The organism is Agrococcus sp. UYP33, from assembly GCF_054060915.1.
In genome coordinates, this window is record NZ_JBSSDR010000001.1 from 1,168,319 (window position 1) to 1,277,458 (window position 109,140).

General features: G+C 71.1%; 111 protein-coding genes (2 of these 111 only partly in view). 58 read left to right on the top strand and 53 right to left on the bottom strand.

What is annotated here, in order from left to right:
* A protein-coding gene (locus ACVWW9_RS05730) for an ABC transporter ATP-binding protein (protein ID WP_456514736.1) crosses the window boundary here: on the bottom strand, positions 1-115 show its start. 770 nt of this gene lie to the left of the window's left edge; 115 of the gene's 885 nt are visible here — the first part of the coding sequence; the start codon lies at positions 113-115; its stop codon lies off the left edge, out of view.
* Between the two features lie 236 nt (positions 116-351).
* Between ACVWW9_RS05730 and ACVWW9_RS05735 the strand changes: the two genes are divergently transcribed.
* Together ACVWW9_RS05735 and ACVWW9_RS05740 are read left to right on the top strand one after the other, a co-directional pair.
* Entirely contained in the window at positions 352-1,179 is an 828-nt protein-coding gene (locus ACVWW9_RS05735; protein WP_456515407.1) for a CPBP family glutamic-type intramembrane protease, read from the top strand.
* Positions 1,180-1,289: 110 nt separating this feature from the next.
* On the top strand, positions 1,290-1,649 hold the full coding sequence (locus tag ACVWW9_RS05740; protein ID WP_456514737.1) for a VOC family protein: 360 nt from the start codon (positions 1,290-1,292) through the stop codon (positions 1,647-1,649).
* Positions 1,650-1,667: 18 nt separating this feature from the next.
* Here ACVWW9_RS05740 and ACVWW9_RS05745 read toward each other — a convergent pair whose 3' ends face one another.
* On the bottom strand, positions 1,668-2,363 hold the full coding sequence (locus ACVWW9_RS05745; RefSeq protein ID WP_354261530.1) for a GNAT family N-acetyltransferase: 696 nt from the start codon (positions 2,361-2,363) through the stop codon (positions 1,668-1,670).
* Between the two features lie 62 nt (positions 2,364-2,425).
* Here ACVWW9_RS05745 and ACVWW9_RS05750 point away from each other — a divergent pair, with 62 nt between their 5' ends.
* Positions 2,426-3,370 carry a nucleoside hydrolase gene (locus tag ACVWW9_RS05750; protein WP_456514738.1) on the top strand — a complete coding sequence of 315 codons (945 nt, stop codon included), beginning with the start codon at positions 2,426-2,428 and terminating at the stop codon, positions 3,368-3,370.
* Positions 3,371-3,377: 7 nt separating this feature from the next.
* Here the strand turns inward: ACVWW9_RS05750 and ACVWW9_RS05755 are convergent, their stop codons facing one another.
* The 3 genes from ACVWW9_RS05755 to ACVWW9_RS05765 all read right to left on the bottom strand — a co-directional run bounded on the left by ACVWW9_RS05755 (position 3,378) and on the right by ACVWW9_RS05765 (position 5,682).
* A complete protein-coding gene (locus tag ACVWW9_RS05755; RefSeq protein WP_456514739.1) occupies positions 3,378-3,848 on the bottom strand; it encodes a GNAT family N-acetyltransferase in 471 nt (156 codons plus the stop codon).
* Positions 3,849-3,913: 65 nt separating this feature from the next.
* On the bottom strand, positions 3,914-5,080 hold the full coding sequence (locus ACVWW9_RS05760) for a MalY/PatB family protein (protein ID WP_456514740.1): 1,167 nt from the start codon (positions 5,078-5,080) through the stop codon (positions 3,914-3,916).
* 104 nt (positions 5,081-5,184) lie between these two features.
* A complete protein-coding gene (locus ACVWW9_RS05765; protein WP_354257268.1) occupies positions 5,185-5,682 on the bottom strand; it encodes a beta-class carbonic anhydrase in 498 nt (165 codons plus the stop codon).
* On the opposite strand from ACVWW9_RS05765, the gene ACVWW9_RS05770 reads away from it, so the two are divergent.
* The 3 genes from ACVWW9_RS05770 (at position 5,681) to ACVWW9_RS05780 (ending at position 8,300) form a co-directional block, all read left to right on the top strand.
* On the top strand, positions 5,681-6,070 hold the full coding sequence (locus ACVWW9_RS05770) for a pyrophosphatase (RefSeq protein ID WP_456514741.1): 390 nt from the start codon (positions 5,681-5,683) through the stop codon (positions 6,068-6,070). The genes ACVWW9_RS05765 and ACVWW9_RS05770 overlap by 2 nt on opposite strands.
* A gap of 58 nt (positions 6,071-6,128) precedes the next feature.
* Positions 6,129-7,445 carry an FAD-dependent monooxygenase gene (locus tag ACVWW9_RS05775; RefSeq protein WP_456514742.1) on the top strand — a complete coding sequence of 439 codons (1,317 nt, stop codon included), beginning with the start codon at positions 6,129-6,131 and terminating at the stop codon, positions 7,443-7,445.
* 78 nt (positions 7,446-7,523) lie between these two features.
* Positions 7,524-8,300, top strand: coding sequence for a hypothetical protein (locus ACVWW9_RS05780; RefSeq protein ID WP_456514743.1), 777 nt, complete (start codon positions 7,524-7,526; stop codon positions 8,298-8,300).
* 214 nt (positions 8,301-8,514) lie between these two features.
* On the opposite strand, the gene ACVWW9_RS05785 is transcribed toward ACVWW9_RS05780, so the two are convergent.
* Both ACVWW9_RS05785 and ACVWW9_RS05790 read right to left on the bottom strand, forming a co-directional pair.
* Positions 8,515-8,928 carry an NUDIX hydrolase gene (locus tag ACVWW9_RS05785; protein WP_456514744.1) on the bottom strand — a complete coding sequence of 138 codons (414 nt, stop codon included), beginning with the start codon at positions 8,926-8,928 and terminating at the stop codon, positions 8,515-8,517.
* 27 nt (positions 8,929-8,955) lie between these two features.
* A complete protein-coding gene (locus tag ACVWW9_RS05790; protein ID WP_123696755.1) occupies positions 8,956-9,393 on the bottom strand; it encodes an Lrp/AsnC family transcriptional regulator in 438 nt (145 codons plus the stop codon).
* A gap of 91 nt (positions 9,394-9,484) precedes the next feature.
* On the opposite strand from ACVWW9_RS05790, the gene ddaH reads away from it, so the two are divergent.
* The gene (gene ddaH / locus ACVWW9_RS05795; protein ID WP_456514745.1) at positions 9,485-10,339 is read left to right on the top strand and encodes a dimethylargininase; all 855 of its coding nucleotides are present in this window, start codon (positions 9,485-9,487) and stop codon (positions 10,337-10,339) included.
* Positions 10,336-11,571, top strand: coding sequence for an ornithine--oxo-acid transaminase (rocD, locus tag ACVWW9_RS05800; protein WP_456514746.1), 1,236 nt, complete (start codon positions 10,336-10,338; stop codon positions 11,569-11,571). Before ddaH ends, rocD begins: the two co-directional genes overlap by 4 nt.
* An 85-nt stretch (positions 11,572-11,656) precedes the next feature.
* Here rocD and ACVWW9_RS05805 read toward each other — a convergent pair whose 3' ends face one another.
* Complete coding sequence (locus ACVWW9_RS05805) at positions 11,657-12,118, bottom strand: VOC family protein (RefSeq protein WP_456514747.1); 462 nt, start codon at positions 12,116-12,118, stop codon at positions 11,657-11,659.
* Positions 12,119-12,169: 51 nt separating this feature from the next.
* Here ACVWW9_RS05805 and ACVWW9_RS05810 point away from each other — a divergent pair, with 51 nt between their 5' ends.
* Together ACVWW9_RS05810 and ACVWW9_RS05815 are read left to right on the top strand one after the other, a co-directional pair.
* Entirely contained in the window at positions 12,170-12,631 is a 462-nt protein-coding gene (locus tag ACVWW9_RS05810; RefSeq protein WP_456514748.1) for an SRPBCC family protein, read from the top strand.
* Between the two features lie 37 nt (positions 12,632-12,668).
* The gene (locus tag ACVWW9_RS05815; protein ID WP_354257243.1) at positions 12,669-13,508 is read left to right on the top strand and encodes a hypothetical protein; all 840 of its coding nucleotides are present in this window, start codon (positions 12,669-12,671) and stop codon (positions 13,506-13,508) included.
* Between the two features lie 22 nt (positions 13,509-13,530).
* On the opposite strand, the gene ACVWW9_RS05820 is transcribed toward ACVWW9_RS05815, so the two are convergent.
* Positions 13,531-14,433, bottom strand: coding sequence for a phosphodiesterase (locus ACVWW9_RS05820; RefSeq protein ID WP_354257240.1), 903 nt, complete (start codon positions 14,431-14,433; stop codon positions 13,531-13,533).
* Between the two features lie 265 nt (positions 14,434-14,698).
* On the opposite strand from ACVWW9_RS05820, the gene ACVWW9_RS05825 reads away from it, so the two are divergent.
* A complete protein-coding gene (locus ACVWW9_RS05825) occupies positions 14,699-16,303 on the top strand; it encodes a stealth family protein (protein ID WP_456515408.1) in 1,605 nt (534 codons plus the stop codon).
* On the opposite strand, the gene ACVWW9_RS05830 is transcribed toward ACVWW9_RS05825, so the two are convergent.
* On the bottom strand, positions 16,300-17,220 hold the full coding sequence (locus ACVWW9_RS05830) for a ribokinase (protein WP_456514749.1): 921 nt from the start codon (positions 17,218-17,220) through the stop codon (positions 16,300-16,302). The two genes, ACVWW9_RS05825 and ACVWW9_RS05830, sit on opposite strands and share 4 nt — an antisense overlap.
* 100 nt (positions 17,221-17,320) lie before the next feature.
* On the opposite strand from ACVWW9_RS05830, the gene ACVWW9_RS05835 reads away from it, so the two are divergent.
* The 6 genes from ACVWW9_RS05835 to ACVWW9_RS05860 all read left to right on the top strand — a co-directional run bounded on the left by ACVWW9_RS05835 (position 17,321) and on the right by ACVWW9_RS05860 (position 23,988).
* Positions 17,321-17,983, top strand: a complete 663-nt coding sequence (locus ACVWW9_RS05835; RefSeq protein WP_354257234.1) for a GntR family transcriptional regulator — start codon at positions 17,321-17,323, stop codon at positions 17,981-17,983.
* A 213-nt stretch (positions 17,984-18,196) separates the two neighbouring features.
* Positions 18,197-19,189 carry a tripartite tricarboxylate transporter substrate binding protein gene (locus tag ACVWW9_RS05840; RefSeq protein ID WP_123696764.1) on the top strand — a complete coding sequence of 331 codons (993 nt, stop codon included), beginning with the start codon at positions 18,197-18,199 and terminating at the stop codon, positions 19,187-19,189.
* Between the two features lie 117 nt (positions 19,190-19,306).
* The gene (locus ACVWW9_RS05845) at positions 19,307-19,831 is read left to right on the top strand and encodes a tripartite tricarboxylate transporter TctB family protein (protein ID WP_456514750.1); all 525 of its coding nucleotides are present in this window, start codon (positions 19,307-19,309) and stop codon (positions 19,829-19,831) included.
* Positions 19,828-21,447, top strand: a complete 1,620-nt coding sequence (locus ACVWW9_RS05850) for a tripartite tricarboxylate transporter permease (protein WP_456514751.1) — start codon at positions 19,828-19,830, stop codon at positions 21,445-21,447. Before ACVWW9_RS05845 ends, ACVWW9_RS05850 begins: the two co-directional genes overlap by 4 nt.
* 1 nt (position 21,448) lies before the next feature.
* A complete protein-coding gene (locus ACVWW9_RS05855; RefSeq protein WP_354257223.1) occupies positions 21,449-22,315 on the top strand; it encodes a dihydrodipicolinate synthase family protein in 867 nt (288 codons plus the stop codon).
* 38 nt (positions 22,316-22,353) lie between these two features.
* Entirely contained in the window at positions 22,354-23,988 is a 1,635-nt protein-coding gene (locus ACVWW9_RS05860; protein ID WP_456514752.1) for a fucose isomerase, read from the top strand.
* A gap of 60 nt (positions 23,989-24,048) precedes the next feature.
* On the opposite strand, the gene ACVWW9_RS05865 is transcribed toward ACVWW9_RS05860, so the two are convergent.
* The 5 genes from ACVWW9_RS05865 to ACVWW9_RS05885 form a co-directional block, all read right to left on the bottom strand.
* Positions 24,049-24,804: an SDR family NAD(P)-dependent oxidoreductase gene (locus tag ACVWW9_RS05865; RefSeq protein ID WP_354257217.1), complete on the bottom strand. Its 756-nt coding sequence runs from the start codon at positions 24,802-24,804 to the stop codon at positions 24,049-24,051.
* Positions 24,805-24,925: 121 nt separating this feature from the next.
* Positions 24,926-26,341 carry a rhamnulokinase gene (locus ACVWW9_RS05870; RefSeq protein WP_456514753.1) on the bottom strand — a complete coding sequence of 472 codons (1,416 nt, stop codon included), beginning with the start codon at positions 26,339-26,341 and terminating at the stop codon, positions 24,926-24,928.
* Positions 26,338-28,371 (bottom strand): bifunctional aldolase/short-chain dehydrogenase, encoded by a 2,034-nt coding sequence (locus ACVWW9_RS05875; RefSeq protein ID WP_456515409.1) that lies wholly within the window; start codon positions 28,369-28,371, stop codon positions 26,338-26,340. Before ACVWW9_RS05875 ends, ACVWW9_RS05870 begins: the two co-directional genes overlap by 4 nt.
* Before the next feature lie 44 nt (positions 28,372-28,415).
* Complete coding sequence (gene rhaI, locus ACVWW9_RS05880; protein WP_456514754.1) at positions 28,416-29,576, bottom strand: L-rhamnose isomerase; 1,161 nt, start codon at positions 29,574-29,576, stop codon at positions 28,416-28,418.
* 1 nt (position 29,577) lies between these two features.
* The gene (locus tag ACVWW9_RS05885; RefSeq protein ID WP_354257206.1) at positions 29,578-29,967 is read right to left on the bottom strand and encodes an L-rhamnose mutarotase; all 390 of its coding nucleotides are present in this window, start codon (positions 29,965-29,967) and stop codon (positions 29,578-29,580) included.
* Positions 29,968-30,153: 186 nt separating this feature from the next.
* On the opposite strand from ACVWW9_RS05885, the gene ACVWW9_RS05890 reads away from it, so the two are divergent.
* The 7 genes from ACVWW9_RS05890 to ACVWW9_RS05920 all read left to right on the top strand — a co-directional run bounded on the left by ACVWW9_RS05890 (position 30,154) and on the right by ACVWW9_RS05920 (position 37,605).
* Positions 30,154-30,993: a DeoR/GlpR family DNA-binding transcription regulator gene (locus tag ACVWW9_RS05890; RefSeq protein WP_456514755.1), complete on the top strand. Its 840-nt coding sequence runs from the start codon at positions 30,154-30,156 to the stop codon at positions 30,991-30,993.
* Positions 30,990-32,045, top strand: a complete 1,056-nt coding sequence (locus tag ACVWW9_RS05895) for an autoinducer 2 ABC transporter substrate-binding protein (RefSeq protein ID WP_354257200.1) — start codon at positions 30,990-30,992, stop codon at positions 32,043-32,045. Before ACVWW9_RS05890 ends, ACVWW9_RS05895 begins: the two co-directional genes overlap by 4 nt.
* A 146-nt stretch (positions 32,046-32,191) precedes the next feature.
* Positions 32,192-33,802 carry a sugar ABC transporter ATP-binding protein gene (locus ACVWW9_RS05900; RefSeq protein WP_456514756.1) on the top strand — a complete coding sequence of 537 codons (1,611 nt, stop codon included), beginning with the start codon at positions 32,192-32,194 and terminating at the stop codon, positions 33,800-33,802.
* Positions 33,799-34,812: an ABC transporter permease gene (locus ACVWW9_RS05905; protein WP_354257194.1), complete on the top strand. Its 1,014-nt coding sequence runs from the start codon at positions 33,799-33,801 to the stop codon at positions 34,810-34,812. Before ACVWW9_RS05900 ends, ACVWW9_RS05905 begins: the two co-directional genes overlap by 4 nt.
* Positions 34,809-35,936 (top strand): ABC transporter permease, encoded by a 1,128-nt coding sequence (locus tag ACVWW9_RS05910; protein WP_456514757.1) that lies wholly within the window; start codon positions 34,809-34,811, stop codon positions 35,934-35,936. Before ACVWW9_RS05905 ends, ACVWW9_RS05910 begins: the two co-directional genes overlap by 4 nt.
* Before the next feature lie 7 nt (positions 35,937-35,943).
* Positions 35,944-36,714: a class II aldolase/adducin family protein gene (locus tag ACVWW9_RS05915; protein WP_354257188.1), complete on the top strand. Its 771-nt coding sequence runs from the start codon at positions 35,944-35,946 to the stop codon at positions 36,712-36,714.
* 21 nt (positions 36,715-36,735) lie between these two features.
* Complete coding sequence (locus tag ACVWW9_RS05920) at positions 36,736-37,605, top strand: sugar phosphate isomerase/epimerase family protein (protein WP_456514758.1); 870 nt, start codon at positions 36,736-36,738, stop codon at positions 37,603-37,605.
* A 66-nt stretch (positions 37,606-37,671) separates the two neighbouring features.
* Here ACVWW9_RS05920 and ACVWW9_RS05925 read toward each other — a convergent pair whose 3' ends face one another.
* Positions 37,672-38,196, bottom strand: a complete 525-nt coding sequence (locus ACVWW9_RS05925) for an adenine phosphoribosyltransferase (protein ID WP_456514759.1) — start codon at positions 38,194-38,196, stop codon at positions 37,672-37,674.
* Positions 38,197-38,257: 61 nt separating this feature from the next.
* Between ACVWW9_RS05925 and ACVWW9_RS05930 the strand changes: the two genes are divergently transcribed.
* A complete protein-coding gene (locus ACVWW9_RS05930; RefSeq protein ID WP_456514760.1) occupies positions 38,258-39,946 on the top strand; it encodes an MFS transporter in 1,689 nt (562 codons plus the stop codon).
* Between the two features lie 82 nt (positions 39,947-40,028).
* The gene (locus ACVWW9_RS05935) at positions 40,029-40,739 is read left to right on the top strand and encodes a DUF2652 domain-containing protein (RefSeq protein WP_354257179.1); all 711 of its coding nucleotides are present in this window, start codon (positions 40,029-40,031) and stop codon (positions 40,737-40,739) included.
* 78 nt (positions 40,740-40,817) lie between these two features.
* Here the strand turns inward: ACVWW9_RS05935 and ACVWW9_RS05940 are convergent, their stop codons facing one another.
* Entirely contained in the window at positions 40,818-41,222 is a 405-nt protein-coding gene (locus ACVWW9_RS05940; protein WP_456514761.1) for a RidA family protein, read from the bottom strand.
* A 170-nt stretch (positions 41,223-41,392) separates the two neighbouring features.
* Between ACVWW9_RS05940 and ACVWW9_RS05945 the strand changes: the two genes are divergently transcribed.
* The 7 genes from ACVWW9_RS05945 to ACVWW9_RS05975 all read left to right on the top strand — a co-directional run bounded on the left by ACVWW9_RS05945 (position 41,393) and on the right by ACVWW9_RS05975 (position 47,291).
* A complete protein-coding gene (locus tag ACVWW9_RS05945; RefSeq protein ID WP_354257173.1) occupies positions 41,393-41,749 on the top strand; it encodes a PadR family transcriptional regulator in 357 nt (118 codons plus the stop codon).
* A 2-nt stretch (positions 41,750-41,751) separates the two neighbouring features.
* Positions 41,752-42,114: a DUF1048 domain-containing protein gene (locus ACVWW9_RS05950; protein WP_456514762.1), complete on the top strand. Its 363-nt coding sequence runs from the start codon at positions 41,752-41,754 to the stop codon at positions 42,112-42,114.
* A complete protein-coding gene (locus tag ACVWW9_RS05955; protein WP_456514763.1) occupies positions 42,111-42,920 on the top strand; it encodes an ABC transporter ATP-binding protein in 810 nt (269 codons plus the stop codon). The genes ACVWW9_RS05950 and ACVWW9_RS05955 overlap by 4 nt, the downstream gene beginning before the upstream one ends.
* Positions 42,917-43,678 (top strand): ABC transporter permease, encoded by a 762-nt coding sequence (locus ACVWW9_RS05960; RefSeq protein ID WP_456514764.1) that lies wholly within the window; start codon positions 42,917-42,919, stop codon positions 43,676-43,678. Before ACVWW9_RS05955 ends, ACVWW9_RS05960 begins: the two co-directional genes overlap by 4 nt.
* An 87-nt stretch (positions 43,679-43,765) precedes the next feature.
* The gene (locus tag ACVWW9_RS05965) at positions 43,766-45,520 is read left to right on the top strand and encodes a circularly permuted type 2 ATP-grasp protein (RefSeq protein WP_354257162.1); all 1,755 of its coding nucleotides are present in this window, start codon (positions 43,766-43,768) and stop codon (positions 45,518-45,520) included.
* Entirely contained in the window at positions 45,520-46,449 is a 930-nt protein-coding gene (locus ACVWW9_RS05970) for an alpha-E domain-containing protein (RefSeq protein WP_123698465.1), read from the top strand. Before ACVWW9_RS05965 ends, ACVWW9_RS05970 begins: the two co-directional genes overlap by 1 nt.
* Positions 46,446-47,291 carry a transglutaminase family protein gene (locus ACVWW9_RS05975; RefSeq protein ID WP_354257159.1) on the top strand — a complete coding sequence of 282 codons (846 nt, stop codon included), beginning with the start codon at positions 46,446-46,448 and terminating at the stop codon, positions 47,289-47,291. Before ACVWW9_RS05970 ends, ACVWW9_RS05975 begins: the two co-directional genes overlap by 4 nt.
* Before the next feature lie 122 nt (positions 47,292-47,413).
* Here ACVWW9_RS05975 and nhaA read toward each other — a convergent pair whose 3' ends face one another.
* Positions 47,414-48,676: a Na+/H+ antiporter NhaA gene (gene nhaA, locus ACVWW9_RS05980; RefSeq protein ID WP_456514765.1), complete on the bottom strand. Its 1,263-nt coding sequence runs from the start codon at positions 48,674-48,676 to the stop codon at positions 47,414-47,416.
* A 156-nt stretch (positions 48,677-48,832) separates the two neighbouring features.
* On the opposite strand from nhaA, the gene ACVWW9_RS05985 reads away from it, so the two are divergent.
* On the top strand, positions 48,833-49,123 hold the full coding sequence (locus tag ACVWW9_RS05985) for a DUF2277 domain-containing protein (RefSeq protein WP_456514766.1): 291 nt from the start codon (positions 48,833-48,835) through the stop codon (positions 49,121-49,123).
* 74 nt (positions 49,124-49,197) lie between these two features.
* Here ACVWW9_RS05985 and ACVWW9_RS05990 read toward each other — a convergent pair whose 3' ends face one another.
* The 3 genes from ACVWW9_RS05990 to ACVWW9_RS06000 form a co-directional block, all read right to left on the bottom strand.
* The gene (locus ACVWW9_RS05990; RefSeq protein WP_456514767.1) at positions 49,198-50,172 is read right to left on the bottom strand and encodes a Gfo/Idh/MocA family protein; all 975 of its coding nucleotides are present in this window, start codon (positions 50,170-50,172) and stop codon (positions 49,198-49,200) included.
* Positions 50,173-50,190: 18 nt separating this feature from the next.
* Complete coding sequence (locus tag ACVWW9_RS05995; RefSeq protein ID WP_456514768.1) at positions 50,191-50,757, bottom strand: hypothetical protein; 567 nt, start codon at positions 50,755-50,757, stop codon at positions 50,191-50,193.
* A gap of 233 nt (positions 50,758-50,990) precedes the next feature.
* Positions 50,991-51,506, bottom strand: a complete 516-nt coding sequence (locus ACVWW9_RS06000) for a hypothetical protein (RefSeq protein WP_456514769.1) — start codon at positions 51,504-51,506, stop codon at positions 50,991-50,993.
* Positions 51,507-51,635: 129 nt separating this feature from the next.
* On the opposite strand from ACVWW9_RS06000, the gene ACVWW9_RS06005 reads away from it, so the two are divergent.
* The 10 genes from ACVWW9_RS06005 to ACVWW9_RS06050 all read left to right on the top strand — a co-directional run bounded on the left by ACVWW9_RS06005 (position 51,636) and on the right by ACVWW9_RS06050 (position 61,321).
* The gene (locus ACVWW9_RS06005) at positions 51,636-52,997 is read left to right on the top strand and encodes an NAD(P)H-dependent oxidoreductase (protein WP_354257141.1); all 1,362 of its coding nucleotides are present in this window, start codon (positions 51,636-51,638) and stop codon (positions 52,995-52,997) included.
* A gap of 90 nt (positions 52,998-53,087) precedes the next feature.
* Positions 53,088-53,642 carry a TRAP transporter small permease gene (locus ACVWW9_RS06010; protein WP_456514770.1) on the top strand — a complete coding sequence of 185 codons (555 nt, stop codon included), beginning with the start codon at positions 53,088-53,090 and terminating at the stop codon, positions 53,640-53,642.
* A 3-nt stretch (positions 53,643-53,645) separates the two neighbouring features.
* Positions 53,646-54,968, top strand: coding sequence for a TRAP transporter large permease (locus tag ACVWW9_RS06015; RefSeq protein WP_456514771.1), 1,323 nt, complete (start codon positions 53,646-53,648; stop codon positions 54,966-54,968).
* A gap of 32 nt (positions 54,969-55,000) precedes the next feature.
* A complete protein-coding gene (locus ACVWW9_RS06020) occupies positions 55,001-56,014 on the top strand; it encodes a TRAP transporter substrate-binding protein (protein WP_354257132.1) in 1,014 nt (337 codons plus the stop codon).
* 123 nt (positions 56,015-56,137) lie between these two features.
* The gene (locus ACVWW9_RS06025) at positions 56,138-57,481 is read left to right on the top strand and encodes an NAD(P)H-dependent oxidoreductase (protein WP_456514772.1); all 1,344 of its coding nucleotides are present in this window, start codon (positions 56,138-56,140) and stop codon (positions 57,479-57,481) included.
* 10 nt (positions 57,482-57,491) lie between these two features.
* Complete coding sequence (locus ACVWW9_RS06030) at positions 57,492-58,406, top strand: NAD(P)-dependent oxidoreductase (RefSeq protein WP_456514773.1); 915 nt, start codon at positions 57,492-57,494, stop codon at positions 58,404-58,406.
* Between the two features lie 21 nt (positions 58,407-58,427).
* On the top strand, positions 58,428-58,844 hold the full coding sequence (locus ACVWW9_RS06035) for a putative quinol monooxygenase (RefSeq protein WP_456514774.1): 417 nt from the start codon (positions 58,428-58,430) through the stop codon (positions 58,842-58,844).
* A complete protein-coding gene (locus ACVWW9_RS06040; protein WP_456514775.1) occupies positions 58,841-59,785 on the top strand; it encodes a sugar phosphate isomerase/epimerase family protein in 945 nt (314 codons plus the stop codon). The genes ACVWW9_RS06035 and ACVWW9_RS06040 overlap by 4 nt, the downstream gene beginning before the upstream one ends.
* Entirely contained in the window at positions 59,782-60,561 is a 780-nt protein-coding gene (locus ACVWW9_RS06045) for an SDR family NAD(P)-dependent oxidoreductase (RefSeq protein WP_456514776.1), read from the top strand. The genes ACVWW9_RS06040 and ACVWW9_RS06045 overlap by 4 nt, the downstream gene beginning before the upstream one ends.
* Positions 60,562-60,631: 70 nt before the next feature.
* A complete protein-coding gene (locus ACVWW9_RS06050) occupies positions 60,632-61,321 on the top strand; it encodes a GntR family transcriptional regulator (protein ID WP_123698466.1) in 690 nt (229 codons plus the stop codon).
* Between the two features lie 277 nt (positions 61,322-61,598).
* Here ACVWW9_RS06050 and ACVWW9_RS06055 read toward each other — a convergent pair whose 3' ends face one another.
* The 5 genes from ACVWW9_RS06055 to ACVWW9_RS06075 all read right to left on the bottom strand — a co-directional run bounded on the left by ACVWW9_RS06055 (position 61,599) and on the right by ACVWW9_RS06075 (position 66,526).
* Positions 61,599-62,594, bottom strand: a complete 996-nt coding sequence (locus ACVWW9_RS06055; RefSeq protein WP_456514777.1) for a transketolase family protein — start codon at positions 62,592-62,594, stop codon at positions 61,599-61,601.
* Entirely contained in the window at positions 62,591-63,496 is a 906-nt protein-coding gene (locus tag ACVWW9_RS06060; protein ID WP_456514778.1) for a transketolase, read from the bottom strand. The genes ACVWW9_RS06055 and ACVWW9_RS06060 overlap by 4 nt, the downstream gene beginning before the upstream one ends.
* A complete protein-coding gene (locus ACVWW9_RS06065; protein ID WP_123696803.1) occupies positions 63,493-64,833 on the bottom strand; it encodes an MFS transporter in 1,341 nt (446 codons plus the stop codon). The genes ACVWW9_RS06060 and ACVWW9_RS06065 overlap by 4 nt, the downstream gene beginning before the upstream one ends.
* Positions 64,834-64,949: 116 nt before the next feature.
* Entirely contained in the window at positions 64,950-65,816 is an 867-nt protein-coding gene (locus ACVWW9_RS06070; protein ID WP_456514779.1) for an NAD(P)-dependent oxidoreductase, read from the bottom strand.
* The gene (locus tag ACVWW9_RS06075; RefSeq protein WP_123696804.1) at positions 65,813-66,526 is read right to left on the bottom strand and encodes a FadR/GntR family transcriptional regulator; all 714 of its coding nucleotides are present in this window, start codon (positions 66,524-66,526) and stop codon (positions 65,813-65,815) included. The genes ACVWW9_RS06070 and ACVWW9_RS06075 overlap by 4 nt, the downstream gene beginning before the upstream one ends.
* A gap of 674 nt (positions 66,527-67,200) precedes the next feature.
* Between ACVWW9_RS06075 and ACVWW9_RS06080 the strand changes: the two genes are divergently transcribed.
* The gene (locus tag ACVWW9_RS06080) at positions 67,201-67,392 is read left to right on the top strand and encodes a hypothetical protein (RefSeq protein ID WP_354257099.1); all 192 of its coding nucleotides are present in this window, start codon (positions 67,201-67,203) and stop codon (positions 67,390-67,392) included.
* A gap of 51 nt (positions 67,393-67,443) precedes the next feature.
* Here the strand turns inward: ACVWW9_RS06080 and ACVWW9_RS06085 are convergent, their stop codons facing one another.
* On the bottom strand, positions 67,444-68,613 hold the full coding sequence (locus ACVWW9_RS06085; RefSeq protein WP_456514780.1) for a YncE family protein: 1,170 nt from the start codon (positions 68,611-68,613) through the stop codon (positions 67,444-67,446).
* A gap of 116 nt (positions 68,614-68,729) precedes the next feature.
* Here ACVWW9_RS06085 and ACVWW9_RS06090 point away from each other — a divergent pair, with 116 nt between their 5' ends.
* Positions 68,730-69,968 carry an FUSC family protein gene (locus tag ACVWW9_RS06090; protein ID WP_456514781.1) on the top strand — a complete coding sequence of 413 codons (1,239 nt, stop codon included), beginning with the start codon at positions 68,730-68,732 and terminating at the stop codon, positions 69,966-69,968.
* A 105-nt stretch (positions 69,969-70,073) separates the two neighbouring features.
* On the opposite strand, the gene ACVWW9_RS06095 is transcribed toward ACVWW9_RS06090, so the two are convergent.
* The 3 genes from ACVWW9_RS06095 to ACVWW9_RS06105 are packed head-to-tail and all read right to left on the bottom strand — an operon-like array spanning position 70,074 to position 73,267.
* Positions 70,074-71,573 carry a lipase maturation factor family protein gene (locus tag ACVWW9_RS06095; protein WP_456514782.1) on the bottom strand — a complete coding sequence of 500 codons (1,500 nt, stop codon included), beginning with the start codon at positions 71,571-71,573 and terminating at the stop codon, positions 70,074-70,076.
* 2 nt (positions 71,574-71,575) lie between these two features.
* Positions 71,576-71,836, bottom strand: a complete 261-nt coding sequence (locus tag ACVWW9_RS06100) for a hypothetical protein (protein ID WP_456514783.1) — start codon at positions 71,834-71,836, stop codon at positions 71,576-71,578.
* A 3-nt stretch (positions 71,837-71,839) separates the two neighbouring features.
* Positions 71,840-73,267: a phytoene desaturase family protein gene (locus ACVWW9_RS06105; protein ID WP_456514784.1), complete on the bottom strand. Its 1,428-nt coding sequence runs from the start codon at positions 73,265-73,267 to the stop codon at positions 71,840-71,842.
* Positions 73,268-73,387: 120 nt separating this feature from the next.
* On the opposite strand from ACVWW9_RS06105, the gene ACVWW9_RS06110 reads away from it, so the two are divergent.
* Positions 73,388-73,939, top strand: coding sequence for a hypothetical protein (locus ACVWW9_RS06110; RefSeq protein ID WP_456514785.1), 552 nt, complete (start codon positions 73,388-73,390; stop codon positions 73,937-73,939).
* Between the two features lie 21 nt (positions 73,940-73,960).
* Here the strand turns inward: ACVWW9_RS06110 and ACVWW9_RS06115 are convergent, their stop codons facing one another.
* On the bottom strand, positions 73,961-74,470 hold the full coding sequence (locus ACVWW9_RS06115) for a hypothetical protein (protein ID WP_456514786.1): 510 nt from the start codon (positions 74,468-74,470) through the stop codon (positions 73,961-73,963).
* Positions 74,471-74,605: 135 nt separating this feature from the next.
* Here ACVWW9_RS06115 and ACVWW9_RS06120 point away from each other — a divergent pair, with 135 nt between their 5' ends.
* The gene (locus ACVWW9_RS06120) at positions 74,606-75,130 is read left to right on the top strand and encodes a hypothetical protein (protein ID WP_456514787.1); all 525 of its coding nucleotides are present in this window, start codon (positions 74,606-74,608) and stop codon (positions 75,128-75,130) included.
* Between the two features lie 142 nt (positions 75,131-75,272).
* Here the strand turns inward: ACVWW9_RS06120 and ACVWW9_RS06125 are convergent, their stop codons facing one another.
* The 3 genes from ACVWW9_RS06125 to ACVWW9_RS06135 form a co-directional block, all read right to left on the bottom strand.
* The gene (locus ACVWW9_RS06125; protein ID WP_354257079.1) at positions 75,273-75,671 is read right to left on the bottom strand and encodes a GlcG/HbpS family heme-binding protein; all 399 of its coding nucleotides are present in this window, start codon (positions 75,669-75,671) and stop codon (positions 75,273-75,275) included.
* 179 nt (positions 75,672-75,850) lie between these two features.
* Positions 75,851-77,383, bottom strand: a complete 1,533-nt coding sequence (locus ACVWW9_RS06130) for an exonuclease domain-containing protein (protein ID WP_456514788.1) — start codon at positions 77,381-77,383, stop codon at positions 75,851-75,853.
* Between the two features lie 174 nt (positions 77,384-77,557).
* Positions 77,558-80,959, bottom strand: a complete 3,402-nt coding sequence (locus ACVWW9_RS06135) for a TM0106 family RecB-like putative nuclease (RefSeq protein ID WP_456514789.1) — start codon at positions 80,957-80,959, stop codon at positions 77,558-77,560.
* A 103-nt stretch (positions 80,960-81,062) separates the two neighbouring features.
* Here ACVWW9_RS06135 and ACVWW9_RS06140 point away from each other — a divergent pair, with 103 nt between their 5' ends.
* A complete protein-coding gene (locus ACVWW9_RS06140) occupies positions 81,063-81,374 on the top strand; it encodes a putative quinol monooxygenase (RefSeq protein ID WP_456514790.1) in 312 nt (103 codons plus the stop codon).
* A 4-nt stretch (positions 81,375-81,378) separates the two neighbouring features.
* Positions 81,379-82,353, top strand: a complete 975-nt coding sequence (locus ACVWW9_RS06145) for an Ldh family oxidoreductase (RefSeq protein WP_456514791.1) — start codon at positions 81,379-81,381, stop codon at positions 82,351-82,353.
* A gap of 18 nt (positions 82,354-82,371) precedes the next feature.
* Here ACVWW9_RS06145 and ACVWW9_RS06150 read toward each other — a convergent pair whose 3' ends face one another.
* The 9 genes from ACVWW9_RS06150 to ACVWW9_RS06190 all read right to left on the bottom strand — a co-directional run bounded on the left by ACVWW9_RS06150 (position 82,372) and on the right by ACVWW9_RS06190 (position 89,743).
* Positions 82,372-83,145, bottom strand: coding sequence for a carboxymuconolactone decarboxylase family protein (locus tag ACVWW9_RS06150; RefSeq protein WP_456514792.1), 774 nt, complete (start codon positions 83,143-83,145; stop codon positions 82,372-82,374).
* Between the two features lie 64 nt (positions 83,146-83,209).
* A complete protein-coding gene (locus tag ACVWW9_RS06155; RefSeq protein ID WP_211333831.1) occupies positions 83,210-83,905 on the bottom strand; it encodes a GntR family transcriptional regulator in 696 nt (231 codons plus the stop codon).
* Between the two features lie 10 nt (positions 83,906-83,915).
* Complete coding sequence (locus tag ACVWW9_RS06160) at positions 83,916-84,824, bottom strand: NAD(P)-dependent oxidoreductase (protein WP_456514793.1); 909 nt, start codon at positions 84,822-84,824, stop codon at positions 83,916-83,918.
* Positions 84,821-85,255, bottom strand: coding sequence for a carboxymuconolactone decarboxylase family protein (locus tag ACVWW9_RS06165; protein ID WP_456514794.1), 435 nt, complete (start codon positions 85,253-85,255; stop codon positions 84,821-84,823). Before ACVWW9_RS06165 ends, ACVWW9_RS06160 begins: the two co-directional genes overlap by 4 nt.
* Complete coding sequence (locus tag ACVWW9_RS06170; protein ID WP_123696836.1) at positions 85,245-85,676, bottom strand: cupin domain-containing protein; 432 nt, start codon at positions 85,674-85,676, stop codon at positions 85,245-85,247. Before ACVWW9_RS06170 ends, ACVWW9_RS06165 begins: the two co-directional genes overlap by 11 nt.
* Positions 85,673-86,575 (bottom strand): NAD(P)-dependent oxidoreductase, encoded by a 903-nt coding sequence (locus ACVWW9_RS06175; RefSeq protein ID WP_456514795.1) that lies wholly within the window; start codon positions 86,573-86,575, stop codon positions 85,673-85,675. Before ACVWW9_RS06175 ends, ACVWW9_RS06170 begins: the two co-directional genes overlap by 4 nt.
* The gene (locus ACVWW9_RS06180) at positions 86,568-87,452 is read right to left on the bottom strand and encodes an SDR family NAD(P)-dependent oxidoreductase (protein WP_456514796.1); all 885 of its coding nucleotides are present in this window, start codon (positions 87,450-87,452) and stop codon (positions 86,568-86,570) included. Before ACVWW9_RS06180 ends, ACVWW9_RS06175 begins: the two co-directional genes overlap by 8 nt.
* A 52-nt stretch (positions 87,453-87,504) precedes the next feature.
* A complete protein-coding gene (locus ACVWW9_RS06185; RefSeq protein WP_456514797.1) occupies positions 87,505-88,335 on the bottom strand; it encodes an N-acyl homoserine lactonase family protein in 831 nt (276 codons plus the stop codon).
* Positions 88,336-88,345: 10 nt separating this feature from the next.
* Entirely contained in the window at positions 88,346-89,743 is a 1,398-nt protein-coding gene (locus ACVWW9_RS06190; protein WP_456514798.1) for an MFS transporter, read from the bottom strand.
* 233 nt (positions 89,744-89,976) lie between these two features.
* Between ACVWW9_RS06190 and ACVWW9_RS06195 the strand changes: the two genes are divergently transcribed.
* Both ACVWW9_RS06195 and ACVWW9_RS06200 read left to right on the top strand, forming a co-directional pair.
* Positions 89,977-91,299 carry an MFS transporter gene (locus tag ACVWW9_RS06195; protein ID WP_456514799.1) on the top strand — a complete coding sequence of 441 codons (1,323 nt, stop codon included), beginning with the start codon at positions 89,977-89,979 and terminating at the stop codon, positions 91,297-91,299.
* 248 nt (positions 91,300-91,547) lie between these two features.
* Positions 91,548-92,144, top strand: a complete 597-nt coding sequence (locus ACVWW9_RS06200; protein ID WP_456514800.1) for a hypothetical protein — start codon at positions 91,548-91,550, stop codon at positions 92,142-92,144.
* A 15-nt stretch (positions 92,145-92,159) separates the two neighbouring features.
* Here ACVWW9_RS06200 and ACVWW9_RS06205 read toward each other — a convergent pair whose 3' ends face one another.
* Entirely contained in the window at positions 92,160-92,627 is a 468-nt protein-coding gene (locus ACVWW9_RS06205; RefSeq protein ID WP_456514801.1) for a DUF6069 family protein, read from the bottom strand.
* Positions 92,628-92,772: 145 nt separating this feature from the next.
* Between ACVWW9_RS06205 and ACVWW9_RS06210 the strand changes: the two genes are divergently transcribed.
* On the top strand, positions 92,773-93,153 hold the full coding sequence (locus ACVWW9_RS06210) for a MarR family winged helix-turn-helix transcriptional regulator (RefSeq protein WP_456514802.1): 381 nt from the start codon (positions 92,773-92,775) through the stop codon (positions 93,151-93,153).
* Between the two features lie 29 nt (positions 93,154-93,182).
* Here ACVWW9_RS06210 and ACVWW9_RS06215 read toward each other — a convergent pair whose 3' ends face one another.
* From ACVWW9_RS06215 to ACVWW9_RS06230, 4 genes are read right to left on the bottom strand one after another with little or no spacing between them, the layout of a single operon-like run.
* Positions 93,183-93,809, bottom strand: a complete 627-nt coding sequence (locus ACVWW9_RS06215) for a TetR/AcrR family transcriptional regulator (RefSeq protein ID WP_456514803.1) — start codon at positions 93,807-93,809, stop codon at positions 93,183-93,185.
* Positions 93,810-93,834: 25 nt separating this feature from the next.
* Positions 93,835-94,926 carry an alcohol dehydrogenase catalytic domain-containing protein gene (locus tag ACVWW9_RS06220; RefSeq protein WP_456514804.1) on the bottom strand — a complete coding sequence of 364 codons (1,092 nt, stop codon included), beginning with the start codon at positions 94,924-94,926 and terminating at the stop codon, positions 93,835-93,837.
* Positions 94,926-96,356, bottom strand: a complete 1,431-nt coding sequence (locus ACVWW9_RS06225; protein ID WP_456514805.1) for a cytosine permease — start codon at positions 96,354-96,356, stop codon at positions 94,926-94,928. Before ACVWW9_RS06225 ends, ACVWW9_RS06220 begins: the two co-directional genes overlap by 1 nt.
* On the bottom strand, positions 96,353-96,592 hold the full coding sequence (locus ACVWW9_RS06230) for a hypothetical protein (protein ID WP_456514806.1): 240 nt from the start codon (positions 96,590-96,592) through the stop codon (positions 96,353-96,355). Before ACVWW9_RS06230 ends, ACVWW9_RS06225 begins: the two co-directional genes overlap by 4 nt.
* 145 nt (positions 96,593-96,737) lie before the next feature.
* Between ACVWW9_RS06230 and ACVWW9_RS06235 the strand changes: the two genes are divergently transcribed.
* Positions 96,738-97,544, top strand: coding sequence for a nitrilase-related carbon-nitrogen hydrolase (locus tag ACVWW9_RS06235; protein WP_456514807.1), 807 nt, complete (start codon positions 96,738-96,740; stop codon positions 97,542-97,544).
* A 187-nt stretch (positions 97,545-97,731) separates the two neighbouring features.
* Complete coding sequence (locus ACVWW9_RS06240) at positions 97,732-99,591, top strand: DUF262 domain-containing protein (RefSeq protein WP_456514808.1); 1,860 nt, start codon at positions 97,732-97,734, stop codon at positions 99,589-99,591.
* A 618-nt stretch (positions 99,592-100,209) separates the two neighbouring features.
* Here the strand turns inward: ACVWW9_RS06240 and ACVWW9_RS06245 are convergent.
* Both ACVWW9_RS06245 and ACVWW9_RS06250 read right to left on the bottom strand, forming a co-directional pair.
* Positions 100,210-100,956: a hypothetical protein gene (locus tag ACVWW9_RS06245; RefSeq protein ID WP_456514809.1), complete on the bottom strand. Its 747-nt coding sequence runs from the start codon at positions 100,954-100,956 to the stop codon at positions 100,210-100,212.
* A 24-nt stretch (positions 100,957-100,980) separates the two neighbouring features.
* Positions 100,981-102,516: an N-6 DNA methylase gene (locus ACVWW9_RS06250; RefSeq protein ID WP_456514810.1), complete on the bottom strand. Its 1,536-nt coding sequence runs from the start codon at positions 102,514-102,516 to the stop codon at positions 100,981-100,983.
* Between the two features lie 801 nt (positions 102,517-103,317).
* Between ACVWW9_RS06250 and ACVWW9_RS06255 the strand changes: the two genes are divergently transcribed.
* The 3 genes from ACVWW9_RS06255 (at position 103,318) to ACVWW9_RS06265 (ending at position 107,260) form a co-directional block, all read left to right on the top strand.
* Positions 103,318-103,764: a hypothetical protein gene (locus tag ACVWW9_RS06255; protein ID WP_456514811.1), complete on the top strand. Its 447-nt coding sequence runs from the start codon at positions 103,318-103,320 to the stop codon at positions 103,762-103,764.
* A gap of 593 nt (positions 103,765-104,357) precedes the next feature.
* On the top strand, positions 104,358-105,722 hold the full coding sequence (locus ACVWW9_RS06260; protein ID WP_456514812.1) for a hypothetical protein: 1,365 nt from the start codon (positions 104,358-104,360) through the stop codon (positions 105,720-105,722).
* Between the two features lie 266 nt (positions 105,723-105,988).
* Positions 105,989-107,260, top strand: a complete 1,272-nt coding sequence (locus tag ACVWW9_RS06265; protein WP_456514813.1) for a hypothetical protein — start codon at positions 105,989-105,991, stop codon at positions 107,258-107,260.
* A gap of 131 nt (positions 107,261-107,391) precedes the next feature.
* Here the strand turns inward: ACVWW9_RS06265 and ACVWW9_RS06270 are convergent, their stop codons facing one another.
* The 3 genes from ACVWW9_RS06270 to ACVWW9_RS06280 all read right to left on the bottom strand — a co-directional run.
* Positions 107,392-107,733, bottom strand: a complete 342-nt coding sequence (locus ACVWW9_RS06270; RefSeq protein WP_456514814.1) for a hypothetical protein — start codon at positions 107,731-107,733, stop codon at positions 107,392-107,394.
* Between the two features lie 187 nt (positions 107,734-107,920).
* On the bottom strand, positions 107,921-108,466 hold the full coding sequence (locus ACVWW9_RS06275) for an NYN domain-containing protein (protein ID WP_456514815.1): 546 nt from the start codon (positions 108,464-108,466) through the stop codon (positions 107,921-107,923).
* Positions 108,467-108,527: 61 nt separating this feature from the next.
* On the bottom strand, positions 108,528-109,140 hold the 3' portion of the coding sequence (locus ACVWW9_RS06280; RefSeq protein WP_456514816.1) for a DUF998 domain-containing protein. The gene runs 104 nt beyond the window's last position; 613 of the gene's 717 nt are visible here — the last part of the coding sequence; its start codon lies beyond the right edge, outside the window; it ends in the stop codon at positions 108,528-108,530.

Here is a 109,140-nt window from a genome sequence, read left to right on the forward strand (position 1 = left end):
CCTCCGGGCCGTCCGCGCCGATCGTGAGCGAGACGTCGGCGAGCGCCGGCGCTGCGCTGTTGCCTTCGCCGTAGGTGTGGGTGAGCCGCTGGGCATCGAGTCTGTTGGTCTGCATGGCTCCATCCGAGCATCGGCAGGCCGCGGATCCGAGCGATCCCGACGCCTTTGCATCGAGCGGTGGATGCAGGATCATCCGCTCGGCTGACAGGCGCTCGTCCGTAGGCTGGGTGCGTGACGACCGCCGCCCCGAACACGCCGGCATCCGGCCGCCTCGCGCCGAGGAGCCGCGCCGATGGCGGCCGCACCGGCGATGGCCGCACCGGTGGCGGGCGCACGCCGGGCTCCTCGCGGATCGCGGCAGAGGGCACCGCGACGCACCCCGTCGCCATCATCCCCGCCGCGCTCATCTCGCTCGGCGCCGTGCTGCAGTTCTGGGTGATGACCGACTGGGGCTACCTGCCGCTCATCCTGGGCGTCGTCGGCGGCGTGCTCACCGACCGCGCCGGCCGCTCGTCGAAGCTCGGGCAGGACCTCGCGATCATCGCGATCGCGCTCGCCTGGATCAGCATGATCTCGCTGCACGCCGACATCTCGAACGCCGGCATCCTGCGGTTCACGATCGCGCTCGGCGGCGCCGTGCTCATCCCCTACGCGATCTCGCGCTGGGTCTACCGCGACCACGCGGTGCGCTTCCCCTGGAAGGGCGGGCGCTGGTCGCGGCGGATGTGGACGTACCTCGTCGTGGTCGTCTTCGCCGCCTACCTGATCCTGCCGTTCTACTTCCTCACCTCCGGCGTCTACCGCAACTGGCCGCCGGTCGCGGAGTGGGACATGATCGGGCGGCTGTTCATGGGCGTGAACGCGGTCGGGCTGTGGGACGAGCTCTTCTTCATCTGCACCGTCTACACGCTGCTGCTGCGCCACTTCCAGCCGTGGCTCGCGAACCTGCTGCAGGCGGCGATCTTCGTCTCGTTCCTGTGGGAGCTCGGCTACCAGTCGTGGGGGCCGCTGCTGACGATCCCGTTCGCGCTCGTGCAGGGCGCGATCTTCTCGTGGACGAAGAACCTCTTCTACGTCGTGACGGTGCACCTGCTGTTCGACGCGGTGGTGTTCCTCGTGATCGTGCATGCGCACCACCAGGAGGCGCTGCCCATCTTCCCGTTGGTCCACGGCTTCTGATCGCTCGACGTCGCGGGTGGCGGCTCGTGCCGCATCGCGGATGCGTCGCCACCGGCGACGTCGAGGATCCGGTGTTCCGGATGTCGGCGGCCTCCCGTAGCCTCGCCGCCATGGCCATCGCACGCTTCCCCACGCTCGTCATCGACTGCCCCGACGCCGCCGCGCTCGCGCGGTTCTACAGCGCGCTGCTCGATTGGCCGGTGTCGAGCTCCGACGACGACTGGGTCGAGATCAAGGCCGACTACGGCCAGATGCTCTGCTTCCAGCAGGTCGAGCAGTACGCGGCGCCCGACTGGCCCGGCCAGGAGCACCCGCAGCAGATGCACCTCGACGTGGTCGTCGACGACCTCGACGAGGGCGAGGCGGCGGTGCTCGAGCTCGGGGCGACGAAGCACGAGCACCAGCCGGGCGAGACGTTCCGCGTCTTCCTCGACCCTGCCGGGCACCCGTTCTGCCTCTGCACCAGCTGACGCGCCGCGCGTCGGTCGCTAGCGCGCCGCGAGCGCGACGGCCGCCTGCGCGCCGACGCGGGTGAACCCGAGCCGGTCGGCGACCCGCAGCGACGCGGCGTTGCCGGTGCGGCAGCGCCACTGTGCCACGAGCCCAGCGTCGATCGCCGCGCACACCGCGCCGGTCGCCGCGGCCGACGCGTAGCCGCGGCCACGCCGCCGTGCCGCCGTCGCGACGCCGAGGTGCGCGATGGTGGTGTGCCAGCGCTGGAAGCCGGCGACCGCAACGGGCTCCCGGCCCTCGCGCACCGCCCAGTGCTGCTCCATCGGCTCGACGCCCGCCTCCGCCCACTCGTCGCCGTCGACCGCCTCGCGCACGAGCGCGAGGTCGCGATCCTCGCCCGGCACGACGCCGTGCGAGGGCGCCGCGGGCCGGGTGCCGGTGAAGAGCAGGTGCGCGGAGCCGAGCGCCCGCGAGCCCGGCAGCAGCGCCGCGACCGCGGCGGCATCCCGCAGCGTCACCCGGTGGTGGGTCTCGAGCGCGATGAGCGCGCGCCTGGGCGCCGCGACGACCATCGCGGCGCCGAGCTCGATGACGACGACCGAGTCGAGGTCGTCGCGCTCCACCCACGTGACGCCCTCGCCGTCGAAGGCGGTGACGGGCACGCCGACCGCGTCCGCCCACGCGGCGCGCAGCTGCATGCGGTCGCGCTGCGGCAGATCCGGCAGGCGCATCACGGCCCCAGTGTCGTCCTCCCGGAGCACCGCCGCCAGAGGCGCCCGCCTAGGCTCGACGCGTGACCACCGTGCTGCTCGACGTCGACACCGGGATCGACGACGCCCTCGCCCTCTTCACCGCCGCGCTCTCGAACGAGATCGAGCTCGTCGGCTGCACCGTCGTGTGGGGCAACGTCGACGTCGACCAGGGCGCGCGCAACACCTCCGAGGTGCTGCGCCTCGCCGGGCACGGGGATGTGCCGATCGCGGTGGGCGCCGCGGGCCCCCGCAACGGCCGGGTCGCCGTCTTCTCGCCCCAGGTCCACGGCGACGACGGGCTGGGCGGGCACGCCGACACGGCCCACGAGCCGCGGCTCGCGGCCGAGGGCGCGGTCGAGCTCATGCTGCGGCTGAGCCACGAGCACGCCGGCGCCCTCGAGATCGTGGCGGTCGGACCGCTCACGAACCTCGCGGCCGCGCTCGACGCCGATCCGACCCTGCCCGAGCGCATCCGGCACGTGACGATCATGGGCGGTGCGGCGCTCGCGGCCGGCAACGTGAGCGACACCGCGGAGGCAAACGTCTGGCACGACCCCGAGGCGGCGCAGGCGGTCTTCGACGCGTCGTGGGAGCTGACGATGGTGGGCCTCGACGTGACGATGACGTCGCTCATCACCGACGAGCATCGCGCGCGGCTCGCGGCCGGAGGCGCGGTCGGGCGCTTCTCGTCGGACATCCTCGACTTCTACCTCGGCTACTACGAGGGCTACACGGGCGAGCGCGCGTCCGGCAACCACGACGCGCTCGCGCTCGCGGTGGCGACGGGTCTCGTGCGCACGACGCTGTCGCCGATCGTCGACGTGGAGGTCGACTGCAGCGACGGCCCCACGCGCGGGCGCACCGTCGCGCGGCTCGAGGGGGAGTGGGGCACCTGGCCCGACCGCGAGGGCGCTCGCCATCGCGTCGTCATGGAGGTCGAGCCGGGCTTCGAGGACCGCATGGTCGACCTGCTCGCCGGCGCCTGAGGCGGGCTCAGCCGAGCCGGTACACGTGCTCGACGACCTCCGTGCCGACGCCGGCGGCCCACGACGTCTCCGAGCCGACGAGCGCGAACCCGTTGCGCAGCAGCACGGCGGCGGAGCCGGGGTTGTGCGCGGCGGCGCGGGCGAAGAGCGGCCGCTCCGGCTCCTGCTCGAGCAGGAGCGCCAGCGCCGCCGAGGCGATGCCTCGGCCCCAGCGGTCGGGGTCGATCCAGTAGCTGACTTCGCGCTCCTGCTCGATCGTGAAGGTCGAGATGGCGCCGACGAGCCGCCCGTCCTGCTCGATGACGAGCAGGTGGTTCGCGGGATCGGCGCGCACGCGCCGGTAGTGGGCGTCGAATGCCGCCCGGTCGCTCGGGTCCTCGCGCGTGAACGCGGCCATCGCGACGGCGTCGGGGTCGCGCTCCCAGCGGAAGAGCGCGTCGAGGTCGTCGTCGCGCAGCGGCCGCAGTCGGATCGTCATGCCCCGACGCTAGAGGGCGGCGCCCACGAGCTCGACGGCCCGGCCCGGCCGCGGCGCCGCGCGGATCAGGCGACCTGGCCCATCCGCCGGACCGCCTCCTCGATCACCTCGGGTCGCGTGCCGAGGTTGAGGCGCACGTGGTTCTCGCCGCCGGTGCCGAACGCCTCGCCCGCGCTGAGGCCCACGCGCGCCTGCTCGAGGAACGCCTTCGCGGGGCCCGTGGACAGCCCGATGTAGCCGGCGTCGGCGTGCGCGCCGCGGTCGGCGACGCGCGTGCCGCTGCAGTCGAGCCACGCGAGGAACGTCGCCTCGCCGGGTCGCCAGCGGATGGCGGGGGCGTGCTCGGCGAGCAGCCGCGCGAGCAGCGCGCGGTGCTCGCGGAGTGCGAGGAGCACGTCGTCGAGCCACGCGCGGCCGTCGTCGAAGGCCGCGACGTGGGCGATCGAGGCGATGTGCGAGGGGCCGTGGCTCACGACCTCAGCGATGCCGGCGAGGTCGTCGGCCGTCTCGGCGCCGCCGACGATGAGCGCGGTGCGGAGCCCCGCGAGGTTCCACGCCTTCGACGCGCTCGTGAGCGAGAAGCCGCGCGGGTCGACGGTCCAGTAGGGCGTGAAGGTCGCGTCGAAGAGCAGCGGCGCGTGCACCTCGTCGGCGATCACCCGCACGCCGTGGCGGGCGGTGATCTCGGCGAGCGACTCGAGCTCCGCGCGCGTGTGCACGGTGCCGGTGGGATTGTGCGGGTTGCACAGCAGCACGACCGCACCGGCGGCGCCGACTCGCGCGCACGCCTCCTCGATCGCTGCGAGGTCGAGCCGCAGGTCGGGCCCGAGCGGCGCCTCGACCACCTGCCGCTCGGCGTGCGCCGAGTAGGCGTGGAACGGCGGGTAGACCGGGCTCGTGACGATCACGGCGCCGCCTGGCGGGGTGAGCATGCGGATGAGCTCGAACGCGCCCATCATCACGTCGCTGACGAGCGCGGTGCGGCCGACGTCGACGGCGGCGCCCCAGCGGTCAGCCGCGAACCGGCCGAAGGCCTCCGCGTAGCCGGTGCCGTGCGGGTAGCCGGTGTCGCCGCGGAGCATCGCCGCATGCACGGCCTCGGTGATCGGCTCGGCGGGCAGCACGTCCATCTCGGCGACCCACAGCGGCAGGACGTCGGGCTCGAAGAACCGCCACTTGATGCTCGTGCGATCGCGGAGGTCGGCGAGGGGCACCTGCAGGAAGGGATCCATGCCCCCATCCTGCCGCCGCGGATCCCGCCCGGCGAGATCCCGACGGAGCGATCGGTCGTGCGAGGGCACTATCCCCTCGCGGCGCCGGCTGCTCCGTCGAGCGGTCAGGCGACCTGCTCGAGGAGGCCCGAGTCGACGTCGTAGAGGAAGCCGCCGACGCGCGCCCGGTCGCCGATGAGCGGGTGCGAGCGCACTCGGTGCACGTCCTCGATGATCGAGAGCCGCTGGTGCTCGATCGCGCCGAGGTCGAGCCACGAGGCGTCGGTGCCGGCGGCCTGCGAGATGTCGACGAGCAGCTCGCGCTCCGACTTCGAGGCCATCGCGCAGCGCGTGTGCTGCACGAGCAGCACGCGGTCGACGCCCAGCAGGTTGACGCCCAGCACGAGCGCGACGAGCGTGCGCTCGGTGGCGCGGCCGCCGGGGTTGCGCAGGATCTTCGCGTCGCCGGGCACGAGCCCGATCATGCCGAGCGGGTCGATGCGCGAGTCCATGCAGGTCACCATCGCGACGCCGGACTTCGCGACACCGTCGAAGCCCTGCAGGTCGAAGGAGGCGGCGAAGTCGCGGTTGCTCGCGAGCAGGTCGTCGAAGGCGTGTTCCATGATCATCGAATCTACCGCGCGTGCGAGCATGGGCCGCATGGAGCTCCGAGCGCTCGCCCGCCAGATCGACGCGATCTCGCGCCGGTACGCCGACGTCTACGGCTTCGAGCGCGACGCCGACTGGCTCGTGCTCAAGCTGCAGGAGGAGGTCGGCGAGGTCGTGCAGGCGTGGCTCGCGAAGACCGGCCGGCAGCGCGACAAGGGGCACAGCCCGGAGGAGATCGACCGCCGCTTCGCGCTCGAGCTCGCGGATGCGGTGGGCATGCTGCTCGCGCTCGCGGAGGCGACGGGTGTCGACATCGAGCAGGCGATCGACGAGAAGTGGCTGGTCTGGGACCGCCGGGTGTCGCAGCGGGCCGGCGAGGCGGACGCCCCGGAGCGGGACTGAGCCGCAGCCCGCGCATCTCGTCGTGCCGCCGTCCAGCGTGCCCCGTTAGCCTCAGGGCATGACGCAGACCGCCATCATCGTCGGTGCAGGACTCGGCGGCCTCGCCGCCGCCCGTGGCCTGGAGGCCGCCGGCTGGCAGGTGCGGGTGCTCGAGGCGGCGCCCGACGTGCGCAGCGTCGGCGCCGGCATCAGCATCACCGAGAACGGCCTCGCGGCGCTCGACGCCCTCGGTGTCGGCGACGCCGTGCGCGAGCGCGCCGTCCGGGCGCTGCCGGAGGGCATCTTCACCGACCAGGGCTCACCGCTGCATCGCGGCTTCCAGCTGGACTCGAGCGCCATCCACGCGATCCACCGCTCGACCCTGCTGGATGCGCTCCGCGACGGCCGCGAGATCGAGACCGGCATGCGCGTGGTCGGCGTGACCGACGGCGCGAGCGGCCGCCCGAGCGTCACGATCGAGCACGGCGCCGCCGACCCGGACTCCGCCGACGCCCGCGACGAGCGCCAGCGCCGCCGCGACCGGGCGCGCGGCACGAAGCTCGGCCGCCGCCTCCACCGGGCGCTCGAGCCCGGCGACGACCCCATCGACCGCCGCGCGGAGGGCCGCGCGAGCCGCGCGCAGGTGCGCGCGGTCGAGGCCGCCCGCTTCGAGTCGATCGAGGCCGACCTCGTCGTCGGCGCCGACGGCATCGACTCCGCGGTGCGGAAGGCGCTCTGGCCGAAGGCGCGCACCGACTACTCCGGCGCGACCTGCTGGTACGGCGTCGTGCAGGCGGAGGCCGACTCGCCGTCGGGCGTGCGGCAGTACCTGGGGCGCGGCGCCGAGTTCGGCATGGAGCCGATCGACGGCGGCCGCGTCTACTGGTGGGGCATGGCGCACGCGCGCATGGGCCGCTCCTCGCGCGACGAGCTCGAGGCCGCCCGCGCCCGCTTCGACACCTGGGCGCCGGAGGTGCGCGATCACATCGCCGCGACGCCGCAGGCCGGGATCGTGCGCCGCGACCTGTGGTCGCTCGCGACGCCGCTGCGCAGCTTCCACCGCCCCGGCGTGGTGCTGCTCGGCGACGCGGCGCACGCGATGCTGCCGACGCTCGGCCAGGGCGGCAACCTGACGTTCGAGGACGCCGCGACCCTCGGCATCCTGCTCGAGGATCACTCCCGCGACGAGGCGCTCCGGCAGTACGACCGCGAGCGGGTCGGCCGCACGCAGCGGATCCAGCAGCTCTCGCACCGCCTCGCGCGCACCACGGTGCAGGCGCGCAACCCGGTGCTCGTCGCCGCGCGCAACGGCGCGTTCAACCTCATGCCGACGATGCTGGCCGAGCTCGCAGGCGACTGGATGCTGGGCTGGCGCTCGCCGCGGCACATCGACTGAGGCGGCTGCGGCGCTGCCGCATCGGCGCGCTGCAGGATGCCCCTGGCGCGCGATGTGCGCCCGGCCGCACAATGAGCCATGGCCGACGACCTGGCCGTGCCTCCGGCGCCGGACGCGTCGGGCGCTGACGCCCCGACCGCGGTGGGCGCCGAGAGCGACGCCGCGCTCGCGCGGCGCGCCCAGATCCTGGCGACCGAGCACTGGGGGCTGCTCGCCGCTCGCGGCACCGCGCAGAGCGAGGTGCTCACGCGCATCACGATCTTCCTGACGCTCGTCTCGGCGGGGCTCGTCACGCTGGGGCTGCTCGGCCAGGCGTCGGGCTACGCCGACTGGTTCTCGCCGGCCATGCTCGCGATCCTGGCGTTCCTCGCCCTGATCGGCTTCATGACGCAGCTGCGGGTGATCAACGTCGCGCAGGAGGACATGATGTACGTCGTCGCGATGAACCGCCTGCGCGGGGGCTACGTCGACCTCGACCCGCGCGCGGCGACCTACTTCCTCGCCGCCGTCACCGATGATCAGGCGGGCATGGATCAGACCTACTCGTTCATCGCTCGCCGCAGCGCATCCAGTCACCTCTTCGGCAGCTCGATGGTGCTCATCGTGGTGGTGAACGCATGCGTCGACGGGCTGCTCGCTGCCGCGCTCGTCGTCACGGCGACCGGCTCCGTCCCGTGGGCGGTCGCGGTCGGCGTCGCCGCCGGCCTCGCCTGGTGCGCGGTGTCCATGCGCCGGGGCTACCTCGGCTTCCGCGACGCGTGGCGCCGCTATCGGCCCCGGCGTCCCACGCAGGGGCCGCCCAGCTTCCTGCACGACGCGGACGGGCGTCGCACGTCGGCGTCCGGCGATGGGTAGTTCTCCCCATGGCGGACTCTCAGGTGGCGTGGGTACCGTGGTCGAACGGCCCGGCTGGGGCCCCGACGCCGAGAGGCGAAGGGGAAATCGGGCCAGACAAGGGAATACGAGCGGGACCCTCGACCATGGAGCGAGGTTCTGCGCGGCAGCCGTGACGCTGCCGCCCGCTGATGCAAGAGGGGCCCGACCGCGATGGTCGGGCCCCCTTCTCGTCTCAGCGCTGCCGAGCGCGCTCCGCGAGCAGCAGCGGGAACACGAGCTCGCGGTTGAGCGGCGCCTCGGCCTCGTCGTCGATCCCGACCGCCGGGTCGATCCAGCGCACCGCCTCGATCTCGGCGAGCGGCTCCGGTGCGATGGCGTCGCGGGTGCGGAAGACGCTCGCGCGCAGCGCGAAGCCCGCCTCGTTGGCGGCGCGCGTCTCGAAGACGCCCATCGGCTCGATCCGGTCGAGCGCGATCGCGACGCCGAGCTCCTCGAGCACCTCGCGCACCGCGCACGCCGCGGCGCCCTCGCCCGCCTCCGGCTTGCCGCCCGGCAGCATCCACGCGCTCGTGCCGCGCTTGCGCACCGTCAGCACCGCGCCGTCCTCGCGCTCGAAGCAGATCGCCGAGACGGTGATGACGCGCATGCCTGCAACGGTAGCGAGCGCCGGCGGCTATCCGGCGTTGCGGGTGATGAGCTTCGACAGCACGATCGCCGACCTCGTGTGGTCGACGCTCGACGCCGCGCGCACCTTCTCGAGCGCGTCCTCGAGCGCGATCACGTCGCGCGCCCGCATGATCACGAACGCGTCCGCCTCGCCCGTCACCGTCCCCGCCTCGACGATCTCGGGGACGCCCGAGAGGATGCGCTTGAGGTCCTTCGGCGAGACCGTCCCGCGGCAGAACAGCTCGACGTAGGCCTCGGTCGCGAGCCCCTCGACCGCCGGGTCGACCTGCACGGTGAATCCGCGGATGACGCCGTCGGCCACCAGTCGGTCGATGCGCCGCTTCACGGCCGAGGCCGAGAGCCCGACCTCGCCGCCGATGTCGGCGTAGCCCGCCCGGGCGTTGAGCCGCAGCTGGTCGATGATGCCGTGGTCGATGCGATCCATGCGCACGAATCTACGACCAAGGGGGGTCGGCTCGCAAAGAACCGGCGTCGAAACCGGGGCCCGTGCGTCGATTCCTTGCGAGCATGGAGGCATGCAGCCTGAGACGACCATCATCGCGCGCCCCGAGACCGCAGCCCCGACTACCCGCGCCGCCGTGCACAAGACAGTGCTGATGTGCCGCCCTGAGCACTTCACCGTGAGCTACCGCATCAACCCATGGATGCACCCCGAGATCCCCACGAGCACCTCGACCGCCGTGCGCCAGTGGGAGACCCTCTACGACGCCTACCGCGGCCTCGGCTACGACGTCGAGCTGATCGATCCCATCGAGGGCCTCAACGACATGGTCTACGCCGCGAACGGCGGCTTCACCCTCGACGGCAAGGCCTACGGCGCGAAGTTCACCTACGAGCAGCGCGTGCCGGAGGGCCCCGCCTACATGGCGTGGTTCGCCGACCACGGCTTCGAGGTGCACGAGCCCCAGCAGATCAACGAGGGCGAGGGCGACTTCCTGCTCTCGAACGGCGCGATCCTCGCGGGCCACGGCTTCCGCACCTCGCTCGAGTCGCACGACGAGCTGCGCGGCATCTTCGGCCGCGAGGTCGTGAGCCTGCGCCTCGTCGACCCGGCGTTCTACCACCTCGACACCGCGATCGCGATCCTCGACGACGAGAACATCGCCTACCTGCCGAAGGCGTTCGACGACGCCAGCCGCGCGGAGCTCGAGCGCCGCTACCCCGACGCCGTGCACGTGAACGAGGAGGACGCCTCCGTGCTGGGCCTCAACTCGTTCGGCGACGGCCGCACGATGCTCATCGCGGGGAGGGCGACCGACTTCGAGCGCCAGCTCACCGAGCGCGGCTACGAGACGATCGGCCTCGACCTCTCCGAGCTGCTGCTCGGCGGCGGCGGCATCAAGTGCTGCACGCTGGAGCTGCGGCGATGACCGGCACGACGACCCACGCCGACGCGCTGAGCACCGCGACGCAGGCCGCGATCGCGCAGGTCGAGGCGAGTGCCGCGCACAACTACCACCCGCTGCCCGTCGTGGTCGTGGAGGCGTCCGGCGCGTGGGTGACCGACGTCGACGGCCGCCGCTACCTCGACTGCCTCGCCGCCTACTCCGCGGTGAACTTCGGGCACGGCAACCCGCGCCTGCTGGCGGCGGCGCACGCGCAGCTCGACCGCGTCACGCTCACGAGCCGGGCGTTCCACGCCGCCGCGCTCGGCCCGTTCGTCGAGGCGCTCGCGCAGCTCGCCGGCAAGGACATGGTGCTGCCGATGAACACCGGCGCCGAGGCCGTCGAGTCGGGCATCAAGGTGGCTCGCCGCTGGGCCTACGAGGTCAAGGGCGTGCCGGCCGGGCAGGCCGAGATCATCGTCATGGAGGGCAACTTCCACGGCCGCACGACCACGATCGTCTCGTTCTCCGACGACCCGGATGCCACCACCGGCTACGGGCCGTTCACGCCCGGCTTCGTGCGGGTGCCGTTCGGCGACGCCGAGGCGCTCGAGGCCGCGATCACGCCCAACACGGCCGCCGTGCTGCTCGAGCCCATCCAGGGCGAGGCCGGCATCATCGTGCCCCCGGCCGGCTACCTGCAGCGCGTGCGCGAGATCACCGAGCGCGAGCGCGTGCTGTTCATCGCCGACGAGATCCAGTCGGGCCTCGGGCGCACCGGTGCGACCTTCCAGTGCGACAACGAGGGCGTCGTGCCCGATGTCTACCTGCTGGGCAAGGCGCTCGGCGGCGGCGTCGTGCCGGTCTCGGCCGTGGTCGCGGACGCCGACGTGCTCGGCGTCCTCACGCCCGGCTCGCACGGCTCGACCTTCGGCGGCAACCCGCTCGCGGCCGCGGTCGGCCTCGAGGTCGTGCGGATGCTCGCCGAAGGAGACATGCAGGCACGCGCCCGCGCGCTGGGCGCCAGGCTGCAGGCAGGGCTCGGCGAGCTGGTCGGCCATGGCGTCACCGCCGTGCGCGGCGCGGGGCTGTGGGCGGGCATCGACATCGACCCGGCCGTCGGCACGGCGCGCGACGTCTGCATGCGGCTGCTCGAGCGCGGCATCCTCGCGAAGGACACGCACGGGCAGACCGTGCGCCTCGCGCCGCCCATCGTCATCGAGGAGGGCGACCTCGACATGCTCGTCCGGGAGTTCCGGGCGGCGGTCGGGGCCTAGCCCAGGCATCGGGGACCCCTTCGACCGGACAGGACCTGGTGCACCGGGTCCTTGCTGGTGGGAGGGGTCCCGGAGCTGCTCGGCGCTACGGCTCGGGCGTCGCCTGCATCGGGTCGACCGCATCCGCCTGCTGCCGCCCGTCCGTGCCGTCGCCGAGCACCGCGGAGATCATGCCGAAGACGTTGCCGTCCGGATCGCGCAGGTAGCCGACCCGGCCGACGCCCTGCAGGTCCGCAGGGTGCACGGCCGCCGCGCCGCCGAGCTCGATGCCCCGCGCGAACGAGGCGTCGACGTCGTCCACGCCCACGACGATCGTGCTGCCGTTGACGGGCGCGCCCGCCTCGGGTGCCGGACCCTCGCGCTGCGTGAGCCCGCCGTCGATCCCCATGCCGGGCGAGCCCGCACCGATCGAGCCCTCGCCGGTCGCGATCGACCAGTACTGCCACTGCCCGAACCGCTCGAACCGCCACCCCAGCAGCTGCGCGTAGAAGTCGATGAGCCGCTGCGGCTCGCTCGCATGGATCTCGAAGTGGACGACGAGGCTCATGGCGCGACGCTACGCCCCGGGTCCCACGGGGGCCAGGGGCATGATGGACGGATGCGCACGCACTACCGCTTCGACCACGCGTGGCAGCTCGACGCGGCCCCGGAGGCCGTGCTCGCGCTCCTCGAGGACCTAGCCGGCTACGGCGCGTGGTGGCCGGCGGTGCGCGTGACCGGCGGCTCGTCGGGGACGGGGGCGCGCACGGCCGACCTGGCGGTGCGCGCGCCGCTCGGCTACCGCCTGCGGATCACGCTGGCCGAGGACGCGCACGCGGAGGGGAGCGAGCCGCTCCCGCACGAGCTGCGCGCCTCCATCAGCGGCGACCTCCAGGGCTGGTGCGCGTGGCGCGTCGAGCCCGAGGGCGTCGGCACCCGCGTCGGGTTCGCGCAGGAGGTGCAGGTGCGCCAGCGCGTCCTGCGCGCGCTGAGCCCGCTGCTGCACGGCGCCCTCGCGCGGCAGCACGGCGCCGTCATGCGCTCCGCGGAGACGGGGATGCGGCGAGCGCTGGGAGCCTGAGTTCGCTTCCGGGCGAGACTGGCGTACGCTCGCGGGCGTGGCAGAGAGCATCCTCCTCGGGCACGCCCCCAGGCCGACCGACGGCGCGCAGCTGGCGAAGCGCATCCGCACCCTCGTGATCGCGGCGGAGCCCGCGGGCATCGCCTGCACCTCCGTCATCGACGCGGAGCTCGACGGCGCCGACATCGCGCGGCTGCACCTCGACCTCACCGACTTCACCCTCGCCGGCGAGGTCGACCGCGACCGCGCGCGGCTCGAGCCCCAGGGCGCACCGGTCTCGAGCGAGTCGGCCGTGCTCCGCAACCTCACCGTCCGGGCTGCGCCGATGCGCGTCTCCGGCGCGGAGGTGACGCTCGACGCGCAGCTGCGCGACCTGCCGTTCCGGTGGATCGAGACCGACAACCGCGAGCTCGCGGTCGAGCTGGCCAGGCCCAGCGACGAGCAGCCGCTGCACGGGCACGCGATCGTCTCGGTGCCCAAGCACCAGCTCGGCGCCGCCGTGCTCGGCCTCGCCGAGTCGGCGCTGCTCGACATGGGCGTCACCGTCTCGCGGCTCGACGTCGACGTGGAGTCGACCGGCCCGCACAGCCTGCGGCTCATCGTCGACGGCAAGGTGCGCAAGGGGCTGCTGGGCGCGTCGGTGCACGGCTCGGCGAGCGCGAGCATCGACGACCGCATGGGCGTCACGCTCAGCGACATCCGGCTCGAGAGCGGCAACCCGCTCGTCGCTGCACTGCTCGCGGCGACGCGCGGCAAGGTCCAGGGCTACGAGGGCCGCCGCATCGACCTCGCAGCCGAGCTGCCGGAGGGCATCCGCCTCGCCGACGTGCAGGTGCGCGTCACCGACGACGTGATCCTCGAGGCGCGGCTGGTCTGAGCGCCTCGGCCTCGGTCTCGGCTCAGGCCGAGACGAGCGCCGCCTGCCGCTCCGCGAGCCGGACTCCGGCCGCCGCGAGCCGCCGGGACGACTCGTCGGCGTCGATCCAGTCGAGCGCCGCGAACTCGCCGAGCGGCACGACCGAGTGCACGACCGTGCTCGGGTAGACGTGCACAAGGTTGAACGCGCGCGCGCCGTCGCGGCCGCGCGTGCCGCCGACCGGCACGTTGAGGTCCTGCGTGTAGCAGGTGGCCGATGCGACCGACACCGGGATGCCGGCCACCGACGCCGTGGACGAGTAGTGCAGGTGCCCCGCGAGGATCGCGCGCACGTCGGTGCCGACGAGCGACGCGGCGAGCGCCGACTGGTCGCGCAGCTCGACGCTCACAGCGAGGTCGAGCACGCTCGGCATCGGCGGGTGGTGCATCGCGAGGATCGTGCCGTGCGGCGCCGGCGTCGCGAGCACGCCCCGCAGCCACTCGAGCTGCTCGGGGCTCACCTCGCCGTGGTGGCGGCCGGGCACGGTCGAGTCGAGCGTCACGATGCGCAGCCCGTCGAGGTCGACCACCGCGTCGACGGGGGCGTCGGAGGCGGGCTCGTCGAGCAGCTCGCGCCGGAACGCCCCGCGCTCGTCATGGTTGCCCATCACCCACACGACGCGCGCGCCGAGGTCGTCGGCGACCGGCTCGACGATGGCGCGCAGCCGCCGGTAGGCGTCGGGCTCGCCGCGGTCGGCGAGGTCACCGGTGAAGACGATCGCGTCGGGCCGGGCACCGGACGCCTCGAACTCGGCGAAGAGGCGGCGCAGGTGCACCTCGCTCGGGACGCGGTCGTAGAGGCTGCCGCCGCCGGCGAGGAGGTGGGTGTCAGAGATGTGGAGCAGGAAGTGGTTCGGCCTCGGGTGCTCGGCCGATCGGATCTGCACGGTGCCCTCCGCTGTCGTCGGGTGCGCTCTGCATCGAGCGCTGGTCGAAACCTAGTCCAGTCCACCCACGGAAACCGGGTCTGCACACGGCGTGTACGCCAGGTGAACGGCCGATGAGAGGCGGTCGTACCATGGGAAGCGCCCCGACAGGCCGGGCGCACCCCAGAAGGCAGGAGCCGCCCAGCACGTGAAGCACCGCATCCCCGATCCGCATCCCGCTGACGCTGCCGCGTTCGTGCGTCCGACGGACGACGTCGAGCCGCAGGTGTCGACCGCGCCCGAGCTCGTGCTCGTGCACGTCGACGGGCGGCTCGCGCGGTTCGACCGGGACGACGTCGTGGTGCGCAAGGGGCTGTACGCGCTCGCGGACGGCCACATGACGCCGCACGAGTCGATGGTCGAGGACCTGCTCGCGATCGGCGCGGCGCTCGACGAGGCGGGCATCCCGTGCCTGCTCGTGCGCGACGACGACGGTCGGCCGATCATCGCGGTCGACCGCGCCCGCCGCAAGGCGCTCGCTGCGGCGCTCGCGGAGGCGTTCGCGGGCGAGCCGTTCTACGCCGAGGGGATCGCGCCCAAGAAGGCGGCGCGCGGGCCGGTGCTGCTCGCCGACGGCCGCCTCGCCGGCCACCCCAAGGCATCCGTGATGCGCGTCTACCGGCCGCGGGTCGAGCCCGCCGGACGGCTGCGCTACGGCCGCGAGACCGCGGTGCAGCTCGAGCTCTGGCGCTTCGGCGAGGAGTCGCTCACCGCGCCGCTGCCCAACGCCCTCATGCGCGCGACGATGCCGCGCCATGAGGCGGTCGTCGACACGGTGCAGCGCTACGGCCGCGAGTGGCAGACGATCCAGGACATGTGGGAGCCGCTCGCGAGCGACGTGTCGTTCGACATCGACATGGTCTTCTCGTGGGTCGACGGCTCGAGCGACGACTTCCAGCGCGAGCGCGCCAAGCGGATGCAGGCGTACGTCGTCGGTGAGGGCGACGACTCGGAGGCGCGCTACCGCCAGATCGACGAGCTCAAGTACGCGCTGCGGTCGGTGCACATGCACGCGCCCTGGGTGCGGCGGATCTTCATCGCCACCGACTCGCCCGCGCCGGCCTGGCTCGCCGACCACCCGAGGGTGACGATCGTGCCCGCAGAGGCGATGTTCGCCGACCCCTCGGTGCTGCCAACGCACAACTCGCACGCGGTCGAGGCGCAGCTGCACCGCATCGAGGGGCTCAGCGAGCACTTCCTCTACTCGAACGACGACATGTTCTTCGGCCGCGCGCTCAAGCCCGACATCTTCTTCTCGCCCGGCGGCGTCACGAAGTTCGTCGAGGCGACCACGCGCATCGGGCTCGGCGACACGACGCCCGACCGCTCCGGCCACGACAACGCCGCGCGCACGAACCGGCAGGTGCTGCGCCGCCGCTTCGGCGCGATCACCACCCGCCACCTCGAGCACTGCGCGGCGCCGCTCACGCGCGGCGTGATGGCCGAGATGGAGCGGGAGTTCGCGGAGGAGTTCCGCCGCACGGCCGCGGCGCGCTTCCGCTCGGCGACCGACATCTCGGTGACGAACTCGCTCTACCACTACTACGCGCTCATGACCGGGCGAGCGGTCCAGCAGACCGGCGCGAAGGTGCAGTACATCGAGACGACCCTGCGCAAGGCGCTGCCGGCGATGCAGCGGCTGCTGCGGAAGCGCGACCAGGACATGTTCTGCCTCAACGACGGCTCGTTCCCCGAGATCTCCGTCGAGGAGCGCACCGCCGCGGTGCGCTCGTTCCTCGAGGCGTACTTCCCGATCGCCGCCCCGTGGGAGCGCGATGCGCGCGGCGCCGCCGATGCCACGCGCGGCTTCGGCGTGCTCGGCTCTGCCTAGCCCAGCAGCGCGTCGACCTCGGCGGCCGTCGGCACGCTCGAGGAGGAGCCGCGGCGCGTGACCGCGATCGCGCCGGCTGCGGCCGCGCGACGGATCGCCTGCTCGAGCGACAGGCCGCCGGCGATGGCTGCGGCGAGCGCACCCGCGTAGGCGTCGCCCGCGGCGGTCGTGTCGACCACCTCGACCGGGATGGAGGGGTGGTCGGTCGCGCCCTCGGCCGTGATGAGCACGCTGCCCGCACCGCCCATCGTGATGAGCGCTGCACCCGCGCCCCGCTCCAGGAACCAGCGCCCGGCCGCGATCGCGCCGTCGCGCGAGTCGACTCGGATGCCGGTGAGGAGGCTCGCCTCCGACTCGTTCGGCTTCACGATGTCGACGAGCGGCCAGATGGCCGGGTCGAGCGGCGCTGCGGGCGCGGGGTCGAGGATCACGGTCATCCCCGCCTCGCGCGCGAGCCGCGCTGCCGCGAGGGTGATGGCGAAGGGCGTCTCGAGCTGGGTGAGCAGCACGCGGGCGCTGCCCGCGAGGGCCGAGAACGCGCGCTCGAGCTGCGCCGCGTCGAGTGATGCGTTGGCCTGCGGCACCACGACGATGTCGTTGTCGCCGTCGTCGGCGACGCGGATGTGCGCGATGCCGGTCTGCCCCGGCACGGTGCGCACGTGCTGGAGCTCGACGCCGGCGGTGCCGAGGCTCTCGGTGACGAGCCGGCCGAACACGTCGTCGCCGACGCATCCGACCATGTGCGCCGTCGCGCCGGCCCGCGCCACGGCGACCGCCTGGTTGGCGCCCTTGCCGCCGAGCTGCAGCTCGAAGGCGTCGCCGGTGATGGTCTCGCCGCGCTCGGGCACGCGGGCCGAGAAGGTCGTGAGGTCGACGTTGATCGAGCCGACGATGAGGACGCCGCTGGTCTCAGGCATGGCTCGAGGCTAGCGGCAGCGGCCGCCCCGACCGCCGCGAGAGTCGCGCGGGACGGCTCGCACAGCGCACAATGTCTACGGTTGACAGAAGGAGGGCGTGATGTCCGGAGTGCAGGTGCAGCGGTCGAGGAGCCTCGGGCGCCAGGTCGCGGACGTGCTGCGGCAGCGGATCGTCCGAGGCGAGATCCTGCCGGGCTCGCGCCTCGTGGAGGAGGCCGTCGCCGAGGAGTTCGCCGTCAGCCGCGGCCCGGTGCGCGACGCCTTCACGCAGCTGAGCTTCGAGCGGCTCGTCGAGGTGCGCAAGCCCGCGGGCGTCTTCGTGATCGGCCTCACGCTCGACGACGTCGAGCAGCTCTACAGCCTTCGCGGTGCGCTCGAGGCGCTCGCGCTGCGGCGCGCGATGCGCGTCGAGGACGAGGAGCGCTGGCGCGAGTCCGAGGGCTCGGTCGAGGCGATGCTCGAGAGCGCCCGCCGGCAGGACGCGGAGGCGTTCCTCGCGGCCGACCTCGTCTTCCACTCGCAGATCTACGACCTCGCCGAGCACCCCAGGCTGCTCGGCGCGTGGGAGCAGTACAAGCCGACCTTCGAGGCGCTCCTCGACGTCACCATCCACCAGGACCGCGACCTCACGGATGCGGCGGAGGACCACGCGCGACTGCTGCAGACGATGCGGTCGGGCGACGAGGAGGCCGCCTCGGCTGCGCTCGCGCGGCACCTCGAGGGGTCGCACGCGCGCATGCGCGCTGCCATCGAGGCTCGCTGACGACGTCGGCAGGTCACCCTTCCTGCACCGGGGACGCGGCTGGTCGGCGCCCGGCCGCAGCGGGGTCTGGCGCGCGCGTGCCGCCGTCTCCCGAACGCCCTCCCACCGTCGCAACGCGCGGGTCGAGAGAAACAGTTGACTGTAAACAGTGAACGAGGCTAGTGTCATGCCATCGGCACCCGCCGACCCACTCGATGACGAGGAGGAGCAACGATGCCCCGTCCCCACGCCCCCCGCCCGATCGCCGCACTCGCCGCGATCGGCATCGGCGCCGCCGCACTGGTCGGCTGCTCCGCGAGCACCCCGAGCACCGACGGGAGCGCGGCTCCCGAGGAGTCCGCGGCCTCCACGTTCCCCGAGGGCGACATCCGCCTGATCATCCAGGCCAACCCCGGTGGCGGCTCCGACCTCTCGTCCCGCGCGCTCGCCGCGGAGCTCGAGCAGATCCTCGGCGTCTCGGTGATCGCCGAGAACATGCCCGGCGCCTCCGGCGCGCTCGCGATGGAGTACGTCGCGTCGCAGCCTGCCGACGGCACCGTCATCGGCTTCGGACCGGTCGAGATCGCGATGCTCAACACGACGCAGGGCGCCGACGTGCTGCCCGAGAACTACGACTTCCTGGGGCAGATCATGCTCGCCCCCGGCGTCATCTCGGTCGCCGCCGACAGCGACATCCAGACGCTCGAGGACCTCGTCGCCCGCTCGGAGGAGGCGCCCCTCACGGTCGCCAACTCCGGCGCAGGCTCGATCTGGGAGGCCGCCACGCTCGGCCTCGGCGACGTCACCGGCGCGCAGCTCACCCCCGTGCCCTACGACGGCGGCGCGACCGCGGTCTCGGCCGCGGCATCCGGCGAGGCCGACGCGGCCGTCTCCGGCCTCGGCGAGGCGCTCGCGCAGGAGGGCGCCGTCCGCGTGCTCGCCGTCATGCACGGCGAGCGCCACCCGAAGGCGCCCGACGTCGAGACCGTCGAGGAGGCGCTCGGCGAGGACGTCGCGTTCGGCGGCTGGGGCGGCATCTACGCGCCGGCCGGTCTGCCGGAGGACGTGCACGCCACCCTCGAGGACGCGATCGCGCAGGCCGTCGAGAGCGAGAGCTACCAGCAGTTCCAGGACAACTCGGGCAACCTCGTCGTCTACCGGGACTCCGAGGAGTTCACGACCTTCGTCGAGGACCAGTTCGGCATCTTCCAGGACCTCCTGGGCTGACGCCTCGGGGCGGCCGGGCCGAGCCCGGCCGCCCCATCCCCGTCGCGCGGGCTCCAGCCCGCCGGCCCGCGCTGCCGACCGGGCAGCCCCTTCCGCGCGAATGCTGAGGAGTCGACGATGACGGACACCGCACCCGCACCCGCACCCGCGCGTCGCTGGACGCGCGACACCGCGATGGACCTGGTGGTGTCGCTCGCGCTCCTCGCGCTCGCGATCGCCTACCTCGTGCTCTCCTCGCAGATCGAGCTGCGCCGCGAGGCGGCGCCCGGCCAGATGGACGCCCGGGCGTGGCCCGTGTTCCTCGGCGTCGCGGCCGTCGTGACCGCCGGCCTGCTCGTGCTGCGCACGATGCTGCGCGGTGCCGATCCGCGCGACGAGATCGAGACGGCCCAGCCGGGCGGCCTCCTCCGCGTCGGCGGCACCATGGCGATCGCGCTCGCCTACCTCGCGCTCTGGGCCGTGAACGACCTCGTGCTGCCCGGCATCAGGATCCCCGTGTTCCCGATCGCGACCGCGCTCGCGGTCGCTGCCCTGCTGCTGCTCTACGGCCACCGCGGCTGGAAGGGCCTCGTCATCTACCCGATCGCGCTCGCAGCCCTCAACTGGGTGCTGTTCGCGATGCTGCTGAGGATCCCCCTGTGAACGCCTTCGTCGACGGCATCTCGGCCCTGCTCGAGATCAACGTCATCATCGCCCTCGTCGTGGGCATGGTCCTCGGCATGCTCGTCGGAGCCTTCCCCGGCCTCACCGCGACCATGGTCGTCGCGCTCGCCGCCGGCTTCACCATGACGATGGAGCCCGTGCAGGGCCTCGCGGTGCTGCTGTCCATCTACGTCGCCGCCAACTTCGGCGACCGCGTGCCGTCCATCCTCGTGAACACACCGGGCACGCCCGCCTCGATCGCGACGACGCTCGACGGCTACCCGATGGCGAAGCAGGGCAAGGCGGGTCTCGCGCTCACCGTCTCCGCGCTCGTCTCGGCCGTCGGCATCCTCGCGTCGATCATCCTGTTCTGCGCCGCCGCCGTGCCGATCGCCTCCTTCGCGCGGTCGTCGTTCAAGAGCCCCGAGCTCTTCGCGCTCGTCGTCTTCGGCATCGCCGTGATGATCGGCATCTCGTCGAAGTCGATGCTCAAGGGCATCCTGGGCGGCCTCATCGGCCTCATGCTCGGCACCGTCGGCGCCTACTCGGCCACGGCCGACCAGCGCTTCACCTTCGGCGTGCTCGAGCTGCAGGAGGGCCTCAACTTCATCGCTGTCATCATCGGCCTCTTCGGCATCGCCGAGCTCTTCGACCAGCTGCTCACCCACACGAAGTCGTCGGTGCGGCCCATCTCGAGCCTCGGCCGGTGGTGGCCGAACCGCTCGGAGCTGCGCCAGACCGGTCGCGCGGTCGCCGTCGGCGGCGGCGTCGGGCTCGGCGTCGGCCTCATCCCCGCCGCGGGCGGCGACATCGCCGGCCTCATCGGCTGGGAGCGCGCCCGCCGCGTCTCGAAGACGCCCGAGCGCTTCGGCAAGGGCTCGCTCGAGGGCCTCGCCGCGGCCGACACGGCCTCGAGCGCGACGCTCGGCGGCTCGCTCACGACCACCATGGCGCTCGGCGTCCCGGGCGACTCGGTGATGGCGGTGATGATCGGCTCGATGATCATCTGGGGCATCGCCCCGGGCCCGAGCCTCTTCACCAACCACCCCGACCTCGTCGTGTCGATCGCCGGCATCATGCTGCTCGCGACCCTGCTGTCGCTCGGCCTGAGCCTCGTGCGCATGAAGGGCATGGTGCGCCTGCTCGACGTGCCGCAGCCGTACCTGTGGAGCGGCATCCTCATCTTCTGCATCGTCGGCACCTACGCGACGACGAACAGCCTCTCGACGGTGCTCACGATGCTCGTGTTCGGCGTGGTCGGGCTGATCTTCAAGCGGATCGAGATGCCCGCCGGCCCCGTCGTGCTCGGCCTCCTGCTCGGGCCGCTCGCGGAGGAGAACCTCGCCCGCACGCTCGCGATCCTGCCGACGCGCCCCTTCCTCGAGGTCGTGAGCCCCATCGCGCTCGCGCTGCTCGCCCTCGCGGTGCTCTCCGTCGTCGTGCCGGCCGTCCGCGCGAGCATGCGATCGCGACGCGATCGGACCTCGCTCGCCGAGCGCCTCCGCGAGGAGGCGGCGGCGGAGGCCGCCGAGCGCGGCACCACCGGACCCGAGACCGACCCGACCGATCCTGCCGGCGCCGCCAGCGCGCCCGGCGCCGACACCCGACGGAGCTGACGTGCCCCACGACATCCTGACCGCAGTCCCCACCTCGTTCCTGCCCGGCGGCGAGCTCGACGCCGAGGGCAGCCGCGCGATCCTCGAGCACGTCGGCCGCTCCGGCAACGAGGGCGCCTTCGTGCTCGGCACGACCGGCGAGTTCCCCGTCATCGAGGAGGAGGAGTTCACGACGCTCACGCGCCTCGCGATCGACACGCTCGGCGGCACCATGCGCGTCGTCGTGCACATCGGCCACCCGAGCGCGTACGGCGCCCTGCGGCGCCTCGCGATCGCCCGCGCGGCCGGCGCGACCGAGGTCGCCGCGATCACGCCCTACTACCTGCCGGTGAGCGACGAGGCGATCCTCGACTACTTCGCGCAGCTGTCCGCCGCATCCGACGGCATCGCGCTCTGGGTCTACGTCTACCCCGCGCGCAGCGGCAACCACGTCTCGCCCGCGCTGCTCGCGCGGCTCGCGACGCTGCCGAACGTCGTCGGCGCGAAGGTGAGCGAGCTCTCGCTCGACGAGATCCAGGCCTACCGCGATGCGGTGCCGGAGTCCTTCGTGCTCTACACCGGCGCGGACCGCGACCTCGTCGCCGCCGCGGGCTCCGGCGCGCAGGGCGTCGTCTCGGGCGTGAGCTCGGTGCTGCCGCGGCCGTTCCGCGCGCTCGCCGGCGCCGCCGCGAGCGGCGACGCGGCCGAGATCGACCGCGCCCAGCACGACGTCGACGACGTCGTCGCCATCATCGGCGGCGACATGGCGCGCATGAAGGAGGCGCTGCGCATCCTCGGCGTCGCCGACGGCACGTGCCGCATGATGCTCGACGCGCCGGACGAGGCCGCCATCGCCGAGATCCACCGCGTCGTCGCCGCGTACCGCTGACACCAGGCGGCGCGAGCGCGCCGCGAGGAAGGACACCCGTGACCACCTACACGTTCCCCGAGCGGCGCGTCGCCGCCGAGGCCGCGCCCCGCACCGTCTACGCGGTCGCCTCCGGCGATCTGCGGCTCGCCGCGAACACCACCTGCTGGCCCGCCCAGCAGGCGTTCGAGGCGCAGGTCGGCGCCGCGCTCGAGTCGCACGGGTGGGCCATGCAGCGCGCCCACGAGGTCGACCCCGAGACCGGGCACGGCTTCATCGACTCGCAGGCGAAGGGCATCCGCGTCTTCCGCGACGTGCCGAAGGATGCGCCGGTCGTCGTCGTCGACGCCGTCTGGCAGTACAGCCACCACGTGCTCGCGGGCCTCCGCGCCCACCGCGGCCCGATCCTCATCGTCGCCAACTGGTCGGGGCAGTTCCCGGGCCTCGTCGGGCTGCTCAACCTCACCGCGAGCCTCACGAAGGCCGACATCGCGCACTCGATCCTCTGGAGCGAGGACTTCACCGACGCGTGGGCGCGCACGAGGCTCGCGGAGTGGCTCGAGACCGGCACGATCGCGCACGCGACCGAGCACGTGCGCGACCTCGCGGCGCTGCCCGAGAGCGAGGAGGCCCGCCTGGGCGCCGAGCTCGCGGCGCAGCTGCGGGACGACCACGCGGTCATCGGCGTCTTCGACGAGGGCTGCATGGGCATGTACAACGCGATCATCGACGACGAGATGCTCAACCCGACCGGCATCTACAAGGAGCGCCTCTCGCAGAGCGCGCTGCTGGCCGAGATGGACCGCGTGCCGGACGCCGAGGCGGAGGGCGCGCTGCGGTGGCTCGAGGACGCCGGGCTGACGTTCCACTGGGGCGAGGACGACGCGACCGAGCTGACGCGCGCGCAGGTGCTGAGCCAGATGCGGATGTACATCGCCGCGCTCCGCATCGGCGACGACTACGGCGTCGACGCGATCGGCATCCAGTACCAGCAGGGCCTCAAGGACCAGTGCGCCGCGTCCGACCTCGCGGAGGGGCTGCTCAACAACGTCGAGCGCCCGCCGGTCCGGTCGCGCGACGGCGAGCGGGAGCTGTGGGCCGGCGCGCCGCTGCCGCACTTCAACGAGGTCGACGAGGGCGTCGCGGTCGACGCGCTCGTGACGAACCGAGTGTGGACCGCGATGGGCTTCGACCCCGCCACCACGCTGCACGACATCCGCTGGGGCGAGGACTACGACGGCGAGTTCGTCTGGGTGTTCGAGATCTCGGGCTCGGTGCCGGCGAGCCACAACGGCGGCTACGACCGCTCGTACTCGATGCGCCAGGTGCCGATGTTCTTCCCGAAGGGCGGCGGCACGCTCTCGGGCGTCTCGAAGCCGGGCGAGATCGTCTGGTCGCGCGTGTTCGTCATGGACGGCGCGCTGCACGTCGACATCGGCAGGGCGCACGTCGTCGCGCTGCCCGAGGAGGAGACGCAGCGCCGCCTGGAGTCGACCGACCGCCAGTGGCCGATCATGCACGCGGTGCTGCACGGCGTGAGCCGCGACCAGCTGATGGCGCGCCACAAGTCGAACCACATCCAGGTCGCCTACGCGCCCGACGCGGAGGCGGCCGACCGGGCGCTCACCGCGAAGGCGGCGATGTTCGTCGGCATGGGCATCCGCGTGCACCTCTGCGGCGACGTCGCCATCTGACCCGCACGGCGAAGGGCCCGGCGCAGCGCTGCTGCGGCGGGCCCTTCGTGGTGGGCGGCGTCAGACGGCCGTGTAGCCGCCGTCGACGAGGTGGTAGCTGCCGGTGATGAAGCTGGCGTCCTCGGAGAGCAGGAACGCGGTGAGCGCGGCGACCTCCTCGGGCGTGCCGAGCCGGCCGAGCGCGTGCTTCGCGGCCATCCCGTCGCGCGCCGCCTGGTCGAGGTTCTGCTCGAGCAGCGGCGTGAGGATGTAGCCCGGGCCGACGGCGTTGATGCGCAGGCCCTCGGGGCCGTACTCGACGGCCGCGTTCTTCGTCAGCCCGACGACCGCGTGCTTCGTGGCCGTGTAGGCGCTGCTCATGGGCGCCGCGACGGAGCCGTGGATCGACGCCATGTTGACGATCGCCGACTGCTGCGGGTGCTCGAGCATCGCCGGGATCTGCGCGCGCATGCCGTGGAGCACGCCCGTGAGGTTGACGTCGACGACCTTCTGCCACGCCTCCGGGGCGATGTCGGCCGTGCGCGCCGGCGCGCCGCCGATGCCGGCGTTGTTCACCGCGAGGTGCAGGCCGCCGTAGGTCTCGACCGCGGTGCGGACGACGCGCTCGGCGTCCTCCGCGGAGGCCACGTCCTGCTGCACGGCGGTCGCGGTGCCGCCTGCGGCGACGATCTCGTCGACGACCCGCTGCGCCGCGTCGATGGCGATGTCGGTCACCACGACCTGCGCACCCTCGCTCGCGAGCCGCTTGCTCACCGCCTCGCCGATGCCCGAGCCGCCGCCCGTCACGAGTGCCACCTTGCCGTCGAACCGTGCCATCGTCCTGCTCCTTCGTCTCGAGCGCCCCGCGTGGGCGCACCATGAGATGCAACGCGCGGGCGCGCGAAGGCTTCCGGATGCTCGCGACGGCCGAACCCGGGCGCGTCACGGCGCGGCCGGCTCAGGCGCGGTGCCGGGGGCGGTACTCCCGCAGCTCGTGCGTCGCGCGGACGAGCGCGCGCAGCTCCTCGAGCGACTCCGGTGCCGCGCCGAGCGCGCGCGCCTGCACGAGCACGTTGCCGATCGCGGTGGCCTCGACCGGGCCGGCGACGACGGGGAGGCCGGTGCGGTCGGCCGTGAGCTGGCACAGCAGCGCGTTGCGCGCGCCGCCGCCGACCACGTGCACGCGCTCGATCGCCTGCCCGCTGATGCGCGCTGCATCCCGCAGCGTGACGGCGTAGCCCTCCGCGAGCGACTCCAGGATGCAGCGCACGACCTCCGCGCGGCCACGCGGCGGGCGCTGCCCGCGCTCCTCGAACCAGGCGCGGATGCGCTCGGGCATGTCGCCGGGCGGGTAGAAGACCGCGTCGGTCGGGTCGAAGACCGGCACAGCCCAGTCGACCGCCGCTGCGGCCTCGAGCAGCTCCGGCAGCCCGAGCCGCTCGCCCGCCGCCTGCCACGTGCGCACGGCCTCGCTGAGGATCCACAGCCCCATGACGTTCTTGAGGAACCGCGTGCGGCCGTCGACGCCGCCCTCGTTCGTGAACGAGGCGTCGAGCGCCTCCGCGGTCGCGATGGGCGCCGGCGTCTCGATGCCGACGAGCGACCAGGTGCCGCTCGAGATGTAGGCGCCGCCCGGCTCCATCGGCACCGCGACGACCGCGGACGCGGTGTCGTGCGACCCGATCGCGAGCACGTCGGGCGCGCCCTCGATGCCGAAGTGCGCGCGCGTGACCGCGTCGATGGGGGCGAGTCGCGTGCCGGGCTCGACGACCTCCGAGAGCAGCGTCGGGTCGATGCCCAGCATGCCCATGAGCTCGGTGTCCCACGTGCCGTCGAGGCGCATGAGCCCCGTCGTCGACGCGTTCGTGCGCTCGGTGACCATCCGCCCGGTCATCCAGTAGCCGAAGAGGTCGGGCAGCATGAGCAGCCGGTCCGCCGCCTCGAGGAGGCCGCGCTCGCGGTCGACCATGAGCTGGTTGATCGTGGTGAACGGCATCCGCTGCAGCCCGCAGCGAGCGTAGAGCTCAGGCTGCGCGATGACCGCGTCGACGAGCTCGAGCCCGTGCGCCGTGCGGTCGTCGCGGTACGAGAAGGGGATGCCCAGCAGGCTGCCGCGCCGCAGCAGCCCGTAGTCGACCGCCCATGAGTCTACCGCGACCGAGGCGAGCGACGCATCCCGCGACGCGTTCGCGACGCCCTGCAGCGCCGCGTCGTAGAGCGCCAGCACGCTCCAGTGCAGGCCGTCGCCGATCTTCACCGGCCGGTTCTCGAAGCGCGCGACCTCGTCGAGCCGGAGCGTGCTCGGCCCGACCTCTGCGCGCACGACCCGGCCGCTCGTCGCGCCCAGGTCGATCGCGGCGACCGTCGCCGTCATCGCAGGAACGCGGCCGCGACGCCCGAGTCGACCGGCACGTGCAGGCCGGTCGTGTGGCTGAGGTCGGGGCCGGTCAGCACGGCGACCGCGTTGGCCACGTGCTCGGGGAGCACCTCGAGGCCGAGCAGGGTGCGGCCGGCGTAGTACTTGCCGAGCTCCTCCTCCTTGACCCCGTAGACCTCCGCGCGCGACGCGCCCCAGCCGCCGGCGAAGATGCCGGAGCCGCGCACGACGCCGTCCGGGTTGATGCCGTTCACGCGCACGCCGTGCTGGCCGAGCTCCGCCGCGAGCAGTCGCACCTGGTGCGCCTGGTCGGCCTTCGTCGCGGAGTAGGCGATGTTGTTCGGGCCGGCGAAGACGGCGTTCTTCGACGAGATGTAGACGATGTCGCCGCCCATGCCCTGGTCGATGAGCGCCCGCGCTGCGGCGCGCGAGACGAGGAACGAGCCCTTCGACATCACGTCGTGCTGCAGGTCCCAGTCGGCCTCGGTGGTCTCGAGCAGCGATCGCGAGAGCGAGAGGCCGGCGTTGTTCACGACGAGGTCGACGCCGCCGAACGCGAGCACCGTCGCGTCGACCGCCGCCTGCACCTCGTCCGCCCTCGTCACGTCGCACCGCACGCCGATCGCGACGTCGGTCGAGCCGAGCTCGGCCGCGGCGGCCTGCGCCTTCTCCAGGTCGAGGTCGGCGATCACGACGCACGCGCCGTCGGCCGCGAGCCGGGTGGCGATGGCCTTGCCGATGCCGGATGCGGCACCCGTGACGAGCGCGACGCGGCCGGCGTGCGAGCGCGGCTTCGGCATCCGCTGCAGCTTCGCCTCCTCGAGCGCCCAGTACTCGATGCGGAACTTCTCCTCGTCCGAGATGGGCTGGTAGCGCGAGAGCGCCTCGGCGCCGCGCATCGCGTTGATCGCGTTGATCGCGAACTCGCCGGCGACGCGCGCGGTCTGCGCGTCCTTGCCGAACGAGAACATGCCGACGCCCGGCACGAGCACGATCGCCGGATCGGCACCGCGGATCGCGGGGGAGTCGGCGGTGGCGTGGCGCTCGTAGTAGGCGGTGTAGTCGGCGCGGTAGGCCTCGTGCAGCGCGACGAGCCGGGCGCGCACCTCGTCGATGGGTGCATCGCCGGGCAGGTCGAGCACCATCGGCTTGACCTTCGTGCGCAGGAAGTGATCGGGGCACGACGAGCCGAGGGCGGCGAGCCGCGGGTGCTCGCTGCGCGAGAGGAAGTCGAGCACGACCTCGTCGTCGGTGAAGCGGCCGACCATCGGGCGGTCGGTCGACGCGAGCCCGCGCAGCTGCGCGGCGATCTCGGCCGCGCGAGCTCGCCGGGCCTCCGGCGCGAGCGGGCCGAGGCCCTCGAGCGGGGCACCGAGCGGCTCGGGCCTGCCGTGCTCCGCGATGTACGCCTCGGCGGTGCGGATGATCCGGAGCGAGCGCTCCTCGCACTCGTCGCTCGAGGCGCCCCACGCCGTGATGCCGTGGCCGCCCAGGATGCAGCCGATCGCCTCGGGGTGCGCGCGCTGGATCTCGCGGATGTCGAGGCCGAGCTGGAAGCCGGGGCGCCGCCACGGCACCCACACGACCTCGTCGCCGAAGATCTGCCGCGTGAGCGCCTCGCCGTCGGCGGCGGTCGCGATCGCGATGCCGGCGTCCGGGTGCAGATGGTCGACGTGCGGCTGCTCGACGAGCGCGTGCATCGCGGTGTCGATCGAGGGCGCCGCGCCGCCCTTGCCGTGCAGGCAGTAGTCGAACGCGGCGACCATCTCGTCCTCGCGCTCGACGCCGGGGTAGACGGCCTCGAGCCCGCGCACGCGGTCGAGCCGCAGGGCGGCGAGGCCGGCGGGCGTGAGCGTGCCGAGGTCGCCGCCGGAGCCCTTCACCCAGACGAGCTCGACGTCCTGGCCGCTCGCGGGGTCGGTCGCGACGCCCTTCGCGGAGGTGTTGCCGCCCGCGTAGTTGGTGTTGCGCGGGTCGGCGCCGAGCCGGTTGCTCCGCGCGATGAGGTCGTCGATTGCCTGGTTCATGTCGTCTCCGTCGTCGATGCCGTCAGTGCCTGCCACGGCGGCGCTCATGCGCCCCAGCCGGCCTGCGTGCCGCCGACCCGCTCGGCGGCGATGCGCTCGAGGTAGCCGGAGTCGAGGAACGCGCGCATCGGGTTCTCGGGCAGCCCCTTCGCGGCGCGGTGCTCGGCGAGCAGCGGCCGCACGTCGGTCGCGTAGGCGTCCATCATGATCTCGTTCGCGAGCAGCACGTCGCAGTCGCGGCGGGCGACGGCGAGCGCGTCGGTGTCGAGCGAGAGCGCCTTCGCGATCGCCTCCTGCACGTTGAGCACGCTGCGGATCTGGCCGGGCACCTTCGCCTCGATGTTGTGGCACTGGTCGAGCACGAGCTGCACGTCGGGGTCGCCGTAGCCGCCGCCGGCGATGAGCTCGACCACGATGCGGAAGAGCTGGAACGGGTCGGCCGCGCCGACGATGAGGTCGTCGTCGGCGTAGAAGCGCGAGTTGAAGTCGAAGGCGCCGAGCTTCCCGAGGCGCAGCAGCTGGGCGACGATGAACTCGATGTTCGTGCCGGGCGCGTGGTGGCCGGTGTCGAGCACGACCTTCGCACGGTCGCCGAGCGCGAGGCAGTGCACGTAGCTCGTCCCCCAGTCGGGGATGTCGGTGTGGTAGAACGCCGGCTCGAAGAACTTGTACTCGAGCACCATGCGGTGCTCCTCGTCGATCTCGGCGTAGATCTGCGCGAGCGACTCGGCGAGCCGGTCCTGGCGCTCGCGGATCGAGTCCTGGCCGGGGTAGTTCGTGCCGTCGGCGAGCCACACCTTCAGGTCGCGCGAGCCGGTGGCGTGCATGACCTCGATGCACTCGAGGTGGTGGTCGACGGCCTTGCGGCGGATGCGCGCGTCGGGGTGGGCGAGCGAGCCGAACTTGAAGTCGTCGTCCTGGAAGGTGTTCGAGTTCACCGTGCCGAGCGCCACGCCGAGGTCCTCGGCGTGCCGGCGCAGCGCATCCCAGTCGTCCACCTTGTCCCACGGGTAGTGCAGCGCGACGGTCGGGGCGAGGCCGGTGTGGCGGTGCACCTCCGCCGCGTCGGCGAGCTTCTCGAAGGGGTCGCGCGGGGTGCCGGGCGTCGTGAACACGCGGAAGCGCGTGCCCGAGTTGCCGTAGGCCCAGCTGGGGACCTCGATCTGCAGCCGGTCGAGCTGCGCAGGTGTGGGGGTGACGGCCATGTCAGCTCCTAGGGGATGGGTCGAGCGCGGCGAGCTGCGCGTCGAGGTCGAAGGCGAGCGGGATGAGCTCGAAGGATCGGTCGGCGGGCGCGTCGAGGCCCTCGAAGAAGGGCTGCATCTCGGCCTGCCAGCGCGCGTTCACGTCGCGGTCGGCCATGCCGGCGAGCGACGCGTCCAGGTCGCGCGTCGTGAAGGTGCCGATGCACGTGCCGTCGTCGGCGACGAAGATCCGGTAGTCGTGCCAGCCGGTCTCGGCGAGCGCCTGCAGCATCTCGGGCCAGACGGCGGCGTGGCGCTCGCGGTAGGCGGGGACGAGCTCCGGTCGCACGCGGAGGCGGAAGCAGACGGGACGCATGCGGTCGGCGGAGGTCGCGGCGGGCGTGATCGCCATGGTCGCTCCTGTCCTCGTCGACGTCGCGGCGGCCGGGGCGGCTGCGCGAATGGGGTGCTCGTTGCGAGCCAGCATGCCCGGTAGCAGTTTCGAACGCAAGCCCAAATGTTGCGATTCGGTATCGCTCGCTTGCGAAAGCGGTTTCGGATGCGTACTGTCGCCAACATCACCGACAAGGGAGACGTTGTGGTCAGTCGTGAGGCGAGCATCCTCGATGCGCTCGGAGCCGTGGGCTCCGTGGCCGTCGCCGAGCTCGCTCGCGACCTCGGGGTCTCCGAGGTGACGATCCGCAAGGACCTCGACGCGCTCGAGCGCCGGCAGCTGCTGCGTCGCACCCGCGGTGGAGCCGTGCTGCCCGAGCGCGGCGACGAGGGCGCCTTCCGCGACCGCCTGCACCGGGAGTCCGCCGCGAAGCTCGCGATCGCGGCAGAGGCTGCGGCGCTCGTCGACGACGGCGACGTCATCGCGCTCGACACCTCGAGCACCGCGCACCACCTCGCCCTCGAGCTCGTGCAGCGCCAGGGCCTCGTCGTCATCACCCAGTCGCTGCCCACCGCGATGGTGCTGCTCGAGCGCTCCGACGCCCGCGTCATCATGCCCGGCGGCACGCTGCGCCGCGAGAGCTCCGGCCTCGTCGGCCCCATCACCGACGCGCTCGTCGGCCGCGGCCGCATCGACAAGGCCTTCGTCGGCGTCGTCGGCCTCTCCCCGGAGCGCGGGCTGCTCGAGCTCGCGACCGACGAGGCCGTCTCGAAGCAGGCGCTCGTCGCGGCGAGCGACGCGGTGCACGGCCTGTTCGACTCGAGCAAGACGCGCGGCTTCGCGCTGCACTCGTTCGCTCGCGCCGACGAGGTGACGAGCCTCATCACGGATGCGGGCGCATCCGACAGCTTCGTCGAGGACTGGAGAGCGGTCGGCGTGCCCGTCACGCGCGTTCCCGTCCCTGGCGGCCAGACGACCGGCACGGCGCCGGTCCAGGCGCGGACGGGAAGCACCCGTCGCCCCACCCAGAAGGAGCATCGATGAAGATCTCACGCAAGATCGCGGGAGCACTGGCGCTCTCGGCGGCGGCTGCCGTCGTCCTCGCCGGCTGCACGTCGCGCAACGAGCCCGGCGAGTCCGCCGCACCCGGCGCCTCCGGCGGGACCGACGGTGCGAGCGCCGAGGGCCTGACCATCGCGTTCGTCCCCAAGCTGCAGGGCATCCCCTACTTCGAGGCCATGAACACCGGTGGCCAGCAGGCCGCGGAGGAGCTCGGCTTCGAGTGGCTCTACCAGGGGCCGACCACCGCCGACGCGGCTGCGCAGGCCGACATCGTGCGCTCGTTCATCCAGCAGGGCGTCGACGTGCTCTTCGTGGCGCCGAACGACCCCAACTCGATGGCGCCGCTGCTCGAGGAGGCCCAGGCCGCCGGCATCCACGTCGCCACGACCGACACCGACGCACCCGACTCGGTGCGCGAGGTCTTCGTCAACCAGGCATCGGTCGAGGGCATCGGCCAGGCGCTGACCGACACGCTGCTCGAGGCCATGGGCGGCTCCGGCAAGTACGCGATCGTGTCGTGCGGCGAGACCGCGGCGAACCTCAACGCGTGGATCGACGTGCAGGAGGAGTACACCGCCTCGGAGTACCCCGACGCCGAGATCGTCGACGTCGTGTACGCCGGCGAGGACCAGGCCATGGCGACGCAGATGGCCACCGACCTCATGAACAGCAACCCCGACCTCACCGGCCTCGTCGGCGAGTGCACCTCGAGCGCACCGGGCGTCGCGCAGGCCGTGCAGGATGCCGGCCGCACGGGCGAGGTCTTCACGGTGGGCCTCGGCACGCCGCAGTCGATGCTTCCCTACCTCGAGTCGGGCGCGTCGAGCGGCTCGATCCTCTGGGACGTCGAGGCGCTGGGCTACCTCACCGGCTGGGCCGGCGTGCAGCTCGCGAACGACGGCGACCTCGGTGACCTGAGCGGCGTCGACAACGAGGCGCTCGCCGACGCGGAGTACGACGAGGCGTCGGGCGTCCTGCTGCTCGGCCCGCCGACGGTCTTCACCGCCGAGAACGCCGGGGACTACGACTACTAGTCACCGGCTCGGATGACCCCGGGCGCCACGGCCATCGTGGCGCTCGACAGCCGGGGCGCGGCTCGCGCCGCGCCCCGGCACCCCCTCACGCGTTTCCCGCTCGCACCACCGTGACCGACCCGGCGACGACGCCGACCAGGAGCACCATGACCGACACCGCCCAGCGCACCGACCCGGCACCGGGTCAGGGCCCGACGCCGAGGCTCGAGATGCGCGACATCTCGAAGCGCTACGGCGGCGTCCGCGCCATCCGCCACGCCGACATCACCGTGCGGCCCGGCACCGTCCACGCGCTCGTGGGCGAGAACGGCGCCGGCAAGTCGACGCTCATCAAGATCCTCGCGGGCGCCGAGCGCCCGGACACGGGCACGATCGCGATCGACGGACAGGACGTCTCGATCGGCTCGACGACCGACGCGATCGCGCTCGGCGTGCAGACGGTCTACCAGGAGCCGCAGCTCTTCCCCGAGCTCACGGTGGCCGAGAACTTCTTCGTCGGCCGCGAGATCACCCGCGGCCCCACCATCGACTGGCGCGCGCAGGCGCCGCGCATGCTCGAGCTGCTCGACACCGTCGGGCTCGACCGCTCGCTCGCCTCGCAGCCGCTCGGTGCGCTCTCGATCGCGAAGCAGCAGCAGGTGTCGATCGCGAAGGCGCTGCTGGAGCAGGCGAGCGTGCTCATCCTCGACGAGCCGAGCGCGATCCTCACCGACGCCGAGATCGAGGTGCTCTTCGGCGTCGTGCGGCGGCTCGCCGCGGACGGCGTCTCGATCATCTACATCAGCCACCGGCTCGACGAGCTCTTCCGCATCGCCGACGAGGTCACCATCATGCGCGACGGCGAGACCGTCTCGTCGCAGCCGATCGGCGAGCTGACCGTCCGCGAGATCGCCGAGCGCATGGTCGGCGGCGAGATCGCCGAGGGCGTGCACAAGGAGGGCGAGCACGGCGACCTGGTGCTGGAGCTCGAGCACCTCACGCTCGACGGCGCCTTCTCGGACGTGTCGCTGTCGGTGCGCGCCGGCGAGGTCGTCGGCCTCTACGGGCTCGTCGGCTCCGGCGCGGCAGAGGTGGGCGAGGTCGTCTACGGCATGCGGGCTGCGAGCTCGGGCCGCATGCGTGCCGCGGGCGACGACCGGCACCCCGCGACGCCCTCCGAGGCGAAGCGCCGCGGCATCCGCATGGTGCCCGCCAACCGCTCGTCGCAGGGCTCGTTCTCGTTCCAGCCCATCGCTTTCAACATCACGATCGGCTCGCTCGGCCTGCTCGGCAGGCTCGGCTGGGTCTCGCCGAAGGCCGAGCGCCGCATCTCGGACGACCTCATCCGGCGCCTCGCCGTGAAGACGCCGTCGGGCCGCCAGCCCATCGGCGCCATGTCGGGCGGCAACGCCCAGAAGGTCGTCCTCGCGCGCCAGATCGTCGAGCAGCCCAGGCTGCTCGTGCTCGCCGAGCCCACGCAGGGCGTCGACGTCGGTGCCAAGGAGGAGATCCACCGCATCATCGCCGACCTCGCCGAGCGCGGCACCGCCGTGCTCGTCATCACGACCGACCTCGCCGAGGTGCAGCGCATCGCCGACCGCATCCTCGTGTTCCGGTCGGGCCGCGTCGCGCACGAGTTCCCGCCGAGCGCGAGCCAGGCCTCGCTGCTCGCCGCAGCCGCCGGCGCGGTCGACGACCCCGCCGCCGCGCAGACCGCGACCGGCCAGCCCGTCGCCGACCTGCCAGGTCGACCCACCCCTGGGGAGGAGCCCCGATGAGCACCGACACCGTCGCGCCGGCCGGCGCGAAGCCGCTGAGCCTGCGGCGCATCCTGCCGCCCATCGTCACCGGGCAGGAGATCGTGCTGCTCGGCGTGCTCGTCATCCTGTGGGTGCTGCTCGGCATCTTCACGCCCGCGTTCCTCACGCCCGCATCGATCGGCCCGCTGCTCGTGCAGGTCGCGCCGATCGCGCTCATCGGCGTGGGCATGACCTTCGTCATCATCACCGCGGGCATCGACGTCTCGGTGGCCGCGATGATCATGGTCTCCGCGGTCACGACCGCGCGGATGCTCGTCGCGTTCGACATCCCGGCGATCGCCGCCGTCCTCGTCGCGATCGTCATCGGCGCGGCGCTCGGCGCGATCAACGGCTTCCTCATCGCCTACGGCCGCGTCCACCCGATCATCATCACGTTCGGCACCGCGAACCTCTTCCAGTGGCTGGGGCTGCGGGTCTTCGACTCGTCGACCGTGAACGGCATCCCCTCGACGCTCGAGTTCTTCGGTCGGGGCGGCGCGGGATCCACCCTCGGCGTGCCGCACTCGTTCGCGATCGCCGTGATCGCGGTCGCCGCCGCGTGGTGGTTCCTGCGCTACGCGAAGGCGGGCCGCAACCTCTACGCGATCGGCGGCAACCAGAACGCCGCTCGCCTCGCGGGCATCAAGGTGCAGCCGCGGCTCGTGTGGGTCTACGTCGTCACCGGCGCGCTCGCCGGCCTCGCCGCGTGCATGGTCATCGCGACCGGCACCGCGACGCTCGACCAGTCGGTCGGCTCCGGCAAGGAGCTGCAGGTCATCGCCGCCGTCGTGATCGGCGGCACGTCGATCCTCGGCGGCCGCGGCAGCGTCGTCGGCACGCTGCTCGGCGCGATCCTCGTGCAGACCGTCGTCTCGGGCGTCACCCAGCTCGGCTGGCCCACCCAGCTCGGCTTCCTCTTCGTCGGCATCTTCATCCTGGTGGCCGTCGGCACCGACCTGATCCGCGAGCGAACGAGGAGGCGCGCATGACCGCCGTCACCACCCCCACCACGGCCGACCAGCGCCGCGAGCCCTCACGCTTCCGCGACTGGATCACCGGCGGCGCCCTCAAGGACCGCGCCGTGCTGCTGCTCGCCCTCATCGTCGTGCTGCTCGTCGCGATGGCGATCCTCGACGGCGTCGGGCTCACGAGCGGCCGCTTCAACAGCGACTACCTCGCCTCGACGCTCATCGCCTACGTGCCGCTCGCGCTACTCGCGCTCGCCGAGCTCTTCGTCATCACGTCCGGTCGCGGCGGCATCGACCTCTCGGTCGGCTCGATGGTCTCCCTCACGGGCATCGTCTTCGCGATGCTCTACCAGCAGGTGGGGCTGCCGCTCGCGGTCGCCGTCGTGCTCGCGGTCGCCTTCGGCGCGCTGCTCGGCGCGGTCAACGGCTTCCTGACGGCCTACCTCGGCTACCCGGCGCTCATCACGACGCTCGCGACCTTCTACGCCTACCGCTCGATCGCGCTCGTCGTGAGCGAGCAGCGCCCGATCTCCGGCCCCGAGATCTCGGAGTTCTACAGCGCGGCGAAGGCGATCGAGCTGCCCGTCATCGGCGGCGGGCTGCCGCTCGTGCCGCTCGGCGTCTTCACCTTCCTGCTGCCCGTGGCGATCGTGGCCTGGTTCGTGCTCAACCGCACGACCTACGGCCGCAAGCTCTACGCGATCGGCACGAACGACACGGCCGCGCAGTGGGCCGGCATCGACACGCGCCGCACCCGCATGATGGCCTACGTCACCGCCGGCGCCATCGCCGGGCTCGTGGGCGTCTACACCGTCGCGCAGTTCGCCTCCGCCCGCCCCGACGCGGGCACGAGCGGCAGCGGCATGGCGCTGCCCGCGATCACGATCGCGGTGCTCGGCGGCGTCGCCATCACCGGCGGCATCGGGCGGCTGAGCGGCATCCTGCTCGCCGCGCTGCTGATCGTGTGGCTCAACGCGTCGATCCTGCTCGTCGTGCCCGGCAACGAGGGCGCCCAGGCGCAGCTGCTCGCGCTCGGCGTCGTGCTGCTCGGTGCCTCGCTGCTCTCGAACGCGACGATCCGGCGACGGCAGGGCGGGCTCGCGAAGCCGCTCTCGGTACCCGGGACCGCCCCGGGCGCCAAGTGACCGCGCGATGAGCGCGCTCGAGGCGTCGCTGCTGCGGCTCGCCCACGCCGTGGGGGAGCCGCAGCGCGAGCTGACGATCCTCGCCGAGGGCAACGTCTCGGCGCGGCTCGACGACGAGCGGATGCTCGTCAAGGCCACCGGGTCGTCGCTCGCGGCCTCCGGTCCCGACGACCTCGTCGAGTGCCGGTTCGAGCCCATCCTCGAGCTGCTCGACGACCCGACGGCGTTCGAGGGCGGCGCCGGCGACGCGCGGGTCGCCCAGGCGCTCATGGATGCGCGCGTCGACCCGGCGGCGAAGCGCCCGAGCGTCGAGGCGCTGCTGCACGCGGTCGTGCTGACGTCCGGCGCCGAGGCCGCGTGCCACACGCATCCGGTCGCCGCGAACGCGCTGCTGTGCTCGGACCGGGCGGAGCTGCTCGTCGCCGGCGCGCTCTTCCCCGACCAGGTCGTCGTGCTGGGCACCCGCAGCCTGCTCGTGCCCTACGTCGACCCCGGCCTCGGCCTCGGGCGGCTCATGCGGCACGAGCTGCGCGGCTTCGCCGACCGGCACGGCGCGCTGCCCAAGGTCGCCTGGCTGCAGAACCACGGCATCTTCGCCATCGGCGCGAGCCCGGCCGAGTGCCTCCGCATCACCGAGATGGCCGACAAGTTCGCGCGCATCCTGCTCGGCGCGCTCGCCGCGGGCGAGCCGCGCTTCCTCCCCGACGACGTCCTCGACCGCATCGACGGCCGGGACGACGAGCACGTCCGCCGCGCCATCCTCGACGCGGCCCACTGACCACCAGCGAAGGAGCTCACCATGCAGATCGGCGTCCACGGCCTCGTCTTCACCGGCACATTCGACGAGGCGGGCCTCCAGACGGCCATCGCCGGCACCCGGGCGGCGGGCTTCGACCTGCTCGAGCTGCCGCTCATGGATCCGTTCGCGATCGACGGCGCGCTCGTGCGGCGCATGCTCGACGACCACGGCGTCGCCATGACCTCGAGCCTCGGGCTCGACGCCGCGCACGACCTCTCGAGCGAGGACGCCGCGGTGAGCCGCCAGGGCGAGACGCTGCTCGAGCGCGCGATCGACGTGGTGGCGGAGGCCGGCGGTCAGCACCTCTGCGGCGTCATCTACTCGGCGATGCAGAAGTACATGGCCCCGGCGACCGCGGCGGGTCGCGCGAGCTCGGCGGCCGCGCTCGGCCGGCTCGGCGACCGGGCGGCCGCGGCGGGCGTCACGCTCTCGCTCGAGATCGTCAACCGCTACGAGACGAACATCGCGAACACCGCCCGCGGCGGCCTGCGCTTCCTCGAGGAGGTCGGCCACGACAACGTGCACCTGCACCTCGACACGTACCACATGAACATCGAGGAGTCGGGGATGCTCGAGCCCGTCCTCGACGCGGGCGACCGCCTGAAGTACGTGCACATCGGCGAGAGCCACCGCGGCTACCTCGGCACCGGGTCGGTCGACTTCGGCTCGTTCTTCCGCGGCCTCGGCCGGCTCGGCTACGACGGCCCGATCGTCTTCGAGTCGTTCTCGAGCGCGGTGGTCTCCGAGTCGCTCTCGAACACGCTCGGCATCTGGCGCAACCTGTGGGACGACTCCGCCGACCTCGCCGCGCACGCGAACCGCTTCATCCGCGACCAGCTGCGCTCCGTCGAGACGATCGCCCTCCACTGATCTCAACGGAGCGGTTGGTAGCAGGAGGGGATAGTGCCCTCGCGCGACCAGCCGCTCCGTTGAGGATCAGGCGGTGAAGACGGCGTGCGCCTCGGGGAGGCGCTCGCGGCCGCCGAGGTCCGTGAGCTCGAGCACGACGGCGACGCCCGTGACGGTGCCGCCGAGCTGCTCGATGAGGCTGATCGCCGCCACGAGCGTGCCGCCGGTCGCGAGCACGTCGTCGACGAGCAGCACCCGCCGGCCCGTGAGGTCGCCGGCCGCCTCGATCGTCGCGACCCCGTACTCGAGCGCGTAGTCGACGGATGCGGTCGGCCGCGGCGTCTTGCCGGCCTTCCGGATGGGCAGCAGGCCGGTCCCTGTGGTCGCCGCCACCGCGCCCGCGAGCAGGAAGCCGCGCGCCTCGACGCCCGCCACGAGGTCGAAGCCGCCCTCGAACGGCGCGGCCAGCGCACGCATGACGGTCGCGAGCGCATCCGCGTCGGTCAGCAGCGGCCCGATGTCGCGGAAGAGCACGCCCGGCGACGGGAAGTCGGGGGTGATCGCGATGAGCGACTCGGCGCGCTCGAGCGCTGCGGGGCTGGGGTCGGGCATCCCTCCACGCTATCGGCGCCCGGCCGTAGCGCGGTCCCCGGTGCGGCCGTAGAGTGCCCGCATGGCGGAGGCGCGGGGCAGCGGCCGGCTCGCGCTGGCCGCGGCCGCCTTCACGAGCAACTGGCGCAACCCCAACCTCCGTCGCGCGCAGCTGAGCTTCCTCGGCGCGTGGACTGCGGAGTGGGCGTTCACGGTCGCGCTCGGCATCGTCGCCTACGCCGACGGCGGTGCGCTCGCCGTCGGCCTGGTGGGCCTCCTCCGCATGGTCCCGTCGGCGATCCTCGCCCCGCTGCTGTCGCCGTTCGCCGATCGGGGGCGACGCGAGCGGGTGCTCGTCGTCGTCTCCGCCGCGCGCGGCGTCGCGACGGGCGCCGCCGCCATCACGGTCGCCATGGCCGGACCGACGCTCGTCGTCTACGCCCTCGCGGTGCTCTCGACCATCGCCGCCACGCTCTTCCGCCCCGCGCACTCCGCGCTCCTGCCCACGCTGTGCCGCACGGGGCACGAGCTGACGAGCGCCAACGTCGTGCGGGGGATGCTCGACTCGGTCGCCACGCTCGTCGGACCGCTGCTCGCCACGGTGCTGCTCGCGGTCGCCGATGTGTCGGTCGTGTTCGCGGTCGCCGCCGGCGCGTCGATCTGGGCGGCGCTGCTGCTGCTCCGCGTCCGCTACGACGGCGCTCCTCGGGCGGCCGCGCCCCGCGGTCCCGGGCTGCTGCGCGAGGCGGCGGACGGCATCCGCGCGGTCGCCGGGCGTCCGGACCTGCAGCTCATCCTCGTGCTCGCCGCCGCGCAGTCGCTGACGCGCGGCGCGCTCACGGTGTTCTCGGTGGTCGTGGCGATCGAGCTGCTCCGCACGGGGGAGCCCGGCGCCGGCGCCCTCATGGCAGCCGTCGGTGTCGGCGCGGTCGCCGGCTCCGTCGCCGCATCGTTCCTCGTCGGCTCCGGGCGGCTGGGTGGCTGGTTCGCCCTCGGGGTCGCGCTGTGGGGACTGCCGCTCGCCCTCGTGGGCGTGTTCCCCGAGCAGGCTGCCGCGCTCGTGCTGCTGGCCTTCATCGGCGTCGGCAACGCCCTCATCGACGTCGCCGGCTTCACCCTCATCGGCCGACTGGCGCCCGACGAGGTGCTCGCGCGCGTCTTCGGCATCCTCGAGAGCCTCGTCGCCGTCTCGATCGGGGTCGGTGCCCTGCTCGCGTCGGCGCTCGTGCAGTGGTTCGGGGTCGAGGCGGCGCTCATCGCGATCGGCCTGCTGTGCCCGGTGCTCGCGCTCATCGCCTGGCGCCGCCTCCGCCGGCTCGACGGCGCGGTCGGCGACCTCGACGGCGCCATCCACCTGCTGCAGCGAGTGCCGATGCTCGCGCCGCTGCCGTTGCCGGCCATCGAGCAGCTCGCCCGCGGGCTCGAGGCGATCGCGGTGCCGGCTGGGCAGGCGGTGATCACCGAGGGCGAGATCGGTGACCGGTTCTACGTCGTCGAGTCCGGGCACGCGGAGGTCGTCGGCGACGGTCGCGTCGTCGCGACCCTCGCCGAGGGCGACGGCTTCGGCGAGATCGCGCTGCTGCGCCGCACCCGCCGCACCGCCACCGTGCGGGCGAGCAGCGCGCTCCGCCTGCGGGCGATCGACGCCGAGCGGTTCCTGCTCGCCGTGCTCGGCTACGCCCCGAGCACGGAGGCCGCGCTCGCGCACGTCGGCGACGAGCTTGACCGCTACGGGCCCCGCGAGCCGCTCGAGGAGCCGCCCGCGCCCTGACCGCTCGCGCGGGGACATCCCCTTCGCGGCACGGCGACATCCGCCGTTGTGGCGCAGGGGCATCGGTGGGATCGTGAGCGCCGTGACCACCGAGCGGGCGACCCTCCTCATCGCCGACATCGGCGGCTACACCGACTACATGGGCTCGCACCGCATGACACTGGCGCACGCCGAGGTGAACACCGCGCGGATGCTCGACCGGATGGTCGACGCGGCGCCGGGCTTCGAGCTCGTCGAGATCGAGGGCGACGCCGCGTTCCTCTCTCGTCGCGTGGGCAGCAGCGACGACGGCGCGGTCGGCGAGATCCTTGGCGCGGCCGTCGCGATGCACCGCGCGTTCCACCACGAGCGCGAGTACGTCGTGGCGAACCTCTGCCCGTGCGGCGGATGCCGGCAGGCGCGCGATCTGAAGCTGAAGTTCGTCGCGCACGTCGGCGACGTCGCGAGCCAGGCCATCCGCGGCCGCAGGAAGCTCGTCGGGATCGACGTGATCCTCGCGCACCGGCTGCTGAAGAACGCCGTGCCGATCCCCGAGTACGTGCTGCTCTCGGAGGACCTGTACCGCACCGGCGAGGCATCGGTGCCGGGCGACGTGCGCGAGATCACCCCCGACCTCGAGGGGATCGGCGAGATCCGCGCGTTCTTCGTCGACGTCGCCGACCTCGACGACCCGCCGCCGGTGCCCCGGGCGTCGTGGTCGGCGCGGCTCGGGAGCACCTTCCGCGCCGTCGGCCAGGGCCTCCCGTACATGCTCGGCCTCAAGCAGTCCCGCGGTCGCGCGCCCTCGACCTGACCCGAGCCCGGTTCTCGACGTCGCGGGTGGTCGCACGAGGCGATATGCCGCTCGCGCTACCACCCGCGACGTTGAGATTCAGGCGGGCATGAGGGCGGCGACCGCGCTCACCTCCACGAGCGCGCCGGGTACGCCGAGCGCCGAGACGATCGCCGCGGTCACGAGCGCCGGCTCGCCGTCGCCGGCGAGCTTCTGCGCCACGGCGCCGTAGGCGGCGGCGATGTCGGCGCCCTCGGCGAGCAGCACCGTCCACTGCACGACGTCGGCGAGCGTCGCGCCGACCGCGGCGAGCGCCAGGGCGGCGTTGTCGACGGCGCGCGCCGACTGCGCGGCGGCGTCGTCCGAGACGAGCGCGCCGGTCTCGTCGACGCCGTTCTGGCCGCCGACGTAGATCGTGGTCGCGCCCGGCGGGACGATCGCGACGTGGCTGAAGGCGGGGGAGCGGACGAGGCCGTCCGGTCGGAGTCGGGTGATCGCATCCATGCCGACAGCGTGCACCGGGCCGCCGACGGTGTCACCCCGCGACCGTCGGCAGATCCGTCGCACGAAGGGGTTGCGCAACCGGTACTCAGCGATACTATGTACCAGTAGTCAGTGACACTGAGTAGTCAGCAAGGCGCATGCGACCGGTGCTCATCGGGACGGAGGACGAGATGCCCAGACAGGTGACGGAGATGCTAAAGGGCATCCTCGAGGGCCTGGTGCTCGCGATCCTCGGCGGCGGCCCCGCCTACGGGTACGAGATCACCGCTCGCCTCCGGGATGAGGGCTTCAGCGACATCGCGGAGGGCACGATCTACGCCCTCCTGGTGCGGGTGGAGCAGCGCGGCCTCGTCGACGTCGAGAAGGTGCCCTCGGAGAAGGGCCCTCCGCGCAAGGTCTACTCGCTGAACGCGCAGGGCGGCGAGTACCTGGAGGAGTTCTGGGCGAACTGGGGGTTCCTCTCGGAGCGCCTCGAGTCCCTGCGCGCAGAGGGCCGGAGCGGCCCCACCACGGCAGGAGGGATGTGACCATGTCGATCTTCGAGAAGATCATCGGCGACTTCGAGGGCAAGCGTCAGTACCGCGAGTACAAGGCGCGCGTGAAGGCGCTGCCGGAGCCCTACCGAGCGAGCGGTGCAGCGCTCGAGCGGTACGTGATGAACCTGGGCGCGGGCAACGACACCGCGATGCTGCTCACCATGCTCGACGACCTCGTGACGCTGCTCGAGCAGGGTGCCGAGGCACGAACGCCCATGCACGAGCTGCTCGGCGACGACGCGGTCGACTTCGCCGAGACCTTCCTCGCCAACTACCCGCAGGGCAGCTGGATCTCGAAGGAGCGCGCCCGCCTCAACGCCTCGATCGCCAAGGCCGTCGCCGAGGGGGAGCAATGAGCACCGCGATCGCGGAGCCGGTCATCCGCGTCCGCGGCGTCGAGAAGTCGTACAAGGCGCTCTCGGTGCTGCGCGGCGTCGACCTCGACGTCGAGCGGGGCACGATCGTCGCCCTGCTCGGCTCGAACGGCGCCGGCAAGACCACGCTCGTGCGCATCCTCGCGACCCTGCTGCGGCAGGATGCGGGCACGGCGACCGTCGAGGGCCACGACGTGCGCACCGACGCGGCCGCCGTCCGCGAGGCGATCAGCCTCACCGGGCAGTTCGCCGCCGTCGACGAGATCCTCACCGGCCGCGAGAACCTCGCGCTCGTGGCGCGCCTCCGCCACCTGCCGGAACCAGGCACGATCGCCGACGCCCTGCTCGCGCGCTTCTCGCTCGTCGAGGCGGGCGGCCGCCGGGTGGGCACCTACTCGGGCGGCATGCGCCGCCGGCTCGACATCGCGATGAGCCTCATCGGCTCGCCGCCGGTCATCGTGCTCGACGAGCCGACGACCGGCCTCGACCCGCAGGCCCGCAACGAGGTGTGGGATGCGGTGCGCGAGCTCGCGCGCTCGGGCACGACGGTGCTGCTCACGACGCAGTACCTGGAGGAGGCCGAGCAGCTCGCCGACCGCATCGCGATCCTGCACGAGGGCCGCATCGCGGTCGACGGCACGCTCGCCGAGCTCCGCGCGCTGCTGCCCAAGGCGACCGTCGAGGTCGTCGAGGTGCAGCCCACCCTTGAGGAGGTCTTCCTCGCCATCGTCGGCCGCGCCGGCACCGATGCGCCGACCGCGGCGCCCGCCTCCGAGGAGACGTCATGACCACGCACGCCGTCGGCGACACCGCCGTGCTCACCGGGCGCTCGCTGCGCCACATCCTCCGCAGCCCCGACACGATCATCACCACCGCGGTGATGCCGATCGCGTTCCTCGTGCTGTTCGTCTTCGTCTTCGGCGGCGCGATCGACGTGGGCGGCGCCTCGTACGTCGACTACCTGCTGCCGGGCATCCTGCTCATCACCGTCGCCTCGGGCATCGCGTACACCGCCTACCGGCTGTTCCTCGACCTGCAGGCCGGCATCGTCGAGCGCTTCCAGTCGATGCCGATCGCGCGCTCCTCGGTGCTGTGGGCGCACGTGCTCACCTCGCTCGTGGCGAACCTCGTCTCGGTCGCGATCGTGATCGGCGCCGCGCTGCTCATGGGCTTCCGCTCGGGCGCCGGCGTGCTCGCCTGGCTCGGCGTCGCCGGCATCCTCACGCTCTTCACGCTCGCCCTCACCTGGATCGCCGTCATCGCCGGGCTCGCGGCCAAGACCGTCGACGGCGCGAGCGCCTTCTCCTACCCGCTCATCCTGCTGCCGTTCGTCTCGTCGGCCTTCGTGCCCACCGAGTCGATGCCCGGCCCGGTGCGCTGGTTCGCCGAGCACCAGCCGGTCACGTCGATCGTCGACGCCATCCGGGCGCTGCTCGGGCAGCAGCCGGTGGGCGCCGAGCTGTGGATCGCGCTCGGCTGGTGCGTCGGCATCCTCGCCGTCGCGGCGGTGCTCGCAACCGCCCTGTATCGCCGCAAGGTCGGCTGACGGTGCGGTCGACGGCCCCGGGGATCCGCGGATCCGCCGGGGCCGCCGACACGAGCCGGAAACAGCGATCCGGCTAGGCTCGCGGACATGGGCGATCTGTTCGACGACTACGACAAGCCCTTCGCGAACCCCCGGAAGCGCGAGGGCACGGCGTGGGATGAGATGTTCGAGAGCAAGGGCGCCGCGCGCGGCCCGTACAAGCCGCTGTACGACGCCCTCTCCGAGCTGACGAAGGACGACCTCCGCACGCGCGCCGACGCGCTCGCCACCTCCTACCTCGCGCAGGGCGTCACCTTCGACTTCGCGGGCGAGGAGCGGCCGTTCCCGCTCGACGCCATCCCGCGCATCATCACCGCCGAGGACTGGCGCCACGTCGAGTCAGGCGTGCAGCAGCGCGTGCGGGCCCTCGAGGCGTTCCTCGCCGACATGTACGGCCCGCAGCGCGCGGTCGAGGACGGCATCGTCCCGGCGAAGCTCATCTCCACGTCGACGCACTTCCACCGCCAGGCCGCCGGCGTCGTCGGCGCGAACGGCGTGCGCATCCACGTCTCCGGGATCGACCTCATCCGCGACCAGGACGGCGAGTGGCGCGTGCTCGAGGACAACGTGCGCGTGCCCTCCGGCGTCTCGTACGTCATCTCGAACCGCCGGGTGATCGCGCAGACGCTGCCCGAGATGTTCTCGACCATGCGCGTGCGCCCGGTCGGCGACTACTGCGACAAGCTGCTCCATGCGCTGCGCGCCGCAGCGCCCGCCGGCGTCGACGACCCGCGCGTCGTCGTGCTCACGCCCGGCGTCTACAACTCCGCCTACTTCGAGCACACGCTGCTCGCGCGGCTCATGGGCGTCGAGCTCGTCGAGGGCCGCGACCTGTTCACCTCCGGCGGCCGCGTCTACATGCGCACGACGGAGGGGCCGGCGCGCGTCGACGTCATCTACCGCCGCGTCGACGACGACTACCTCGACCCGCTGCAGTTCCGCGCCGACTCGATGCTCGGCAGCCCGGGCCTCATGCTCGCCGCGCGGCTCGGCAACGTCACGATCGCCAACGCGGTCGGCAACGGCATCGCCGACGACAAGCTCGTCTACACCTACGTGCCGGAGCTCATCCGCTACTACCTGTCGGAGGAGCCGATCCTCAAGAACGTCGACACGTGGCGGCTCGAGGATCCGGGCGCGCTCGAGGAGGTCATCGACCGCCTGCACGAGCTCGTCGTGAAGCCCGTCGACGGCTCGGGCGGCAAGGGCCTCGTCGTCGGCCCCGACGCGACGCCCGAGGAGCTCGAGGCGCTCAAGCAGCGGCTGCTCGACGACCCGCGCGGCTGGATCGCGCAGCCCGTCGTGCAGCTGTCGACCATCCCGACGCTCGTCGAGGACGGCATGCGCCCCCGCCACGTCGACCTCCGCCCGTTCGCCGTCAACGACGGCAAGGATGTCTGGGTCCTGCCCGGCGGCCTCACGCGCGTCGCGCTGCCCGAGGGCCAGCTGGTCGTGAACTCGTCGCAGGGAGGCGGCTCGAAGGACACCTGGGTGATCGCCGGCGCTCGCGAGCAGCTGCCGCTCATCGACCACGACGCCGAGTTCGGCGCGTCCGGTGAGCCGATGACCCGGCCGATCTCGATCATCGCCGGCCACGAGCACCCGCAGGACCAGTCGCCGCAGGACGCCCCGCGCGGCCAGGGCGAGCAGCAGCAGCAGAGCCAGTCGCAGTCGCAGTCGCGCGGCGGGCAGCGGCAGTCGCAGCGCCAGTCGCAGTCCGCTTCCTCGCGTCGGGAAGCGGTCGGTGGAGCCGATCGCGGACTGAGACAGCACCGGCCCGACACGGAAGGCACGCAGCCATGATGCTCAGCCGCATCGCCGAGAGCCTGTTCTGGATCGGCCGCTACATCGAGCGGGCCGACGGCACCGCCCGCATCCTCGACGTCTACCTCCAGCTGCTGCTCGAGGATGTCGCGGTCGACGAGGACACCGCCTGCCGCGCACTGCTCGGCGTGATGGGCCACGATGCGCCGCCGGAGCGCAAGCTCACGCGCGTCGACGTCGTGAACTCGCTCGCGACCGACCGCACGCAGCCGGCGTCGATCGCGTACTCCGTGAACGCTGCCCGCGAGAACGCCCGCCGCGCGCGCGAGATCATCTCGACCGAGCTGTGGGAGGTGCTCAACGCCACCTACGCGAACATGCCGCGGCGCGTGAGCCCCGACCAGGTGCACCAGATGTTCGGCTGGGTTCGCGAGCGCTCGGCGCTCGCGAGCGGCATGGCCGACTCGACGGTGAGCCACGACGACGCGTGGAGCTTCTTCACGCTCGGCCGCTCGATCGAGCGCGCCGACATGGTCGCGCGGCTGCTCGCGACCCGCGCGCTCACCGAGGCGTCCGGCCCGTCGTGGACGACCATCCTGCGCTCGGTCGGCGCCTACGAGGCCTATCTGCGCACCTACCGCGGCGTGCCCTCGAGCACGAACGCGGCTGAGTTCCTGCTGCTCGACCGGCTCTTCCCGCGCTCGATCCTGTTCTCGGTGCGCAGCGCCGAGGCGTGCCTGCAGGACATCGAGCCGCGGCAGGAGCGGGTCGGCTACGTCGACATCGCCCAGCGGATGCTCGGTCAGATCCGGGCGGAGCTCGAGTTCCGCCCGATCCAGGACATCATCGAGGACCTGCCGGTCGTGATGGACAAGGTCCAGACGACCACGACGAACGTGTCGCACGCCGTGCGGGAGCGCTACTTCCCGACCCACAACATGCCCGCCTGGACCAGGGAGGCATCGTGAGCCGCATCCGCATCCGTCACACCACCGGCTACCGCTATGAGCAGCCCGCCGTCGCGTCGTACAACGAGTCGCGCATGCTGCCGTCGACGTCCGACGGCCAGTTCGTCATCTACTCGAACCTCGACATCCGCCCCAACACCTCGATCAACACCTATGAGGACTACTGGGGCACGAAGGTCGTCTCGTTCGACGTGCTCGCGCCGCACACCGAGTTGCAGCTGACCGCCACGAGCCTCGTCGAGGTGCGCCCGCGCCTCACCGGCGGCCACGACCTGTCGTGGGAGCAGCTCGAGAAGGTCGCGCTGCGGGCCACGCAGTACGTCGAGCAGCTCGGCCAGACGATCCGCACGCGCCCGACCGACGACCTCATCGCCGCCGCGCAGGAGATCCGGGATGCGTCCGAGACGCCGGGCGCCGCCGCCGCGGCGATCGCGCGCATGGTCGGCGAGGAGATGGAGTACATGTCGGGCGTGACGCACGTGCACACGCTCGCCGCCGAGGCGTGGACCAACCGCAAGGGCGTCTGCCAGGACATCGCGCACATCACGATCGGCGCGCTGCGGCACGTCGGCATCCCGGCGCGCTACGTCTCGGGCTACCTCCACCCGCGGCCGAACGCGCAGATCGGCGAGACGATCCGCGGCGAGTCGCACGCGTGGGTGGAGTGGTTCACCGGCGAGTGGAACGCGTGGGACCCGACGAACCTCATCGACATCGGCGAGCGCCACGTCAAGGTCGGCCTCGGCCGCGACTACAACGACGTGCCGCCGCTGCGCGGCGTCTACGCCGGTGCCGGCAAGAGCCAGCTCTTCGTCAGCGTGGAGATCACGAAGGAGTCCTGACCACCCGCTGGTCGAGGAGCAGCCGGCGGAGCCGACCGCGTACTCCTGATCACTCGCTGGTCGAGTAGCAGTCGGCGCAGCCGACCGCGTATCGAGACCACCGGCGTCCCGACGAGCGTTCGTCAACCGCCGATGCGGGCCTGACGGGCGTCGGGCACGCCGTCCTCGTTCTCGTCGGCGCTCCGCGCGCGGCGAGCATCCCACCGCAGCAGCGGAGCGGCGAGCAGGGCTGCGAGCCCCGAGCCCAGCAGGACGCCGAGCTTGGCGGCGTCCGTGCGGCCGGCGTCGTCGAAGGACAGCTCGCCGATGAGGAGCGACACCGTGAAGCCGATCCCGGTGAGCAGCGCGACGGGCAGGAGGTCGCGGATCCCGATGCCGTCGGGAAGCCGCAGCGGCGTGCAGCGGACCACCAGCGTCGAGACGCCCAGCACGCCCAGCAGCTTCCCCACGACGAGGCCGGCGGCGACCGCGAGCAGGACGGGCTGGTCTGCCAGCAGGTCGGCGAAGCCGCCGCTGTCGACCACGGACACGCCCGCCGCGCAGAACGCGAAGACGGGCAGGGCGATGGCGGTCGCCCAGGGCCGCACCGCGGCTTCGTGGCGATGCGTGCGCGGCTCCCGCTCGCCGAAGACGGCGCGCGCCGGCACCGTGGCGCCGAGCAGCACACCGGCGATCGTCGCGTGCACACCCGACTCGTGCATGAGCCACCAGGCGACGAGCGCGATCGGGATGAGCAGCCACCACGACGAGAAGCGGGACCGCACGAGCAGGCCGAACGCGGTGATGGCGAGGATCGAACCGAGCAGCGCGAACGCCTGCACGCCGGCCGTGTAGAAGACGGCGATGACGACGATCGCCAGCAGGTCGTCGACGACCGCGAGCGTCAGGAGGAAGGTCCGCAGGCCGACGGGCAGCCCGCGGCCGAAGATCGCCAGCACGGCGAGCGCGAACGCGATGTCGGTCGCGGCGGGGATGGCCCAGCCCGTGAGCGCGGTGCTGTCGCCGGCGATCACCACGATTGCTGCGAAGAAGAGCGCGGGCAGCGCCATCCCTCCGATGGCGGCGAGCACCGGCACGGCCGCCCGCCTCGGATCGCGCAGGCTGCCGGCGACGATCTCGTGCTTGAGCTCCACGCCGACGACGTAGAAGAACACCGCGAGGAGCCCATCGGCCGCCCACGCGCCGACGGAGAGGTCGAGGTGGAGTGCCTCCGGTCCGATGCGGGTGGCCATGAGGTCGGCGTAGGTCTCGCGCCAGGGCGAGTTCGCCCAGACGAGGGCTGCAGCTGCCGCGACGAGCAGCAGCACGCCGCTCGTCGTCTCGAGCCGCAGCAGCTGGGCGAGGCGTGCTCGGCGCGAGCCGATCGGGGTGCGGGGGGCTTCCATAGAGGGTCTCCTCTCGGCACCGCGCAGCCGGATCGCCGAGCGGCACGCCGACCAGGCTTCCCGGCACACCAGCCACCAGGCTACCGGCCCCGGCGGGAGCCCCGCTCGTCGGTCGTGGTCTGGCCGGGTCGTGCCCAGCGGTCTACCGTGGTCGCCATGTGCAGGAACATCACCGAGCTGCGGGGGCTGCAGCCCGCGGCCAACGACGAGGAGATCGAGGCCGCCGCGCGGCAGTACGTGCGGAAGGTCTCTGGCATCACGCATCCGACCGATCGCACGCGCGACGCGTTCGAGCGCGCGGTCGCCGAGATCGCGCACATCACCGAGCACCTGCTCGCCGACCTACCGGACCGGCGCCAGCCGCCGCAGACCGTCCCGCCGCTCCGCCGCCCGGAGGTGCGAGCGCGCATCGCGGAGCGCGAAGCGACCGCGGCAGCCGCGAGCTGACCCGAATCCTCAACGTCGCCAGTGGTCGCTCGCGCCGCTATACCGGCCGAGCAACCACCCGCGACGTTGAGAATTCAGGCGGATGCGCGCATCTGCGCGGTGATCTCGTCCATCACCCGCATGATGGCGACCGTCTCGTCGAGCGGCATGAGCGGGCTCTCGAGCTGCCCTGCCGCGACGCAGCGCTCGACCTCTGCGGCTTGGAACTGCATCCCGCGTCCGTCGGTCTCGGGCACGAATGTCTCCTTGTCGCCGGATGCGTGGCGCCGCGTGAAGCCGGTCCACACGTAGAACGCGGGGTCGAGCTCGATCACGCCCTCGGTGCCGGCGATCGAGCCGCGGTTGGAACCGAGCGTCTCCATCGAGAACGTCACGGTCGACATGCGACCGTCCTCGTGCGTGAGGATCGCCGAGCCGCGGTGGTCGACGCCCGCCGCGTCGACGGCACCCGCAGCTCGGACGCGCGTCACCGGGCCGAGGAACGCGTGCGCGAGCGAGACGCAGTAGACGCCGAGGTCGAGGAGCGCGCCGCCGCCGAGCGCCGGCTCGATCATGCGGCCACCGGGGGAGAGGTCGAGCATCTGCGAGTGGTCGGCGGTGACGCTCACGAGCTCACCGAGCTCGCCCGCCGCGATGCGCTCGCGCACGGCCACCATCGTCGGCAGGAAGCGCGTCCACATCGCCTCCATCACGAAGACGCCCTTCGCGCGGGCCGCGTCGACGACCTCCTGCGCTTCGTCGCCGGTCGTGGTGAACGCCTTCTCGACCAGGACGTGCTTGCCCGCCTCGATCGCGAGCAGCGCGTGCTCGCGGTGCAGCCCGTGCGGCGACGCGACGTAGATGATGTCGACGTCCGGATCGGCGACGAGCGCCTCGTAGCTGCCGTGCGCGGTCGGGGCGCCGTGCGTCGTCGCGAACGCCTGGGCGCGACCCTGATTACGGCTGCCGACCGCGACGAGGCGGTGGCCGCCGACGGCGAGATCGCGGGCGAATGCTCCGGCGATGCCGCCGGGCGCGAGGATGCCCCAGCCGGGCGAGGAGGTCGTCATGCGGCGACTCTAGCCGCGTCACCCGCATCCCGGGGCCGAGGGGCTCGCCATGCAGTCGCCGTTCGTGAGCACGGTCTCGACCTCGAAGATCTTCACGCTGACGGGCGGCGCCTCGACCGGGAGAGTGCCGGGCACCGCGAACCAGCCGCCGCCCGCGTCGACCTCGGCGGTGAACACGACGGTGAGGGATGCGGTGACGTCGTCGCGCTCCGCGTAGGCGTGGCTCGTCGCGGTCTCCGTCCACGACTCGTCGGTGCCGCTCCATGCCGCGCCGGATGCGTCGCTCGTCTCCGTCGTGCCGTCGCCGTAGTCGAAGACGTAGGAGGTGGGAGTCCAGCGGACCTCGATCGGAGCGTCGAACAGCTCGCCGTCCATCGTGTGCGTCTCTGCGGTGGCGTAGAAGTTCGTCGGCGTGCCGACGACACCCCAGCCGTCCGGCTCGACGACGAGCTCGCCCACGATCGGCCGGAACTGCGCGAGGTCGTTGATGGTGATCGGCTGGCCGACGTCCGCGACACCAGGGCGATTGTCGATGACGGCGAAGTTCATCCGCTCGCACGTCACTGGGTCGGTGCCTGCGTCCATGCACTCCTGGTAAGGCGTCGGACGTGGCTTCGCCGCGGGGCCGGCGCCTGCCCCTGCGCCCGAACCACCAGTGCCAGCGCCGCTGCTAGAACCGACGATCACCAAGGCCCCCGAGGCCGGGTCAAGTTCGCAACGATCGGTAATCACATCTAGTTCGGTGCAGGTAGCAGGACCAGTAGCAGCTTGGATCAGCGACGTGAAGGCAAACACTAGAAGGCAAACGCCTGATTGCACTACGCGCATATGTTCTCGTCCTCACTCAAGTCGAGGACCGCCACGAGTAGCCGGCCGTCCGTGCGGCGCTCAAACGTGACCGTCCAGGCGTCGAGGCCTTCTCCCTGACGGACATCCCCATTCGCTTGTGTCGTGCGAACGTTCTCTGCGCTGGTGCACATGTGCGCCGTCAGGCCGCTCTGGCTTCGCTCCGTGATCTCGAGGGCGGTGACCTCCAGTACTCCGCGACTGACTTCGCCCCGGTCGAGGGTTGCTTGAATCTGGGCGGCGAACTCGGCGGCGAACGCCGGAGTTGCATGCTCTTCCAGGCCGGGTCCCGAGGCAGAGCCCCGCCCGAATTGCTCGTCGACATCGCTGTAGAAGTCGGCAAACGCTTGGGTCGCCTCCATGACCAGTTCAGCGTCGCTAGTCGGCGTCGCGACCGGCGTCGTCGACTCCGTCGGCTCCGGCGGCGTGCAGCCCGCGAGGGCGAGCGCCGCGACGAGCGCGACGCCTGCTGCGAGCCTCCGGAGCATGGGGGCAGAGTACGCCGCCCTGCAGCCGCTCGGTCAGGCCTCTCCACAGCTCGCACTTGACGAGATCGCCAACGGTGTTTTACTGTCAACAGTAGAACAGCACGAGATGCCCACTGCAAAGGAGCAGTCATGAACCTCCACGCGCTACTGCGTCGTCGAGCGGCCGAGTCCGGCCCCATCCGAGTCGGCGTCATCGGTGCCGGCAAGTTCGCGTCGATGTTCCTGACGCAGGCATCCGTCACCCCCGAGTTCCACGTCGTCGGCGTCGCCGACATCAACGTGCCGAAGGCGAAGGACGCCCTCTCGCGTACCGGCTGGTCGGCCGACCGCTACGCCGCCACCTCGCTCGACGAGGCTGCCCGCACCGGCCTGACGGCCGTGATCGACGACTCGATGGCGCTCATCAAGCACCCCTCGGTCGAGGTCATCCTCGAGATCACCGGCAACCCGATCGTCGGCACCGATCACGCGGTCGCGGCCATCGACAACGGCAAGCACGTGATCATGGTCAACGTCGAGGCCGACTGCATGGTCGGCCCGCTCCTGCAGCGCCGCGCTGCCGCCGCCGGCGTCGTCTACTCGATGGCCTACGGCGACCAGCCCGCGCTCATCTCCGAGCTCGTCGACTGGTGCCGCACGGTCGGCTTCGACGTCGTCGGCGCCGGCAAGGGCACGAAGTACCTGCCCGAGTACCACTACTCGACGCCCGACACCGTCTGGGACTACTACGGCTTCACCCCCGAGCAGCTCGCCTCGGGCGACTTCAACCCGAAGATGTTCAACTCGTTCCTCGACGGCACGAAGTCGGCGATCGAGATGGCCGCCGTCGCGAACGGCACCGGCCTCGAGCCGCAGCTCGAGGGCCTCCACTTCCCGCCCGCGGGCGTCGACGACCTCCCGCGCATCTTCCGCGAGCGCTCGGTCGGCGGCGAGCTCGACCGCCGCGGCACCGTCGAGATCGCCTCGAGCCTCCACCGCGACGGCTCCGAGGTCGAGCGAGACATCCGCTGGGGCGTCTACGTCACCTTCGAGGCGAAGACCGACTACGCCGTGCAGTGCTTCGCCGAGTACGGCGTGAAGACCGACGAGACGGGCCGCTACGGCTCGCTCTACCGGCCGTACCACATGATCGGACTCGAGCTCGGGGTCTCGATCGCGAGCGCCGTGCTGCGCGGCGAGCCCACCGGCGCCCCCACGGGCTTCCGCGGCGACGTCGTCACGACGGCGAAGCGCGATCTCAAGGCCGGCGAGACGCTCGACGGCGAGGGCGGCTTCACCGTCTTCGGCAAGCTCCGCCCCGCCAGCTTCTCGCTCGAGCAGGAGGCGCTCCCGCTCGGCCTCGCGCACGGCGCGAAGCTCATCCGCGACGTGCCGAAGGACCGCTCGGTCACCTGGAACGACGTAGATGCGGACGGGTCGCTCGCGGCCGTCCGGTTCCGCCGAGAGCTCGAGGCGGAGTTCCGCGCCGAGCAGTCCGTCACGGTTTCATAACGCGCGCGTTCTACTGTTGACAGTAGAACGCAACCACGGTTCACTCGTCTCAGGCACCGTCGCCTCACCACTCGCAAAGGAGCGAAACCCATGCCACGACTGATCCATCAGATCATGTCGACGCTCGACAAGATCGTCCAATGGTTCTGCGTGCTCTGCCTGGTCGTGATCACCGTCGCGGTGACCTGGCAGGTGATCTCGCGCTACGTCACGCGTGACTCCGCATCCTGGACCGTCGAGGTCTCGTCGCTCGCGTTCGTCTGGCTCTCGATGTTCGCCATCGCCCTCGGTGTCCGTCAGGGACGCCACATGGTGCTCGACATCTGGGAGTACGCGCCGGCCCACCGCTGGCTCCGCGTCACCGTGACGACGGTGGCGAGCGCGCTCGTGCTCTTCACCCTCGCCGTGCTCGTCTGGTACGGCATCGATGCGCTGCCGAGCGCGATGCGCCGCAACATGCCGGGCATCGATCTGCCCTTCGGCATCATCTCGCTCGCCGTGCCCGTGGGCTGCTCGTTCTCCGCTCTGTTCGCCATCGAGGCGTGGTGGAAGCTCGTCCGCAACACCGACCCTGAGGTCGACCCGCTCCCGTCGAGCGTCCTGTTCCAGTCCGAAGAGGACACGCTTGTGAAGGGTGAGGTGTAACCCATGGGTCCTCTGCTGCTCGGCAACTTCGTGGGAGCGATGCTCCTGCGCGTCCCCATCGGCTTCGCGCTCGCGCTCGCGTCGATCATCACCATCTGGCTCGTCACCGACACGCCGCTGACCATCGGCGCCCAGCGCATCGTCGCGGGCATCACGCCGTTCGCGCTGCTCGCCATCCCGCTCTTCATCCTCGCGGGCGGCATCATGAACGCCGGCGGCATCACGAAGCGACTGCTCAACCTCGCCGACTCGATCGTCGGTGGGATGCGCGGCGGTCTCGCGCAGACGAACGTGCTCTCCGCACTGTTCTTCGGCGGCATCTCGGGCTCGGCGGTCGCCGACATCTCGAGCCTCGGCCGCATCCTCATCCCCGCGATGAAGGCGCGGAACTACCGGGCCGCATACACGGCCGCCGTCACGGCCGCCGCGCCGATCGTCGCGCCGATCATGCCGCCGTCGATCACGATGATCGTCTACGGCGTGGTCTCCGGAACGTCCATCGGCGCGCTGTTCTTCGCCGGCATCATCCCCGCGCTGCTCTACATCGCGATGCTGATGGTCGCCGTGCACCTGACGGTGCGCAAGCAGGGCTTCACCGACGAGCTGGTCGCCAACACGACGAACATCGAGCTCATCGGCAAGACGCCCAAGGAGGAGCGCCCGAAGTTCCTGCCGTCGCTCGTCGGGTCGCTGCCGGCGCTGCTGCTGCCGCTCATCATCCTCGCCGGCATCCGCTTCGGCTGGTTCACCGCCACGGAGGCGGCCGCGGTCGCGGTGGTCTACGCACTGCTCGTCGGCCTGTTCATCTACCGGGAGCTCACCTGGAAGAAGCTCGTCACGGCGCTCGCCGAGTCGGGCCTCATGGTCGGCCTCATCATGCTCGTGCTCGCCGCGGCGCAGCTCTACTCGTGGGCGCTCACGTCCGGCGGCGTGCCGCAGGCGGCGGCGGAGGCGATCTTCGGCTTCACCGACAACCTCGTGGTGCTCCTCATCCTCGTCAACATCATGCTGCTCATCGCGGGCATGTTCATCGAGGCGAACGCTGCGCTGATCATCATCACGCCGATCCTGCTGCCGGTGATGACGTCGCTCGGGGTCGACCCCGTGCACCTCGGCATCATCATCGTCGTCAACCTCGGCATCGGCCTCATCACGCCGCCGGTCGGCATCGCGCTGATGCTCTCCGCCGAGATCTCGAAGGTCAAGTTCATCTCGGCGATCCGAGCCTCGTGGCCATTCCTGCTCACCGGCCTCATCTTCATGCTCCTCATCACCTACGTCCCGCAGATCTCGCTCTGGCTGCCATCCGTGCTGCTCGGCGAGTGACCGCGATCCAAACCACCAAGGAAGGAATCACCATGCGCACCACCAAGCTCCTCGCTGGCGCGGGCATCGTCGCCCTCGCACTCGCAGGCTGCTCGACCGGCGGCTCGGCCCCCAGCAGCTCGGGCGGCACCGGCGCCGAGGGCGAGACGATGACCCTCGTGCTCGGCCACGCCGGCTCCACCACCGACCCGCGCCAGTGGGCTGCCGAGCAGTTCGCCGAGCGGATCGAGGAGGCGACCGACGGTCGCGTCACCGTCGAGATCCACTCCGACTCCACCCTCGGCACCTGGGAGGAGATGATCGACGGCCTGCAGATCGACAGCGTCGACATCGTCATCGAGTCGATGCTCTCCGTCGAGGCCTACACCGACCTCGCGTCCGTCGAGACGGCTCCGTTCCTGTACGACAGCGAGGAGCAGTTCTTCGAGGTCTGGGGCGGCGAGCTCGGCGACGAGATCCAGGCCTCCGTCACCGAGGCATCCGGCTACTCGCTGCTCGGCAACATGTACCGCGGCCCGCGCGAGCTCACCACCAAGGAGCCCGTGACGCAGCTGAGCGACGTCGAGGGCCTCACGATCCGCACGCCGAGCGCGCAGACGATGCTCGACACGTGGAACGCGCTCGGCGCTCGCGCCGAGGCGCTGCCCTTCAACGAGGTCTACTCGGCACTCGAGTCGGGCGTGCTCGACGGCCAGGAGAACCCGCTCGACGCGATCCTCTTCAACTCGATCCACGAGGTCGCGCCGCACATCGCCGAGACCGACCACATGTACGCCAACTACCACTTCATCATGTGGGACGAGGCGCTGCAGGGCTACCCGGAGGACATCCGCCAGGCGATCCTCGACGTCACGGATGAGGTCGGCCAGGAGTACACCGACAACACCGTCACCAACATGGCCGACTACCGCTCGCAGCTCGAGGAGGCCGGTGCCGAGTTCCACGAGATCACCGACCGCGACGCATGGGTCGAGGCGACCCAGCCCGTCGTCGAGGGCCTCCCCGACCAGGTGCAGACCTGGGTCGAGCAGATCCGCGGCATGTGATCCACGGCGGGGCCCCGTCCGCGGGGCCCCGCCACCCCACCTCACCATCCCGCCGCATCGGCACCCAGGCGGTGCGGCACCACCCGTCGAGCCCCACGCATCCGACATCTCAGGAGAGAGACCATGAACCTGCACGAGCTGCTCAAGGAGCGCGAAGCACAGGGCCAGCCGATCCGCGTCGGCCTGATCGGCTCCGGCCGGTTCGGGACGATGTACCTCTCGCAGGCCCGCAACATCCCGGGCGTGCGCGTGCTCGCGATCGCCGACATCAACACGGCGCGCGCCCGCGAGTCCCTCGCCCGCGTCGGCTGGCCGGAGGACGCGATCGTCGACTCGGTCGACGACCTGTCCGAGGGCAAGACGGCCGTCATCGCGAACGCGATGGACCTCTTCCGCACCGACATCGACGTGATCGTCGAGGCGACGGGCAACCCGATCGTCGGCATCAAGCACGCGCTCGCCGCGATCGACTCCGGCAAGCACGTGATGATGGTGACCGTCGAGGCCGACGCCCTCGCCGGCCCGGCGCTCGCCAAGCGTGCGAAGGAGGCCGGCGTCGTCTACTCGATGGCGTTCGGCGACCAGCCTGCGCTCATCTGGGAGCTCGTCGATTGGGCCCGCACGAGCGGCTTCGACGTCGTCTGCGCCGGCAAGGGCGCGAAGTACCTGCCCGGCTACAACCAGATGAACCCCGACAACGTGTGGGACCACTGGGAGTTCTCGGACGAGCTCAAGCAGTCCGGGCAGCTCAACCCCTACATGCACACGTCGTTCCGCGACGGCACGAAGGCCGCCATCGAGATGGCAGCCGTCGCGAACGCTGCGGGCCTCGTGCCCGGCGACGCCGGCCTCAGCTTCACGCCCGGCAACCTCGAGGAGATCGCTACGGTCTGCCGCCCGGAGTCGGTCGGCGGCGTGCTCTCGCACGAGGGCACCGTCGACGTGATGTCGAGCTACACCCGCGAGGGCGAGTGGATCCCCCACAACACCCAGGAGGGCGTGTTCGTGGTCGTGAAGGCGACCAACGACTACGTCTCCGAGTGCTTCCAGGAGTACCCGTGGCACCCGGACCCGACCGGGCAGTACGCGGCGCTCTACCGCCCGTACCACTACGTCGGGCTCGAGCTCAACGTCTCGATCGCGAACGCGGTGCTGCGCGGTGTCGCGACCGGCACGGCCATCGGCTTCACGGCGGATGTCGTCGCGACCGCCAAGAAGGACCTGGCCGCAGGCGACACGCTCGACGGCGAGGGCGGCTTCGCGGTCTACGGCAAGCTCGTCTCGGCCCGCACGTCGGTCGCCGAGGGCTACCTGCCGGTCGCGCTCGCGCACCACGTGCCGCTCAAGAACGACATCAAGCAGGGCGAGAGCGTGCGCTGGGACGATGTCGAGGTCGACGACTCGCTCGCGCAGGCCATCGAGCTGCGCCGCGAGACCGAGGCGCTCGCCTCTGCAGCTGCGGCGTGATCCGATCCTCATGAGCCGCTCGCTGAGCCTCCTCGGGCTAGGTGCCATGGGCCTGCCGATGGCGCGCAGGCTCGCGGCGCGCGGCGCGCTGACGGTCTGGAACCGCAGTGCGTCGCGCGCCGAGGCTCTCCGTGATGAAGCACGGCGAGATGAGGCACGGCGCGACGGGGCGGCGGACGTCGTGGTCGCCACGACGCCCGCCGCCGCGGCGGCCGAGGTGGTGCTCACCGCGCTGCCCGACCTGCCGCAGGTGCGGGAGGTGCTCGAGGGCGACGACGGGCTGCTCGCCGGCTGGCGGGCGGCGGGCGTCGAGCAGCCGATGCTCGTCGTGCACGGCACGGTGTCGCCAGTCGCGCTGCGCGAGCTGGCCGACGAGCTCGCGGCCGAGGGCATCGACGTGGTCGACGCCCCGATGTCGGGCGGCGTGCTCGGTGCCACCGAGGGCCGCATCAGCTTCTTCGTCGGCGGCAGCGAGGAGCAGGTCGCCGAGCTCGCCGAGCTGCTCGAGCCGTGCGCCTCGCGCGTGACGCGGATGGGCGGCACCGGCACCGGCGCGATGGCCAAGCTGTGCAACCAGCTCATCGTCGCCGAGACGGTCACCGCGCTGTCGGAGGCCTTCGCCCTCGCCCGCGCGAGCGGCATCGACGCCGAGACCCTCGCCGACGCGCTCGGCTCCGGGCTCGCCTCGAGCGAGGTGCTGCGGCAGAAGCGGCACCACTGGATCACCGAGTCGTTCGAGCCGGGCGGCACGATCGACTACCAGGTGAAGGACCTCCGCTTCGCGCGCGAAGCGGCCGACGACGCGGGGCTGCGGCTCGACGCCGCCCGCACCGCGCTCGCGCTCTTCGAGGCCGCATCCGCCGCCGGCGACGGCAGCCTCGACCACTCCGGCATCTACCAGACCATCCGTCGGCCGCAGCGCTGACGACGACACGAGGGAACAGCCATGACCGACTCGACCGCACCCGACGGATCCAACGCCGACGCGACCGGCACCGACGCGACCAGCACCGACGCGACGGGCACCGACGCATCCGGCACCGACGCGCCGCTGGTGGTCACCGCCATCTTCCGGCCTGCGGAGGGCAAGCGCGAGCAGGTGCTCGCGGCGATGGCGCGCGTCATCCCGCGGGTGCACGAGGAGGAGGGCTGCAACCTCTACGCGATCCAGGAGGCCGAGGACGGCACGATCGCGATGATCGAGCACTGGGACTCCGCAGCGACCCTCGACGCGCACGGCGCCGCCGCGCCGGTCGCTGACTTCAACGTCGAGCTCGAGGGCCTGCTCGCGAGCCCGGTCGAGGTGACCCGCTACACGCCCATCCCGATGGGCGACGCGCGCAAGGGCGTCGTGCTGCCATGACCGACGTCGTCGCCGGGCTGCCTGGGTCGGCGCTCCCCAGCCGGCTCGGGTGCTCGACCATCTCGTTCCAGCACCTGACGCTCGAGCAGGCGCTGGTCGAGATCGAGCGGCTCGGGTTCGCCGAGATCGACCTCGGCGCGCTGCCCGGCGTCTGCGATCACGTGCCCTATGAGCTCGACGACGCCGCGATCGCCCAGGTCGCCGCGACCATCGCGGCCCACGACCTGCGGGTGCGCAGCGTCAACGGCGACGTCGGGGCGTTCAACGACCCGGATGCCGACACCGACGCCCAGGCGGCGCACGTCGAGCGCCTCGTGCGCCTCACCGCTGCGATCGGCGCCGACGCGCTCGTGCTGCCCTGCGGCGCCCTCGACCACGAGCCGATCGTCGACCTCGATGCCGACCTCGACCGGGTCGCCGCCGCCCTCGTACGCGCCGGGCAGCTCGCGACCGACCACGGCGTCGAGCTCTGGGTCGAGTCGCTGCACTTCCTGCGGCTCTGCTTCGACCGCGAGCGCGCCGACGCGCTGCACGCGCGCCTCGCCGGCAGCGGCGTGCGGCCGATCCTCGACGTCGCGCACGTCGTCGCCGCGGGCGACGACCTCGTCGACACCATCCGAGCGTGGGGCGACGGCATCGCCCACGTGCACCTGCGCGATGCCGTCCCGGGCGAGTTCAGCCGAGCCATCGGCGACGGCGAGGTCGACTTCGCCGCCGCGCTCGAGGCGCTCGACGGCATCGGCTACGCGGGCGGGTTCGCGCTGGAGCTGCCCTCGCGCGCCTACGCGGACGACGCGACGGGCGCACTGAGCGACGAGGCGCGCGCCGCCCGCGTCGACGCGATCCGCGACGCCGCGGCCCGCATGGCGCCGCTCGTCGCCGGCCTCGACGCCGATCCAGACCTCACCGATCCGTCCCTGAACATCCAAGGAGCATCATGACCAGCACCACGACCGCGCGCACCGCCGTGATCACCGGCGCCGCGTCCGAGCGAGGCATCGGCATGACCGTCGCCGACCGCTACGCCCGCGACGGCTGGGGGATCGCCATCCTCGACCTCGACGGCGACCGCGCGGCGCAGGTCGCCGCCGAGATCGGCGAGCGGCACGGCGTGCCCGCGTTCGGCACCGCCGCGAACGTCGCCGACGAGGCATCCGTCACGGCCGCCCACGCCGCCGTGCAGGCCGAGGTCGACGCCGGCCGGCTGCCCGCCGTCGGCGCGCTCGCGAACATCGCCGGCATCACCTCGCCCGTCCCGTTCCTCGAGACCGACCTCGCGCTCTGGAACAAGGTCATGGCGGTCAACGCCACCGGCACCTACCTCGTCACGAAGGCGTTCCTGCCCGCGATGCTCGACGCCGGCTGGGGCCGCATCGTCAACATGTCGTCGGTCTCCGCCCAGCGCGGCGGCGGCGTCTTCGGCAAGGTGCCCTACTCGGCCGCGAAGGCAGCCATCCTCGGCTTCACGAAGGCGCTCGCTCGCGAGATCGCCGACTCGGGCGTCACGGTCAACTCCGTCACGCCGGGCGCCGTCGACACGAACATCCGCGTCGGCTCGACGCCCGAATCGGAGGCGAAGCTCGCCGCCGACATCCCCATCGGCCGCGTCGCGTCGACCGAGGAGATCGCCGCCGTCTTCGCGTTCCTCTCGAGCGACGACGCCGCCTACCTCCAGGGCACGAACATCGACATCAACGGCGCCAGCCACCTGCACTGAGCGCGGCACGCGCTGATCTGTCCCCCGGTTCGCGGGGCACAAGGAAGGAATGCTCGGTACCGTGGGCAACATGACAGTCGATGCGCAGTTCCGATCCCTGGGATCGATCGAGCGCGTCACGCGGCGTGAGCTGATCCTCGACCGGCTGCGGTCGGCCGTGAGCACCGGAGAGCTCGCACCGGGCACGCACCTCGCCGAGACCGAGCTGAGCGCCTCGCTCGGCGTCTCCCGCGGCACGCTGCGCGAGGCGCTGCGCCACCTCGAGGAGGAGGGCCTGCTGTCGAAGGATGCGCGCGGCCGGCTCTCGGTGCGCGTCGTGACGCCCGAGGAGGTCCGCGAGATCTTCGACGTGCGGTTCGCGCTCGAGTCGGCGGCAGCCGAGGTCGTGTGCCAGCGCGACGACCTCGACGAGGTCGTGCCGCAGCTGCGCGAGGCGCTCGCGCGCATGGAGGAGAGCGAGCAGGCGTCGATCGCCGATCAGGTCGCGGCCGACCTGGCGTTCCACGAGGCCATCTGCATCGCGAGCGGCAACCACACGCTCGTCGAATCGTGGCGGCGGGTGAGCGGGCTCGCGCGCGCGGTCATCACCGCGGCCGGTCAGGAGACCGCGATCGCCAACATGTCGGCCGCTCGGCACGCGCCCATCGTCGAGGCCATCGCGAGCGGCGACGCCGACCTCGCGCGCGGCGTGCTGCGCGCGCACAACACCTCGGCGCGCGACGTGATCGCGGCCCGCATGGAGGCGTCGCTCAGCCGCTGAGCGCTGGGTCGCGGCGCGGAGCCTGTTGGGGCACCGAGTGGCCGCCAGCTCCTGCTGAGGGCGGGCGCATCGGTGCCTTGAACGTGCTTCGACAAGCGGGTTGCGGTACGGAGTTGTCGCTTCCCTGCGCCTTCGAGCGACACATCGGTACCGCAACGCGGTGCGACCCGCGGTTTGCGGTACCGATCTGCGGATGCGGGCGGGCCGCACCCGCACATCGGTACCGCAAGCGACGACGGAGGGGCGGGGCCCGACGCCCCGCCCCTCCTCGTTCCGCTCAGCCCAGCTCGGCCAGCACCTTCGCGACGATGCGGTCCTTCGACAGGCCGTAGCGCTCGTGCAGCGTCGGCAGGGCGCCGGCGTCGAGGAACTCGTCCGGCAGCGCGATCGGCACGATCCGCTTGCCGAGGCCCCGCTGCGCGGCGGCGTCGGCCGTGGCCGAGAAGAGCCCGCCGACCACCGTGTGGTTCTCCAGCGTGAACGCGAGCCGCGGGGTGTCGAGCTCCGCGAGCACGGTCTCGGCGTCGAACGGCTTGATCGTGGGGGAGTGCACGACCGCCACGTCGACCTTGTGGGCCGCCAGCGCATCCGCCGCCTGCAGCGCACGCATGGTCATGAGGCCCGACGAGACGAAGACGACGTCGGCGCCGCCCCGCAGCACCTTGGCCTTGCCGAGCTCGAACGTGTAGTCGTACTCGTCGAGCACCGCCGGCACCTTGCCGCGCAGCAGGCGCAGGTAGGTGGGGCCGTCGTGCGCGGCGAGCTGCGGCACCGACTGCGCGATGTCGAGCGCGTCGCAGGGGTCGACGATCGTGAGGTTGGGCAGGCCGCGGAAGATCGCCATGTCCTCGGTGGCCTGGTGGCTCGGGCCGTAGCCGGTCGTGAGCCCCGGGAGGCCACCCACCACGTTGACGTTGAGGTTCGGCTCGGCGATGTCGAGGGCGATGAAGTCGTACGCCCGGCGCGCGGCGAAGACCGAGTAGGTCGACGCGAACGGTACGAGGCCGAGCTCGGCCATGCCTGCGGCGGCGCCGAAGAGCAGCTGCTCGCTCATGCCCATCTGGAAGAAGCGCTCGGGGTGCGCCTCGGCGAAGATGTGCATGTCGGTGTACTTGCCGAGGTCGGCGGTCAGGCCGACGATCCGCTCGTCCTGCTCGGCGAGCGCCGCGAGGGCGTGGCCGAACGGGGCCGACTCGGTGCGCTGGCCGGGGTCGGCGAACGACGCGATCATCGCGCTCGTGCTGAGCCCCTTGGGCTTCGTGGCGGTGGTCATCGCGCTGCCTCCTGCTCGCGTCCTGCGGTGAGCTGCTCGCGGCAGATCTGCCACTCGTGCTCCTCGATGCGCATGAAGTGCGCCTTTTCGCGCTCCTCGAGCAGCGGCACGCCGCGCCCGACCTTCGTGTCGCAGATGATGACCTGCGGCTGGCCGTCGGCCGTGGCGATCGCCGCGCACTCGTCCAGCGCGTCGATGAGCGCCGCCGGGTCGTTGCCGTCGATGCGGATGGCGTGCCAGCCGAAGGCGCGCCACTTCTCCTCGACCGGCTCGATGCGCAGCACCGTCGCGGTCGGGCCGTCGGCCTGCAGCGCGTTCATGTCGACCATCGCCGTGAGGTTGCCGAGGCGGTGGTGGGCGGCGCCCATCGCGGCCTCCCACGTCGAGCCCTCGTCGAGCTCGCCGTCGGAGAGGAAGTTGATGACGCGCTGGTCCGAGCGGCCCTGCAGCCGCAGCGCGAGCGCCATGCCCACCGCGACCGTCAGGCCGTGGCCGAGCGAGCCGCCCGAGATCTCCATGCCCGGCGTGTACGACGCCATGCCCGACATCGGCAGGCGGGAGTCGTCGGTCGCGTAGGTGAGCAGCTCCTCGACGGGCACGATGCCCGCGTCGGCGATCGCGGCGTAGAAGCCGATCGCGTAGTGCCCGGTGGAGAGCAGGAAGCGGTCACGTCCCTCCCAGTGCGGGTCGGCCGGGTCGTAGCGCAGCTGGTCGGCGTAGACGGCGGCCATCATGTCGGCGGCGCCGAGCGCCTGCCCGACGTAGCCCTGTCCCTGCACCTCGCCCATGTCGAGGGCGTGGTGGCGAGCCCGGTAGGCGCTGTCGGCGACGGCGGTGATGCGCTCGTCGCGGCTGCGGCCGTCCTTGCCCGCGACGCGGGCGGCGGTGTCGGCGATGGTCATGCGGAGACCCTCTCTGCGATGCGGGTGTCGGATGCGGCGGCGGATGCGCCGACCACGGCGGGCGCGGTCTCGCGAGCCGTGATCGCGGTCAGCGTCGAGATGACGCCGAGCAGGGTGAGCAGCAGCGCCGGACCCATCCAGCCCATCCACCCGTAGGCGGCGGTGGCGATGAAGGGCAGGAAGCCGGCGATGATGGCGGCGCCGTTGTAGCCGAGCGAGATGCCCGAGGTGCGGCGGTTGGCGGGGAAGAGCTCGGAGAACCAGCTCGACTCGACCGCGAAGATCGGGTCGTGGCTCAGCAGCAGCGAGAGCGCGATGGCGATGACGATCATGACGAGCGAGCCGGTGTTGATGAGCAGGAACATCGGGATGCCGAACAGGATCGTGAAGACCGAGCCGATGAGGAACACCTTCTTGCGGCCGATCCGGTCGCTCAGCGCGCCGAAGAGCAGGTGGCTGCCGAGCCCGAGCGCCGATCCGACGAGCGTGCCGATCAGCACGTTCGAGCCGGCCGTGATGGAGGCGAGGCCGACGTAGGTGACGGTGAACGCGGTGGTCACGTAGTAGCCGCCGGTCTCGGCGAGGCGCAGGCCGATGATGCGGACGATCACGCGCCAGTCCTGCTTGAGGGTCTCGAGCGCGGGCTGCTTGAGCAGCTCGCCCTGCTCCTTCGCCTGCTCGAACGCGGGGCTCTCGGCCACCTTGAGGCGGATGAAGAGGCCGATGATCACCATGACGCTCGCGAGCAGGAACGGCACGCGCCAGGCCCAGTCGCCCGGCAGGCCGCTGGTCGCGAGGATCGTGCCGTTGGCGACGAGCAGGCCGCCGGGGATGCCGATCTGCGGCAGCGCGCCGAAGAAGCCGCGGCGGTGCGTGGGTGCGTGCTCGACGGCCATGAGCACCGCGCCGCCCCACTCGGCGCCGTAGGCGACGCCCTGGATGACGCGCAGCAGGATGAGCATGATCGGCGCGGCGATGCCGATCGTCGCGAAGGTCGGCAGCACGCCGATGAGCGTCGTCACCACGCCCATCACCACGAGCGACCAGATGAGCACGCGCTTGCGGCCGATGCGGTCACCGAAGTGGCCGGCGAGGTAGCCGCCGAGCGGACGGAAGAGGAAGCCGATCGCGAGGGTCGCGAACGAGGCGAGCGCGCCGACCAGCGGGTCGTCGGTCGCGAAGAAGACGGCGCCGAAGTAGGTGGCGGATGCGGTCGCGTAGATGAAGAAGTCGTAGGACTCGACGACCGTGCCGATCATCGACGCGAGCGACACCTTGACGGCGTTGTCCTTCTTCGCGACTGGCGGCTGCGCGTCGGTGGTGCTGCTGGTGGACATGGTTCCTCCTCGAACATGCCTCGCGGGCGTTCGTGCTGGGTGCGTGCGTGGTGAGCCCGTGCCGGGATCGGCCGTGGCGGGAGCTGCGCTCGGACCGGGGGGCCGAGCCGCGTGTTCTAGTGCTGGTAGGTCTCGATGACGCTGCTGTCGTCGCGGCGCTCGAGCCCCGCGGATGCGGCGAGCAGGTAGCGCTCGCGGGCGGCGGCGAGCACCGGCACCTCCGCGCCGACGCCGGCGGCCGCATCCGCGACCAGGCCGGAGTCCTTGACGAAGATGCCGATCGTGCTGGTGACCTCGGCGTCGGCGCCCTGCAGCATGCGGGGGCCGCGGTCGCTGAGCATCCAGCTGCCGGCCGCGCCGCCGCCGACGAGGTCGAGCACGTCGGCCTTGTCGAGCCCGAGCGCCTCGCCGAGCGCGAGCGCCTCGGCCGCCGCGACGATGTGCACCGAGCAGAGGTGCTGGTTGACGACCTTGATCGCCTGGCCCTGCCCGAGGTCGGTGCCGACGATGCGCGCGGTGCCGAGCGGCCGGAGCAGGTCGGCGGTCGCGGCGAGGTCCTGCTCTGCGCCTGCGGCGAAGATGATGAGCTCGCCGGTCGTGGCGCGGGCGACGCCGCCCGTGACGGGCGCGTCGACGACGCGGGCGCCCGCTGCCGTGAGCTGCTCGCCGGCGCGACGGACGGCATCCGGGCCGACGGTCGACATGACGACCCACGTGCGGCCCGCCGCGACGCCCGCCGAGGTGGCCTGCGCCACGAGCTCATCGAGCTGGTCGGGGGTCGCGACCATGACGACGACGTCGCCGTCAGCGGGCGCCTCCGCGATGCTCGCGACGGCGGGGATGCCGGCCGCTGCCGAGCGCTCGCGCGCCGCCTCGAACGGGTCGACGCCGGTGACGGCGAAGCCGGCCGCCGCGATGCGCTGCGACATCGGGGTGCCGATGGCACCGAGTCCGACGAAGACGACGGGGGATGGGGTGCTCACGGGGTGCCCTCCTTGGCGGTGTCCAGCGTGATGAGCGAGTGGATCTCGAAGTGCCGGCGGATCGCGCTGCGGGCGGCATCGGGGTCGTTCGCGGCGATCGCCTCGACGATCGGGTAGTGGATGGTGTCGGTCTCGGCCCGCCCGTCGGCGGTGACGCCCTCAGCGGCGATCGCGGCGGCTCGGCGCTCGTGCATCGCCTGCGCGAGCGCGTGGGCGAGCCCGTTGTGGACCATCGTGAAGACCGGATTGGCGACGATGGCGAAGAGCTCGGCGTGGAACGCGAGGTCGGCCTCGGTCGCGCGGTCGTGGTCGCCCGCTGCCGTGCACGCGACCATCTCGTCGACGAGGTCGCGGAGGCGCTCCGCGTCGGCGTCGCCGGCGCGGCGGGCGGCCTGCACAGCGACGACGGTCTCGAGCATCTCGCGAGCCTCGGCGATCTCGCTCGAGTCGAGGAAGCCGAGAGCGCGCATGGTGGTGAAGTACGTGCGGATGACGTCGGGGCCGGGCGCCTGCAGGTAGGTGCCGTGGCCCTGGCGGCGGGAGAGGATGCCGATCGACTCGAGCTCGGAGAGGCGCTCGCGGAGCGCGCCGCGGCTGACGTCGAGCCGGGTGCAGAGCTCGCGCTCGGGGAAGAGACGACGGGAGCCGTCGGGCTCGGGCGTCGAGAGGCCGATCAGCTGGATCGCGAACGCCTCGCGCGTCTCGTCCATGTCGCCTCCCTCGTCGTCGAGCGGTCGGACCGATTGGTCTGACCAATGTGCAGGACGCTACGGCACGCGGGCGCTGCTTGTCAAGATTGGTCTGACCAATCCTAGATTCGCTGGTCGAGTCGGACGGCGCGCCCCGCGCGCCGCCCGAGTCGAGACCACCCGCCCTGCTGGTCGAGCCGGACGGCGCGCCCCGCGCGCCGCCCGCGTCGAGACCATTCCACCTCGCTCTGTCCCCCATTTCGGAATTCATCCATCCAATTCCGCGATCCCGCTTGCATTCCGCCGCGACCTCGGTATACCTTCGCTCTTGCGAACTCCCGCACGTCGAGAAAGGAGGAGCTCGTGTTCATGACCGTCAAGATCCAGACCACTGGAGCCCTCCTCCCCGGCGGGATCCGCTAGCGCGGAGCGCACGGGCCACCGGCCCGCGATGCCATCACAGGCATCGCGATCGCCAGGCCTCAGCAGGCATCTGAGCCCTGCGCCTCCCTTCACATCTCGCTGATCAGCGACAGCTGCGCGGCCGCGTCCATCGCGACCCGTCCGGCGCTCGTCGCATTCCGCGCATCCGCACCGAATGGTGCAGCTCGTCGCGCAATTCATACGCAATTCCTCCAGCGATATCGCACGCCCATTCGCAGGGCGATATCGCCATGCCAGAAAGCAGCATCACCATGTCAACCCTGACCCTCTCGCTGCCGGCTCCCCGCCGGCTCGCACTGAGTGCTTCGCGACTGCTCGAGCGCTGGGCCCTGGAGCCCGTCGTCACCGAGCAGGCACGCCGCGAGGCCGCCGCCTTCGAGCGCGCTGTCGCAGCCCGCGACCGCGCCTCGATGGACGCACTCGCACGCACGCTGCTGTCGTGACCGCAGCACCAGCGGGGCCGTTCCCACCGGAACGGCCCCGCTTCGCTGTGCTCAGGGTGCGGAGGCCGGCAGGGTCGCCGAGATGACGTGCTGCGGCCGCCCGACGAGCGGCACCTCCCGGATGGAGCCCGAGGGATCGACGAGGGTCAGGCCGTCCCACCAGCCGTCGCGCGTGAAGCCGCCGGCGAGCACCGCCTCCCAGCCGCCGTCGCCCTCCGGCTGCCAGATCGCGACGGTCTCGTGCGGGTGCGCGAGCGGCACGACGACCTCGTCGCCGTCCGAGGGGTCGAGGAAGGAGACGTTCGTGCCCCCGGTCGCCGTGCCGAACGGCCCGGTGCCGGCGGAGACGAGTCGCCCGTCGGGCGCGGTCGCGACGCCGTGCTGGTGCGAGTTCGCCGACGCCTCGACCCGCTCGGTCTCGCCCGTCGCCGGATCGAGGAGCACCGTCACGAGCCCCTGGTACGGCAGCGCGATCCGGCCGTCGTCGGTCAGCGCGGCGTAGTGCGGCTTCTCCCAGCCCGCGAAGCCGAAGTTGCCGAACGGCGCGATCTCGACGTGCTCGACCGCGAGCGTCGCGGTGTCGACGAGCGACACGGTGTAGCTGTCGTGGTCGACGGTCGCCACCCACTCGCCCTCGGGGTCAGCGAGCACGTCGAACGGACGCACGCCGACGTCGGCACTCCCGGCGAAGGCGCCCAGCTCGACGTCGAAGACCTCGAGCCAGGCCGGGTCGGGCCAGCGGTGCACGGCGACGTACACGCGGGTGCCGTCGGGCGAGACGGCGATGCCGAGCCCGCCGTCGCGGTACTCCCCGAACGCGTCGGACTCTGGCGGATGCAGCTGCGCGTCGTGCAGGTAGGGCACGAGCGCTGTGCGCTCCCGGCTCGCGAGGTCGACCACCGCGAGCCCCTCCGCGGTCGCGACGAAGGCGGTGTCGGCCGTGGCGGCGACGCCCCACGGCGCGCGCCCCACCGTGACGACGTCGAGCACCGGCGCCCGGGCGTCCGGGTCGACGATCGCGAGCCCGTCGGATGCGGCGAGGGTCGCCAGCAGCACGGGGGTCGCCTGCGGGGACGGCGTCGGTGTCAGTGACGGCTCCGGCGCAGCCGTGCGCGTCGCGGACGCGGTGGGGCTCGGCGTCGGAGCGAGCGCGCCCGGCACGCAGCCGCTGAGCAGCGTGGCCGCGATGACCATCGCCGCGATCCTCACTGCGCTCCGCACGCCCCCATGCTCTCAGCATCGGGGACTGCAGCGTCCGGGCGCTCAGCAGCGAGCGCGGGGGATCCGGCGATCGCCGGTGGCTGCCTCGTCCCCCGATGGGGGACTACGGTGGCTCCGTGACTCGACCCGATGAGCCGCGTGGTGGCCCGCTCGACGGGGGTGGGCGCGACGAGGCGTCGACGACCGGCACCGGGCCCGCGTCCGTCGCCGATCCCGAGGTGACCGGCGAGGGCGCGCTCGCGCCGATGACCGCCGCCGCGCCCGACGCGAAGGCCGCCGCGCGCGTGGCGAAGCGCTCGGTCGCCCGCGCCCTGCCGATGTTCCGTGTCGCGCTCGCCGTGCGCGCGGCGCTCGCCGCGATGGCCGCCTGGCTGCTCGCCAACCGGATGGGCGGCGATCTGGCCGACTACGCCTACGCCGCGCCACTCGGGGCGTTCGTCGCGACCGGCACCACCATCTTCACCGTCGCCCGCACCGCGCTGCGGCAGGCGATCGGCATGCTGGTGGGCGCGATCATCGGCGTCAGCCTGCTCGCCGTCGAGTGGCCCGGCATCGCCAAGATCGGCCTGATCGCGGGGGTCGCCGTGCTCATGCAGGGCATCCCTCGCTTCGGCCAGGCCGCGACCGTCGTGCCGGTGGTCGCGCTCCTCGTCATCATCTTCGGCGGCGTCGATGCCGACGGCTACGCGATCGGCTACGTCGGGCAGTTCACGCTCGGCATGGCGATCGGCGTGCTGGTGAACGCCGTGGCGATGCCGCCGCTCTACGACCGCGAGACGCGGCAGCAGATCCACGACACCGTCGACGACCTCGCCGAGCGCACAGAGGTGCTCGCCGACACGCTCAGGGGCGAGTGGCCACCCGAGCGCGAGGACTGGGCGGGGTGGGGCCCGGAGCTCCGCGACCGTGTCGTCGCGCTCGACGCGCAGGTCGACGAGGCGCGTGAGGCGCGACGCTTCAACGTGCGGATGCTGTGGCACCGGCACGACCTCGACGCCGACGAGCAGGCGGTGTCGGCGCTGCGCTCGGTCGTCTTCCGGATGGACGACGTGCTCGAGGCGCTCGCGGCCGCAGCGTGGGACCGGCCGATCGAAATCACGCTCGAGCGCGACGAGCGGAGGCTCGCCGCCGATGCCGTCGCGGCGCTCGCCGTGCAGCTGCGCGCGTGGCACGACCGCGGCGACGTCGACGCCGCGTCGGCGACCTCGCAGGAGGCCATCGACGCGCTCTACCGCAGCTCGATCGCGCACGAAGAGCCTCAGTCGGGCGTCGCGACGGTCATCTTCGCGCTGCGGGCGATGCGCGAGCGGGTGGACTGGGCGGCCTCCGCCCAGCCGCCGCAGCCCGCGAGCTGACCGCCCGCTCGGCAGCGACGCGGGCCTGCTCCGGTTCCGGTACCGATGTGTCGGTCGAGGGTGCCTCGCACCGACACATCGGTACCGGAAACGGGCCCAGTGCGGTCAGCGCCGCGCGAGTCCCATTGGCGCGACGAGCAGCCCGCGGTCCTCGCGCATCCACACCTGCCCTGTCGCGCGCCGCTCGGCGCGGGTGGCGAAGCGGTAGCGGTAGACGCGCGCCCGCACCCAGCGCGGTCGCTCGCCGTCGAACGGGTCATGGCCGAGCAGTCGCAGGGTCGGCCGGTCGGCCTCGAGCAGCCGCTCGAGCAGCACCCGGAACCACGTGCCCCGCTGGCCGAGCGCCAGGAACCACATGAGCCAGTCGAGGCGCAGGTGGTACGGCGCGAACCAGCCCGGCATCCGTCGTACGTCGCCGGGCTTGCCCTTGAAGCCGTACTCGACCCAGTCGCCGTCCTCCGGCGCATCCGCCATCGTGCCCTCGATGATGATCTCGTCGCGCCGCTTCGTCACGGTGCCGAACGCGCCGTAGGCGTTGGCGAGCCGGAGCCGGTTGAACGACGCGTTCATGAGCTGGCGTTCCGAGGCGAGGTTGCGCGCCGACGGGATCGAGAGCCAGGCGTAGGCGACGAAGACGAGGGCGATGAGGACGCCGAACCACACCGGCGTCGGCTCGTACGTTCGAGTCTCGGGCCAGGCGGGCAGCAGCCACGCGACCACGCGATCGTCGACGGCCGCGAACGCGAGCACGATCGTGATCCAGTTGAGCCAGGCGAAGTTGCCGGTGAGCACGAGCCAGCCCTGCGTGAGGATCATGATCGCCGCAGCAGCGGTCATGATGGCGCCGAGCACCGCGGTGACGCCGGCCGCGTCACCGCGCACCCCGCCGATCGCGCCGAGGGCGCAGACGAGCAGCACCCACGGTGCGACGAGCTGCGCGAAGTGATTGCCGAGCACCTCGACCTTGTGCCACCACGCCGGCGCGAGGTGCGCCCAGCGGCTGAGCGGATTCGGCATCGGCTGCGTCTCGTGGTGGTACATGAGCGCCGTCAGGTCGCGCCACTCGCGGCCGCCGCGCAGCTTGATCATGCCGGCGCCGAACTCGAGCCGGAACACCAGCCAGACGATGAGCAGCAGCGCGAGCGTCGGCGGTGCCACCGCATCCGAGCCGAGGAAGGCGACCAGGAACCCTGCTTCGCAGAGCAGCAGCTCCCAGCCGAAGCCGTAGAACACCTGGCCGATCGGCAGGATCGAGAGGTAGACGATCCAGAGCACGAGGAACGCGAGCATCGGCAGCCACGGCGGGCCGAGCTGCGGCAGCCCCGCGACGAGCGCGAGTGCGATCGCGATGCAGACGACGCAGAGGATGCGCAGGAAGCGTTCGGAGTAGTGCCAGCGGAAGATGCTCGGCTGGCCCTCGAGCGCCCCGGCGGCGATGTACCGCGGAGCGGGGGAGAGGCCGCGCTCGCCGAGCAGTGCCGGGAACTGCAGCAGCGTCGAGAGGAACGCGACGGCGAAGATCACCGCCGTCCCACGCTGCAGCACCTGCCGGCCGAGCTCGGCGTGCGGGGCGTCGAGCCAGCCGACGATCGCTGCCCAGTCCATCGCTACCCCTCCGTCCGCTCACGCTGGTCGAGGAGACCTGTCCCCACACGCTGGTCGAGCAGCACGGTCCCCACCCGCTGGTCGAGTAGCACGGCGAAGCCGCGCGTATCGAGACCTGTCTCCTCACGCTGGTCGAGCAGCACGGTCCCCACACGCTGGTCGAGTAGCACGGCGAAGCCGCGCGTATCGAGACCAAGGCCACGCATCGCCTCAGGCCCGGGCGAGAGACGCTCGAGCACCGCCAGACCCACGCGCTCACCCATCGCTCAGCCCTCGTGCACGCCGATCTCGCGCAGCGCCGCGTGCGCCGCGTGCCAGCCGCTCATGCCGTGCACGCCGCCACCCGGCGGCGTCGACGACGAGCACAGGAAGACCCGGCCCGGCATCGGCACGCGGTACGGGTGCGCGAGCACCGGTCGCAGCAGCTGCTGCGTGCCCGCGAGCGTGCCGCCACCGATCGAGCCGCCGACGAGGTTCGGGTTCCACAGCTCCATCGCGGCCGGCGTCATCGGCCGCCGCTCCAGGATGCGGTCGCGGAAGCCCGGCGCGAACCGCTCGATCTGCCGCTCGATGGCGGCGGATGCGTCGCCCGGCCACGCGTGCGGCACGTGCGCGTACGCCCACAGGATGTGCCGCCCCGCGGGCGCGCGATCCGGGTCGGCAGCGGTCGGCTGCGTGACGAGCACGAACGGCTCGTCCGGCATCCGCCCCACCGCGACCGCGTGCTCCGCCGCCGCGATCTCGGCCATCGTGCCGCCGAGGTGCACCGTGCCGGCGCGCGCGACCCGCTCGTCCTCCCACGGCACCGGGCCGTCGAGCAGCAGGTCGAGCTTCGACACTGCCGGCCCGTACTTCCACGTGCGCAGGCGCTTCGCGTACGGCCCCTCGATGTGGTCGCCGGCCATGCGCGCCAGCTGGTGCGGCGTGACGTCGAGCAGGATCAGATCGGCATCGGGCAGGTCGCGCAGGTCGGTCACGTCGACCCCCGTCTGGATGCGGGCGCCGGCCAGCTCGGCGACGCGGGCCAGCGCATCCACGATCGACTGCGAACCGCCCTTCGCGAACGGCCAGCCGGCGGTGTGGCCGACGCCGCCGAAGGCGACGCCGAAAGCGCTCGTCAGCGGGTAGCCGAGCGGCAGCGTCGCGTGCGTGACGCTGCCGGCGAAGAGCGCCTGCGCGGCACCGGAGCGGAAGATCGTGTGCGCGAGCATCGTCGCGGGCCAGGCACCGCGCACGCCGATGCGGGCGAGCAGCAGCGGGTCGCTCGGGATGCGCACGAGCGGGCCGAGGATGCTCTCGGCCGTGCCGTTGGGGTCATCGGTCGCCGGCTTGTGCAGCCGCAGCCACGCCCGGGCATCGACGCCCAGCTCGCGGGCGGTCTGCTCGGCGTCGCGGTGCAGCACCGCGGCGCGACCGCCGGGCAGCGGGTGCGCCATCGGGAAGTCGGCGTGCACCCACTCGAGGCCGTGCTGCTCGAGCCCGAGCGCCCGGAAGGCGGGACTCGTCGCGCCGAACGGGTGCCCGGCCGCGCCGAGGTCGATGATCGCCTGGTCCCCGAAGGCGGGCACGGATGCGCTCGCCCCGCCGACGTAGTCGAGACGCTCGAGCACGGTGACGTCGAGGCCGGCGCGAGCGAGCACGGCGGCGGCGGTGAGGCCGTTGGGTCCGGCGCCGACGATGACGGCGGTGGTCATGCGGCCTCCTCTCGTCGGTGCTCTCGGGGTACATCCTCAGCCTGACGCGGACGGAGTGCGGGTGCAAGCCGCCGCGGGATGCCCGATGCGCTTCCCGCCGTCTCGGGCCATGCTCTCCTCATGACGTACGCTCCGCCGCCGGCGCCGAGGTATGCGCCGCCGCCCGCGCCCGGCCCGGGCACCGTCGTGGCCGGGATCATCGCGATCGCGGCGCCGATCGTCGCGGTGCTCGTGAAGCTGCCGTCGAGCGGCTGGCTCATGGTCTTCTTCTTCATCTCAGGGCTGCTCTGGCTCGCCGGCTACGCGCTGCTCATCGTCGCGGTGTCGCTGGGGATGCTCCGACGCCGCGGGCAGCTGCGGTTCGGCGCTCGCCGCGTGCGCGCCATCATCTGGGCGCTGCTGACGTCTGTGGGCATCGTCGTGCTCGGGTTCACCGTCATCGATGGCGGCGATACGACGGAGTCCGTCCAGTCGACGCTGACGCTCATGCTGGGCGCGCCCGTCAGTCCGTCGCCGGCGCACAGCTTGACCGAGGCCATCTCGTGGATCGCGGCGGTGGCGTGGATTGTGGGGTGGGCGGCGCTCGTCGTGGAGTGGATCGTCGCCGCCAGCAGATCGCGGCGTGCGGTCACGTCGGTCGCACCGCCGGTCCTGCCGCCACGACTCGGCTGAGCGAACCGCACGCGCGGCCCTTCAGTCGGCGCCGCGATGGAAGCGCTCCCGCACCGTCTCGCGGTTGATGCGCTGGATCTCCTCGATCTGCTGGTCGGCGCGCAGCTGCAGCGAGAGGAGGAGCGCGCGATCCTGCCGCGGGTCGCTCTCCGCGAGCTCCAGCAGCGAATCCCACATCGACCGCTTCGCCCGCACCGCGCCGGTGAGGAAGTCGAGCTCCATCTGCGCGAGCGAGCTGCGGCGCAGGCGCAGCAGGTTGACGGGGTTCACGCCGCCGCCGATGCGCAGGAGTCCGGTGAGCAGGCGCTTCCAGCCCTTCGGGCGGAACCCGAGCTGCTGGATGATGCGCGCGAGGTCGCGCCGGTCGCGCTCGATCTCGCCGGAGAGCGCGAGCAGCGCCTGCTCGTGGGCGGTGCCCTCGAAGGTGCGCGCCGCCGCCTTGAACGCCTGCACGCCGCCCTCTGAGGCGAGCAGGTGCTCGTTGAGGTAGGTCGCGAGGTTGTCGTCGGCATCGCTGCGACGGTCGGTCATCGTGGCCTCCGTTCGAGAGTGTGTCCCCCAACTGTCCCGCGTCGTCCTGGGAGATGGGTGCGGGCGTGCTGCGTCGCACCGCCGCAACACGGCGCGCGTGCCGCACTCCGCAGATCGATGCGGCACGCTAGCCGCATGCATCCGAACCCGCCCGAGCGTGGCCACGACGACGCCACGCTCGTCACCGCCGCGTGGGTCGCCATCCTCGCGCCGCTCGTGGCCATCGCGCTGAAGCTGCCCACCGGCGGCTGGCTGCTCGTCGGCATGGTCTTCTCGTTCCCGATCTGGCTCATCGGGTACGCGGCTGTCGTCGTGCCGGCGGCCGTCGGCATGCTGCGCCGGCGCGGATCGCTCCGCAGACCAGGTCATCGCACGCGGGCCGTCATCTGGTCGTGGCTCACCTCGATCGGGGTGCTCATCGTCGGCCTCACGGTGGTCGACGGCGGCGACACCAGCGAATCGGTCGCCTCGACGCTCGGCCTCATGCTCGGCAGCACCGGCACCGACTCGCCGGTCAACGATGTGTCGGCCGTGATCGCCATGGTCGCGGCCCTCCCATGGCTCGGCGGGCTGTTGGCACTGGTCGTCGAATGGATGGTGTCGCTCGCGCGCCGCCGCGCCGAGGCGCCGCGCGTCGCGCCGCCCGTCGTCGGTCAGTAGCGACGCACGCACCGACGCTCGCGGGGGCTCCGTCCTTCCGGAAGCAGTGCGCATGAGCGACCGCTCGACCGCACTATCCAGTCGACGGTCGGCTCAGGTGCACAACGTTCGGGCGACGTGGTCCGCAGTAGGACAGGAGCGATCAGAAGGCTGCGGCGCCCGCCTCCGCGACCGAGTGGTCCTGGGCGCCCGATCCGCCGCTGACGCCCACGGCGCCGACGACGGCTCCGTCGCGCGTCAGCGGGATGCCGCCGGCGAAGATCGCGACCTTGCCGCCGTTCGTCGTGTTGATGCCGAAGAACTGCTGGGTCGACTGGGAGTTGTCCCCGAGGTCCTTCGTCGAGATGTCGAACGCGCGCGACGTCCAGGCCTTGCTGATCGAGATGTCGACGCTGCCGATCCACGCGCCGTCCTGCCGCACGTGCGCGACGAGGTTCCCGCCGGCGTCCACGACGGCGATGTTCATGGGCTGGCCGATCTCGTCGGCCTTCGCCTCGGCGGCGGCGATCACGCGGCGGGCGTCCTCGAGCTTCACGGTCATGGTGGATCCTCTCGTCGGTGGCGCGAGTGCGCCGCGGCCGGAGCGGTGACGCACCGGCGCGCTCCCCGAGTCTCACAGAGGGGCGGATGAGTGGCCAGGGCCGCGGCGGATCACGGCACCTGAGTGTGACGATCAACCACGCGTGACCGCCGCTTCTTCGATAGCGGAAGCGGTCCGGCTCAGTGTGCCTGTCGATAGGCCTCGATCAACTCATGGGCGAGCCTGCCCCGATCTCCAACGGGGATGCCTTGAGCCCGAGCCCAGGCCCGAACAGCAGAGGGGTCCGGTACCGGACCTTGTGCTGGCCGCGGTTCGGGGGAGGGGCGACTAGGCGTTGCAACCGCGGCATCAGTCCGGCGCGAGGCGTCAGGCTTTGTCTCGGCTCGCGGCTGCAGGTGGTTGAGCAGCAGCTCGAAGGTGGAGGGATCGAGCACTCGCGTTCCGTGCAAACGTGCGCTTGCAGCCTTCGTCCCGTCAACACTGCCGTCGGTGACAAGCGCGGAGGTGAGACGAGACACGCTCGACGTAACGCGTATGCCGAGTGCGGACGCTCGCTCCTCGACGCGTTCGCGCCACCGCTCTTCGCACCCGGTGAAAACGACCCGATCGCCGACGCGCAACGGATCGCCATGCTGCCAATCGGCTGGCAACGCTCGCAGCCGCGCCGTGAGTCCGCGCTCCCGAGTGGCGAGCGCCTGGTCCAGCACGGTCGCGACAAGCGCTTCCGGCTGTCGGAGGAGCGTCGCGAGCGACCCGAGTTGCTGCCTCTCCTCCCGAGATATTCGGCCGTCTTCGACAGCCCGATGCGCGGCTGCAAGCAAGAGTGCTCGGTGAGCTCGGGACCGGTCCGCCTCGTCGAGCTCGAACATTTCCGCGACATCGTCAAGTTCGGACTGCTCTGGGACGCTGATCAGCCCGTCCTCAACCGCGTGCAGCACCGACTCCAGGTATGCGGTGAGGCCCTCTGATGCGCCTGCCTCGATGACCTCGGTCAGGCTCGGAGCGGTGACCCGTGTGAGCAGAGGTGCTTGCGCGGACCTTCGCTGACTCGCGCGGATTCTTGACAGTTCAGCCTCACTCACGCGCGCTCGCGCTGGCCCACCGGTGGACCTGGGCATGCTTGGGCGGTTGCTGAGCAGGGCACGGTGGTCGTGCCCGACCAAATCGAGGTAGTGGCGAAGAAGGCCCGCAGTCGCGCGGGCGTCTCCCAAGGCCGAATGCGCCCCATCCAGCCGCACGCCAGCAGCGTGACAGCAGTCGGGGAGGCGTCGCCGATCGAGACGCGGAAGGAGCTGATGGCTCGCTTCGAGAGTGCAGATGTGACCCACGCTGGATAGTTCATGGCCGACGTTGGCGAACTCGTTGGTCAGGAAGGACACATCGAACCGCGCGTTGTGCGCGACGAGCGGCAAACCTTGAACGAGCGCCGAGATCCGAGGGACCATCTCGTGGAAGCGCGGCGCGTTCCGGACATCCGCATCAGTGATGCCGTGGATGTGCGTGGCGCCGACCGGCCCGTCTGGGTTGAACCGGGAGACCCACTCGTCCACCACAGTGCCGCGTCGGTCAACGCGCACCACGGCAAGTTCGAGCACCCGATGATTCCGAGGAGAGAGGCCGGTGGTCTCGACATCGACCACCGCGAAGGCTGGCCCTGCTGCAGTGGTCGTTTCACCCGACCGCTCAAGCGTCGCGGTGGTGGAGCCGAGCACTTCAGACCCGCTGGATGACTGCGTTCCCGAGAACCACGCACTCAAGCGCCGAAGTATGGAAGGGCGACTCGGACTCATCGGCATCCTCAGTTCAGCGACAGATTCTCAGATCTTGGCAGAAGCCGCCGACACCGGTCGTATCTTGCGCCACGAGACCGGCGACTCCATCGCGGCTCAGCCGAGTAGCCGCAGGAACGCGCTGAGCTGCGCCACGCCCTCCGGCGTCGGCGGCAGGTGCGCGCGGAGCCCGGGGGAGTGCACGAGGTACGCCCGCCACTGGCCGCGGGAGATCGCGACGTTGAGCCGGTTGACCGACAGCAGGAACTCGATGCCGCGTGGCACGTCGACCGCGCTCGACGCCGCCATCGAGACGATCACGACCGCCGCCTCCCGCCCCTGGAAGCGGTCGACCGTGCCGACCGAGGCGTCGCCGAAGCCCGCCGCGGCGAGCCGGTCGTGGAGCAGCCCAACCTGCGCGTTGTACGGCGCGACGACGATGACGTCGCTCGCCTTCAGCGGCCGTGAGACGGTGCCGTCGTGCCACTCGCGCCCGACCAGGTCGTGCACGATCGCGACGACCGCATCCGCCTCCTCTGCCGATGACGTCGTGCTGCCGGCGTGCCGCACCGCGACGGGCTCGAGCCCTGGCTCGACGCCGGTCAGACGCCGCGCGGACTCGTGCGCGCCGAGCCGCCCGTCGTAGGCGAGGTCGGAGACGGCCGCGCAGAGCTCCGGATGCATGCGCCACGACGTGCCGAGGAAGTAGCCGAAGCGCTCGGGGATGACCGCCTCGCCGTCGCACAGCCAGCCGAGCGCCGAGCCGTCGACCGGCGCGGGATGCGTGCCCTGGCTCACCTGCGGCAGCTGCTGCGGGTCGCCGATGAGCAGCAGGCGCCGCGCCGCGCGTCCCGCGGCGACCGTGTTCGCGAGCGAGAACTGCCCGGCCTCGTCGATGACGAGCAGGTCGAGCGGCGGGAACCCCTTGTTCGCGTGCCCCGCGAACGCCCACGCCGTGCCACCGATCACGCCCGGCTCGCCTCCGAGCGCTTCCGACGCATCCTTCACGGCCGTCCACGGGTGCTCGTCGACGTCGCCCTCCCGCGGCTTCTTCAGCACCCGCTCGGCCGGTACGCCCGCCTCGACGACGCCGTCAAGCATGTGCTCGACGGTCGCGTGCGACTGTGCGACCACGCCGATCCGCCACCCACGGCGCACGAGCTCGGCGATCACCCGCGCGCCCGTGTAGGTCTTGCCGGTGCCGGGCGGGCCCTGCACGGCGACGAAGGATGCGCCGAGCTCGGCGAGCGAGCGGACGATCGCGTCGGTCGTGCCGTCGCCCTCCACCGCGGCGAGCCGAGCAGGCGCCCGACGCCGCAGCACGTCGAGCGAGGCGTCGTCGGGCAGCGACGCCGAGAGCTCGCCGCCGTCCTCGAGCGCTTCGGCGAGGGCATCGGCCCAGCGCTCGATCGACTGCTCGAGCGGCGCGCTGTTGGGCGGCTGCGCCGGCGTGAGCGCGATCGGCGTCGCCTCCCACGGGATCGCCGTGGTGTGGCGGCCCGCGCTCTCGACGAGCTCGAACACGTCCTCGTCGAGCATCAGCGTCGTCTTCGCGTGCGTCGAGCGCCATGCATCCGGGTCGTCGCCGGGCACGTGCGGCGGCTCGTAGACGGCGAACTGTTGCGTCGTCTCGTCGGAGAGCCGCGTGCCCGGCCCGACGGTGCCGCGGAAGCGGACGCGGCGCACGAGGCTCTGCTTCGCCTGCTCCCACGGCCCGACCTCGAGCACCTCGTCGACCGTGATGACGTCGCGCTGGTCGCGCCAGTCGTCGAGCGGGTCTGCGAGCCGCTTGAAGTGCTCCCACCAGAAGGTCTTGCGCTCGCGCGCGTGGTACCCGACCGCGGCGGCAGCGAGCGCGAGCGCCATCTGGTCGGGCGTGCGATCAGCAGGGTCGTCACCGGCGCGTGCGAGCACCCGCTCGACGAGCGCCTCGCGCGCTGCGATGACCTCGGCGCGCTCAGGCGAGAGCTCCTTGGGCGGTGAGGCGTCTCGGACCGGCGCCCCCTCGGCGCCCTCCGCCACGAGCTCGAGCAGCCAGTCGAGCAGCCGCTGCGTCGACTCCACGTCGTAGGCGTTGTACTCCTCGATCTGCGCGAAGAGCGCGTCTGCCTTCGCCGCCTCGCCCGCCTCACGCAGCTCGGTCGCCTGCTGGAACCACACGATCGAGTCGCCGGCGTTCGTCACCTCGCCCATCCGCGAGCCCGGCATGTACAGCGGCTCGAGCTTCTTGAGCGAGTAGCTCGGGCTGCCGATCACGAGCGACCGCTTCACGACCGGGTAGAGGTCGACGAGCACCGAGCCGCGCAGGAGGTCGTCGATCTGCTCCTCGCCGACGCCGTGGCGGGCGGCGATGCTCAGCAGGTGCGTGCGCTCGTAGGAGGCGTAGTGGTAGATGTGCAGGTCGGGATGCCGCTGCCGCCGCTCGTCGACGTAGCCGAGGAAGTCGATGAGCGCCTGCCGCTCCTCGGCGAGCGAATGTGCCCAGAAGCCCGTGAAGACGCCGTCTGCGTCACGCACGCCGAAGAGGTAGTCGAGCCCCCAGATGTCACCCTGCTGCCAGAGCGGGTCGCCCTCGAAGTCGAAGAACAGGTCGCCGGGTGACGGCGGCGGCAGCTCGCGGATGGCTGCGTCGTCGACGACGTCGAAGGTGACGGCGGATGCGTCGCGGGAGCGCAGCTGCGACCTCGCCTGCCGCTGCAGCGCGGCGAACGTCGCGGTGGCCATCCTCGGTGGGCCGGCCGCCGCATCCGCCAGCTCCGGCATCGTCGTGATACCGGCGGCGCGCAGGCGGTCGCGCTGCTGCTTGCGGATGCCGGCGACCTGGAAGACGTCGTCGTGCAGCTCGATCTGCTCGGCGCACGCCGCGCACTGGCCGCAGGCGAGGATGCCGTCAAGGCCCCAAGGGAGCGCGGCGTCGCCCGCGAGCCGCTCGTCGACGATCTGCTCGAGCCGCGCTCGCCGCTCGAGCAGCACCGGTTCGATGTCCCGCAGCTCGTGCACGCTGACGCGACCGTCGCCGAGCAGCAGCCGCACCTCGTCGGAGACCGGCACGCCCATCGAGCGCAGCGCGCGGGCGTAGGCGGCGAGCTGCAGCAGCGCGGTCACCTTCGCGCGGCGGGCGAGCTTCGCGTCGGAGACGACGTAGCTGCCATCGTCGTCGAGCTCGACGAAGTCGGCGTAGCCGAAGAACCGCTCGCCCTGGAACGCGGCCTGGAAGATCGCGTCGGCGCGGTCGTCCACCGCCTTGCGGGTCATCGCGACGGCGAGCGAGCGCCCCTCCGCATCGAGCCCCTTGGGGATCTCGACGACGTCGGTGCGGGTGCGGAGCACCTTGAGCAGCGCCTCCTCGTGCCGGTCGCCGAGCTCGGCGGTGCGGTCGAGCATCGCGTCGGCCTCAGCCGGGACGGGCTCACGTCGGCCGAGCTTCGCGTCGAGCGCAGTCAGCACCTGCCACTCGCACGTGCTCGCGCGCGTCAGGTCGCTCGCGGTGAGCAGTACATCGCCGGCCTCGAGGATCATCGTCGCCTCCTTGCTGCCGAGCCTACGGAGCGCGGGTGACAAGCGGCCGCGATGCGCACCGGACGACCAGCCTCGACGGATGCATCGTAGGTAGCCTCGTCGCGTGACCGAGCCCCAGCACTACGTCGCCATCGCGACCTACACCGCCAAGCCCGACACCGCCGACCGCGTCGCCCAGCGGCTGCCGCTGCTCGCCGAGGCGAGCCGGCAGGAGGAGGGCAACATCTCCTACTCGATCGCCCGTGACCTCGAGCGGCCGACCGTCTTCACGATCGTCGAGGTCTACCAGGACGAGGAGGCGTTCACCGCACACCGCGAGAGCGCCCACTTCGCCTCGATCGGCAAGATGCAGATCATCCCGATGCTCGAGAGCCGCGTCGTCGTGGGCTACTCGGGCGACGGCGTCATCGAGTAACCACGTGCGCCTGACGATCGACGAGGCGACGGCCACGGCCGAGGCGGCGCTGCGCGCGATCGGCTACCAGGCGACGGCGGCGTCCCGCATCGCGGAGCACCTGCTCGACTGCGAGCTGCGCGGACTCGGGTTCAGCGGGCTCGCGCGCATCCTCTCGATCGCCGAGCGCCTCGGCGGACGCCCGCCTGCGACGGAGGTGGTCGTCGAGCGCGAGACGCCGGTGTCCGCGCGGCTGCGCGGCGGCGACACGATCGGCTACCTCGCCGCCCAGCGCGCGACGGAGGTGCTCGGCGAGAAGGCGGAGGTGGCCGGCATCGCCGTCGTGGGACTGGACGGCACCTGGTACACCGGGATGCTCAGCTTCTTCGCCGAGCAGCTCGTCGAGCGCGGGCTCGTCTGCATCATCGCCTCGAACGCGTCTCCCTGGGTCGCGCCGGACGGCGGCACCGAGGCCCGCTTCGGCACGAACCCGTTCTGCATCGGCTTCCCGGGCGAGGACGCGCCGGTGATCTGGGACATCGGCACCTCGCAGATCATCCACGCGCAGGTCGTGCTCGCAGGACGCCGAGGCGAGCGGCTGCCGCCGGCTGTCGCCTTCGACGCGAACGGCGATCCGACCGACGAGCCTGCCGCCGCGCTCGGCGGGGCGCTCGCGGCGTGGGGCGGCCACCGCGGGTCGGGGCTGGCGCTCGCGGTGCAGCTGCTCGGGATGCTCGCAGGCAGCCCGGCGCAGCCCGGCGAGCTGCGCGACTTCGGGTTCTTCGCCGTCGCGATGCGCCCCGACCTGATCGCTGATGACGGATTCGCGGCGTCGGTCGACGGGTTCGCCGACCTGATGCGCGGCACCCGACCGGTGGAAGCGGCGCAGCCCGTGCGCATGCCGTTCGAGCGTTCGATGGCGCAGCGCGCCGAGGCGCGCGCCCGCGGGTGGATCGAGGTCGACGACGCGATCGTGGAGGCTGTCCGCGGCCTGCGCTGAGGACAGCCTCCGCGATGCTCAGGAGAGCGGCTTGCCCGCCGCCTCAGCCTCCTCGACGAGGATCGGCACGGCGGTCGTCGCCGCGTGGATGCCGATGACGCTCGCGATCTCCATCACCTCGAGGATCTCGCCGGCGGTCGCGCCGTAGCCGATCGCGTTCTCGATGTGCAGCTTGAGGCCGGGCTTGTAGAGGTGGGTGGCTGCGGTGTCGAAGGCGATGTAGACGAACTCCTTGACCTTCGGCTCGAGCGTCCCCGTGCGCCACGGCACGCTCGAGAACGCGGTGTACGCCTCGAACAGCTCCGGATCGAGCTCGAGGATCTCGTTCCAGAAGTCGTGCCAGTACCCGCGGGTCTGCGTGAAGTCGTCCTTGAGCTGCTGCTGGTGGGCGTCGAGCTCAGCCGGGCCGGTGCGCAGCCCCTGCTCCTCGAGCACCTCGACGAGGATCGGCACGCCGATGTTCATCGCGTGGATGCCGAGGGTCGAGGCGCACTCGATCACCTCCATGATCTCCTGCACGGTCGCGCCGTGCGCGAAGGCCGCCTTGATGTGCTGGCGCACGCCCGGCAGGTACATGTGCGTCGCGTTCGCGTCGACGGCGATGTAGATGAGCTCCTTCGTCTTCGCGTCCAGGTGCGTCTTGCGCCACGGCACCATCGAGAGCTCGCGGTAGGCGTCGAGGAACTCGGGGTCGATCTTCGCGATCGACTCCCACAGCGGGCTCCAGGCGCCCGCGCCTCGCTGCTCGATGAACGTGTCCTTCGACTGCTGCTGTCGGGGGGTGAGGGTCATGGCTGCTCCTTCGGAGGTTCGCTGATGGCCGCGCCGAGGCGCGGTCGAGGGTGGAGGCGCGTCGCTAGGACTGCGCGCGCAGGGTGCGCAGCGCGAGGCGCGACGCCATGTGGATGTGCTCCGCCATCAGGCGGGCGCCGCGATCGGGATTCCGGGCCGAGATCGCGTCGACGATCTCGCGCATCTCGCGCACGACCTGGGGGAGGCGGTCGGCGGTGGAGAGCGAGCTGACGCGCAGCAAGCGGACGCGCGCCTGGATGCTGCCGAGCAGCTGGGTGAGCGACGAGGAGCGTGCGCCGGCGAGCAGCACGTCGTAGAACTCGTCCTTCGCCTTGAGGAAGTCGAGGATGGTCGGCGGCTCGTCGAGCCGCTCGGCCATGCGGTCGACGGTCGCGACGAGCCTGGCGACGTCCTCGTCGGTCGCCCGGTCGATGAACCGGCGCACGACGAGCGACTCGAGCGATGCGCGCACCTCGTAGAGGTCCTCCGCGTCGTCGAGCGACGGCTGCGTCACGTGCGCGCCCTTCTGCGGCACGATCGTGACGAGCCCCTCGCTCGCCAGCACGCTGATCGCCTCGCGCACGGTGGCGCGCGAGACCTCCATCGACTCGATGATCTCCCGCTCGACGAGGCGGTCGCCCGGTCGCAGCTTGAAGTCGAGGATCGCGTCACGGATGGCGGTGACGACCTGCTCCTTCACCGGCGCGGCGAGCCTGCCGACGGGGGAGACGCCCCACCGCTGCGCTGCCGACTCGGTCACATCGGCGATGCTACTCATCGAGCACCTGGCCCCCCTGGTGGCCGTCCTCGGATGCGTGCGCCGCGATCCACTCGGCGACGCGCGTGTGGTCGGCGTCGGAGGCGAGGCCCTCGGCCGCCTCCGCCCACAGCCCGACCGCGTCCTCGCCGAGCCGCGACGGCATCCCGACCTGCGCCGCGAGATTCGTCGCGATGCGCATGTCCTTGAGCATCAGCCGGAGGCCGAAGCCCGAGTCGAACGTCTCGGGCAGGATGAAGTTGGGCCACTTGTTCTCGGTGGACCCGCTCTTGCCGCTCGACCCGTTGAACACCGAGAGCATGACCTCCGGGTCGAGGCCGAAGCGCCGGCCGGCCTCGATCGCCTCGCTCGTCGCCCAGAGGTGGGTGGCGGAGAGCAGGTTGTTGAGGGCCTTGATCGCGTGACCGGCACCGACGTCGCCGCAGTCGACGACGCGGCCGAGCGGCGCGAGCAGCGTGTGCGCGCGCTCGCGATCGGCGTCGCGGGCCCCGAGCATGATCGTGAGCGAGCCGCGCTCGGCGCCACGCACCCCGCCGGAGACGGGCGCATCGGCGAACGCGACGCCCGCATCCGCCAGCCGCTCGGCGAGCACGCGCGTGCGTGCGGGCTCCGACGAGCTCATGTCCACGACGAGCGTGCCCTCGCGGATCGCGCCAGCCTCGAGCAGCTCGTCGGCGACGGCGTCCACGACGTCGGAGTTCGGCAGCATCAGGATGACCGCCGTCGCCTCGCGCGCAGCCTCCGGCGCGGTGTCGGCCGGGGTGCCACCGCCGTCGCGCAGCCGCTCGCGCGCCTCGGGCACGAGGTCATATCCGCGCACCGAGCTGCCGGCGTCGACGAGCCGGCGCGACATCGGCGTGCCCATGTTCCCGAGCCCGATGAGGGCGACGTTGGGGCTCACGGCTGACCGACCGAGGCGTGCGCGGCGTCGACCGCCTCATCGCCGAGCTCGTCGCGCAGCACCTTCTCGGCGACGCGGAACGACTCGAGAGCAGCCGGTGCGCCCACGTACATCGCGGTCTGCAGCAGCACCTCCTGGATCTGCTGCACGGTGACGCCGTTGCGCACGGCGCCGCGGATGTGCACGCCCAGCTCGTGCGAGCGGTTCAGCGCCGTGAGGATGCCGATGTTGACGAGGCTGCGCTCGCTGCGCTCGAGCCCGTCGCGCGACCAGATGCCGCCCCAGCAGAACTCGGTCACGTAGTCCTGGATCGGCTGCGAGAACGCGCTCACCTTCGCCATCGACCGCTCGACGTGCTCGCTGCCGAGCACCTCCTTGCGGATGGCGAGGCCCTCGTCGTAGGTCTCCTGATGCGTACCCTCAGCGAACATCGCCCTGGTCCTTCCCATCGGTCGCGGTCGCTCCATCGAGCGGCTGCTGTGCGTACTCGTCGTCCCCGACGGCGTCGGCCCACACCGTCTCGCCGAGCGAGATGGCGGTGTGCACCATGTAGGAGTCGGGGGCGGCGCCGTGCCAGTGCCGCTCGCCCGGCGGGCACCAGACGGTGTCGCCGGCGCGGATGACGTGCACCTCGTCGTTCGCGCACACCAGGCCTCGGCCGGCGAGCACCTGCAGGATCTGCCCGTGCTCGTGGTGGTGCCAGAACGTGCGGGCGCCCGGGGTGAAGTCGACGGTGTTGATCGTCACGCCGTCGGTCTGCGCCATCGTCACGAACGGGTAGACGTCGCCGGTGAACTGCGAGCCGGGCTTGCCGCGCGTGCCGTCGTAGTCACTGGGGTGCTTGATCTTCATGCCTCGTCCTCCCGGTCGTGGAGGCGCACGCCCCCGGAGACGTCGCCGATCGCGTCGACGACGGTGTTGCTGATCTCGTCCGCGTAGCCGAGCGCGCGGGCGAGCCCGAACGCGGCGACGGGGCCGGATGCGTTGAGGCTCGAGACGCCGAGCCCGGCCAGCAGCTCGAGGTAGAGCGTGACGTCCTTGAGCATGAGCGTGTTCGTGAGCCCGCCCTTGAGGTAGTCGCCGTGGATGATCTTCGGGAACCGGTTGAGGGTCGCGAAGTTCACGCCGGACGACGCGTTCAGCACGTCGAGCACCGTCTGCAGGTCGAGGTCGGCCTTCTTGGCCGCCACCATCACCTCGGCGGTCGCCGAGAGGGCGATCGCGTTGAGGAAGTTGTTGAGCAGCTTCACGGTGTGGCCCGCGCCGGAGCCGCCGCACAGGAAGATCTGCTGCGAGAAGCGGTCGAGCACCGGGCGAACCCGCTCGAGCGCATCCGCGTGGCCACCCACCATGAGCGTGAGCGTGCCCTTCTCAGCCGCTGCGGCACCGCCCGAGATGCCGGCGTCGAGGTAGGTCGCGCCGCGCTCGGCGAGGTCGGCGGCGATGCGCCGCGTCGACTCGGGGGCTGCGGTCGACAGGTCGACGATCACCTGGCCCTCGCGCACCGCGTCGAGGAACGCGGGGTCGCCGTAGACGACCGCCTCGACCACCTTCGAGTCGGGGAGCGACAGCAGCACTATGTCGCTGCCGGCGACGACCTCGGCGGCGCTCGCGGCTGCCGAGGCGCCGGCCTCGTCGATCGCCGCTGCGCGCGGGTCGAAGCCGAGCAGCGCGTCGCCCGCGCCGGTGATGCAGCGGGCCATGCGCCCGCCCATGTTGCCGAGGCCGATGAAGCCGATGCGCTCAGCCACGGGTCGACTCCTCGCCGAAGCCCGCCCAGTCGGCGTAGAGCGCCGCGTCGCCGGGAGCCGTGTTCCATGCGCCCGCGCCGCCGGCTGGCCGCACGGTGTTGACGATGGATGCGCCGCCGTCGGCCGCGACGATCTCACCGGTCGTGTACGAGCTGTCGTCCGAGAGCAGGAAGGCAACGGCGCCGGCGATCTCGTCGGCCCCGCCGGCGCGACGCAGCGGCGTCGTCGAGGCGCGCTGCACCATGTCGTTGCCGCCGCCCTTCTGGCTCGCGGCCGCGGCGAAGAGCTGCGTCGGGACGATGCCCGGGGCGACGCCGTTCACGCGCACGCCGAGCGGCCCGCCGTAGACGGCGGCGCCGTGCACGAGGCCCACGACCGCGTGCTTCGAGGTCTGGTACGGCAGCAGGTCGGCCGATCCGCGGTGCCCGGCGATGGATGCGGTCACCGCGATCGCGCCACCGGTGAACGTGCCGGCGGTGGCCTGCTCGCGGTAGTGGCGGAAGGCGGCGCGGATGCCGAGGAACTGGCCGGTGACGTTGACGCGCATGACCTGCTCGAAGTCGTCGACGCTCAGGTCGGGGAGCGAGGCGAACGAGCCGAAGATGCCGGCGTTGAGGTGGAAGCGGTCGATGCGGCCGAAGCGCTCGACGCCGGCGGCCATGTACGCGTCGACGGCGGACGCATCCGCGATATCGGCGACCACGCCGATCGCCTCGCCGGGCAGCTGCGCGGCGGCCTCGACGATGCGCTCGTCGCGGTCGACGGCGACGATGCGCGCCCCCTCGGCGGCCAGGCGCTGCGCGGATGCGGCGCCCAGCCCGCCGGCCGCGCCGGTGACGACGGCGACGAGTCCTTCGAACCTCTTCGATGCGGTCATGGTGTGCGGTCTCCTGTGTCGGTGTCGTGTCGTCGTTCGTGGATGTCGAGGGTCAGCCGATGCGGGCGGTGAGCCCGGGCAGCGGCCCGTCGGCGATGCGCCCGAAGCGGTCGAGCGTCGAGGGGTCGTGCCCAGAGACGAGGTGCTGCACCCGGCCGTCCTCGACCATCGCGTGCAGCAGGTCGAAGCCGGCGTACATCGCGGGCAGGTCGGCGACGTAGGCGAAGGGCACGTCGTCGTCGTGCTCCTCGTAGTAGTGGATGGCGTCGGATGCGAGCGCGACGGTGCCGTCGGCGGTGTCGACCAGCACGATCGACTGCCCGGGTGTGTGCCCGCCGACCCGGAGCATCCGCACACCGGGTGCGATCTCGAGCTCGTCGTCGAACGTGCGCAGCCGCCCCTCTGCCTCGATGCGCCGCAGCGCCTCGAGCTCGGCGTCCTCGACGGAGTGGTGGAACTGCGCCCGCCGCTCCATGCCGCTCGACCAGAAGTCGCGCTCCGCTGCGGCGATCGTGACGCGCGAGGCGGGGAAGGCGTCGAGGTTGCCGATGTGGTCGTAGTGCGCGTGGGTGACGAGCACCTCCGGGGCGGAGGCGGGGTCGACGCCCAGCGCGCGAAGCGCCTCGGTGGGGTGCACGAGGAAGGTGCGGGCGCGGTTGGCGCCGCCCTCGGAGGAGAACCCGGTGTCGACGACGATCGTGCCTGCTGCCGACTCGATGAGCCAGAAGAAGTAGTCCATGCCGATCGGCTCGTCGGGGCGGCCGTAGATGCCCCAGTTCAGGTACACCTCCGACTTGTGGCCCTGACGCGTGCCGTACTGCACGATCGTGACGCGGTTGGTCACTGCTGCGGTCGACCGCTCGTCGGACACCGGGTTCGTCATCCGCCTGCTCCTAGCGCTGCTCTGCCGTGGGCGTGGCCTTCGCCGTGCCCACATGATCCTCGAGGTGGCCGAGGTCGACGCCCAGCACGTCGCCGCGGTCGGCCTGGTACTCGGAGGTGATGTCGCGGCCCGCGGTCTCGGGCAGCCACTTCCAGATGAAGGGCAGCGCGATGAGCGCGAGCACCACGAGGTACCAGGCGGGGGAGACCGGGTTGCCGGTCGCGCCGGCGAGCCAGGTGCCGATGTAGGAGGCGGGTCCGGCGATGAAGGCCAGGGCGAAGTTGAAGCCGATCGCGCTGGCGCTCGAGCGGTTCGCAGCGGGGAAGAGCTCGACGAGCATGACGACCGTCGTGACGCTCACGAGCGCCTGCGTCATCGTCAGCAGGATCATGCCGAACACGACCGGGGCGAAGGAGCCGCCCGACATGAGCATGAACACCGGGATGGGCAGGATGACGTAGCCGATCGTGCCGATGATGTTGAGCCGGCGGCGGCCGAAGCGGTCGGAGAGCGCGCCGGCGATGGGGCACAGGATCATGTAGACCGTGAGGCCGGTGGCGCTCATCGCGAGCGCGGTGGGGCGCTCGATCCCGACCGTCGTCATCAGGTAGTTCACGATGAAGGTCGCGAGGTAGTAGAAGCCGGTGCCCTGCACGGCCGCGATCGCGACGGTGAGCAGGATGGGGCGCCAGTTCTCCTTGAAGGAGCGGAGGATGGGCGACTTCTCGACCTCGTGCTTGTCAGTGACAGCCTTGTAGACGGGCGTCTCGCCGAGCCGCATGCGGATGTAGAGGCCGATGAGCGCGAGCGGCGCGGCCATCAGGAAGGGCACGCGCCAGCCCCAGCTGAGCAGGTCCTCCTCGGCGAGCGTGTTGTTGAGGAAGAGCGCGAAGAGGCTGCCCGCGATCGTCGCGAGCGCGGCGGTCGCCGAGATGACGCTGCCGAACTTGCCGCGGTGCGCGGTGGGGGTCGACTCGATGAGGTACGCGGCCGAGCCGGTCCACTCGCCGCCGGCCGACAGGCCCTGGATGCAGCGGCACAGCACCAGCAGGATGGGGGCGAAGATGCCGACGGTCGCGTAGGTCGGCAGCAGGCCGATGATCGTCGTGGCGATGCCCATCGCGAGGATGGAGATCGCGAGCGCGACGCGGCGGCCGTACTTGTCGCCGATCGGGCCGAGGATGAAGCCGCCGAGCGGGCGCATGAAGAAGCCGACCGCGAACACCGCGAGCGATGACAGGATCGCGACGAACTCGGACGTGTCCGGCGGGAAGAAGAGCTGGCCGATGATCACGGCGAAGAAGCCGTAGACCGCGAAGTCGAACCACTCCATGAAGTTGCCGACCGCGACCGCGACTGCGACCTTGGCCTTCGACGGCGCTCCGGCCGTTGCAGAGCTGGTGCTCACGAGTACCTCCTTGTACTGGCGCGCAGCAGCGCGCGGAGCAAGAGTGCCTGATTGTCAGACAAAATGTCAAGTCGGGCGTTTCGGCCCCGAAAGCAGGCGCCGGGCGGCTGGCCTGCGAAGCCAGCCCTTGCGATTACCGAGCCTGACCGTATGATTGCCTGACAATCAGGGTGCGCCTCCGTCTGAGCGCGCGCCATCAGGCTGAACGATTCGCAACGACGCGGAGGAACGCCATGAGCACGACCATCGGTGACGACGTAGTGTCCGACAATCCATCAGGGCGCGGGCTCTCGCCGAGGGGCGTGATGGTCGCGAGCGTGGTGGGCAACACGCTCGAGTTCTACGACTTCCTCGTCTACGGGACCATCGCCGCGCTCGTCTTCCCGGCGCTCTTCTTCCCCGGCGACGACCCGGCGATCGGCGTGCTGCTGTCGCTGTCGACCTTCGCGGTCGGCTTCTTCGCCCGGCCCGTCGGCGCCGCGGTCTTCGGGCACCTCGGCGACCGCATCGGCCGCCGCAAGGCGCTCATGGCGACCCTCGTCATCATGGGGGTGGCGACCATCCTGATCGGTGCGCTGCCGACCTTCGGCGCCGTCGGCATCGTCGCGCCGGCGCTCCTCGTGCTGCTGCGCCTCGTGCAGGGCTTCGCTGTCGGCGGCGAGTGGGGTGGTGCGGTGCTGATGATCTCGGAGTCCGGCGACCCCAAGCTCGCTGGCCGCGGCACGAGCTTCGTGCAGCTCGGATCACCCTTCGGCCTGCTGCTCGCCAACGGCGCGGTGCTGCTCACCGTCACCGCGACCACCGACGAGCAGTTCCTCGAATGGGGCTGGCGCCTGCCGTTCATCGCGAGCGCCGTGCTGCTGATCGTCGGCATCTACATCCGCCTGCGGCTCGAGGAGACGCCGGTGTTCAAGCAGCTCGAGGCCGCCGGCGCGGTCGCGAAGGTGCCGGTCGCCGACGTCTTCCGCTTCGAGTGGAAGCGCCTGCTGCTCGGCATGGGCGCGACGGCCGTCGTCTTCAGCGGCTACTACGTCTTCACGATCGTCAGCGTCACCTACCTCAAGCAGATCGGCGCCGACACGTCGATCGTGCTCACCGGACTCGTCGTCGGCAGCGCGCTCTCGATCCCCGTCATCCTCTACACGGGTCGGCTCTCTGACCGCATCGGCCGCCGGCCGCTCTACGTCGTCGGCACGATCGCGACCGCCGTCTGGGGCTTCGTCTTCTTCCCGCTGCTCGACACCGCGTCGGCGCCGGTCATCGTGCTGGCGGTCTCGGTCGGCATCCTGACCTGGGCGATCATGTACGGCGTGCAGGGCGCCTTCCTGCCCGAGCTCTTCCCCCAGAACCTGCGCTACACCGGATCCTCGCTCGCCTTCCAGCTGACGAGCGCCCTGGGCGGCCTCGTGCCGGTGGTCTGCGTCGCGCTGCTCACCGCTTTCGACACCACCATCGCGATCGGCGTCTTCGTGCTCATCACCGCGGTCATCTCGCTGGGCTCGGCCCTCCTGTCGCCCGAGACCGCCCCCAGCAAGCGGGCCACCCTCGAAGCCTGATCCCGCGCCGCCGGCGGCGCACCACGCTGCTCCGCCGGCGGCACCCCCTCTTGCTGGTCGAGTAGCAGCCGGCGAAGCCGGCCGCGTATCGAGACCACCTCCCCTCGCCGGTCGAGTAGCAGCCGGCGAAGCTGGCCGCGTATCGAGACCACCCCGTCCCTCCGCCGCACCTCCCAGTCGCCACCCCGCTCGTCAACCCCCGCGCCCCAACCCGCGTACCGTTGAAGCCGCAACCCTGAGGAGGTTCCATGCCCCATCTCGCGAACGGCAAGTACGTCTCGCAGGCCGACGCCATCCGCCAGTGGTGGCCGGCCGCCCGAGAGGTGCTCATCGAGACCGCTCACGAGTACGGAGCCTGGATCACCGAGGACGACCTCGGCGAGCAGGTGCAGCAGCGCACCGGCATCTCGACGAACCAGCCCGCGCCCGAGTGGATCGGCCGCGTGCTCGCCTCGGTGGCAGCGGACGCGGAGCAGCGCGGCGAGCCCCGCCTCGCGTCACTGTGCGTCACGGCCGAGCGCCGCGTCGGCGACAGCCACCCCGGGGCGTCGGGTCTCCTCGACGCGCGCGCCCGGGAACAGCGCGCCGCCGAGGACCGCCTCGAGTGCTACCGCGCCTTCGGTGCAGCCCTGCCCGCCGACGGCGGCACGCCCACCGTGCTCGCGCCCGTGCTGTCCCGACCCGCGCGGCCGTCGCGCAGCGCTCAGCCGTCCCGCAGCCGCGCTGCCGCCGCCGCCCCGACCCCGCCGCCCGCGGTCATGCGCGAGACCACATGCCCGAACTGCTTCATGGTCGTGCCCGTGGCCGCCACGTGCCGGGACTGCGGGGAGCCCCTCGCGGCCTGAGCCGGCTCCCGCGAGTCAGCGGCGGCGCTGCGAGCGGAGCGCCGCGAACCAGCTCGCGCCGGCCACGAGGTGCATGAGCGCCAGCGCGATGCCGGTGCCCGCGTCGAGCGCGCCGGTGAGCGGCGCGATCGTCGACACGGCGGCGACCGCCAGTCCCGCCCACGCGAGCACCGGGATCGCGCGCGGCCAGCGCTTCGCAACCAGCCACGCGACGACCGTCGCCAGCGCGAGCGGCACGAACGTCGCCACCAGCACCGGGACGAGTCCCACCGCGATCTCCGATCCGCCCTGCGCCACCACCGTGGACGCGCCGGCAGCAGTGGCGGCCGCGAGGATCCCCACGTTCACGGCCGTTGCGATGCCCGCGCTGAGCAGCCCGCGCGCGAGCAGGCTGCGGTCGCGACGTCGGTCCGGGGCTTCCACTGGAGCGGCGGGTAGCTCGACCTGCGCTGCGCCCGCGCCGGGCTGGGATGCGTTCGTCATGATTCCTCCTGCGCCACGACCCCGATGCGGGGTCCTCGTGACGCCATGGTGCGCGCAATACTTGACCAGGTCAAGCATGGACTTGCCCAAGTACTCTGGCGGGGTGACGGAGCCGGATGCCCTACAGGAGACACGCGAACTCGCGATGCTCACCCACCGAGCGGCCGCGCTCGCGGGTGCCGACCTCACGAGAGCCGCGCAGCCCATGGGCATCACACCGTCGATGGCGCGCGTGCTGCTGCTGCTCGACGAGCCGATGCCGATGCGACGCATCGCCGAGCGGCTGCTCGTCGACGCCTCGTACGTCACCGGCGTCGCCGATGAGCTCGAAGCCCGCGGCGTGGCGGAGCGGACCGCTGGGCCCGATCGTCGCGTGAAGCTGCTGGCGCCGACCCCGGCCGGCGTGGAGATCCGCGCACGCCTCGTGGGCGCCGTGACCTCCGAGTCAACCGCGATGCGTGCCCTCGACGCCGCGGAGCGAGCGCAGCTGCGGTCGCTGCTCACCAAGATCGTCGACGGCGCGTAGCGCGCTCCGCGCTTCAGTCGGCGGGCGCCTCAGGCAACGCGCGTCGGTGCCGCCAGGCTCGACACGGCCGCGACGACCGCCTCGACGCCCAGCTCGAAGCCCGCGAGCGCCCGGTCCGCGTCGTCACGCGCGGCAACGACCCCTCGCAGCTCGGGCAGGTCGTGCCCCTCGCTGCGCCACAGCGGCGCCGGCGACCCGGCGTCGACGGCCGACCCGAGCACGAGGGCGTCGACCATCGCCGAGCAGGCGACCCGCTGCTCGACCGGCACCCCCGCATCCCGCAGGATGACGAACAGCGCCTCGTAGATCTCGAGCGTCCGGAAGTCCTCGACCGGCGCCCCCACGAGCACCGGCACGACGGCAGGGACGCGGGCGGTGGCGGCGCGATACGCGCGCATCCACAGCCGCAGCCGCTCGAGCGGCGCCTCCGAGGTGTCGAGCGCCGGTCCCAGGTCGATCGAGCCGTACAGCTCCTCGCGCATGCGGTGGACGATCGCCGCACGCCCGCCAGGCAGGTGGTGGTACAGCGACGACGGGTGCACGCCGAGCGCCGCGGCGACGCCCGGGATCGTGAAGTCGCCGTGCTTCGCGACCAGCCGAAGCGCCGCTCCCGCGATCAGCTGCGGGGAGAGGATGCGGTGCTTCGGCCTGGCCACGAGGCTCCGTTCGGTTGCGAGGGGCTCAGAACATGATGACGCTTCGCCCGCGGGCGCCCGACCGCATGAGGTCGAAGGCGTCGTTCACCTCGTCGAGCGTGATGCGGTTCGTGATGAGCCGGTCGATCGGCAGGCGGCCGTCGAGGTAGAGCTGCGCGAGCATCGGGAAGTCGCGCGCCGGCACGGTCGAGCCGTAGTTCGAGCCGAGCAGCGACTTGCCCTCCTCCGCGAGCGCGAGCGCGTCGATCGGCACAGGCCGGTCCTGCGGCGGCAGGCCGACGATGACCGCCGTGCCGCCGCGCTTGAGCGTCGCGGGCATGATCGCGATCGTGTCGGGGCGGCCGATCGCCTCGAAGGCGACGTCGACGCCCTCGGGCACGAGCTCGCGGATGCGGTCGGGGAGCGACGCATCCGACTTCACGGTGTGCGTGGCGCCGAACTCGCGCGCGAGCTCGAGCGACGCATCCGTGACGTCGGCGACGATGATCGGGCTCGCACCGGCGAGGGCGAGGCCCATGATGATGCTGATGCCCACGCCGCCCGCGCCGATGACGAGCGCGGAGCGGCCCGCCTTCAGCTCGGCGTCGTTGACGACCGCACCGACGCCGGTGGCGATCGAGCAGCCGATGAGCGCCGCGACGTCGAACGGCAGCTCCTTCGGCACCTTGATCGCGGCCTGCTCGGCCACCACGACGCGCTCGCTCATGGAGCCGACCGCGAGGTACGGGTAGGCGGTGGCGCCGTCGAGCGTCATCGGGGTCGACCCATCCGGCAGCACGCACGCCTCCGAGCCGGAGCCGGTGCACACCCACGTGCGGCCCTCGCGGCAGCTCGTGCAGACGCCGCACGGGTAGAACCACGTCATGATCACGTGGTCGCCGGGCTCGAGGCTGCGCACGCCCTCGCCGACCGCCTCGACGACGCCGGCGCCCTCGTGGCCCATGATCGTCGGCTGCGGCATCTCCCAGTCGCCGTCGAGCACGTGCCGGTCGGAGCCGCACACGCCCGAGGCGCCGATGCGCACGAGCACCTCGCCTGGACCGGGGTCGCGGAGGGTGACCTCGCGGATGTCGAGCTCGGGCTTGCCGCTGTAGACGGCTGCGCGCGTGGTCGCCATCAGCGCACCACCTCCGTCGCGCGGCCGCGGTAGAGCAGGGCGGAGAGCGCGAGGTAGACGACCGCGGCGACGATGGCCGCGGGCAGGGATGCGGTGATCACCGAGAAGACGGCCTGCGTCTCGAGCGTGATCGGGTTGTAGAGCCACAGGTAGAACGCGGCGCCCGCGGCGAGCGCGATGAGGCCCGCCCAGTTGATGCCGCCGGCGAAGGCGTAGAGCGTGCCGCGCTGCCCGAGGTGCAGCTCGCGGAGGTCGACGCGCTGCTTGCGCAGCACGAAGTAGTCGGCGACGGCGATGCCGCAGACGGCGGTCAGGAAGGCGCCCGAGACCGAGACGAAGATCATGAACTGCTCGTACATGAACTGCGGGAAGAAGGTCATGATCGCCGGCAGGATGAAGAACGAGGCGGTCAGCACCTTCCACGGCACCTTCGCGAGCAGCCCTCCGGACGACTGCCGGATGGCGAGGATCGTCGAGTAGACGATCGACGACATCGACGTGATGTTCGCGAAGGCGATGAAGATGAGCACTGCGACGCCGAGGATCGCGCCGCCGAACGGCACCATCCAGACGGTCGGGTCGGAGTCGCCGAGCGTGAGCGCGGCGGCCATGCCGACGATCTGCGCGATGAGCGTCGCGATGAGCAGCGCGCCGTAGGCGGGCCAGACGGCGGCCTTGCGGCTGCGGGTCATGCGCGCGAGCGAGCCCATCACGGGGTACCAGGAGACGCCGACGCCCACGTTGAACTCGACCGCCACCATGAAGTTGAGCGTCGGGTCGTCGAACGGCGCGATCGGCGAGGCGGTGAAGAGGGCGTCCCACGACGTGTTGGCGACGAGGAACACCATCATGATCACGGTGACGACGGCGAGCCCCGGCGCGATGATCGCGTTGAAGCGGCCGATCGTCACCGGTCCGCGCGAGAGCACCCACCAGGCGATGAGGATGGCGACGAGGCCGCCGATCGTGACGACCGGGCCGTACTGGCCGAGGTCGGTGCCGGCGAAGGTCGCGGCGACCTGGCTGGTGGCGCGGCCGGCCATGACCGCGAGCAGCGACGACCAGCCCATCTCAGTGACGAGGATGACCGTGAAGACGATGATGCCGACGCCGACGACCCCGAACGCGCCGCGCAGCAACGTGTACTGCTCCGAGCCCCAGCGCTGTGAGGCGACGACGGAGGCGAGCACCATGAAGCAGAGGCCGATCGCGTTGCCGATCAGCATTGCGGCGATGCCCGCCTCGAAGCCCACGAGCAGCGCGGTCGAGCCGCCGACGAGGAAGGCCCAGGTCGCGATCGCGAGGGCGGTGTTGACCCACGTGAAGTCGAGGGCGCTCCAGAAGCGCTCCTTCTTCAGCAGTGGGAAGGTGCCGAAGACGTGCTCGTTGGCGAGCTTCGGGTCGACGACGGCCTCGCCGCGCGCGCTCACAGGACCACGACCACGAGGCCGATGACGACCGCGACGACCGAGACGCCGACGTAGACCGCGATCTCGCGGCCGGTCATCGGCAGTCGCGACGGCTCGTCGCGCTCGTCGTGCTCGACGATCTGGATGCGGCGCTCGAGCTCGGCGGCGACCGCCGGATCGGTGCCTCCCGCGACGAGGGTGCGCTCGAACGCGGTCGGGTGCGACGCTGCGGTCGCGCTCTGCTGGGGTGACGTCATCGCCGGCTCCTTCGCCATGGCAGGGGACGGGCCGCGCTCGCGGCCGTAAACCAAATCCGATTTGGTTTAGCGTCATACTGAGGCACGATGGCGCTGTCGTCAACTCCGGATGGCAGCGAGGCCCACTGCAGGGGAGGATGTTCGGATGGATGCGCCGAAGAGCCACGCGATCGCCGTCGCGCAGGGGGTCGCCGTGATCGACGACGTCGACCAGAACCTCGCGACGCTCGACGGGTTGGTCGCGTCCGCAGCCGGGCAGGGCGCCGACGTCGTCGTGACGCCCGAGCTGTTCGCGACCGGCTACGCGCCCGACCGCGCCTGGAAGCACGACGGCGCGGCGATCCGGGCGGCGCTCGCGGCCATCGCCCGCTCGCACGGGATCGGGCTCGTCGCATCCTCCGTCGACACCGTAGGGCCGGCGCACCACATCTCGGCCTCGTTCTTCTCGCCCGAGGGGGAGGAACTGTCGCGCGTGCACAAGCGCCACCTCTTCGGTGGCGTGGAGCAGGAATGGATGACGCCGGCCGCGGCCTACGGCGAGCCGGTCAATTGGAACGGCACGAGCTGGGGCGTCGGCATCTGCTACGACGTGGAGTTCCCCGAGTTCGCGCGCTCGCTCTCGGTCGCCGGCGCCGACATCCTGCTCGTGCCGACGGCCGTGCCCGTCGTCGAAGAGGGCATCGAAGAGCTCGGCGATGCGTGGCACTACTCGGCGACGCAGATCTCCACGCTGCAGGTGCCTGCGCGCGCGCTCGAGAACGGCGTGGTGATCGTCTATGCGAACCAATGCGGGCCGGGCTTCACCGGCCGCAGCTGCATCGCGACGCCGTTCGGGCACAACGCAGTTCTGCTGGCTGACGAGCCCGCCGTCGCGGTCATACGCATGCCAGCTGCAGCCCTGGGACGCGCCCGCTCAGTTAACACCTACGTCGCCGACCTCCGGGGGGACTGACCGCATCGCTGCGCGGGCGATCGCTATCGAGCATCAGTTCCGTTGGTCAGCACTTAAGCGCTCAGCCAGCCCCGGCGGTATGACTCGACTCTCAGTGCTCGAAGTTGACCGCTACATCGAGACACGAAACTCGCGAAGACGCGCGACTAGACGGCGTCGCTTCGAGAGAACGACATATGCTCACAGCATGACGAAGCTCGACACTGGCTACGGAAGCTACAAGAAGCTAATTTCTACGGAGCGAACGTACTCGGTGCCGCTATACCAGCGGAACTATTCCTGGCGGACGACTCACGAGATTCCGGAGCTGTGGGGCGACATCACGCGGTTGTACAAGCTTCGTCGCGCGGGCACTCCATCGACTCACTTCATCGGCTCAGTTGTCATCGGTGAGACGCCCACGAAGGCGCTCGGGCCCGGCGACTGTCCGGTGATCGACGGGCAACAGCGGCTCATTACGCTGAGCCTGCTGCTCGCAGCCATTCGCGACAATACCGGCATGGACGCGGACCAGAAACGCAAGGTTACGAACAACTTCCTAGTGTTTGCTGATCACGACGACGCCTTAAGGGTCGTTCCCGCGCAGGCGAATCGCGCGATCTACGAGCAGCTCATCCGGGGCTCGGACGCGTCGGATCGCAAATCTGAGATCTTCCGCTCCTACAACTGGTTCTGCAAGAAGCTGATTGCCGGCGTCCCAGCCGACGCGGACTTTAGCGAAGAGGAGAACGGCGGCGACGAACTCTCGGCGGGCACTGCCGAAGCTGAAGGGGTCGTCGAGGAGTCTGAAGACTCGGAAGATGCAGGCGTCGTGGTTGAGTCTCAATGGGACTGGGAAACGCTTCTCACCGTGATTGCTAACGACCTGGAGCTCGTTTCGATCGCGGACATTCCTGCGGATCGTGCCTACCAAATCTTCGCCACATTGAATCACAGCGGGCTGAAACTGGGACAGGTGGACCTCATCCGAAATGCTGTCTTCATGAAGCTTCCCACCAAGAACGCTGTTGGCTACCAAAATATATGGAAGCCGATGGAGGATCAGCTCGGGTTGCGAGTGCTAGAGAACCACCTACACGCGTGGGTGATTCTTCAGGGCAAGAACGTCCCCAAGAAGGGTACGTACGCCGCGCTTATAGGGCAACTGAACCGCATGGACTCGGAACCAGCCGTTCTCAAGGCTTTGGAGCAGATACGCAAGGACGCAAGCATCTTCCAGCTCGTGGACGACGCAGGCTCTCCCGCCGCGAGTCAGATCGCCAAGCAGGTGAAGCTACCGAAGGAGGTCGTGAAATCACTCCGTTTCCAGAGTCAGTGGGGTAACACTCCGGCGCAGCCTCTGCTCGTCGAGATTCTGACGCGGTTCCGTGACGGGCAGCTCGGATCGGAGCAAGCCAAACGTGCAGTTCTGCAAGTTGAAAGCCTCCTGGTACGGCGTTTTATATGCGCCATTGCACCTCACGATCTGCGAAGCACACTGGCTCGGCTGGTGTCTCAAGTGCGCAAATCGCCTGCGGAGAGCTTTGGGGCTGATCTTGCAGCGGCTTTATCTGAAAGCGTCCGGAGGTGGCCGGACGATGACCTACTCAAGGAGTCGGCGGTCACAAGTGCTTTGTATCGAGCCAAGAACGTGACTCAGACTTTCCTTGTCCTCAAGCGCCTTGCTGAGTTCCTCGAAGGCAAAGAGGCTCCTCATATCGAACGCGGTACGGAGAGCACTTCCTACAGTGTCGAACACATACTGCCTCAAACGGTGGTGGGCACGGCATGGTTTGCGGACATGGCAGAGTGGGGAGACAAAGAACCCCTTCACACCTGGAGTACGCGTCGCCACACTCTTGGAAATCTCACCTTGACGGCATACAACAGCGAGATGTCGAACAGCGAATTCGCCATCAAGCGAACGTGGATCGACCAGCACCTCCGCCTCGCCCTAAGCAAGCAGATCGTGGAATCCGAGGTGTGGACTAAGAGTGAGATAGAAGCGCGTTCGAAGAAGCTCGCCGAGATTGCGATCGAGGTGTGGCCGGGTCCGCTCGGCTCGTAGAGCGCACTCCGATTCGGTCTCCGGGAGACCGCGATTTCTTCACAGCGGGAATGCGGCCCCGCGTGCAGCGTCCTCAACCGGTCGATGTGCCCGTGCCGGTTGAGTCAACGAGGCGGGACCCTCATAGGAGCCGCGACGGGGCAGCGGGCTCGAAGCTCGGGCGCTACGGCGCGTGAGTTCGCCGTAACGGAGAGTGATGGCGGTCGCTGCGTCGCTTCGCGCCGAATCGTCGGCTGACCGCCGAGTCGGTAGTTAAAACATCGACATCGTGCTGAGCCCCGCGTTGTTTGACACTCGATCACTGAGATACATCGGTCGTTGAAGCGAGCAGGCATCAAGTGATCAAGCGAGCGACGCTCGTTTCTTCCCCCTTAAGCTTCGGGGAGCGAGACCGATCCGCTAGGCGTCTAGAACGCTGGGCGGGACGCTTCACCTCAGGGTTCCGAGGAGTCGCCCTTGGCCACCTTGCGACAGTCCATTAGCGCGCTCGGCAAGCCGCGCCGGATGCGAGCGTGTTCGCCATGCCGAGTCGGCGCAGGACTGCTCGGCGCCCGTCAACCAGCTAATGTGCCGGCTTCAGCGAATTCCCACTCCAGGCGAAAAGAAAGCCACTTGCACTCACTGAAGGACAGCGTCGACGGCTCGCTTGAACTGCTCCTCATCGAGCAGTCCATTGTCTCGAAGCAACGCGAGCTTCGTGATCTCTTCCACCCGGCTCGTTTCTCGCACCGGAGCCGAGGCGAGGAAGGGTTTTGACAACACCGGAAAATGAGCTGGCGTGATTACCGACTTTACGAATGCATATGGATCATTAGAGCCGCCACCGTGGTTGACTGCCACGTCAAACGGTACGTAGTTCGCTGGATTCGCTTGAGCAAATCTTTTCACAACCGCTCCGCCAAGTATCAGCGCATCGCTACCGTGATGGAGCTCGTCGCGGACGTGCGTGTGCTGGCGCGGGTCCACGAGCACCGCACCTCTTAGGTACGGACCCACGAATAGGGTCGGCTCGGTCCAATCGACGTTCATGCCATCGCCCATGAAGTTCTTGAGGCGGATCTGCGCGGAGCTGGTGCTGGCACTAGCCTTCACGCTCCACAACCCCTTGGCCTTGTTGAGCAGATCTCCCAGGTCGAACCCATTCTCGTTGTGCCCGGCGGGAGCGGTGAGTACTCCCGCCGACCACGCTGCGGCCGCCATGATCCACTCCGCGCCGTTCCCGAACAGAAAGCGCAGACCGCGGTCCGACGGGTTCGCCGCTGCAAGGAGAGACGAGAAGGCGAACTCGACTTCACGCTTAACCTCTCGATTCGAAAGCAGGTGTTGCCGCAACGTGTCGAACTCCGGGGATCCGCTTCTTGTCATCAGATGGGCCTTCCGTCTCTCGGGCTACGAGTCCGATTCTAGCCCGTTCAAGGGAAACATGCTATTTGCGTACAGCAAGCGAAGGTCGTGCTTGCCGGGCATGACGACCTCGTCGAGCGCTTCCACCAAGTCTCTGGGATGCTTGACGTTCTGATTCTCGCGCCCGGCGTTTAGCTTGACGACCAGGTTCTCCTGTTCGGAGCTGCGAAGGCGAGCGGTGATCGCGGCCTTGGGAGCTACGTGTGCCGGTATCGGCGTCGACAGGAGCACCCGCCTAGGTAGGGTTACGCCTCCGTCGAGCACGCGCCACCACAAGTAAGGGAGACTTGAGTTCAGGACGATCGCCGCGCGATCGCGATCTTCCGCCGTAGCGAAATACAGAGTGGTCTTCGAACCCCGTTCTAGGACTCGATATGTCGCTGAGATGAAGTACCGCGGCGTCAAGGCGACGTCTAAGCGGAAGGGAGTCGCTGTGGAGGTGACGAAGTCCCCAAGAGTGGCCGTTTCGGCTGAAACCAGATCGTCCCAAAGGGTCGCTAAGCCGGGTCCGAGCTTCGCCCACTCGCCGTGCGGACCGATTCGGACCGGCCCCAAGAGCTGCGAGCACTGCTCGAACATATTCGCTCGGGCCGAAACTTGCCAGCGAAGGATTGGCGTAACAGTCCACTTCACGTTGTCGGGCGCGCACACAGTCACCGCGGCGCGCACGAAGTTGGTCTTCGAGGTGTTGCTGGAGCCGAACTTGTACCCCCGGAACAGCGTGTCGGGGACGTTGTCGAACACGAAGACCTGGCCGCCGCGAGCCGTGCGACGAAGGACGTCACGCACGGACTGAAACTTCGGTGCGGCAAGGTACGAGGCCGGCGTCACCGCGATGAACCCGCGCGAGCTCTTCGCTATCCGCTCCATGAAGTAGGCGAACAGATCCCGAGTCTCGGCGGTCTCGTAGCTGTGCTTCGGTTCGGCACGCGCGTACGGGGGGTTGAAGATCGCGAAGTCATGATCAGGCAGAGGCGCTTCGCTTAAGAAGTCGCGATGCACGGCGCGCGAAGCGAGAGCCCATACCGCGTCGCCATCGTCGACGTTCACGTACTCCGCGGCGATCAGCGTGACGGCGCTTTTCAGAGCGGTGGGATCGCGGTCGACAAGCACAAGCTTGTCACGCACAAATTCGCCAGGGTTAGGCCGCTCACGAGCCAGGTGCCACGACAAATTGCCGACGCCGCAGCACGGGTCGAGCCAGACACCGTCCGCGAAATCTGCCGACTGGCGAGCCATGAAGCGCGCCGCATCATCGGGAGTGAAGAACTGGCCGGAGCTTTTCCGGTCTTCGCGGCTCAACCCGGACAGCAGGGCCTCGTAACACACCCCGATTTCGCCGATCGTCAGCCCCGCGAGGACGTCCTCGCCGACATGTTCTACGCCGAGCACGCCCAGGAGCTCAGGCGCGATGTCAGGTCGTGCCGAAACGACGTGACTTGCCACAGCCGAGAGCCACCTGTGTCGAATCGCCGTCTTCGAGGTGGTCGTTCCGAGCAGGGCGGTGATGACCCGGTTCACGGTCTGCGCCGAGAAGCCGCCCCGCCGCTCGACTGCACTGATACTGACCCTCCTGTCCGTCCCTGGAGTCAGTGTCACCAGAGCAAGTCCCTCCGTTTGGCCGCAAGCTCATCGACGCTAGCATGATGCACGGTCTGCGCCTTCTTCGACGGAACGCAATCCGTAGCGGCGGTTATCCGCCGCGGCTGGTGGCCGTCACAGATCTGTAAGGGTCTCCGCCGCTCTGTTGCAGCCATACCGGATGCCGCGGCTGGTTCACGAACATTCGCCGTGCTCGACGTAAGTCGGCGCAACCGGTCGGCCTGAGACCGTCTCAACTGCGTGCACGATTCGCGCGGCGATCCTCCGAGTCCTACGTCCGACCGCCGTGACGTGCGGTTCCACGGACTCCGCGCGCGTTGATGTGGCGCTGGTCAATGTTCACCAGGCGGTAGGTATCGACCTAGACGACGAGACTCTCGAAGCGGCGCACGCGGTCGCGCGCGCATCCAGCGAGCACGACGAGGATGGTCACTTCGCCGGGTTCGCGCTAACCGCACGCGCTGCGCCGGACTGGCGCCCGGCACCGCAGTCTGGAGCGAGCTGCAGGCGAGCGGCTGGTGCGCCAGCGAGCGCCGCACCTCCGACATCACGTGCAGACGGTCGGCGACGCCTTGGTGTACCTCCAAGGGCGTCAGACGACGGCAAGTGTGCCTGGTGCAGTGGACCGCGTGCGGCCCTCATCGTGGGAAGCGCGGTCGCGGGCGACGCGTGGCCATGAGCGCTTGTCGCCAATTCCGGTGGGACGACGACGATGAGCACGTGGATGAAGACGGCAGTGACGGACCCAATCCCGAAACGCGCCGCGCGGGCGCTTCTCGATCGTCGGCGACAGCAGCGACTATTTTCGAAGCCACCCGCCGCCGCTTTGATCGACCGGATCGAGAACAGCTGCGGTGGATTGGGCCCGATCAAGGTGCCCGCGGCACCGGCCGCGCAGCGCTCGTCTGGCCCGCCGTCAACGTCGCCGCCATGACGTGCCTCATCGGCACGATTTTCGTGATCGGCGTGAGGCTCGAGAATGTGATCAGGTGGCTCGCGGCTGGAACGCTGCACGACGATGCACGGCTCATCACCGCGGGGATGCTCATCTACTCGGGCGACGCTGAGCTGGCGACGGCGCGCGTGACGCTAATCGCCATCGACGGCTTCGCCCTGACCGCCTTGCCGCTCCGCTCGCACTCGGGCACGCGCTTGGCGGCCCCGTGACATCCGATCGAGGACGGGGGACCGTCCGCGAGATCCAGCCTGAGCGGGTGATGGGGCAAGCTCGCCTACTCAAGGTGTCAATCGCGAAGGTTGACGCCATGGGCTTCGCGAGTTTCCAAGAGCAGATGCAGGCAGGCGGTGAAAAGATCATCGCCCTCGCCCACATGGGCCGAGATGCCATCGGGTGCGTTGCTCATGCTGCAGCACCCCGCCGCTCGAGGTCCTCAAGGCGCTGAGCACAAGTCGCGGAGACGCGCCGGGTCTGGACACGCTCACCGGGGACCCCTAAACCGCATGTCAGCCGAGTCGGAGATAGGCGACCGACATTCCAGGCGCAGGGACGCTTGCTCGGCGCGAGCGGACCCCTATCGAGAACCTGCGCTGGCTCGGTACGTGCCGGGAAGACATGCGAGCTAGCTGCGCTGCTCCTGCGGCTGACATGCTCGACGCGTCGCCGCTGCGAGCGGTTGCTCACTCTTGAAGCCGGGTAGATGTCCTCCCATGCCGGCCCATGTCGTAGCAGTCGGCGCTTTTCACCCGAAGCCGAACCGAGTAGGTTGACGTGACCACACTTCTCACGTTCAGGAGAGCGGATGTCAGGCGAGCGCGTCTATGCAGTGGACTTGGGGTGCGTGGCCCCTCTCGCGCCGGTTTCACTCGCAACCGCGGGACTGCGGGAGCGACAGGACCTTCAGGAATGGGTGCTCGCTCGCCCGGAAATTCTCGGCGCGGACGTCATGGTGGTGACATTCGAATTCGATCGCTGGCAAGACGCCCGCGGAGATAGGCAACGCGATCGGCTAGACGTCCTTGGATTGGACACTGGTGGTCGCTTGGTCCTTGCCGAACTGAAGCGCGATGCAGCCCCTGACACCGTTGAGATGCAAGCCATCAAATACGCAGCGATGGCGTCACGATTCACAGAGGAAGAACTCGTCCGCTATCACGCCAGATTCCTAAGCAGCCGGGCGGAGTCTCTGGTCTCCGAGGAAGCAGCGCGTGCTCTCATCCAAGAGCATGCCGGCGAGCTCGATCTTGAAGTGCTCCGTCAGCCGCGAATCGTGCTGGTTGCCGGCTCGTTCTCGCCAACGACGAGTGCCACAGTCGTGTGGTTGAACGAGATGGGCCTAGACATCACCATTCAACGACTCCAGGCGTATCAACATGGCGCGACAGTCATCGTGACCGTGTCGCAGGTCTTTCCTGTTGCCGACGTCGAAGAGTTCACGGTCTCGCCGTTGCGGGCAGAGGTCAAGCAAGCGCAGTCTCGCCGCAGTGGAAGCCGAGAAGCGTCCACGGTCGTCAGGCTCGTTAGGGCAAAGACCTTGAACGATGGGACCCGACTGACGCTCAGGCCGACGACCGACGTCGATGCCGACGCTCGTGAAGCGATTCAAGACTGGCTCGACGCAGATCCACGCCGGGCCCGCGCAACATGGAGCAACGACGTCCGGCAGCCGCTGCGCTGGGAGTACACCGGTGAGAGTTACAGGCCGGGCAAGATCGTCGCCATGGTGCTGCAAGAGGCTGTAGGCATCGAGCGCTCGATGCGGGGCCCGAAGTGGTGGGCCACTGAGGACGGCCGTACTTTGCCGGAACACGCAGCCTCTATTGCTTTGAGTGCCTTTGACTGGAGCGAGCTTCACGCCGTGCTCCACAGTCTGCCGGAGTCGCGGTGGACGACCTACGGCGACTTGGCTCAGCTAGTCGGGACAGCGGCACAGCCCCTGGGGCAGCACTTCATGAGTTGTCCAGGCTGCGTACACCTGTGGCGAGTGCTCGACGTCAACGGACAGGTTCGCCCCGGCTTTCGATGGAGCGATCCCTTGGAGACGCGGACGCAGAGAGGCGCCCTCGAGGGGGAAGGTATTCGCTTCATTGGAGAGCGCGCCGACGCCGCGAGTCGACTGTCCAAGGATGAGCTGGAGTCGCTTCGAGCGAGTGCTGCTGGCGACTAGCTCACCTAGCGGTGGCTCGTCAAGGAGACGGATACCGGAGTGGTCCGAGCCGTGACGGAGCGAACAGATGGAGCCGCAGGAAGTGGAGGGCGCCGGGCCGCCATGGAAAGTTGCGCATCGAAGCCCCGTCCTACTCTCGGTCGGAGTGGACTTCGATGTTGCCGTAAGCCGCCCGTACGCCTGCGAGCCAAGACCCTGCAGGGCTGTGCTGCGCCGATGTCGTTGAACGTGCGACGGATGTCACAGGAGTCGGCCACAATCAACACATGAGTGAAGATCACTGGTCGGTCGCGGTCATCGAGAGCGACGACGGCATCCTGCTGCTCGGCGACGAGGCTGCGCTGACCCACTTCGAGACACAGGCTGGACTCGACACGCGACGGCTTACACAGCAGTCGCTGTCGCTTGCGGGCAAGGCGCTGGGAATCGTCGGCGAGGTGCAAGCGAACAGCGGGCGTTGGATCAAGATGACGAAGGAGTCGGCCGAGCTCGTGAAGAAGCACGGTCCGGCACTAAGCAAGGCAGACAAGCTCATGACCGGCGTCGTCCGCGGCAAGGGTGGGCAGATTGTCAAGCATCTCAAGTTCGAGCAGGCGGCGCTCCTGACACCGGCAGCCCCGATGGCGCTTGCCTCCATGATGACGCAGGCGTCGCTCGAGGCAGCCTTGGACGACATCCAGGCATACCTTGAGGTGATCGACGCGAAGCTCGACCGCTTGCTCAAGCAGCGCAAGATCGAGACACTGGGGCAGATCGGCGGCGTCAGCTTTGCGATCGAGGAGGCGAAAAGCATCTACGAGGCGACAGGCGCCGTGTCTGCGGTGACGTGGTCGAAGGTGCAGTCGAACTCACTCGCGCTACAGACGATGCAGGCTGAGTCGATCGCTCAGCTCAGCGCCCTCGCGGAACTGGTCAAGGAGCGAGCGGTGGACACCGATCGGGTAGCCGCTGTGCTGAAGGAGGTCAGTGGTGACGTCTCGTTCTGGCTCGGCGTGCTCGCCCGCACTATCGCACTGCAGGATCGGCAGTACGTCCTCGAACTGGCGCGCGTCGCAGAGTCGGAAGCGGCGCAGCTCGAGCAGCATCGCGACGGCGTCAGGGTCGCGCGTCTCATGCGGACGAATCGCATCGTGCAGAGCCTTGACGCCATCAACAGCTCCGTGCGCGCTTCCTCGGAGCTGACGAACCTGAAGCGAGTCGCGAATCCGTTCAGCGCTCAATGGCTTGCTGAGCGGGCCAACAACTTGAACGAGGCGGTAACTGAGTTCGCTCGTCACGCAGAGCTCACGCTCACAGAGGTCGAACGGCTGGACCAGACGGCATGGCGGCGCGCTGCGCGTGAGCTTGCCGTTGAGACGACAGACCAGGTCGGCTCGTTCGGCAGCGACGTAGCAGCTCGGGCGAAGGCTCTCGGATCCGGCCTCCAGGAGCGAGGCGATGAGGCGGTGCTGCGCCTAGCGATGCGCGTTCAGGAACGACGCGACGCGAAGCGGCGCGGTCAAGAGCCGCCAGCGCTCGACCCAATGCCGGCTGAATAGGTTCCCGCAAGCATGAAGGTCATTCGGACCTTCATGCAGACGCTGATAGAACGCGACCGCCATCGGAGTCCACGCAACAGGAACGGGACCCGGGCCGAAGCCCGAGCCGCATTCGTCGATCAAGCGGGGCGTCAGCCCTGCGACGCCTGCATCTCCTCGAGCTGCAGCTCGAGGCGGTCACGGTGCTCGCGGATGAGGTCGAGGCTGCTCTGGGCGATGCCCGCACGGGTCTCGAGGTCGGCGTAGTCGGCCTGGACCGCGGCGAGCTCGGCGCGGACCGTGGTCAGCTCCGACTGCGCGCTCGCGGCGGAGGAAGCGGCGATGCCCGTGCCGAGCGCGCCGAGCAGGGCGACGACGACGAGCGCGACGATCCACGGCCAGGGGCGGCTGGTGCGGGCCGGCTTCACGGCGGTCGACATCGACGTCGGCTCCTCGGTCGGCGTGGTGGCTTCGGTGGCATGAGTGGTGCTCATGGGGTGCTCCCTGGGGCGTGGGCGCGGAGCGGATGCGGGCGCGGCACACCGCACGCGCATCGCACAGCGGCGTGGATGTGAGGTGATGCGGCGCCTCACGGATCGCGCGAGCGCCAACGCTCCAGTATCGCACCGTCACGACCGCGCGAGACACGGGCGTCGCGCCGGTTGCCCCGTACCGCGCAGCCTAGATGAACTGCAGCGGGTCGAACTCGTCGATCGGGATGACCCGCACGCGCGGGAGTCGGCTGTTGAAGGCTGCGACGTCGTACTCGAGGTCGAAGAACTCGACGCCGTCGACGTCGCGCAACCCTCCGGCCATGAACTCGCCGAAGCCGAGGATGCCGACGCGAGCGTCCCGATCGGCCAGTCGCGCCATGTGCGGCGCGAAGTCGCGGTCGTGGCTGACGAGCATGACGTCGGCCTCGCGCTCGACCAGCGCATCCGCCGTGCGCTGGATGGCGATGTCGACGACCTTGCCCTCGCCTCGCAGCGGCACGGGCGTGTAGCCCATCGCGATGAGCGCCTGCACGAACGGGGTCGGCAGCTCGCCGGGCACGGCGAGGAAGAACAGGCCCTTCACCGGCTGCTGCCACGCCTGCTCGGCGAACGACAGCACCTTGTTCCAGCGCGGCCGCTCCTGCGGCTCCGGCCGGCGGTTCAGCACCGAGATCCCGAGCGTCGCATCGATGTTCTCGCCGTCGACGAGGAGATAGGTGGTGCGCTCGGTCATGGGGCGACCCTATCGCCGCAACTTGACGGCAAAGGTCGCTGCTCGTCAAGCGCGTCCGGGGTCACCGGTGCATCGACGTCACGCCGTCTCGCGTCGGCGCGACGTGCGCCTCCCATCCCTCAGCCTTCCTCGTGAGCAGCACGGTGCCCGTGATGAGCTGCCATGCGGTGACCGCGTAGACGGCGATCCGCTCCCAGACGCCGTCCGGCAGCAGGTCGACGCTCGTCGTCCCGGAGTCGACCTGCAGCATGGCGAGCCCGAAGAGCCCGATCACGCCGAGCGCGATGCTGGCGAGCGCGTAGGGCGATCGCGGACACTCGCGGACGACGCCGAAGCCGACCGCGATCGCCACGACGTTCCCGCTGATGATCGCCATCCCTGCACCGAGCACGTGGAAGATCGCGGACCCGTCGTCGTCGCTCGCCTGGCTGCCGTGCACGATGCCGACGAGCGAGATGCCGATCGCGTAGACGATGGCGAGTGCGACGAGCAGTCGGCTGAGCTTGGTCGCGCACACGCGGAGAGCGAAGCACGCCGCCGCGAGGAAGAGCGCGCCCTGCACCACGAAACCGACGTTCATCACCAGGTGCAGCGGGGAGTCGATGGCTCGGCCCTGGTACTCGCCGACCTCGGGGATGCCGAGGTCACTGATGTAGTTGGTCGCGTAGGAGTAG

Excerpts from the sequence above, each read along its gene's own strand:
- ACVWW9_RS05740 (WP_456514737.1), top strand. The coding sequence starts at position 1,290 with ATGGCCATCGCACGCTTCCCCACGCTCGTCATCGACTGCCCCGACGCC.
- ACVWW9_RS05745 (WP_354261530.1), bottom strand. The coding sequence starts at position 2,363 with ATGCGCCTGCCGGATCTGCCGCAGCGCGACCGCATGCAGCTGCGCGCC.
- ACVWW9_RS05755 (WP_456514739.1), bottom strand. The coding sequence starts at position 3,848 with ATGACGATCCGACTGCGGCCGCTGCGCGACGACGACCTCGACGCGCTC.
- ACVWW9_RS05760 (WP_456514740.1), bottom strand. The coding sequence starts at position 5,080 with ATGGATCCCTTCCTGCAGGTGCCCCTCGCCGACCTCCGCGATCGCACG.
- ACVWW9_RS05770 (WP_456514741.1), top strand. The coding sequence starts at position 5,681 with ATGATCATCGAATCTACCGCGCGTGCGAGCATGGGCCGCATGGAGCTC.
- ACVWW9_RS05765 (WP_354257268.1), bottom strand. The coding sequence starts at position 5,682 with ATGGAACACGCCTTCGACGACCTGCTCGCGAGCAACCGCGACTTCGCC.
- ACVWW9_RS05775 (WP_456514742.1), top strand. The coding sequence starts at position 6,129 with ATGACGCAGACCGCCATCATCGTCGGTGCAGGACTCGGCGGCCTCGCC.
- ACVWW9_RS05780 (WP_456514743.1), top strand. The coding sequence starts at position 7,524 with ATGGCCGACGACCTGGCCGTGCCTCCGGCGCCGGACGCGTCGGGCGCT.
- ACVWW9_RS05785 (WP_456514744.1), bottom strand. The coding sequence starts at position 8,928 with ATGCGCGTCATCACCGTCTCGGCGATCTGCTTCGAGCGCGAGGACGGC.
- ACVWW9_RS05790 (WP_123696755.1), bottom strand. The coding sequence starts at position 9,393 with ATGGATCGCATCGACCACGGCATCATCGACCAGCTGCGGCTCAACGCC.
- ddaH (WP_456514745.1), top strand. The coding sequence starts at position 9,485 with ATGCAGCCTGAGACGACCATCATCGCGCGCCCCGAGACCGCAGCCCCG.
- rocD (WP_456514746.1), top strand. The coding sequence starts at position 10,336 with ATGACCGGCACGACGACCCACGCCGACGCGCTGAGCACCGCGACGCAG.
- ACVWW9_RS05805 (WP_456514747.1), bottom strand. The coding sequence starts at position 12,118 with ATGAGCCTCGTCGTCCACTTCGAGATCCATGCGAGCGAGCCGCAGCGG.
- ACVWW9_RS05810 (WP_456514748.1), top strand. The coding sequence starts at position 12,170 with ATGCGCACGCACTACCGCTTCGACCACGCGTGGCAGCTCGACGCGGCC.
- ACVWW9_RS05830 (WP_456514749.1), bottom strand. The coding sequence starts at position 17,220 with ATGCCTGAGACCAGCGGCGTCCTCATCGTCGGCTCGATCAACGTCGAC.
- ACVWW9_RS05835 (WP_354257234.1), top strand. The coding sequence starts at position 17,321 with ATGTCCGGAGTGCAGGTGCAGCGGTCGAGGAGCCTCGGGCGCCAGGTC.
- ACVWW9_RS05840 (WP_123696764.1), top strand. The coding sequence starts at position 18,197 with ATGCCCCGTCCCCACGCCCCCCGCCCGATCGCCGCACTCGCCGCGATC.
- ACVWW9_RS05845 (WP_456514750.1), top strand. The coding sequence starts at position 19,307 with ATGACGGACACCGCACCCGCACCCGCACCCGCGCGTCGCTGGACGCGC.
- ACVWW9_RS05865 (WP_354257217.1), bottom strand. The coding sequence starts at position 24,804 with ATGGCACGGTTCGACGGCAAGGTGGCACTCGTGACGGGCGGCGGCTCG.
- ACVWW9_RS05870 (WP_456514753.1), bottom strand. The coding sequence starts at position 26,341 with ATGACGGCGACGGTCGCCGCGATCGACCTGGGCGCGACGAGCGGCCGG.
- ACVWW9_RS05875 (WP_456515409.1), bottom strand. The coding sequence starts at position 28,371 with ATGAACCAGGCAATCGACGACCTCATCGCGCGGAGCAACCGGCTCGGC.
- rhaI (WP_456514754.1), bottom strand. The coding sequence starts at position 29,576 with ATGGCCGTCACCCCCACACCTGCGCAGCTCGACCGGCTGCAGATCGAG.
- ACVWW9_RS05885 (WP_354257206.1), bottom strand. The coding sequence starts at position 29,967 with ATGGCGATCACGCCCGCCGCGACCTCCGCCGACCGCATGCGTCCCGTC.
- ACVWW9_RS05895 (WP_354257200.1), top strand. The coding sequence starts at position 30,990 with ATGAAGATCTCACGCAAGATCGCGGGAGCACTGGCGCTCTCGGCGGCG.
- ACVWW9_RS05900 (WP_456514756.1), top strand. The coding sequence starts at position 32,192 with ATGACCGACACCGCCCAGCGCACCGACCCGGCACCGGGTCAGGGCCCG.
- ACVWW9_RS05905 (WP_354257194.1), top strand. The coding sequence starts at position 33,799 with ATGAGCACCGACACCGTCGCGCCGGCCGGCGCGAAGCCGCTGAGCCTG.
- ACVWW9_RS05910 (WP_456514757.1), top strand. The coding sequence starts at position 34,809 with ATGACCGCCGTCACCACCCCCACCACGGCCGACCAGCGCCGCGAGCCC.
- ACVWW9_RS05915 (WP_354257188.1), top strand. The coding sequence starts at position 35,944 with ATGAGCGCGCTCGAGGCGTCGCTGCTGCGGCTCGCCCACGCCGTGGGG.
- ACVWW9_RS05920 (WP_456514758.1), top strand. The coding sequence starts at position 36,736 with ATGCAGATCGGCGTCCACGGCCTCGTCTTCACCGGCACATTCGACGAG.
- ACVWW9_RS05925 (WP_456514759.1), bottom strand. The coding sequence starts at position 38,196 with ATGCCCGACCCCAGCCCCGCAGCGCTCGAGCGCGCCGAGTCGCTCATC.
- ACVWW9_RS05930 (WP_456514760.1), top strand. The coding sequence starts at position 38,258 with ATGGCGGAGGCGCGGGGCAGCGGCCGGCTCGCGCTGGCCGCGGCCGCC.
- ACVWW9_RS05940 (WP_456514761.1), bottom strand. The coding sequence starts at position 41,222 with ATGGATGCGATCACCCGACTCCGACCGGACGGCCTCGTCCGCTCCCCC.
- ACVWW9_RS05945 (WP_354257173.1), top strand. The coding sequence starts at position 41,393 with ATGCCCAGACAGGTGACGGAGATGCTAAAGGGCATCCTCGAGGGCCTG.
- ACVWW9_RS05950 (WP_456514762.1), top strand. The coding sequence starts at position 41,752 with ATGTCGATCTTCGAGAAGATCATCGGCGACTTCGAGGGCAAGCGTCAG.
- ACVWW9_RS05955 (WP_456514763.1), top strand. The coding sequence starts at position 42,111 with ATGAGCACCGCGATCGCGGAGCCGGTCATCCGCGTCCGCGGCGTCGAG.
- ACVWW9_RS05960 (WP_456514764.1), top strand. The coding sequence starts at position 42,917 with ATGACCACGCACGCCGTCGGCGACACCGCCGTGCTCACCGGGCGCTCG.
- ACVWW9_RS05965 (WP_354257162.1), top strand. The coding sequence starts at position 43,766 with ATGGGCGATCTGTTCGACGACTACGACAAGCCCTTCGCGAACCCCCGG.
- ACVWW9_RS05970 (WP_123698465.1), top strand. The coding sequence starts at position 45,520 with ATGCTCAGCCGCATCGCCGAGAGCCTGTTCTGGATCGGCCGCTACATC.
- nhaA (WP_456514765.1), bottom strand. The coding sequence starts at position 48,676 with ATGGAAGCCCCCCGCACCCCGATCGGCTCGCGCCGAGCACGCCTCGCC.
- ACVWW9_RS05985 (WP_456514766.1), top strand. The coding sequence starts at position 48,833 with ATGTGCAGGAACATCACCGAGCTGCGGGGGCTGCAGCCCGCGGCCAAC.
- ACVWW9_RS05990 (WP_456514767.1), bottom strand. The coding sequence starts at position 50,172 with ATGACGACCTCCTCGCCCGGCTGGGGCATCCTCGCGCCCGGCGGCATC.
- ACVWW9_RS05995 (WP_456514768.1), bottom strand. The coding sequence starts at position 50,757 with ATGGACGCAGGCACCGACCCAGTGACGTGCGAGCGGATGAACTTCGCC.
- ACVWW9_RS06000 (WP_456514769.1), bottom strand. The coding sequence starts at position 51,506 with ATGCTCCGGAGGCTCGCAGCAGGCGTCGCGCTCGTCGCGGCGCTCGCC.
- ACVWW9_RS06005 (WP_354257141.1), top strand. The coding sequence starts at position 51,636 with ATGAACCTCCACGCGCTACTGCGTCGTCGAGCGGCCGAGTCCGGCCCC.
- ACVWW9_RS06010 (WP_456514770.1), top strand. The coding sequence starts at position 53,088 with ATGCCACGACTGATCCATCAGATCATGTCGACGCTCGACAAGATCGTC.
- ACVWW9_RS06015 (WP_456514771.1), top strand. The coding sequence starts at position 53,646 with ATGGGTCCTCTGCTGCTCGGCAACTTCGTGGGAGCGATGCTCCTGCGC.
- ACVWW9_RS06020 (WP_354257132.1), top strand. The coding sequence starts at position 55,001 with ATGCGCACCACCAAGCTCCTCGCTGGCGCGGGCATCGTCGCCCTCGCA.
- ACVWW9_RS06025 (WP_456514772.1), top strand. The coding sequence starts at position 56,138 with ATGAACCTGCACGAGCTGCTCAAGGAGCGCGAAGCACAGGGCCAGCCG.
- ACVWW9_RS06030 (WP_456514773.1), top strand. The coding sequence starts at position 57,492 with ATGAGCCGCTCGCTGAGCCTCCTCGGGCTAGGTGCCATGGGCCTGCCG.
- ACVWW9_RS06035 (WP_456514774.1), top strand. The coding sequence starts at position 58,428 with ATGACCGACTCGACCGCACCCGACGGATCCAACGCCGACGCGACCGGC.
- ACVWW9_RS06040 (WP_456514775.1), top strand. The coding sequence starts at position 58,841 with ATGACCGACGTCGTCGCCGGGCTGCCTGGGTCGGCGCTCCCCAGCCGG.
- ACVWW9_RS06045 (WP_456514776.1), top strand. The coding sequence starts at position 59,782 with ATGACCAGCACCACGACCGCGCGCACCGCCGTGATCACCGGCGCCGCG.
- ACVWW9_RS06050 (WP_123698466.1), top strand. The coding sequence starts at position 60,632 with ATGACAGTCGATGCGCAGTTCCGATCCCTGGGATCGATCGAGCGCGTC.
- ACVWW9_RS06055 (WP_456514777.1), bottom strand. The coding sequence starts at position 62,594 with ATGACCACCGCCACGAAGCCCAAGGGGCTCAGCACGAGCGCGATGATC.
- ACVWW9_RS06060 (WP_456514778.1), bottom strand. The coding sequence starts at position 63,496 with ATGACCATCGCCGACACCGCCGCCCGCGTCGCGGGCAAGGACGGCCGC.
- ACVWW9_RS06065 (WP_123696803.1), bottom strand. The coding sequence starts at position 64,833 with ATGTCCACCAGCAGCACCACCGACGCGCAGCCGCCAGTCGCGAAGAAG.
- ACVWW9_RS06075 (WP_123696804.1), bottom strand. The coding sequence starts at position 66,526 with ATGGACGAGACGCGCGAGGCGTTCGCGATCCAGCTGATCGGCCTCTCG.
- ACVWW9_RS06080 (WP_354257099.1), top strand. The coding sequence starts at position 67,201 with ATGTCAACCCTGACCCTCTCGCTGCCGGCTCCCCGCCGGCTCGCACTG.
- ACVWW9_RS06095 (WP_456514782.1), bottom strand. The coding sequence starts at position 71,573 with ATGGACTGGGCAGCGATCGTCGGCTGGCTCGACGCCCCGCACGCCGAG.
- ACVWW9_RS06100 (WP_456514783.1), bottom strand. The coding sequence starts at position 71,836 with ATGGGTGAGCGCGTGGGTCTGGCGGTGCTCGAGCGTCTCTCGCCCGGG.
- ACVWW9_RS06105 (WP_456514784.1), bottom strand. The coding sequence starts at position 73,267 with ATGACCACCGCCGTCATCGTCGGCGCCGGACCCAACGGCCTCACCGCC.
- ACVWW9_RS06110 (WP_456514785.1), top strand. The coding sequence starts at position 73,388 with ATGACGTACGCTCCGCCGCCGGCGCCGAGGTATGCGCCGCCGCCCGCG.
- ACVWW9_RS06115 (WP_456514786.1), bottom strand. The coding sequence starts at position 74,470 with ATGACCGACCGTCGCAGCGATGCCGACGACAACCTCGCGACCTACCTC.
- ACVWW9_RS06120 (WP_456514787.1), top strand. The coding sequence starts at position 74,606 with ATGCATCCGAACCCGCCCGAGCGTGGCCACGACGACGCCACGCTCGTC.
- ACVWW9_RS06125 (WP_354257079.1), bottom strand. The coding sequence starts at position 75,671 with ATGACCGTGAAGCTCGAGGACGCCCGCCGCGTGATCGCCGCCGCCGAG.
- ACVWW9_RS06135 (WP_456514789.1), bottom strand. The coding sequence starts at position 80,959 with ATGATCCTCGAGGCCGGCGATGTACTGCTCACCGCGAGCGACCTGACG.
- ACVWW9_RS06150 (WP_456514792.1), bottom strand. The coding sequence starts at position 83,145 with ATGACCCTCACCCCCCGACAGCAGCAGTCGAAGGACACGTTCATCGAG.
- ACVWW9_RS06165 (WP_456514794.1), bottom strand. The coding sequence starts at position 85,255 with ATGTTCGCTGAGGGTACGCATCAGGAGACCTACGACGAGGGCCTCGCC.
- ACVWW9_RS06170 (WP_123696836.1), bottom strand. The coding sequence starts at position 85,676 with ATGAAGATCAAGCACCCCAGTGACTACGACGGCACGCGCGGCAAGCCC.
- ACVWW9_RS06180 (WP_456514796.1), bottom strand. The coding sequence starts at position 87,452 with ATGACCGCATCGAAGAGGTTCGAAGGACTCGTCGCCGTCGTCACCGGC.
- ACVWW9_RS06185 (WP_456514797.1), bottom strand. The coding sequence starts at position 88,335 with ATGACGAACCCGGTGTCCGACGAGCGGTCGACCGCAGCAGTGACCAAC.
- ACVWW9_RS06195 (WP_456514799.1), top strand. The coding sequence starts at position 89,977 with ATGAGCACGACCATCGGTGACGACGTAGTGTCCGACAATCCATCAGGG.
- ACVWW9_RS06200 (WP_456514800.1), top strand. The coding sequence starts at position 91,548 with ATGCCCCATCTCGCGAACGGCAAGTACGTCTCGCAGGCCGACGCCATC.
- ACVWW9_RS06205 (WP_456514801.1), bottom strand. The coding sequence starts at position 92,627 with ATGACGAACGCATCCCAGCCCGGCGCGGGCGCAGCGCAGGTCGAGCTA.
- ACVWW9_RS06210 (WP_456514802.1), top strand. The coding sequence starts at position 92,773 with ATGCTCACCCACCGAGCGGCCGCGCTCGCGGGTGCCGACCTCACGAGA.
- ACVWW9_RS06220 (WP_456514804.1), bottom strand. The coding sequence starts at position 94,926 with ATGGCGACCACGCGCGCAGCCGTCTACAGCGGCAAGCCCGAGCTCGAC.
- ACVWW9_RS06230 (WP_456514806.1), bottom strand. The coding sequence starts at position 96,592 with ATGACGTCACCCCAGCAGAGCGCGACCGCAGCGTCGCACCCGACCGCG.
- ACVWW9_RS06235 (WP_456514807.1), top strand. The coding sequence starts at position 96,738 with ATGGATGCGCCGAAGAGCCACGCGATCGCCGTCGCGCAGGGGGTCGCC.
- ACVWW9_RS06240 (WP_456514808.1), top strand. The coding sequence starts at position 97,732 with ATGACGAAGCTCGACACTGGCTACGGAAGCTACAAGAAGCTAATTTCT.
- ACVWW9_RS06245 (WP_456514809.1), bottom strand. The coding sequence starts at position 100,956 with ATGACAAGAAGCGGATCCCCGGAGTTCGACACGTTGCGGCAACACCTG.
- ACVWW9_RS06260 (WP_456514812.1), top strand. The coding sequence starts at position 104,358 with ATGTCAGGCGAGCGCGTCTATGCAGTGGACTTGGGGTGCGTGGCCCCT.
- ACVWW9_RS06265 (WP_456514813.1), top strand. The coding sequence starts at position 105,989 with ATGAGTGAAGATCACTGGTCGGTCGCGGTCATCGAGAGCGACGACGGC.
- ACVWW9_RS06270 (WP_456514814.1), bottom strand. The coding sequence starts at position 107,733 with ATGAGCACCACTCATGCCACCGAAGCCACCACGCCGACCGAGGAGCCG.
- ACVWW9_RS06275 (WP_456514815.1), bottom strand. The coding sequence starts at position 108,466 with ATGACCGAGCGCACCACCTATCTCCTCGTCGACGGCGAGAACATCGAT.